We start from the raw sequence: 114,230 nt of genomic DNA, 5'->3' as shown, positions 1-114,230 counted from the left end.
TAGGGCGCGCGGGCGGTTCCAGGGCTTGGCCAGGCGGCTGAGCGCCCGGTGCACCGCCGGGGCCATCTTGGCGTCGGCTCCGTGACTGTAGGAGAGGAAGGTGTCGTAGACGTATCGGGTCGCGGTACTTCTCGAGGGCATGTGCTGCCTCACATGTGGGAAGCGCGCCACAGGGTGTGCTCACGCGAGACGGCATCCTCCGCGTTCGCCACGAAGGTGGCCCATTCCGCTTCGGTGACCGGGCGTTGGGCGCGGAAGGCGATCGTCGCCAACTCGTGCCGGGCGACGGCGTACGCGGTGGCGAGGGACTTGTGCTGCTTGGTCTGCACCCAGGCAGTACCACCCGCGGCGACGGCCGCGCAGACGCCGAGGAGGTCCAGGTCGACGACGCCCACCACCTTCGCGACGCCTGCGCAGACACCGAGCAGCTCCAGCATCGTGAGGCTGAGCGCCCAGGTGGTGCTTCTGCGTTCGTTCCAGCGCGACTTGTTGCCGTACCACTCGCGCTGGTTCTCGATGCGCTCCCGCACGTAGATCGCCCGACGTTCGTCCAGCGACAACCGACGCACGCGCGTCATCTCGGCGGTGACCTGCTCCGGACTGCCCCCGTCGGGGACCAGCCAGGCGGCCTGGACATCGTTCTCGATCTCCGTGAACCGGGTCAGCAGCAGCTCGGCGGCGGATTCGGTCGAGGTCTCCTCGCGGCCCATCGGGCTGCCGCCGACCATGTAGCGCCAGGTGAGCGTCTTCGCCGACTCGGCAACCGCCCGCCCCTCGTACCAGATGCGGTCCGGACGTTCCTTGAGCAGGTACACCTCGGTGACCACAGCCGTACAGAACGCCACCACCGCCGCGGCGGCGACCACGTCCGTACCGTTGACCTGCCAGCTGAACACGCCCAGTACGGCAGCGGCGATCAGCGCGCCCAGCTGGCACTTGGTCGCCAGCAGATAACGCCGCTGGGCTGTAAGAGAGTTGACGTCGGCCGCTCTGAAGAGCGCCGGAAAGTCCCCGTGTGCAGACATTGCCCCCCTGTCCGATGGTCCCACCCGCTCGACCGCGAGCCACATGATCGCAGACGGCGATCCGGGTGTACGTCGAACTTCCCTGAAAGCAGGGTGACTTCGGTCATGCCCGGGGCAGGGTGCATGCGCTCCGAGGGGCGGCGATCTGCGAGCACCAGCCGGCTGGTTGAAGACGCCGTTTGCGCGATGAGAGTGTTAGGCGTTGTCTGATGTGCGCCTGAGCCGTCGACGCGGGGAACAAGCGGAGGGCCGCAGCCGCCCCCCGATGAGCCGTCAGCTGAACTCCCTCCGTGTTGTTTCGGCGAAGGCCAGCCCTTGCAGGGCGAGTCGCTGTGTTTCGTATCGACCTTCGGTCGTGGCCTCCACGTCGAACCCGTACGCCACCTGCGGTGGGTATCCGATGAGTTCGAGAGCCCGGCTGGGCAGCGCCTGCTGGGAGGCCTCTTCCGACTCCCACAACAGAACGGCTCCCCACCGGTTGGTCTCCGGGTCGGAGAGCCACATCTTGAAGCGAAGCCCGGGCACCTCGGAGAACGCGGCGACGGATTCCTCACGCAGATACTCACGCATGGACTCGATGGTCTGCCCGGAGGCGGACAGGTCCCACCAAACGATGTCGGCACGCATGGCGTTCCTTCCTTTCGAGGGGGGAGTCTGACTGTCGGCCGGCTACCGGCACGCGGTTCAGGCGCGACCGCAGTCATTTCGTTCACGCCTGCGGCCCGGGCCAAGAAGGGCACGCCCCTCACGCCCTGTCCGGTAGTGCATCACACGCGATCCAGGCGCTGTGGAGGGTGAGACGGCCAGGGCTCGAGAGCCGGTAGCTCCTGCGCTGCCACCGGTGATACAACGGGCGTCCGACCGGCCAGCCCGGCCGCCAGGTCGCGCACGGCTCCGGTGACCACCGTGCCCGGCGGCCCGTCGCCAACGGACCACTGGCGGCCCCCGTCCTCAGTACGGACGCGTGTGCCTGCCGGGAGGCGGCCGAGGAGGAAGTCGATGGCGTGTGCGGCCAGGCCCTCAGGCCAATCGTTCGGCCGCACGTCGAGTTCCAGGTCGACCATGTGGATCCATGCCTCGCGCCAGCGTGCGAAGACGGTGGCGGTGAGGTCCGCGTTGCGGAAGGTGACGGGCCGGCTCCAGTCCACGTCGTCGGCCCGTGCCCAGGCTGCCTCGAGCCCGGCCGTGTGCGCGGCGAGTTGCACACGGTGCTCGGCGGCGCTGCGGCCCGCAGTGGCCTCGGTGATCGCGTTGCGCTCGTCCACCCCGCCGTCGTAGCCCGCTACGAGCTCGCCGCGCAGGGCATGCTCCGCGAGACGGGCGAACATCCTCGCGTTGTCGGTGAGATGAGCGAGGACATGGCCGCGCGACCAGCCGGGGAGGGCGGATGCCTCGGCGATCTGCTGGTCGTTCAGTCCGGCCACGAGTCTTTCCAACGCCTGGTGGGCTTCGATCACTGCTGCGACAGGAGGTTGCATGACTCGGGCCGGGGTCTGGTTGAGAACTGTCGGTGCCTGGGCAGCAAGCTCGCCGAGGGGGGCACCACTCAGCCGGCATACCGTCCACTCGTTCAGGAGCTCCACGCCGAGCGACTTGTAGAAGTCGATCGTCGGCTCGTTCCATGCCAGGACCCACCACTCGAAGCGCTCGTAGCCGTGGTGTCGACAGGTCGCGGCCAGGGAGGCGAGCAGGGCCTTGCCGTGTCCTCCTCCTCTGGCGTGCGGTCGTACGTAGAGGTCCTCCAGGTGCATGCCGCGCGTGCCGGTCCAGGTCGAGAAATGGGGGAACCACACGGCGTAGCCCACGGCCTGCCCCGTCTCGTCGTCCTCGGCGATCAGCGCGAACGCAGCGGGATGCTCTCCGAACAGCGCCTCGCGGAGCTGCTCCTCGGTCGCTCGGGCTTGGTCAACAGCCCGTTCGTACGCGGCAAGTTCGCGGATCATTTCGCGGATCTCGGCGACGTCGTTGACTGTGGCGGTTCGGATCACGACGGAGATCATCGGCCATCGCCCCCCAGCCGTGTCCATCCAATTCCGTGCCTGCTCAACGGCGCGAACCCGCCTGTGGAGGCGCTCTTGGTCGGACTGGGCAGGCGTCTGGCCACCGAGTCTTGGAAACCGTTGAGAGGGCGGCGAGGTAACCGGTCCAACTTTCCTGAGCCGGATCCGCCCACTGGGTGGCGGAGTCTCCGTGGACTCTGAATCCGGTCATGCCGTTGACGCTCCAAGCCACGGCGAAATACAGCCGGTGGACCGAGCGTCCGCGTTCGACGTCGAAGGCGGTCGGTCTCGCGCTCGCGGGCAGGGCCGATGCCCGGTTGGCCAGGGTCTTCGGGATGCCGGTCAGCCGCAGCACTGTGCTGCGACTGACCGACGCATTGCCCGAACCGGAGCCACCGGGTGGCCCGCGGCCCGCGCCGGCACCCGGCTCAGACGCCGGAGGAGACCTCAACCTTCTCGTTGGACCCCGTGTCCTTACCCTCGGCCGCCGCTTGCCCGCGGTTGCGCCGGACCGAGGAGAAGAAGGACCAGGCAATCAGGGCGACGCCTACGAGGCCCGTGATGACCTCGTGGATCTCGTATCGGATGGTGACGAGCAGGATCACGGCGAGGGCACCGATCGCGTAGTGCGCGCCGTGCTCCAGGTAGACGTAATCGTCGAGGGTTCCCTGGCGGACCAGGTAGACGGTGAGCGATCGGACGTACATCGCGCCGATGCCGAGGCCGAGTGCCATCAGCACGATGTCGTTGGTGATCGCGAAGGCGCCGATGACGCCGTCGAAGGAGAAGGACGCGTCCAGGACCTCCAGGTAGAGGAACATGAAGAACGCGGCCTTGCCGGCCATCACGACCGCCGGGACCTTCTTGCCGCTCCTCTTGGCCTCTTCCTCGGCCTCGTGCTCGCGCTCCTCCTCTTCCTCGAGCTTGTTCTCGAAGTAGCCGGAGAGACCGCCGACGATCAGGTAGGTGATCAAGCCTGCGATGCCGGCGATCAGGACGGTCTCCGTCTTGTCCACATGGATGCCGCCGTGCTGGTGGGCGCTGGTCGCGAAGGTCATCGCGGAGACGAGCAGCACGATGAGCGCGACGCAGACGGAGAGCATGTCGACCTTGCCGAGCTTGGCGAGCGGACGCTCCAGCCAACCGAGCCACTTGATGTCCCGGTCCTCGAAGATGAAGTCGAGGAAGATCATCAGCAGGAACATGCCACCGAAGGCGGCGATCGACGGGTGGGCGTCGGTCACCAACTGCTGGTACTTGTCCTTGTCGTCGAGCGCGAGTTGTACCGCTTCGATCGGGCCGATCTTGGCGCTGATGGCGACGATCACGACCGGGAAGACCAGGCGCATGCCGAAGACCGCGATCAGGACGCCGATGGTGAGGAAGATCTTCTGCCAGAAGGCACTCATCTTCCTCAGGATCCCGGCGTTGACCACGGCGTTGTCGAAGGACACCGAGATCTCGAGGATGGACAGGATCGCCACGATCCCGAATCCGGTCCACCCTCCGTAGAACACCGCCGCGACCAGGCCGAGCGCGGTGACCGCGAACGACCAGCCGAAAGTTTTCAGAAGCACTGGCTACCCCATCGTTGTGTACGGGGCTCCCCCGTGCCGTACCTGGCTTTACGAAACATTGACCCCGAACCTCGGAGTCTAGAACGATGCCTCGCAGCCCTGACAGCTATTTCGGGCCAACGGCGAACTTCCACTCGCCGTCGTGCCGGTAGACCTCGCCGCAGATCATCGCCGTCTCCGTGGAAGCGCCTTCGCTGCGGTCATGCGGGCGAGCTCCTGACCGTCGCCCTGGTTCACCACGCCGGCGAACGCGTTGCTGAACTGGCCGAAAGTCTGCTGTCGTTTCGTGGTCGTGTCGGGGCGCGCTTGGCCGGGGGATCGGTGGCATGGCTTGGGAAGGTCTCGTTCTCGGTGAGACTGCCTGGGCCCGTCTCATGTGGCGCCTAGGGTTGGGAGTGTTTTCCTTGGAGGGGGCACCGCTCAGGCCGTGTTTGAGCACGGAACCCGCCCCGTAACGGGGACGGTGGCCCAATGCGCGAAATCCGGTCGCCCCACTGCACCCGGACGGATACTGCAGGTCGCAGCCGGACCGGACGACCCCTGCGGGAACCTGATCCAGATTGCACGCGATGCACTGACGGCAGGGTGATACGGGCCTCAGGCGGGTGCCGTGCCGTTTCGGTGCGCGGTGAGCAGGAGGTACTCCCAGTCCATCGCCCCGTCCCGGAGCGCGCTGCCCGCCAGTTCGTCGAGGGCCTGATCCAGTGCGGCGGTCTTCTTCTGGTCGTCGGCGATGTTGCGGTAGACCGCGATCGTCGGTCCGTAGACGGACTTGAAGAACTCGCGAAATTCCGCGGGCTCGGCAAAGGCATCCACGCGGATGGTCTGTCGGTGGGCCTCGACCCCGCCGACTCGGCCGCCCAGCAGCGTACGGACGTGCTCCTCCCGGCCCCAAAGCGGCGGCGGTTGCGCCCCCGGCGGCGGAGGTGGCGCGTACTGCTTCATGACGCTGAACATCCGCCCGATGAATCCCTCCGGGGTCCAGTTCACCAGTCCGATCGTGCCGCCCGGTCGGCAGACCCGGAGTAGTTCGTCGGCGGTGTCCTGGTGGTGAGGGGCGAACATGACCCCGACACAGGACATGACCGTGTCGAACGAGCCGTCGGCGAAGGGCAGCGCCTCAGCGTCGGCCTCCTGCCAGCGCAGCTCGGCACCTCGCTCCGCGGCCTCCTGCCGCCCTACGTCCAGCAGCTCGGGCGTGAGGTCCGAGGCGATCACATCGCCGCCCGCGAGCGCAGCCGGAATGGCGGAGTTCCCCGACCCGGCAGCGATGTCGAGCACCCGGTCGCCGCGTTTCACCCCAACGGCTTCCACGAGGACGGGTCCGAGGGCAGAGATGAGCCGTGAGGCGACGACCGGGTAGTCGCCGAGCGCCCACATCATCCGGTGCTTCGCCTTCAGCGCACGGTCGGCCTCACGCGTGTCCGCCGAATCGGCCATGCATCCGCCTCCGTCTTCTGATGCTGCGTCACCGTCTTTCTAGCAGAGGAATCCGGCCGGCTGTGGTCACCGACATCGACGACATGCGGCTCGACATCTGAGAACGGTGTCGTACGTGAGCCGATGTTGCCTACGGAGCCGTGGATGATGCGGAGCCGATACGTGTCCTGGTACTGCTCCAGCTCGCCTACAAGTTCGACGCCGTGAGTGCGCAATCCGGCGATCGGCTTGTCATCGGCCGCGAGAGCGTCCACGGGCCCCTCGCTCGGCTGGAAGAGGAGCGGCCGCTTCCTTCTCTCCCGGCCCTCAGCGCTCCAGAGTTCCCGCGGTGAGCTGAGCTGACCGTGCTGGAGGTAGCGGAGCGGCCTTGGGCAACATCAGTACAGCCGTTGGCGCTGAGATTGGTCTCGGCGTCTGGTTGTGGATCTCCGCGTTCGGGTGAGGCTGGGCCTGGAGGCGCTTGCGAAGGTCGAGCTCCTCGGGGGGAGCGGGGACCCGGGCCGGCGGAGTCGGACGGGTTCGGGCCGCAGCGGTCGTCCGCCGCGGTGGCCTCGGCTTCGAGTCCGGCCGGACACTGCCGCGAAACCGCCCCCTCGGGCAGGCGGGAGCAGGGACACCGCCGTCCGACCGTACGATTCCCACCCTCTCTTACCGGACATGCCCGAGCATGAATGATCCAATGACCCAAAATCAGGATATGGCGCGATTTCCTGAATCCACGCACGACGAAGCGAGGAAGCATGGCCGACGACACCGATGACGCAAGACCACCCCAAGGCCTGAAGGCCAATGCGATCAGCTTCCTCGACGCACTGGTCATCGGACTCAATGCCACCTCCCCGGCATACTCGCTGGCGGCGGTCATCGGTCCGGTCGTGGCGCTCGTGGCGATCTACGCCCCCGGGGTGATGCTCGCCTCGTTCGTGCCCATGCTGCTGATCGCCTCCGCGTTCTACTACCTCAACAGGGTCGACCAGGACTGCGGCACGACGTTCTCGTGGGTCACCCGGGCGATGGGCCCCTGGGCCGGCTGGCTCGGCGGCTGGGCCATCGCGATGACCGGGGTGCTCGTCGTCGGCTCGCTGGCCGATGTCGCCGTGAGCTTCGCGCTGCTCGCCTTCGGCCTCGACAGCTGGGTCGACAACGAGGTCGTACGCCAGGTCCTCACGGTGTTGCTGATCCTTGTGATGACCGGCATGTGCGTCATCGGCACCGAGCTGTCGGCCCGGGTGCAGAACGTGCTGATCCTCCTTCAGGTCGTCTTCCTGCTCATCTTCGTGGTGGTGGCGCTCTACAAGGCCTATGCCGGAACGAGCGCATTCGACTCCATCGACCCAAAGTTCGACTGGATGAACCCCTTCGGGGCCGGAGGCGCATCATTGACGAGCGGTCTTCTGCTGGGGGTGTTCATCTACTGGGGATGGGAGTCCGCGGTCAACCTCAACGAGGAGACCGAGAACTCCGCGAGCGCGCCCGGTAAGGCAGCGGTCTGGTCGACGATCGTGCTGTTGGTGACCTATCTGTCGGTCGCTTTCGCCGTCGTGGCCTACGCCGGCACGACCTACCTGGCCGACAACGCCGACGAGGAGGAGTTCATCTTCGCTCTGCTCGCCGGCCAGGTGATGGGCGGCTGGGACTGGATTGTGTTGCTGGCGGTGTCCACCTCCGCCCTCGCCTCCACCCAGACCACGATCATCCCCGCCTCGCGCACCGCGCTGTCCATGGCCCGGCGCCACGCGCTCCCCGCCCACTTCGCCCGCATCCATCCCCGGTTCCGTACCCCGGATGTGAGCACCTGGTGGGTCGCGGGCATCTCCATCGCCTGGTACCTGGTGGTCCGCCAGATCAGTGAGAACGCGCTTTTCGACTCCCTCACCGCGCTGTCCCTGCTCATCGCTTTCTATTACGCGCTCACGGGGCTGGCCTGCGCGGTCTACTACCGCCGCCATCTCACGGAGAGCATCCACAATTTCTTCCTCATCGGCGCCGGCCCGCTGATCGGCGCCGGGCTGCTTGCGTGGCTGCTCGTGGAGTCCATCGGCGACATGGCCGACCCCGCGAACTCCTACAGCGGAGTCTCCTGGTTCGGTCTCGGCCCACCGCTGGTCATCGGCATCGCGATCTCCATCGTCGGCGTGGTGATCATGGTCGTGTGGCGACTGATGTCCCCGGCCTTCTGGGCGGAGCGCCCGAGTGTCGCCGACCCCGACCTCGTCCACGGCAAGGAGTCCTGAGATGTCCGTGATCCTCGGTTACGACCAGTCGCCGGGCGCGGCACGCGCGCTTCGCGTGGCGATCGAGGTGGCTGCCGCGTTCAACGAACGCCTCGTGCTGGTCTTCGGCGCCGCCGCCCCGGGCGGCACGGGAGAGGAGTACCGGGCGCACCACGAGGCGATCCGCCAGGCCGGCCGCACGAGCCTCGACCAGGCGGCCGCGGCCGTCGACGAGGCGGGCGTGCCGAGCACCGTCGAGATCATCGACGAGAAGCCGGCCCAGGCGCTGCTCGACGCCGCGTCCCGCCACGACGGGCGGGTGATCGTGGTCGGCAGCTGGGGCGAGAGCCCCATGCGCGGCGCGCTCCTCGGCTCCACCCCGCACAAGCTCCTCCATCTGTCGACCGTCCCGGTGCTCTGCGTCCCGACAGCGGAGGAGGGCCCTTGAGGTATACCCCTCCGTCGGGCCCCAGGTCGCGCTGCAGTGACCGGCAGTCATAGGTGCCGTACGGGGGAGTGCTCCGGACTACCGTCTTGCGGCCACGATGCCCCACGGAGGCTGACCGCACCGGTGACGGCCACCATGCCTCGCCTTGGTGTGGCGTTGCCTCGGTGTACGTCAGCGCTCCTCGCGCATCCTCCACGGAGATCCGTACTCGGTGAGCAGGTCGAGGAACGGCCGGGGCGGTAGTGCCTCAGGCCCGAGGACGCCGCTGGCACTCCACGTGCCTCGGGCGATCAGGTCGAGGGCGATCACCGGGTTGATGGCGGTCTGCCAGACCACGGCCTGAGAGTTGTACTCGCGCATCGACCATTCGTTGTCGACGACGTGGTACAGGTACACCTCGCGCGCGGCCCCGTCCTTCGTTCCCTTGACCCAGGTGCCCGCGCAGGTCTTGCCTTTCATACGGTTGCCCAACGTGGCCGGGTCGGGCAGGCATGCGGCAACCACGTCACGCGGAGAGACCTCGACCAGCCTGTTCACGCCGGGGACGGTCACCCTTTCCGTGGAGTCAAGCCCCAGCTCGTGGAGTGTCTTGAGCTTGGCGATGAAGTCCTCGCCGAGTCCGTACTTGAACGTCACCCGGTGTGCGTCCACCCAGCGGGGTACGAGCAACACCTCTTCGTGCTCGACGTTCACGCACTCCACTGGACCAATGCCTTCGGGGAAGTTGAAGGTCTCCGGCTCGCTGAATGGCGCGGTGGTGTACCACCCGCGGTCCTTCTCGTAGATCACCGGCGGGTTGAGGCACTCCTCGATGGTTGTCCAGATACTGAAGGAGGGTGCAAAGCCGTAGCCCTCGACGGTGAGGTTCGCGCCGTCGCGCACACCGATCTCCTCGATCTCGTCGAAGAGTTCATCGGCCGCATACCGCGCGAAGACGTCCGACAGCCCCGGCTCCACGCCCATGCCGACCAGGGCGAGATGGCCGGAGCGTGCCCAGGCTTCGGCTTGGGCGAACTGCTCGTCGCCGAGCTTTACTCCGCACTGCTCGTAGGGTGCGGTGGTGTGCGGCGTGGACAGTGACATCGCCATGTCCAGGTAGTGCGTGCCAGCCGTGAGCGCGGCGTTGAACAGGGGCATCACGAATCGCGGGTCGGTCGCGTTCAGGAGAACGTCGCAGCGCTCGTCGACGAGGACTTGGCGTACCGCGTCCTCGTGCGAGGCGTCCAAGCGGCGCGAGCTGAACCGCCCTGGACGCTGCTTGTGCGCGGCGACTGCCGCCTCGGCACGCGTCAGGTCGTAGTCGGCAACGACCATGTGGCTCAGGAAGTCGCGGCGGGCCGCGATATGGGTGACGGCGGTTCCGACGCCGCCCGCACCAACGAGAAGTACGCGCATGTCACACACCATTCGTCGAGAGAGCCCTCGTAGGCGAGTGCTCTGGCGGCGCTCCGAGCAACGCGAGGTCGTGCATCTTTGTCAACGCCGATTGCACAAGTTTCGAGGAGGCACGGTGCCTGATTGCGTGAAGCGCCGGTAGGCGGTGGGTCAGGCAGGCCCGAACAGCGACGGCAACTGCCGCCACATGCAGCCCGTCGCCGCCACGAACAAGATCGCCGCCAGTACGCCACGATCACCCGCCCGCGCCCGGCCACCACCCTGCGGACACATCACCGCTATTGACGGAAATGCGGCTGTCGAAATCCGCAAAGCCCGTCAAGGGTGCCCGGCCTCCGTGGCTCCGCTGGCCGCCTGGTGCCGGCCGCTGCCTTGATTCCACTGGGCCCGCCCGCGGCGTGCCGTGGTTCACGATCCAGCCTGTGTAGGACGGCAGGCGGAGCACCGACGCATGCTCTGCCGGCTTCTGGCGCAGGAACTGGTGGCGCGCCGGTGCTGGTCCACCTCCGCCCCTGCTCACTGACCAGGACGTGGTGCGCCGCAGCCCATACTGCGGCTTGATCAAGGTGCGGCCTGGTTCTCCGTGGTTGCAGGGGGCGGGCTCGATGCACTTCTGCCCGTCTTGTCTGTGGTTCGCTGCTGTGACTCTGGACGATGCGTGCCCTGGCCGTCCTTGCGGTTCGCCTCTGCGGCTTGCATGTCGAGCTTCTTGTGTCTGGCCATCTCAGCTCCTTGTGGAGGGGAGGGGGTCTCCGGCCCTCGACCGCCTCGCTCCTACTGTTCGACGAATGCGGCCCGGTGCCACGGCTCAGCCTCCAGGCAAACAGCACGGCGTCTGATGCGCGTCTCGGTGAGGTCTGAACGGAGCAAGGGGCACCCTCTTGATCCCGCCATTGCAGGACGAGTGCATCCCGCAGGCGTGCGAGAACGTCGGACTGAGCGGGGAGGGCCGGGTGAAGACGGAAATGTTCATGTCTTCCACCGCGGAGTGTCGTCGGCTACCGACTCCTCAAGCCTGCGCCCGCCGAGCGCCTCGACGCGCTGATGAGCCTGCGGAGCAGGCAGGACCGGCCGGGGGAAGCGCGTCTGGCGCCTGACCGTCGATAGGCCGAGAAGGGAACAGGGCGCCGCGGAGTTGGGTCCCGGCCGGCGGTGGCGCGCTCCGGTTGGCGTGAGCTCGACTACTCCTGACGGGTGAGAGGCACGTGGGGGCGGGCTGGGGACACCGGTGATGGGCACATCACAGCTGTTGATCGTTCGCGTCCCATTCCAGCGTGAGGAGAGGTCATGGCAGGGAGCTACGTCGCCCAACTGCTGAACGCGGCTACCGGCCGGTGGGCGACTCACCTGGCCGTGTCGCAGGGCACCCAGCGGTTGACCTACCAGGACCTTGCTCAGGTCACCTCGCAGATGGTGTCCGCCCTGCGCGGCAGCGTGGAGCGGGAGGGGCCGGTTGCCATCTTGGCCGGGAACCGTCCTCTCACCCTGGCCGTGCACCTCGCCGGCCATGTGCTCGGCCGGCCGGTTGCACACCTGGCCAGGGACAGCGCGCGTCCGGGGCTGGAAGCGTTTCTGCGTGAACTTCGACCGACCGCGCTGGTCTTCGATCCCGCGGACGCCACCACTGCCAAGGACCTGGCCGCGGCAGTGCCCTGCGGGCGCCTGCTTTCTCTGGGACCCGATCCGGAGGCAACGGATCTGCTCGCCGAGACCACGGCACGCCGGCCCGGCGAGGCATTCGTGCCACAGAGCGCGCCCCGGCACGAGATCCGCACGCTGCTGTGCACCGGCGGGAGCACCGGGACGCCCAAGGGGGTGGTCCACACCCACCGGATGTACGAGGCGCTCCTCGAGGCGATGTCTGACGCGGACGGCGCAGGCGTGCGGCGCCTTTTGCATGGCGAGATGTCTCACCTGTCGTGGTACATCGGGATCCCCACTCTCATGGCGGGCGGCACCCTGTTCCTGCACGAGGGCTTTGACGCAGGCCGCCTCCTGAAAGCCATCAGCACCGATCGTCTCACTCACATCACCCTCACCCCTGCACAATTGGTCCGCGTTCTGGAGCACCCCGACCTCGCCGCGACGGATCTCTCCAGCCTGCGGTGCGTCCTCTACGGAACCGCTCCGACCCCACCACAGCGCCTCCGCGAAGCACTGCGGCGTTTCGGGCCCGTGCTCCAGGGCGTCTACGGGCTCACCGAGGCCGGCCTCATCACCAGCCTGCCGCCTGCCGACCATGTGGATGGGACGCCCGACGTCCTGTCCTCAGTGGGCCGGCCGGCGCCCGGCGCGAGCGTCGAGGTGCGCGACGCGCAAGGCCGCCTCCTCCCTCACGAGGAGACCGGCCACGTGTGGGTCACCGGACCGGGAATGATGAGCGGCTACCTCTCGCACGACGACACCGTGCCCCAAGTGGTCGAAGACGGCTGGCTGCACACCGGAGACCTGGGATGGCTGGATGAGCGGGGACGACTGTTCCTGGCGGATCGAGCGAAGGACATCATCCACCACACCCGCGGTACCCACATCTACCCCCGAGTCATCGAGGAAGCCCTCCTCCAGCACCCCCTCGTGCGGGAAGCCGCCGTGTTCGGCGTCCCGGACGCAGACACCGGCTGCGACCGTGTCCACGCCGTGCTCACCACCTACGAACCTTGCGACGCGCAAGCCAGCCTTCGCACCCACCTCTACGACGTGCTGCGGCAGGATCACCTCGTCCCCGACATCATCGAGGCCATCGACGAGCTGCCGCTCACCCGTGTGGGCAAAGTCGACAAGCAAGCCCTGCGGCGGCGCTACCTCCGTCAGCCTCAGAATCCGTAGGCAAGGAGGAGGCAGCCGGCGCAGGCGCGTGAGCTCCTTCGGAAAGGGGCAGCCACCCGAAGCGCGAGTGCTTCCTCCTCGGTGATGTCGAAGCCCCATGAAGCAGAGGTAGACGCGCCCCTTCCTCAGGGCATGCTGGACTCTCACCCGGACATGCAGGAAGCCCTTCACTGCTGCGGAGTGGCCTTTGCGCGAGCTGTACCACCGCCGACGAGATCGAGGCGTCAGTCAGCTTCCGGCCGGATGTATCGCCGCTTCTGGCAGGTGCAATGGAGATCCGCAGCATCCGGGACATCCTCTATGTCGGCACTCCGAAAGAGTCCGGTATTGCGTCGAGGGGCAGCAGGGCCAGCCTGCGGACGCCGAGACAGGCAGCGCAGACACCGCCGTGGTGACGGTTGTCGGTTGCTGCGGCCAGAGTGTGGCCCGGGCGTACGATCTTGTCGTGAGCTGTGCCCAGCTCCCGCAGAATCCGAAGCGATTGATCGGCAACCGGCACCGCCGGCGCACCCTTGGCCTGCCAGCGAGTGATCAGCAGTGGGAGCGCAGCCCCCAAGTCATACGTGAGCCGCAATGACCTGCACGATCGGCGTTGTTTCGCACGTGGTCCTACTTGAGCTCAGTCCTGCTCCACACACCGCGCGGCCCGTGGTGGGTTCACTTGGGTGTGTGGTCGGGGAAGGATCTGTCGCCGAACAGGACTCTGCTTGCCGCGGCCTGGCCGAAGGGTGTGCGTAGCAGGGTGAACGCCGCTGCTGCTGTGGCGGGCGTCCGTATGTGGGCCAGTCCTCGGCGCAGTGCGAGTCGTCCCCGGAAGTTGGTGCGGAGTGCGGCTCCGTCGTAGTGGGTCATCGCTTTTTCTGGTTTTGCGGTATGCAGCGCGTCGTTGAGGACTTCGGCTGCAAGTTCCGACTGCCGTAGGCAGGGGTCCAGGCCGCCGGCGGTGAGTGGGGAGACCGCGCCTGCCGCGTCCCCCACGAGAAGTCCGTCGGCGCAGCTGATGCGGCGCAGAAGGCCGCCGACGGGAATGGGGCCTGCGCGCCGTTCCACCCTTTCGGGCCGTTCGAGGCCGGTCAGACCAGGCGCTGAGGCGCTGAACCGCTCCGCCGCCCGGCGAAGGCCGTCTGGATAACGGTCGGCATAGCCGGCGACGCCGACATGTGCGTGTTTCCCGTCATTGACCACCCAGGCCAGGTAGCCGGGCGCGAGTGAGGGGTCGAGTACGCAGTGGAAGGTCGGTGGCTCGTCGCTTCCGGGTATTTCGAAGACCTCTTCGGCGCCGACGATCAGGTGGCGGTTACGGTCGAGAGCGAGGTCGCGGGCGACAGTTGAGCGGGCTCCGTCGGCGCCGACGACGAAGCGGGCCCGGACCACGGTCGACCTGTCGCGACCGGCCAGGTGGAAGGTGTTGCCCTGTCGGCCGGCATAGCGCGTGCCCAGTGCTATGCGTACGCCGGCGGCTGCCGCGGCGTCGGCCGACGCTTCGTAGAGAGGTGCCATGTCGCCCACCCGGTACTCGTCGCGGGGGCTGGTGAGGCTGACCGGTCGGCGCAGGTTGGGCGGGTAGAGGACCACGCGCCGGATCGGTGGTCCGAGGCAGTCGGGAGGCAGTGGGAAGTCGTCGAGTGTCTTGCGAACGAAGATTCCTGTGGTGCGGATCGCGCCGACAAGATTGGTTCGGCGCTCGACCAGGAGCACGTCGTGGCCTTGTCGGGCGAGGAGCATGGCGGTGTTCAAACCCGCCAATCCGGCCCCGACCACGAGCACGTCGGTACTGTCCGTGGCTCCGAGAGGGCGGGAGAGGTTGGCATTCGTCATCGTTTGCTCTGTTCCATGTGGAGTCCGTCATCGGTGCGCGGCAGGCGCGGCCGGCTGCGGGCAGCGCGGCGACCGCTCGGGCCTCGATGGAGGAGTGCGGACGTCGCCGGCGTCGTCGTACCCGGTTTTAGGGTGCCGGGTGCCGGGTGCCGGGTGCCGGGTGCCGGGTGCCGGGTGCCGGGCGCCGAGGGCCGGCTGCTGCGGCTGTGGTCACTACGGCGCGGAACCAGCCGGGGCTGATGCTCCGGATTCGTGCGCGGCTCTGTCCCTGTCCCTGTCCCTGTCCCCGGGGGTCTCAGGCTCCCAGCGCAGCAGGTCTCCGGGCTGGCAGTCGAGCACCTCGCAGAGCGCGGCGAGTGTGGTGAAGCGCACGGCCTTGGCGCGGCCGTTCTTGAGGACCGCCAGATTGGCGGGTGTGATTCCCACCCGGTCCGCCAGTTCGCCCACGGACATCTTCCGCTTGGCAAGCATCACGTCGATATCAACGATGATCGACATCAGATCACCTCGGCCAGCTCGGCCCCCAGACGCGACGCCTCGACGTCGCGCGCGAGGGCCTGCGCGAGGAGCACCCGCAGCACGAGCACGATGAGCGCGACCCCGAAGACCGCCAGGGCAACCCCGCCCAACAGGACCACAACGCCCGGGGCAACTGCCTCGCCCGGAGCCAGGGCCACTCCGAGAGTGAACACCAGGAGCGCGGCCGTCACGAACGCGCCGATCACGAGGTGGACGTAGCGGAATGCGGCGTGGGAGAACACCGTTCCCCGTCGCACCATCGTGACCAGCCGCCACACACAGACCAGCACTACCTGGACCGTCACGACGCCCAGGGCCATGATCACGAGCAGCGGAGTGCGGCGGTCCGCGAGGGCGCCCTCCTCAATGACTCCCGCCGGCATCGCCACCATCACTGCCTGGGCCAACACCGATCCGGCGAACAGCATCACCATCACGGCGCGCAGCGCAAGCACTGTCAGCTTTCCCATCGTCACTCCCCTTGGTCGAATAGCAATAGAAATCTATTGATTATCGATAGGTATGGCAAGTCCGGGCCGCCGGTGGGAGGGCTGCGCGCTTACGAGAAGCCCCTCGTACGGCAGAGGTGCGTAGAGGGCAGGCCGGCCATGTCGTCCAGCTGTTCGGGGAGGCTGCCGGTGCCCAAGCGGTGGGCACCGGTGCCATGCACACCGGGGTAAGGCAATCGGTTCAGCGCGATCACCGACCTCGCCGGCCGGGAGGAACCCGCCACGTCAATCGCGCACACGCTCTGCAGCGGCGCGTGTCCGCCAGGTCGCTGTCAGTGAGGCGGGGACCCTGTGGAGAGGCACGTCCACGTCTTCGGGGTTGAAGATCCGCCGCCGGCGCCTCGACGCCGGGGTTCTGGACAGCTCCGTCGGTTGTGCTTACTCGCCGAGGGCCCGCTTCGCCAAGTAGACCGTGTTGGCGGCTTCGCGCCCCTGCAAGGGGTTGTCGAAGGTGACGACCTCGGCCCTCACCTCGGTGAATACCTGCCGAAGCGTCGCAGTGAATTGCTCCTCCGGTGCTTCGTTAGACCAGAGCGCGAACACTCCGCCGGGAAGAAGCTGTTCACTCAACCGCCGCAGACCTTCGAGTTCGTAAAGATCGGCATGCGAGGGGTGCAAGAGGTGACTCGGCGAGTGGTCGATGTCGACGATGATCGCATCGAACCGTCGACCGGGGTCGGATGGGTAAAGCCCGCCGGGGGAGCGGAGCAGCGCGAAGAAGTCGCCATGCATCAACGTGCATCGGGGATCCGATGCCACCTCAGCGGGAATCAGCTCCTTCTGGTGCCACTCGATCACCTCGCTGAGGGCATCGATGACCACCAGGGAGCGCAGTCTCGCGTCCGCCAGCACCGCCTCGGCGGTGCAACCGAGGCCGAGCCCACCGACGAGCACATTGAGCGTGGGGCCGGTCAGCTCCGCGAGGGCCAGCCGCCCCAACTCCTCCTCGGCGAAGGTGAACAGGCTCGACATCAGGAACTCGTCGTTGAGCTTGATCTCGTAGACGTTCTTTTCGATACCCGGGTACCACCGTCGGCGCAGCGCAAGCTCACCCAACGGCGTCTGACGCCAGTCGAGTTCCTGGAATCGTTTACTCATTGAATCTCCCGCGTTGTGCCGCACCGAGCCTGGTGACCCGAATTCCGGCGGGTGGTGTCACGCCATCGCCCCTCGGCATCGGACACGGTGTGCTCATTCCGCCACTGAGCATTTCACTCTGTGCGGCGGAGGAGACCCCGTCTCTCGGGGGCGTTCCTCTTCCTGGAACGTAACGTCTGCGCGGCTTGGAGGTTCTCCCGGAGCATCGTCATCAGGTTCACCGGCCTTGCCGGCCGTGGGAGCGTGACACATGAATTCGAGTGCGGCGGGACTGGTGAGCCTGTGAGGTACCTCTGTGGGCGAGGCCACGGAGCAGGCGCAACGGGCGAGGGCAGGAAGAGTCCGCAGGGTCACGACGCGACCGGCCCCCCGGCCGATCAGCGGGCATCCGCTCAGCGCTTCAGCCGAAGCCGCCCCGCCGGTGCACGCCTGCGACTGGCCGATGCTTTTGCGCAGTTGAAAGTCGACGACGAATCGCGCACCTGATACGAGCGGGACACGTTCCGTCAGTTAATCGGCCTCCGTCTGCCAATCGACGTAGACCAAGACGGCTGCGCCACCCGCAAGGAAGTCCTTCAGACGGAGCCTGTGACCAAGCCCCGCCCAGGCAAGAGCGACAAGCTGACCAGCGGCACCTGGCGTTGGACCCGCCGGACCAGTTGCCTAGAGCATGTTGAGTGCTTGCATCGCATCGCGTTCGATCCGCGAGAGCTCGTGGAGGATGGAGCCGGCCTGCACAAGCTTCTTCGCGTCGCCGGATTCGCCTGCTGTCGCGACGAGTGCGGCCACCTGTGTCCAGAGGGCGGCGGCCTCGGTATAGAGGCTGTGGCCGGTGCGCAGGTGGCTGCTGTCGATCAGCTGGGCACACTCGGCGAGGAAGTCCCGGTAGAGATTGCGGAACAGGGCTCCGCCGGTGCCGGCCCTCTCCATGAGGGCGGCGGCCTGTGGCAGGTCCTCCCGCGGATCGTTGCTGCGCTGCAGCCACTTCGGCACTTGCTTGGCGGTCTTCTCGATGCCCCGGTGGCCCAGGTTCGCGATGGGCGGGTTCAGGAACGCGTTGGCGCAGGTCTTGATCGCGGGGATGATCCGGTCCCGCGGTGACGTCAGGCTGCTGGGCGCCGTGATGGTGAAGGAGCGGTGCTTGGCGGTCATGGGACCGCGTTCGGCCCTGGCCCTGGCCAGGCCGGTGAGACTGGTCGAGACGGCTCCGCCCTGTGGGGCGGTGTCCACCAAGTAGGCGTCCTGTTCGTCGTAGCCGTACATGGCCACGACGTGTCCGCCGAAGTGCACCCTGCTGCTGAAGTAGTCCAGGTGGTAGCTGTCGAGCTGAAGGCCGACCGGCCGACCGGCGTCGATGGGCGCCGCCACGTTCTGCCATGCCTTGCGCGGGGAGGTGGTTTCCCCGACCAGTAGCTCAAGCCCGAGTGCGGCGGCCAGATTCCTGGTGAGCTCGAACGGCTTGACCCGGCCTCCCAGGAAGGGGAAGCCCATGCTTTTGCTGTCCCAGTAGATGAAGGACAGCCCTTGTCCGAGCCCGAACAGCATGGGCTCGGACAAGTCGATCCCCTCATGCCGCAACAGCACGCCCAGTGCCGTCGTCTCACAGTGCTGCATACCGCGGACATCGATGTCCCTCACCATGGTCATGCCGCTCATTCTTCCTTCCTCTCGGACGACAACGCTGCAGATTGGGCGTGGCAGGCCACCGTCGCCCCGGCATGATCTTCCGGACAGGACTAGCCGATGCCTGGGACTCCGGGGCCTCGCAGGGGAACGCGGAGCGCTGCGAGAGGTACGCCAACGATGTGGACGTCGAGCGCAGTCTCGTTGCCGTCTGCTCGGGGGGCCGGCTCTGATCACGGCCCGACGGGGCAGCAGGGGAGAGCAGCCGGGTCCCCTTGGCGACAACTACCGACGGCGAGCAGTGCTCGGACAAATGATCAACGAAGGGCGTGGGCCTGGTTGGCAGACCGGAGGCCGACCGCCCAGCGGCTCGCCCCGACCTCATTCGTTCGCGATCTCAAGAAGCCTGAAGGACACAACGAGGCGCTGGGCACCGCCCCGCAAAGCGCTCATCGTTCGTCTCTGAGCTTCCTCGGACTCAGGGAAGCGTGGGGTCGCCCGGCTGCCGTCGATCCTCCTGGATCAGACAAAATTCGGGGGAGATCTCGGTGACGATGCGAAAGAGTTTGCTCCGACCGATGAGTCCTGCCAGCCGCGCAGGTCTTATCGGGGTCACTACCCATATCCATGCCGGCGGCCCTCGGCTGCGAGGCGACTGCGACCAGGAAGCCCAGCGAGGTGCTGCAATGTCAGCTGCGATCCCAGAACGACCGGCCGTGAAGGCGGGCCGCACACCGACGGTGGTGCGGCTGCTGGTACTGGCCACTTTCGTGGTGATCCTCAACGAGACCATCATGATCAACGCCATCCCGAGATTGATGCACTCGTTGCGCATCAGCGAGCAATCAGCGCAGTGGGTGTCCACCGTGTTCATGCTCACCATGGCCGTAGTGATTCCGATCACCGGTTGGTTCCTGCAGCGGGTCACCACGCGCCAGGCCTATGCGATAGCCATGGGCGTGTTCCTCGCGGGTACTGTCCTGTCAGCCGTGGCGCCCTCCTTCGAGGTGCTGCTGCTGGGCCGGGTCGTGCAGGCCGCAGGCACGGCCGTGATGATGCCCTTGCTGATGACGACGTTGATGATCGTGGTGCCTGATCACGACCGCGGCCGGGTGATGGGCAACGTCACCCTGGCGATATCCGTGGCCCCCGCGCTCGGACCTGCTGTGTCGGGGCTGATTCTGCAGGTCGGCTCCTGGCGACTGCTGTTCGTGGTCGTCGTGCCGATCGCGGCTTTGGTGACCTTCTTCGGGCTGCGCAAACTGGACAACATCAGCGACCCGCAGGTGAGCTCCATCGACTGGCTCAGCGTCGGCGTGGCGGCACTCGGGTTCGGCGGCTTGGTCTACGGCCTGAGCCTCTTCGGTGACAGTGATGGAAAGGTCGGGCTGGCGACAGGCATCGTGATCGCCGGGGGCGCGGCAATCGCGGTCTTCGTGATCCGTCAGCTCAAGCTGCAGCGCACCGGTGTGCCTCTGATGGACCTGCGCACCCTTGGGCACCGCACCTTCGGCCTGTCGCTGGCCCTCCTGTCCATCGGGTTCTTGGCGATGCTCGGGGCGATGATCCTGCTGCCGCTGTATCTGCAGAACCTGCGCGGGCTCAGCCCGCTGGAGACCGGCCTGCTGGTGATGCCGGGCGGTCTGGGCATGGGCCTGCTGGGACCGTCCATCGGAAAGATCTTTGATCGATTCGGTGGACGGTTGCTCGTGGTGCCCGGCTCGATCGGAATGGTGCTCGCCCTCGGGGGGTTCACCCAGGTCTCCACGACGATGCCGTACTGGCAGGTGCTGGGCCTGCACGCGCTGCTGATGGTGAGCTTGGCGGCGACGTTCACCCCGGTCTTCACGCTCGGCATGGGCGGGCTTCCCCCGCATCTGTACTCCCACGGCAGCTCGATGCTCGGGACGTTGCAGCAAGTCGCTGCAGCGTTCGGGACCGCGCTCGTGGTGACGGTGATGTCCGCGCGCACCACCCAGCTGGTCGCCGATGGCGTCGCTGCCATACCCGCACAGGTGAGCGGAATGAAGCTGGCCTTCGGCGTCACTGCCGCCCTCGCCCTGGTGACGATCGTCGTCGCGGCGAAGCTGCCCCCACGGATCGCGGGCGCCGACGCTCAAGATCACGACAGCGCCGACGGGGACACGACCGTCAGCGAACACCCCGACCAAGGGGAGCCCGCCACCGTCAGCCAGAACTGACCGGCACGCGTGGTCAGTCCGCGTCGCCGACCTTTTGGGCCTGAGCTGGGGTATTTCGGGCGGCGGATCTGCTGCGGCCCAGGGGCTCGCAGGCTGCGCCGGATGGCTGGAAGGCCGGGACTGCCGGTCATCCGGGCGGCCGATGGCGGGGCCCCGTGCCCAGCCGATGGTCGCCTGGGTGGCTTTGCCAGCCGGCGTCTTGATCAAGGCAGCGCGGTCAGTCGGGTCGCGCGACGAAACGGGTGAGTTCCTCGGCGGCGCCGCGCGGCAGGTCGGCGACGGACGCCTCCGGCAGAGTCGCGATCACGGCGCGCAGCCGCGCGGCGAGGTCCGGGAACACGGCCCAGGCCGAGGCCGGCGCTGCAACTGCTGCGAGCAGCAGGTCCCCCTCGTAGAAGTGGGCGTCCAGCAGCGGATCCTGAAGCAGCACGCGCACCGCGAGTGGAAGGACGTGGGGCAGGGCCACCCGCTGCGTGATGAGCACGCGCAGGTCCGCCGGGCGGAGCTCCCTCAGCGCCAGACACCGCAACTCATGCACCTTGTGCACCAAGTGAGTCGCGTCGACGGCCGGAGCCGCCCAGCGGGGCGGGTCCAGCTCATCGAGGGTGCGGTCAAGGTGCAGCAGTCGATTCATGAGTTCATTCTCGTGCCCGGGGTCGGCAGCGCCCGCTGCGGTCGGCCGCGCCCAACCTGCCAAGGGGGCACAGCAGACGAGCGAAGGCTGAGGTCCGCGGCGGTGAGCGGGGTGATGAGTTCGTGGAAGGCGTTGTGGAGATGCGGACGGTTCGGGGGCGGCGAGTACATGGGCGTTCAAGCCGCTCCCGGGCCGGCAACTGCCCGACTTCGGGCGGTGCCCTGCAGTCGCTTTGACTGCCCCTGCGGAGACGCTGTCTGTCTGTCGGACGGCGAGCGGGAATGAGCTCTACACCGCGAGGGCGGCAGGTTCCCCGAGACGGGCGGCCGCGGTGCGCCACGCGGCCGTCACGGCGGTGCGGGCCCGGGAGGTACACCCGCCATGGTTGCCGGCGAGCTCCAGCGGAGCTCCGACGTGAACGTGCAGGGTGGGTCGGCGCAGCGGTGCGGTGGCCAGGCCGGAGAGTTGCTTGGCGATGCTTCCCGAGGTGACTCGGCGTGAGCCGGCCTGTCCTACGGGGACGACGGGAGAGTTGGTGCGCTCGACCAGCCGGGACATGCCGCTGCGGAAGGTGCCGGGCGCCGCTTCGGCCGCGTCCTTGCGGCGGGGCAGGCCGCCTTCTGCGTAGATGAGGACCAGCTGTCCCTGCTCCAGGTGTCGTGCCGCGGTATCCAGCGCGGCGGCGGCACGCCGGTCGCCCCGGTGCACGGGGATATGCCCTTCGCGGGTGAGGACGCGGCCGAGCAGCGGAGTGCGCCACAGGCCGGCGGCCGCCATGATCAGCGGCTCGGCGCCGAGACGGTACAGGGCGGCCAACACGACCGCGGGGTCCGCCAAGGAGGTGTGGTTGGCGACGATCAGAGTCCCCGGCGCGAACTCCGCGCCAGGATCGGTGGTCACCGACAGGCGGCCGAAGGTCGGTACGAGCGTGTCGGCGATACGGCTGAGCATGAGGGTCTCCCGGCTGGACGATGGCGCTCTTCATCGTCGTCGGCAGACGTCGCCGTGGCATGAGTCGCCGTACTCAGCTTTCCGTCTCCGCGTGGTCGCACGGGTGCGGTCTCCCGGCGGGGCCGAGGCCGGCGCGGGGCCTCTCCGTGAAACCGAACATCCGCCTCGGGGAGCATCGGAACAGCGGTTATCGGTGAGAACGATCATGTTCGGCGGGCCGGGACAGGGTCTTCCTTGGCTTGTCGATTCAGGGTGTATTCGGCTGCACTGGCCGGCTCCAGTTCGGTGTCCAGATGCCGTTGTCGGGTCGGCCGGGATAGGCAGAGGTGAGATGGCGGCGCAGGGTGGCGAGGGAGGGGTGTGGGTTGTCGGTGCGCCAGATCAGTGAGTGGGGGTAGAGCGGAGTTGGGTCTTTGATGGGAATGCGGCGCAGGTCGTGGCCGACGGGCCAGACGAGTGGGGTCTGTTCGCTGACGAAGGTGGCCAGGGTCGTGGAGTTGGCGATGGTGTCGAGCAGGGGCTCGATTCCGAAGTCTGGCCCGACTGAGTCGATGAGGATGCCGAAGGTGGCCGCGAACTCGTCGTAGTAGGCGGCCCACTCGGTGCCGGGCAGGTTTCCGGGCATCCAGATCCGGCGGCCGGCGAGCTGGGCGGGAGTGAGAGCGGGGGCGTTCGCGAACTCGTGTCCCGGTCCGGTGAACAAGTGCAGCGGTCCGTCGAAGACGAGAGCGGCTTCCGTTCCGCGGGGGAGTTGCCGGCCCGGCATGGTCACGGCACGGAACGTCGCGTCGATGGTTCCGTCCCGGACGGCGGCCACGGCCGTGTCGGAGTCGAACAACGTCACGACGTCCAGCTCGGTCTCGGGGTGGGCCAGGTGGAAGCCGCGCAGCAGCCCCGCCAGGGAGAGTTGACGGCCGATCACGTCGACGCGCAACGCCCGGCTGCCTGGCCGCACCGAGGCGATGGCTCGCTCGGCGGCCTGGAGGAGCCCGCGGGCGTGGGGCAGGAAGGCCTGCCCGTCGATGGTGGGCCGTGCTCCGCGCGCGTCCCGGGTGAAGAGCTGGACGCCGAGCTCCTTTTCCAGTGCGGCAACGCGTTTGGACACCGCCTGCGGGGTGATCGCGAGGTCGGTGGCGGCCTCCTGAAACTGTCCCGCGTCCACGACGGCGACGAAGGTGCGCACGGCAGTGACGTCCATGCCGCTCATCCTAGGTGGACAACCAACCGTTGATTATTCCCGTCTTGATCGTTGTTTGATTCCAGCGTGACCTGGTGGCTTTCATGAGTGCAGTCAACCTGTGGTTGATCAACCGTCGTATCCGACGCTGTCACTCCACAGGCTCCGGCCCAAGCGCCCCTCGTGAGGAACCCCATGCCTGATCAAGACCGTCTCTACGTCCGCACTCCCGAGTTCGCGCGGGTTGCCGAGCGCATTGAGCACGTGACCACGCTGACGTCGCGGCTCAACGTACTGTCCTTCAGCGACAAGGCCACGCGTGCGGCCCTGTTGTCCGAGATCGTCGGCAAGCCGCTCCCCGGCTCAGTCACCGTCTATCCGCCCTTCTACACCGACCACGGGCTCCGCATCGACTTCGGCGAGCACGTCTTTGTCAATCAGGGCTGCACCTTCCTGGATCAAGGCGGCATCCGTCTCGGCGACGGTGTTCTGATCGGTCCGAAGACCAATCTCATTTCCTCGGATCATCCGCTCCCGGCGTCCGAGCGGAGCGAGTTCATCACGCGAGCGCCCATCACCATCGAGGTCGGCGCCTGGCTCGGTGCGGCGGTCACGGTTCTCCCCGGAGTCACGATCGGACGTGGTGCGGTGGTCGGTGCCGGGGCCGTCGTCACGAAGGACGTGCCTCCTGACACCCTGGTAACCGGAACGGCCGCGTTCGAACGCAAACGATGGAACGACTGAGCCAGGAGGCCGACAGCAGTCCTGACTCGTTCGGCCTTGGGGGACATCCGTACAGCCGTTGGCGCTGAGAACGATCAGGCCTCGGTTGGGGCGCGGGTGCTTACGCGGCGCTCAGATCATGTGAGCCCAGGGCCAGGTCACGGGCGTCCGGCCCCCCGGACCTTCAGCCATGGAGGTTGCGCAGGGACTTGCGATCGTCGTCGTGGAGTTCGCGGGCATGCTTGCGGGCTCTGGTCGAGGTGGCATTCGAGGACACCTTCCAGACCCTCCGTTGCCACCTGCTGACAGGCACTCACCGGCGGACGCCCAACTGGATGCACCGGTGCGAAGGCACCACAGGCTGCATTAATGCTTGCTCCCTGATCCCCCAGTCGGTCAGCAGGGCCGGAGAGTGGGCACTGGCGCCGAGATGAGTTGTCGTCGAAGCAACGACCACACTTCTGGGAGCCACCCAAGATCTGTCATTGCCGTAGTGACCGAAGGTGCGAACGGCGGATTGGCGCGCGTTCCGCCGACAGGGATGCGAGCGGCGGTTGACCGGTGTCCGGTCAACCGCCGAAGTCCGTCCGGGCCTGACGGCTCTGCTGTGGGCCGGCCCGGGCGATCAACCGGCCGAGAGCGGCGCCCAGAAGTCGAGACTCCACACATCGCCGTGACGCCGGGCGCTTGTCCTTGGGGACGACCGCTTGATTCGAGGAAACCCGGCTGCTCGGCGGCGACCTTCAATCTCAGTTCGCGGACCGTGCCGGGGTGGGAGTGTCGTCGGCCTTGACGTCGAAGTTGATCTGGGATCCATCAACGGAGGACACGGTGACCGACACTCCCAAGGTGCTGCCGTCGTCCGCGGTGAGCTTGCACCGGGTGGTGGCGCCTACCTTGCCGACGAGGTCCTCGGGGCACGTGATGTGTGGCGTCGGCTGGCCCGTTGTGGCGGCGAGCTTTTTGGCGACTGTGGTGGCCAGCTTGTCCGCGGACAGTTTGGGCGTGGGCTCCGCCCCCTGGGTCGACGCAGAGACCGAGCAGCCGACAAGCAGCACGCCAGCAGCCAGGGCTGAGGTGATCGAAGCTGCTGCGGACAAACGGTTTATGGGCATGGTGGACTCCGGTCCAGATGATCAAGGAAGGAAGGACGCCGGAAGCATACGGGCCCCCTGGTCCGTGGATGACAGGGCCCTCTGGCATGAGCACGGCGGGTAGTCCGGAGGGGGACGCGCTGGCAGTGAGCGCTTCGCCTTCGACAGCTCGGGGTAGGCCGCCGCATCGTGCCGGCAGGCGCCCAGCGAGACCGTTGGTGTCCTGTGCTGAGCGAAGGCAGCGATAGCGGGCTGACTGACCCGCCGTCTGCATCGGCTGCACAGCGGCGCAGTGCGGGGCGGGGCTGGGGCCGGTGGGTCGGATCGAGAGGTTGGCGTGGGTGCCGAGGCGGGTGGGCGTAGCTGACGGTCTCGGACGCGTCCAACGTGACCAAGCCCTATGAGGGGGCGGGGTTTTCAAGCGAACGGGTCGCCCGTCACCCCACCGAGGCGGCCAGCGCCGGATCGCTGTTGTCTGTGACGCACGCGTACAGCGTGTACGCCGAGTCCGTCTCCTCTCCCTTCCTGGAGGTCGCAGCTTCGGTGGCCTTGTTGCCTGATCGGGCTCTGACCTGTGGTGTTCGGGCGGTGGTTTCGGGTGTCGGTGGTCTGTCGGTGCTGTCCGCTCGGTGTCTGTGGTTCGTCGGCGGGGCCTTGGAGCCTGGTTGGTGAACCTGCCGGGTGCCCGTCCGGCAGGTAGGCAACAGGCAAGGAATCAGCGTGACTACCGACGTGACGATCATCGGTGCCGGACTCGGCGGCCTCACGCTCGCCCGCGTCCTGCACGTTCACGGTATCCCGCAACGGTCTACGAGGCGGAAGCCTCGCCAACGGCGCGCACGCAGGGCGGGATGCTCGACATCCATGACTACAACGGCCTGCTGGCTGTGCAGGCGGCCGGTCTGATGGACGAGTTCCGCGACATCGTCCTGGAGGGCCGTCAGGCGGTGCGGTGGCTGGACCAGGAGGGGAACGTCCTGCTCGAGGAACCTGACGACGGCACGGGGGGCGTCCTGAGGTACAGCGCGGTGAGCTGCGGCAGATGCTGCTCGACTCGCTCGCGGAGGGCACTGTCCGGTGGGGGCACAAGGTCAGCGATGTCCGTGGCCTCGGTGGGGGTCGTCATGAGGTGACCTTCGCCGACGGCAGTACCGGCGTCACGAGCCTGCTGGTCGGCGCGGACGGTGCGTGGTCGCGGGTCCGGCCGGTGCTTTCCGACGCCGCCCCTGCGTACGCCGGTGCTTCGTTCGTCGAGACTTGGCTGCCCGACGCCGACATCCGGCATCCTGTTTGCTGCGAAGACGGTCGGTGGAGGGTCGATGTTCGCGGCCTTTACGGGCAAGAGGCAGATCGGGGCTCAGCGGGAGAAGGGCGGAACCTCCACGTCTACGCGATGATCTCTGAGCCGCGGGATCGGTTCGACGGTATCGACTTCACCGATCGCGACGCGGCAACCAAGCGGATTGCCCGGGAGTTCAACGGATGGGCGCCGGACCTCACCGCGCTGATCAGTGACGGCGACACCACGCCGGTCCTGCGCCCGCTCTACTCCCTGCCGGTCGGGCACCGATGGGACCGGGTGCCGGGAGTGACCCTGGTCGGCGACGCCGCCCACCTCAACCCCCCGAACAGCGAAGGCGCCAACCTGGCCATGCTCGACGGCGCCGAACTCGGAGAGGCACTCGCCACGCACCCCGACCACGTCGAGACCGCCCTCGCTGAATTGAGCAGGCGATGTTCCTTCGCAGCGCCAAGCAGCTCGCGGCTGCCGAGGACCCCGACCACCCCACGCTCAATGACGTAGTCACATTGTTCGCCCAGGACGAGCAGACCTCATGAGTCACCGACCGAGGGCACCATGTTGGGCCGCCACTTACCGCAGCACAGAGCCGGCCATCACCCCGCAAGAAGGAGCAGAATGCCGCCGGCTGCCCGCCGTAACCGCTCGTAGCCAACTCAAGGAAATGGAGCGCCGGACAACATGACCCGCGCCGAACTGGCCGAAGAGCTCCACCGCCGCGCCGACGCCGACCAGCGAGCCCGCAATCAATGTATCGAGACGGGCGAAGCCGGGGGCCTCGCGCAGATCGACGCCGACAACACAGCCTGGATCAAGACGGTCATCGCCGAGCATGGCTGGCCCGGTACCGCCCTCGTCGGTGAACGGGCCGCCGACGAGGCCTGGCTCCTGGTCCAGCACGCCGATCGCGACCCTGCGTTTCAGAGCCACGCTCTGGAGCACTTGAAAACCGCCGTCGAAGCAGGTGACGCCCCAGCCCGGCATCTTGCATACCTCACCGACCGCGCCGTTGTCGGCGCCGGCAAGCTCCAGATGTACGGCACGCAGTACGCCGACGACGGCAACGGCCTGCGGCCCCAGCCCGTCCTCGAGCTCGACGGCCTGGACGAACGTCGCGCCGTCATGGGCCTGGACAGCGCGGCCGCGTACGACCAGCGCATGCGAAAGACGTACACAACCTGAAACAGCCGTTCAATGGTCTTGCGCTGCTTGTCGGTCCGAGGGGCGAAGCCGGGGGCCGGCCGCCGTCACGGCCGTGCCGCAGGCGGTGGCCGGCTTTTTCGGAGGGCTACCCCTTGGCCGGGTCGGCGCCCGGCCGCTTGACGATCCGGTCGCCGACCGCGATCGACTTCCAGAGCTGGCGGCTGATCCGGACCTTCACGGGTTCGCTGTCGGCAAGGCGTACTTCGACGAAGTGGTACATGTTCGCACCGTCGAGCATGCCTCGGGACTTGTCGATGACGACACCTTCCCAGGAGTCATCTCGTCCAACTTTGTGGGATTTGATCATGATGTTGAGTCTACGAGGATCAGCAGCCGGCTATGCAGAGCCTTGAGTCACATCCTGGCGATGACATATGTCATGAGATGGCCAGTCGGGCACGCCGCCCCGGTGGTTCAGCTGCAGGGGTCGCTCTGCCGCCGGTCATGAGCGTGCGGCGCAAGTCGGCGGAGCTGCGGACGGACACCCCTGTGCGCCACAGCTGCGCCGCGGGTGTCGGCACTGATCGGCGCATCTTCGACTTCTGCTGGACCAGGAACACCGTCAGGAGGAGCCGCCCGGCGGCCATCGTCGTGAACGTCCATGTGGGCCAGTCGTGTTCGCCTCCCACCGTCAGCGGGAGCATGATCATCAGTAGGCCGAGTGCCGACAGGACCATGCCCAGCGGGTCCAGGCGCCGGGCGGCGCGGTCGCGGGAAATGGGTCACCAAAACGGATTGGGAAATGCCGTGGCAACGGCCTTCGCCGTCTTCGCTCTCTTCCCCTGACTGGTGACGATGGCGCCCGGACCGGACACCCCGGTGCTACCGAACTGCATACGTGGTGGCCGGCTGCCAGGCGTACCACCGCATTCGGCGTTGCGGGCGGCTCGCTCGCCCGGGCGGTTGCAGCGACGGTCGGAGTGGGCGCACACGACCCCGCGCCTAACCCCGCGCGCAACATAGGCTGGCTTCGGACTGGCTGTCACTGCCGACGGCTACGGTGACCCGCATGAACGAGAGCAGTTACTGGACTTCCGCTGCGGACCGGATAGTGCGTGGTTCGATGGGCCTGTGCCACCTGACCGTCTTCGAGGCGCCCTTCAACATCGATGCGCGCAGCTATCCGCCTCAAGACCCGGCGCAGGCCCGCGCATTCGCCGAGTCGCTGGAGAGCATTGAGGCGGTGCTGGAGGACCTCGGGCCGTGTTCCGTGCAGAAACCACTGCCCTCGGCTGCGCGTGCCGATCTGGACGTGGTGCATGTCGCGGCGTGGCGCTCCCGCTCCCGCTTACGCGCGCACTTGGCGCGGTGGATGTGAAGCTCCGTGGAGGCGATCGCAGCTGCCCCGAAGTTGTCGATTGCTCGAGCGTCGTCCCGCACCTTCACCCACGCCGCGCAGTCCAGGCAATCGGGTTCCGGCGCAGGCTGTTCGCCGTACGGATCCGTCAACTGGCCCGGGGGCGTCTGAATCCCTCTCGGTTCCGTCATGCCTTGAATATCGGCTGCCACGGGGGACGTTGGTACTCCCATAGGCGGGACGGAACGGCCGCTTCGGCCCTATCGTCCTAAGTGGCCCAAACGTCCCGGGGAGGACTCTTGAACACTGCGCTTCGAGACGCTATGGCGAGTGCCGGTGTCGAACCACGGCAGTTAGCCCGTATCGTCGGGGTTGAGCACAAGACGTCGAACGATGGCTTAGCCACCCTGCCCGGGCCCCGCGTGAGGCTACGCAGGTGGAGGCGGGCCGCGCGCTAGGAGTGGACCCCGTGACTCTGTGGCCCAAGTCCCTTGCTGCTTCCCGCGTCAAGACCGGGCATGACCGGGAGATTCTGGCGGCGTACCCGTTCCGCAGCGCCGCCCCTACTTCGTTGTGGGCGTCCCTTATCGACGGAGCATCCCAGAACTTGGCCTTCGCGGGCTATACGAACTACTTCTTGTGGCAGCAGCATCCGCGGCTAGGCGCGCGACTGAAGGCGAAGGCTGAGGCAGGCGCTCGCATCCGGTTCCTCGTGGGCGACCCGGAGTCGGAGGTCACGCGCAAGCGGGAGGAGGTGGAGGGCGTCCCCCTCACCGTCGGAACGCGGATCCGGATCACGCTGGACGCCTTGGAGAAGATCGGCGAACCCCGGGGCATCGAAGCACGGTTCAGTGATCAACACATCTCGTTGTCCGTCTTCATGTTCGACGATCAGATGCTGGTCACGCCGCATATCGCTTCGCTCCTAGGCGACGAGTCCCCCATGCTTCACCTTCGCCGGCTGGAGGATGACGGCCTGTACGACCGGTTCGCCAGCCACGTAGCGGTGCTGTGGGAAGGCGGCCAGCCGGTCGAACCGTAGCCGGAACGCAAAAAGCGCCCGCCGGATGTCTCCGACGGGGCTCTCTTGTTCGCGGCTACCGGCCGTGGCCCTCGACCCAGTATTGCTCCCTTGCCGTCAGCAACCCGGAAAGAGTGTCGTCGTCGGCGCGGGCCAGATCTCCGAGAGCCTCGTTCTCCCCGGCGCGGGATGCGAGCCACATACGAAAACCAGTCACCTCGGCGGTTCTTTCAGCGGCGGCGCCGCCTCCTGGAGCGAGTTCCTCGGCTGAGAGCAGCGGGATCCCGGATCGCAGCTGCAGCATGCCGGGAAGATCGAGACGGCGGCTGCGCTGGGCCACAGGCTTCTCCGCGATCGCGAGGGTCCCTGTCACCGTGCACCTTCCGCCCTGCAAGGACACCAGACGGCCCCGGCGGATCAGTGCGAGGAGTCCCTCGAGGTCGAAGTCGATCGTGATCGCCAGATCCAGGGTGCCAACCTTGGCCCCGTCGAGAATCAGGTCGAGGCAGGGACGGTGGGTAGAGGTGACGTGGTGGCTGGCCAGAGCGACGAGTTCCTCGCTCTCCGGGGCATCGCGCGTGCGGCGAGCGGCATCCCTGAGGGAGGAGTGCTTGCGCCAGCCGGCGCCCGCCAGGTCGATCAGGTCCATGGCGAGGAACCCGTCGACGACGGTGGCGACTTCACGCTCGACGGCCTGACCTGCGGAACCTGCCATGCCCCGCGTGCCGCGGGACAGCGTCTCCGCGACGCCGCGCTCATGGAGACAGCTCGCGAGGGTCTCGGCGGTGTTCTCGCCTTCCTCGCCGAACAGGAGGGCACGTACGGTCGTGGGCTCGGCGGGTAGCGTCGTACTCATCGCTCGTCCTCCTCCCGGATGTTCTGCTCGCCGGGGTCGGGATGTGGATCCAGCCGTACCGTGTGGTCCGGTCCGTCGGGACCCTGGCGCCTGCTCACACTTTCGCGGCCGGGACCGCTGCGCAGTACGGCGTGCACATGCCGGCGCACCCAGCGCGGGCCTCGATGGCGTACGCCGACGACGGCAGCGGTCGTGACCATTGCAGTGCCCAGCAGCACAAGCACAATCGGCAGGGCACCGGATCCCTCCTCACCTGCGGGTGCTGGGCTCTCGTTGTCCGGCCCAGGCGTATCTGAGCCGGGCGTACCGGCGCCGGGAGTACCCGGGCCGCGTGTACCGGGGCCGGGCGCACCCGGACCGGCCGTTTCGGGACCGCTGGTGCCAGGACCGGGTGTACCCGGGCCACCGGTCTCTGGTGGTGAGAGTGGCGAGCCCGGCGGTGTGGTGGTGGGCGGGTACGTGTCGGGCTTTGGAGATGGGTTGCAGCCCTCGCACGAGGGGCAGTTGCGGCAGTATTCCTCGCCTGGCTCGGGCGGCGAGGTGGCGTTGGGCTGACCAACAGCACGTGAGCCCGCGACCTCCTCCGTCTGCCCGGACGCGCTGAAGCTGCGGCCGAAGCCCGGCTGGGGGAGAACAGCGAAGACCACGGAGACCAGAGCGCCTATGAGCACCACGGTCACCCATCGATCGACGTGCCGCCGCTTCTGCGGCCCGTCCCTGTCCCCGTGCCGAAGAGCCACCTACGCGAGGCCGTGACGCCGCTGGGCGATCCGGGTACCACAAGCCGGGTGGCGGAAGAATCCCGTCATCACACGTCTCCCTTCATACCCTCGCGAATGCCACGTCGTGGCGTTACGCAGTGCCAGTTTCCCTCCCCATGGCCGAGGCCGCACCCCCACTGCCCGTCGTCACCCGTCTGGTGGCCGGTGGCTTGCTCCGACGGTTGATCTGCGCGGCAGCCGGCCGCGGCACGGTTCAGCTGGCGGTACAGGTTGTGTGCCCTGGCTTCGGGCCGAGGTAGCGCTGTGCCTGGGCGACCAGGAGACGATTCCAGTCGCGTAACGTCTTGATCCGCATGAGGACGAACGGGGAGATTCCGCACCACGTCGTCGGTGCGCATGGGTCGACCTTTCCCACCGGCTCTGCACGGCGGCGCCAGAGCCCTGGGGCTACCCAGCTCACTTCCCCCTTGTTGTCCTGTGGTGCTACCTCATCAGCAGCCCGGGAACACCGCCGTCGGGGTTTCGAAGGCCTCCGCTCGGACCCAGGCAGGTCGACGATCACTGGCTCATCTTGTACTCGTAAGCCACCTCGTGTGCCAGGCCGTTCTGTGTCCAGACCTCGGGACGAGTGAGCACGGAGTGCCCGAACCACACCGGCAACTTCAAGTCGAGCACACGGTAGGAGGGGAAGTCGCCTGTCGCAGAGATACGTCCGGTGCGTGACCAGACGTGGTCGAGTAGCACGACCAGGTCGAAGCGGGCACGCAGCGAGACAATACTGCGCACGTTCTGGGCGATGACCTCCCATTCCATTTTGGTGCGTTCGTGCGGCGGTGTGGCGATCAAGACGAGTAGGCCGATGTAGAGCTTGTGTCTGGCTGCTGCGCGGAGGGCGACGTTCCCACCGTGACTGTGGGCGAACAGCTTGGAAAACCCGGTTGCGCATCCATGGGAAGCCGCCCATTTGGCCAGTTCGCGTGCGCCATGAATGCGGTCCTCGCCACTGAACCTTGCGGGCCAGCGGAAGTAGCTGTCGCGGGAGTAGAGGTCATTGCCGATGGGGTCGAAAGTTCCGTCGGATGGCTCCTTTCCGCCGGGCTCTTCTTGAAGGTATTTGAAGAGCGGTTCCCCTGGGCGCCACCATGAGGGGCGCACGAACCGCGTCCATGTGCCGGGGACGATGACGGACGTGTGAGCGGGGCCCGAGCTCGTTTCCTCTTCAGGCCCCTGTGTGTCGGCGGTGGCTGCCCCTCTGAGCTCGGTGAGAGTCGGGTGGCCAGGAGCGACATTGACCAGCGCATCCACCGCGATTTGTTGGACCGTGTCGTTCGTGGAGGAGGAGCCTTCGGCGAGGGCCTCGACTGTCGGCCAGGAGAGCGCTGTGCGGAGGCTGGCGAGCGAAGCGGCTGCGGTAACGCGCACGATCTGATGATGGCTGAACTGGCAGACGTACAGCAGAGTGGCCGCCCACCCGGGGTCACTTTCGCCATGGCTGATCACGTGATAAAGACGCGGTGCCAGGTGCCGCTCCAGGCCGTCGAACTCCCGCCACCATCGTTGGGGCGGTGTGGCATTTCTCCTGACGTAGCTCTCGATCGGTTGCGACCATCCAGGGATTTCAGGCCAGAGAATCGTCTCCAATTCCCCCTGGATTTGACTGACGTGAATACCCACATAATTGGATGGGAGTGGGGTGGTTAGCGCCTGAACCTTGGGTACGTTCAGGTCGCGGGCGACGTCGTCGTCCAGCAAATCCACGCGACCGGCCAGTTGCAAGCCCAAGCCCACAACCTGGGCGGCCCGTGACCAGGCAGCGGTTTCGTCGTCTTCCTCAAAGGCTTGGTGCCCGGGTTTGGGAGTCTCGATCACCGGATCCAACATGGCCAATCCCCTGTTCAGGTGGGGGCAACGAGAAAGTTTTAGATCACATCAAGCCTCTCGCTGAGCCCGGCCGACTCGCGCAAACGGCATCCCATCTCACCCCATCGGCAGTGCTCGCCTTGGCGCCACGCCGAATCTGTTCTGGGCCGGGGGCACGGGGGGACACTGGGGACGCGCACCAGTGCCTGCCCGAGCCGTTCCGCGGTGACCGGCCCGCGTTCAGGTATTTCGGCCTCCGGCCAGACATGCAAGGCCGTGGCTTTGCCACCGCCCGATGCCCTGCAACACGTGGCCCTTGGCCTCGTCCTTGCCGAAGGTGTCGGCCTCCGGTCAGGTTCATGCCGCTCGGCCCGCTGTGCGGCCAGCGCACGCAACGGCTGACCTGGCTCTCGGCCGAGGGAGAAACCTGGACCTTCCGCGTTCCACGCACTGATCGATCGGTGCCCGGTCTCGGGCACCGCAGAGCTATGACGACGCACCCCCCTTGATACAGAGAAGGCTGCTCGACGGACGAGACGACAACGCGCAGCCCGGAAACGGCCCAAAGAAGGCCCCCGCTGCCGCGGCCCCCTGGCTCTCAGGGTGTCGAGGTGGGCGGGGCTGAATTGCGTGGCGGCATCGGAGGCGATGGCCTCGAAGAGGTGAGCCGCCTGGGCCATCCGTCCGGGGCGGCCGGACCGCCCCAGCGCCCTGACCTGTTCCGCGAAGCGGGAGCGGGCGAGCAGGCCGGGCCGGGTGTGCGCCGTGCCGCACGCCGGGTTACGGAACAAGGTGAGATCAGTCGTGGTGCCGAAGGCGCGTTGCAGGGGGGCTCGGGGAGACGGGTGGCAGGCAAGAGTGACGGCGAGAAGCCGGTAGACGGCGGTGAGGTCCAGGTGTTCCGGACCGTCCGGCACGCCTTCGGACACCAGTCGTAGCAAGGCGGCAGTGAAGCCGGTGTGCGCGTGGCTCTCCGGGGTGAGTGCCTTCTTCGTGCGGCCCGCGGCGGTCAGCAGGTGGATGTCGGATGCTCCGGCTGCATCCAGCGCCCGGCCGGCGAAGCAGCAGTCGAGGATGCCGAGCTTGTGCGGAGCTCCTCGTCCTCGTTCAGCCACTGGGCAATCGAACGGGCCAGGCCGTCAGCGTCCGCTGGGTCGCCTACGCCAGACGGGGCCGGGCCGAGCACCTCGCCGCCCACGCTGAGGGTGAGGCCAACAAGCGGGAGAGGAAGGGGAATGGGTGCGGCGCCACCCGAGGGACTGCTCCGACTGCGCATGTCACATCTAGGGGCGCTGCCTCGTCCAAGACGGCGGACAACCATCTGTCTTTCCCGCGAAGAAGAAGGAGACTTTCGTGTTCGCCACCTACCTCGTGGTCACCCTGCTCACCTCGGCCGTCAACGGTCTGGCTGCCATCGCCAACCTCATCGGCCACGAGTACCCGAAGAGTCAGGCGGACAAGTTGCGCGTGCCCCGCTCCTGGATGCGCCCGCTGGGCACGCTGTTGGCGGCGGGCGCGCTGGGGCTGCTGGCCGGATTCGCCGTGCCGGTCCTCGGCACGCTCGCTGCCGCCGGTCTCGTGCTGTATTTCCTCGGTGCGTTCGGCGCCCATCTGCGGGTCGGTGACTACCAGTTGGGCCCCTGGGCCGTGTTCTTCTGTCTGCCGGTGGCCGCCCTGACCGTGAACCTGGCCTACCACGGCTCCTGGTGACCCGGTGGTGAATCGGGCGCGTCCCTCAGGAGGAGCTACACCTGAGGGAAACAAGTGCCGGTCGGAATACCCCCCGTCAGTAGGTCTGGGAATGCGGTCAGGAGGCCGCTCGGACCCAGACCGGACGAGGACGGCAACGTCGTCGCGCTGGCTGAGTGGCTGCACAGCGAGTGCCAGGTAGAGATCGACTCCTCATGGCTGTCAGTGCTGCTGTCGCGGGACCGCTTCCTGCCGACCGGCTTCACCTGGGCCCGAACCGCATTACGCGCCGTGGTCAAGCGTGAGGACGCCAAGAGCCGGCAGGTCAACTCCTGGGCGCCTGCAGTGCTGGCGCCGACCGCAACCCACGTACTCAGAACCGCTCAGCCCAACAACCGGTTCCTGACCGCGGCAAGGACTTCCGTGCGGCTGCACGGGCCGTTGTCGGCTGCGATGAGGTGGTCGCCGATGCGCAGTGAGAAGGTGATCAGGCAGCGGGCCTCGACATCGCCGTCGTCGGGACAGAAGGCTCGGTAGAGCTCGCGCAGGTAGTCCATGCGCCGGTTGTCGGCCCTGCGGAGGAAAGGCACGACGCCTTCGTCGCGTCGGGCCCAGTCGCGGATCGCGAGCTCGACCCCGGCGCTGGCCACGGGTGTCTCGCTCGTCTCCACGAAGTCGAAGAGACGCCCGAGCCGCTCGCGGGCGTCGCCCCCGTCGCGCTCGATCCGCTGGATGACATCCTCGGCGACCCCGCGCTCCCAGGTTTCGAGCATCTCCTCCAGCAAGGCGGCGCGGTTGCGGAAGTAGCCGTAGAAACCGCCCTTGCTGACGCCGAGTGCCTGGGCGAGGACCTCGACCCGGACAGCCTCGGGGCCGCCGGCGGCAAGCGCGCGCAGCCCTTCTTCGATCCACTTGTCCCGCGGCGTACGGATCGCGCCCATGCCGTGTCTCCCTTCACATGTCCCCGCCAAGTATACGCAGCCGTATAGATGGGTCTATGCTCGATCTATACGTCACCGTATAGACAGGGGTCTGCCTTGAGTGATCTGCGCCTTCCCTCAACCGACCACGCCTCCCGCCCCTGGCGGATCCACGAGATCGCCGGCGACTTCCGGCTCGAGGATCTGTGGGCGCTGCCGACGCCGGGCGGCCCGGACGACCTGCACCACCTGGTTCAACAGATGGCGGACGGCAAGGACGGTCCGGACGGCGGCAACCCCGTGGGCCGCTTCCTTTTCGCGGTGCGCTGGAAGCTCGGCGCACTGCTCGGCTGGGACAAGGCGGACGCGGGCGTCGGCGGCCGGGTGGCGACGCTGCGGGACCGGCTGCCGGACGACCTGCGCGAGGGGCCGCGCGGGCCCGACCTCAGCGGGGCGCCCTTCACATCGGTCTTCCAGACACACGATGAGTGGGCCGCCGAGTACGCCAACAAGACCATGCACGGGGTGATGCACATCGGCTGGGTCTCCGACGGCAATGGCGGCTACCGCGGCCAGATGGCCGTCCTGGTGAAGCCCAACGGCCGCCTCGGCTCCCTGTACATGCTCGGCATCAAACCTTTCCGGTACCTGGGGGTGTACCCGGCCCTTATGCGATCGATCGGCCGGGAGTGGCAAGAGAACACGGCGCGCCGAACGGCACGCTGACGCCTCCCATCCCCGTAACCCAGATTCCGCCCAGGTCCCCGCTACACCACCGGCGGGGCCTTGGGCGCAGCAGGAAGGATCGTGGTGGAGCTTGGTCTATCCGCCAGCCCGCGGCCCATTCTCGAAGTCTCCTTGAATGATGCCGCACACAACCGCTGTGTCACGTGTAGTTGACGATCAATCAGCTGCGAGTGGGATTCTCCGCGCAGCCGATGCGCGAAGGGAGGCCGGGATCGCTATAGGCGCAGAGGAGGCACAAGTCACCCGGCCGGGAACGGCGAGGGTGTGGAGACCGATCCGAAGCGCGGGGGCCCGCAAGGTGGAGCCGATGGGGCCGTAGGTGCGGGAGTCGGCCTCCATCGGCGATCACCAGCTCCTTCGCGTCCCGGCCGCGCCGCGGTCTGGGCGCGGCCAGGACGCGCGGGGTGGCGGTGAGGTTGAAGCGGAAGTCGACGGGATGCGGGCCTTCCCGGCCCCAACAGCCCCAAGCGATCCGTTCACATTCCCGTCACGGTGACCGTTCGTCGAACGCATCGGTGCACTCCGCAGAGACCCAGAGGCGACTTCACGTCACCACAGGGATTGTATGAGCACGGACAACCGGATAGGACTGTCCGCGTGACTGATCAACGCAGCTCCGCCCGTACCGTCATCGCGCTCTCCCTGGCCGTGATCGCCTGTTGTGCGCTCACTCTCACCATCATGCTGCTGGCGGGGAGTCCCGCCGTGCAGCCGCAGCGGGTCCTGGATCAGGACGCGCTGGCGCGGGCCGTGCTCAACGACGTCAAATCCGCGGACGACTTCGCCAAGCCCCCGACCATCGACGATGTCAGCTGCCCCGCTTCCGTCCCCGTCGAGGCGGGCCGGGAGTTCGAGTGCAACGTCGTCGGCGTCGGCGACGGCAACAGCAGCGGCCATGCCTGGGTCAAGGTGAAGATCAAGGACGATCAGGGCGACCTGTCACTGGGCTGAGGAACGGCAGAGGGAGCGGGACCGCAGCCGTGGCATCGGGGCCGTCCCGGCCCCTGCTGGCCACAGTAATGGATCGCTTATAGCCCCGGGCCGTGGGCAAGACCGTCGAACGCCCCGAACTCCCAAGGCCATCGGCAAGCGGAAGACCTTGGTGAAGCCGGTCGACCTCAAGGCGGAGCAACGTGCCCTCGATAACGGGGAGTTCCCCGGTGTAGTCGATCCATGCTGAGCGCGTCGTCAGGGGAGGATGAATACGGTCCCAGGCCATCGAGCGAGCGGTGCCATAGCGGTCGGTGACCGGCGTCGTCGCAGCATCGGGATCGCCCCAGGTGTCGGGTTGGCGAAGCGGCACTCCCTGCCGTGCTTGAGCGGGCGCCCGCCCTGTGGCAGTGAGAACCACTGGACCGGGTCCGGCTTGCGCATCCCGCGGTCCGTGCACATCCGCCCCAAATCTCGACGCGCATCGATGCCAGGGGCCGCCCCCGGCTGCGGCGCCTCGCGGTGCGTCTGCCGGGTGGCCGATCGGCGGCCCACCCCGCGCATGTGGGTACGAGGCAGGCTTCGACTCGGTAAGCCGGACCATACGGGATTGTCGGCCCGCTCCGGGTTACGGCGTGAGGGGCCGCTGTGGGGAGCGGAGTACGAGAAGTGTGATCTCGCTGGGGGCGAAAACGCGGAACGGCGGGCCCCAGAAACCGGTGCCGCGGCTGGTGTAGAGGAGGGTGCGGGTGCCGTGGCGGCTGAGGCCGGCGAGGGCGGGCTGGTCGATGCGAACGAGGTGGTGGAAGGGCCAGATCTGGCCGCCGTGGGTGTGGCCGGAGAGTTGGAGGTCGATGCCGTCAGCTGCGGCTTGGTCGACGAACTTGGGCTGGTGAGCCAAGAGGAGGACCGGCAGGTCTGGGTCGGCGCCGTCCAGGGCTCCGGCGAGGTGGGCGCGGTGGCCGGGCAAGCCCGAGGACTCGGCGGTGACGTCGTCCACGCCGGCGACCACCAAGGTGTCGCCGCCGCGTTCGAGCAGCAGATGACGGTTGCGCAGCGGCTCCCAACCGAGCTCGTCCATCAGGTCGACCCAGCCCTGGGCCTCGCTGTAGTACTCGTGGTTTCCGGTTACGTACACCCGGGCCCGGGTGGCTTGCACGGTGGCGAGCGGAGCGGCCTGGGCGCGGCGGCGTTCGGCCGTGCCGTCGGCGATGTCGCCGGTGTGGCAGACCAGATCGGCCTCCAGGGTGTTGACCGTCGCGCAGACTCGCGCCGACCAGCGGGCACGGTCGAGCGGGCCGTAGTGGGTGTCGGTGATGAGGGCGACGCGGGTGCCGTCCAATCCCACTCCCAGGCGCGGGAGTTGTACGTCGAGTTGGCGCACCCGTGGCACCCGGCGGGCCTCGGCGTACCCCCAGGCGAGCAGCACGGCGACTACGCCGAGGACCGCCCAGGTGACGATCCGGGCCCGGTTCTGTCCGTCGCCAGCGCCGGCCACGGTCAGGACGAGGCGCAGTAGGACGCCGAGCAGGACGGACCAGGTGAACAGCACCCAGCCGGCCCCGAGGAGGGTGTCCCCGACGATCGCCGCCCAGTCCTGCTGCCGACGGCCGTGGCCGCGCATCATCGCGAGCGGCATGGTGATCAGACCGAGGACGAACAGGGCGGTGCCGCCCAGCGTCACGGGGAGCGGCCAGTGCTGGCCTGCGTGCAGCAGCACCCAGCAAGGCACGGTCCACAGCAGGACGGGGGCGATCATAGGGATGTAGCGCATCAGGCGGCGCAGTCGGCTCTGCTGGGTCGCATGCGCTGACTCGTCCGCGGATCGGGCTTCGCTGGTGTCGGTCACGCTTCCCCTCCTCAAGTAGCCGGACTGTCGACGCGCGCAATGTATCCCGTTGCCCCAGAGGAGCGCCTTGCCGGTCATTGATCGAGACAGTTGAGTCTCCGCCGCCTCCTGGACATCGGCACGGGGGCCGGCCTCGTAGCCGAGGCGCAACAGGGACGGCCGCGCCGATCTGTAGGTGGGCGCGGGCGGCGAGAACAGCGACCACGGCGCCGTGTGGGTCCTGCGCGGCTTCGCTGGAGGCGTCACGGGCGCCGGCGCGGGTGAGCTTCGGTGCCTCGTCCGTCGGCATCGGGAACTTTTTGGGGGACGACTCCATGTTCAGGGACGCCATGTCGGGCTCCTGAGCATGTAGACAGACAGCCGGAAGGGGCGGCGCGGAAGGATTCCGGCGCCGCCCCTTCCGTTGTGCGAGCGTCACATGCTCCAGAAACGGGATCGGCTGTCCTCGATTGACGCTGACGGTACGCGCCGTACGTCTCGCACGTTTCGCACGTACTGCATCGAAGGATGTAGTGGGATGTCGTCGCTGCGGACGAAGAATCCGGCCCCGAGCGCCCCGACCATGGTGGGAAAGCGAGCACCACGGGGGGAGTTGGGGTGGCCGAGGTATTGGGGACGCAGTCGGTCGTGGCGGCGGAGGGGGCCACCGGGAGCGCAGGCGGCGGGGCGCGGGCGCGCCTGCCGTTGCTGGATGTGTTGCGTGGGGTGGCGATTCTCGGGACGTTGATGAGCAACGTCTGGATCTTCGCCGGGCCGGGCGCCGAGTGGGGCGTCCTCAGCGGGAACGCCGGAACCTCGGCGGTGGCTGACTTGTCATCCCTGGCCGGGGTGGCGGAGACGATCTTCCGGTCCCTGGCGAACGGCAAGTTTCTGTCGATGCTGACGATCCTCTTCGGGGTCGGGCTGGCCATCCAGTTCGGGTCGGCCGCCAAGCGCGGGCAGCCGTGGCCGGGCCGATACAAGTGGCGGGCGCTGTTCCTCTTCGCCGAGGGGACCGTGCACTTCGTACTCGTCTTTGCCTGGGACGTGCTGATGGGGTACGCGGTGGTCGCGTTGCTGGTGGCCTGGCTGCTCACGCGTTCCGCGCGGGCCCAGCGCGTCACGTGGATCGTCATGGGCGGACTCCACCTGGTGGCGATGACGCTGCTCGCGGCTGCCATGCTGCTCACATCGGGCGGCGACACGGACGGCGCCCCCGACACCGATGCTGTGACGCTGTACGCCGAGGGCGGTTACGCGGAGCAGGTCGCCTTCCGGCTGTCGCATGCCATGGTGCTGCGCATGGAACCGGTGCTCTCCTTCGGGCTGTTGGTGTTCCTGTTCCTGCTCGGCGTACGGCTCTTCAGGGCCGGGGCCTTTCAGGGCGATGCAGCGGGGCGGCGCATTCGACGTCGTCTGGCCGGGTGGGGACTGGGGATCGGCCTACCCCTCACCACCTTTGCCGTGCTGGGCGGTTCGGACTTCTTCCTCCTGGAGCGGTACGGGGCGGCGCCGGTGCTGGCGATCGGCTACCTCGGCCTCATCGGCATGGTGATGGACCGGGTCCGCCACCCGGGCCCGCTCACCTCCGCCTTGACCTCTGTGGGCCGTACGGCCCTGTCCTGCTACGTACTGCAGAACGTGCTTGCCATGCTGTGCTGCTACGGCATCGGTCTGGGCCTGGCGTCCCGTTGGGCGGACAGCGGCCCGTGGTGGGTGATGGGTCTGTGGGCGGCGATCTGCCTGGTGCTGGTGATCGGGGCACGCCTGTGGCTGCGGCGGTTTGAGCACGGGCCGCTGGAATCGGTGCAGAAGCGACTGCTACGGCGCTGACTCCAGCGGCCGGTATCGAGCGGGAGCCGCAGCACCGTCCGTCTCGACGTGAGCAAGCGGCTGGACCTGCTGCTCCCGACCGTGTCCGGATCGCGACGCTCGACCAAGACCGCCCGGTGTGAAGGCACCTTCGCGAACCGGGCCAGGGCACATCATCGAGCATGTCGGGTGTCAGGTCGCCCCAGATACGGAGTACCCGGGGCCGGTGGCGGTAGCGGCCGAATTCGGGGCGGAGTTGGTCGACCTACAGCTCGACCACGATCTCGGAGAGCACGGACAGGTAGAGGATCGGGTCGGCGCCAGGCAGGTCGCCGACAGTTCCGGGCAGTCGATCAGCGTGTTACCGGCCGGGTGCAGCAGCAGCACCCCCGCCCGTCGCATTCCAGCACCCACAGGGAGGCTGACGCCAACGGGGCGGATCCGGCCCGCGCGAGGTCGCCCCAGATTGACGGCCTGCATGGCGGGGTTCATTCCTGAAGTCGACGGGGGAGTGGGTGCCGACGCGCGATGTCCGTCCGTCCGGCACCCTCGCCGTCCTCTCCCCACCTGCATGAGCACACCGGAGGGCGCGTTAAGGTGTTTGGCATACCGGACACGGGGTGCCCCACCAGGGGGCTGAGATCACACCCGTCGAACCTGAACCAGTTCGTACTGGCGGAGGGATGTCTTCATGTCGTGGACGCATGTTTCCAGTGGGCTGACCGCCGACGGCAGGCCGACCGCCTTCGACGGGCGGATGCCCGCGGCGCCTGGCGATATGACCGTCGAGGCGCACGGCATCGAGCCGATTCCGGAGAGTAACCGCTACGGCGCGGCCGGACGTCTCTTCACCGTGTGGTTCGCCCCCAATCTGACCATGACCGGCGTCTTCACCGGCACGGTCGGCGTCGCGCTCGGCCTGGACTTCGCCACCGCGCTCGCTGCCGTCGTGCTCGGTACGCTGCTCGGTGCGGTGCCCACCGCCTACCTGGGGACCTGGGGGAGCCGGACCGGAGCAGGTCAACTGCCCCTGGCTGGGCTGGCGTTCGGCCGGGCCGTCGCGCTGCCCGGGGTCCTGCAGTGGCTGTCCTCCATCGCGTGGGACGCGCTGATCGGGCTGTTCGGCGGGGACGCGCTTGCCCGGCTGTGCGGCTGGCCCTTCTGGCTCGGGGTCCTGGTCATGCTGGTCGCCCAAGGTGTCCTCGGAGTCTTCGGCTACGAAGCGATCCACCGCCTGCAGATCGTCATGACTTTCGTGCTCGGCGCGGCGTTCGCGCTGATCGCCTGGCGGCTGCTGGACGGCGTGCACCCCGCAGCCCACGGCTCCGTACACGGTGCGGACCGCGTCGGTGCCTTCGCCCTGACCAGCACCATCGCGGTGAGTCTGGCCCTGTCCTGGGCCCCGTACGCCAGTGACTTCAGCCGGTACCTGCCGGCCTCGACCTCGCGTACGCGCATGTTCTGGTACACGCTGCTCGGCCTTGTGGCGTCCTTCGTGGCCGTCCAGACGCTCGGACTGTGGGGCGCCTCCGTGCTGACCGACCAGACGGCCGGCGGGGTGAACGAGCTTCTCGGCGGTGGGGCGCTGGGCGGCTTCGGACTGCTCGCCGTGGCGCTGGCCGCGCTGTGCAGTAACGCGATGAACGACTACAGCGGTTCGCTGGCCCTGCAGACCGTCGGGGTGCGCATCCCGCGCCCCGCGGCCGCCGCCCTCGCGGCAGCGCTCGCCTTCCCCCTCGTGCTGTGGATGCACGCGGCGGACACCACCGCGCGCTTCCAGAACGTGCTGCTGTTCGTCGGCTACTGGATTCCTGGCTTCGTCGCGATCGTCATCGTCGACTGGCGCGCGCGGGCCCGGGCACGGGGCGGAGCGGCGCTCGACATCGCCGCTGAGTCCGAGCGCCGACAGCCGGCCTTTCCCGCCCTGCTCGCTTTCGCCGCCGCCTTCGCCTCCGCCATACCGTTCATGAATACCAGTCTGTACGTGGGCCCGATGGCGGACGCGCTGCACGGCGCCGACCTGTCGTACTACGTGGCGTTCCTCGTGGCACTCACTGTTTACGCGCCCTTGCGGCTTCGTCCCCGCCACTGACCCCAACCCGAGCCACGGCACGGCACCACCCGTACGTCCCGCACTTCGAGTGACACCACGCCCCCGGCACCCACCGGGCCCCGGATCTCGTCGACTTTGCCGTGCAGGGAGCTCGGACGCGTACAGACCGTTCCCCGCCGGTGCGGTTCCTGAGCAACGCGGTGGCCACCGGGTTCACCGCCAATGTCCTGCTCGCGCTGGGTGCGCCACTGACCGTGGTCGACAAACCGGACGAGAAGGTCCCGTTCACCGGCTAGCCTCGGGCGTGCTGGTGAATCTCGGCACCCCGCGCGCCGAGCAGCGTTCCGCCGTGGTCGAGGCGGCACGGGCGGCGATTGCCGAGAGCACGCCATGGGTGCTCGACCTGGTGCCCGTCGGTGCGCTGCCCGTGCGTAACGCCCTGGCGGGAGAGCTGTGGGGGCTGCGTCCGACGGCCGTCCGGGGCAACGTATCCGAGATCATCGCCCCCGTGAGCGGGGGAGGGGACTACGACGCCGACTCCCCGCGCCACTGGCTGCCTCGCAGGCAGATCTTGTTCAATCATCCAGATTGTGATGCTGCCTCATACGCCGATTCGAGGCTTGTCGGCTGGCACGGTGGCGGCACCCCGCCCCGGCGCCCGCGGCACCGCACTCCTGGGGGGGCATGTGGACACCGAGACCCGCCCGGCCGTCTTCTATCACCTCAGCGAGGCCAAGCCCGGCGCCCTGATCTGTCGTGCCTACGGCAGTCACCACCCCGACCGCGCCGAACTCCGCCTGGTCACCTGTGGCGGCACCTTCGACACCCGCACCCCCACCTACTCGGCGAACGTGATGGTCTCCGCCTATTTTGAGCGGCTGGGAGTGAACTTGGCTTCTCGTGGAGGTACTTGGGCGGGGCTGGGGGGCGAACTGAGTTGGCGGTCAGCCGCCCTGGTAGATCGTGGTGCACAGCAGCGTGGCGCCGTCGTCTACCAGCCAGGCCCAGTAGCGCGTCTGGTCGCCTGCCGCTCGGCGGCAGTTGTTCGCGTTGGCGCCCGCCGGGGCGCGGTAGACGCCTGTGATGTGCATGATCTGGTTGTACGGGGAGGGCACCGGCTCGCGTCGGCAGGCCACGGACGTCATCATGCCGAGGGAGATCGAGTCGCCGGACTGCCGACCGAGCATGCAGTAGGTGGCGTGGTAGATGCGGGTGAGGCAGATCTTCGTGGTTTTGCCGGTGGTGGCGGACCGGTAGCTCCAGTACGACTTCCCGTAGCCGGTGGGGCAGGCCGTGTCGGTGGCGGTCACCCGGGCCAGCGCCTGCTCGCCGGCGCAGGACACGGGGCCCGGTGGAACATCGACGCTCCAGTCGATGCTGGTGGTGCCCCCGCGGCCCGTGTCGTAGACCGTCAGGCAGTCGCCGGCCGAGATGGCATTGAACGCCTCTTCGGTGGGATCCGGAGTGGGTGTCGACGTCTCGGGGGCGGGCTTGTCAGTGCTCCCCTGACTCGTGTCAGGGTCATCGCGGGTGTCGGCGGTAGGCGAAGACGTGGACGGGGTTGGGCTGAAACTGGATGGCGGCGAGTCGGCCAAAAGGTCCTTCAGCTCCGCCGCGTTGCTCGCGCCCAGCCAGGTCAGGATGGACAGCACGGATGCGATTCCGCCGAGCAGTGCCCACAACTTGGCAGTGGAATGATCATCGGATGCGCCTGCCACAATGCCCTCCCCCGCCGAGGCCCAGACGATAATAGCTTTTTGACGCTGTTGAGGGTCGAACTCCTGTTATCCCGCCCCTGTTGGCCACCCCCCCGCACAGATCCAGCCCCCACGGATCGTCGCCCGGCCAGATCACCGTTCATCCGAATCGGTCATGTGCGGAGGATCGGCTGTCGAGCAGTGCTGCCTCGACCAGCCGGTCAACGACCATGTCCTGGCCACGCCGGGCGCCGAACTCTGGGTCGTCAACGAGGTGACCACCGCCATCATGGAAGTCTCGGGGCCTGAGGAACTTCCGTGTCAGATCGTGCGCCAGGGCCTGGCTGGGCTGTTTGGCGCTTTGGGTGATTTTGGCCGTCCCTGGGCCTGGCCCTCAACGCACTCGTGCTGTTCAACATCCGCTACATGGACGCCGCCGTCACCCAGCTGCGCAGCGACGGGTTCGAGGTCCGCGCGCAGGACGTCGCCCGCCTGTCCCCGTTCGTGCGCCACCACATCAACTTCTGGGCCGCTACCTGTTCAACATCCCCGCCAGCGGCCCGGAGGCCGGAGCCTGCGCCCCTTCCGCAACCCCGACGACGCCGAGGACGGCGAGGACGAGGAAGTCTGAGGGCCCAGGCCCAGGCCCCGGCCGACGTCGTTGCCGGCCCACACGGGAGGGCTCAGTCGGCCCGGCTGTTCGCCTGCTTGGGCAGGCAGAACATCAGGGCCCACATCAGGGCGAGGAGGCCACCGACCCACCACAGCACGCTGATGAACGCGTCGCGGTTGAGCCCGGCGTTGGGGGAGCCACCGGTGGTGGCGAAGAACACCAGGGCGGTCAGCGAGGTGCCGAGGGCGATGCCCAGGTGGATGGCGGTGTTGAACAGGCCCGAGGCGGACCCGGCGTCCTCGTGGGGGACCCTGGCCAGCGACATGTCGGCGAGCGGGCCGCTGACCATGCCGAGACCGAACCCGATCAGTACCACCGGAGCGGTCATCGCCACGAGGGTCAGGCCCGCCTGAAGCCGGTCTGCCTGGAGTGCGTAGGCAGCCATCGAGGCGAGCGTGATGAGGGCTCCGGCCTGCGGCAACCGGCGGGCGAGGCGCCCGCCGCTCTTCGCCGTGACCGTCGCACCGGCCAGCTCTCCGAGGGAGAGCAGCACGAAGGCCAGGGCCGCATGGAAGGGACTCATGCCCAGTCCGCGCTGGAGGTAGAGGGTCCAGGTCATGAAGAACAGCCCGCACAGAAGACCGTGCATCACCTGCGCGGCCATGCCGCCGGAGAACTGCGTGCCCCGGAAGAGGGACAGGGGCACGAGCGGGGCGTTGCCCTGCTTGCGCTGCTGGTGGCGCAGGAAGAGACCGAGGACGAGGAGTCCCGTTGCGAGCAGGGCGAAGCACCACAGCGGCCAGTGATGGAGGTGACCCTCGGTGAGCGGGAAGACGATCAGGACGATGGCCAGCGCGGACAGCAACATGCCGGTCAGGTCGAGTCGGTTGGCCTTCTGGACGGTCGACTCGGGGATGAATCGACGTCCCAGGAGGGTCACGGCGAGGCCAACGGGCACGTTGACCAGGAAGATCGGCCGCCAGGACAGCCCGAACAGGTCCGCCTCGGTCAGCAGACCGCCCATCACCGGGCCCAGGACATTGGCGAGCGACATGACGGCCCCGTACAGACCGAACACTTTGCTGCGATTCTGCCCCTCGAAGGTGACATGGAGGGTGGCCAGGATCTGCGGGATCATCAGGGCCACTCCCACGCCCTGGAGCCCGCGGGCGCCGATCAGCACGCCCGGCCCGGCAGCAAGGCCGCACAGCAGCGAGGCCGTGGTGAACACGACGGTGCCGATGAGGAGGGTCCTGCGCCGGCCGTAGAGGTCGCCCAGGCGTCCGCCGGTGATCAGCCCGACGGCGACGGGCAGTGAATAGCCGGTGGTCAGCCACTGCACCCCGTCCGGTCCGGCGCCGGTCGACTCCTGGATCGCGGGCAGGGCGGTCAGGACGACCGACTGGTCAATCATGTCCATCAGCTCGGCACCCAGCAGTACCAAGAGGGCGATCCAGGCCCCCAAAGCCATCTTCGACAGTCCAGGTGCTGGGTGGGTTGGGGGCTGGGTGGTGTGCTGCGGCTCGTTGTCGAGCGCGGAGGAAGACACGACGGGAACTCCTGATCCAAAGGAATCGGGGAGCCCTGCCGACAGCCGCACCGGGGCCGGAAAACACCAAACCCGGGGCAGACGGCAGAGCTGCACCCGGGAAAGAAAACTGCGGGGAGGGGTGACGCAACTCAGGCCAGCGCGACGTCCGCCCCGGACACGTGCGACAAAACAGCACGCGGGGAACACGGACGACTACATGGCCTGGTTAATAAGACGTCACCTCAAGATCGACACAGATGGAACAGGAAATCCGGTCGCTGACACCGACACCTCGGCACAGGAACTCGTTCACGATACGACACCACCAGGCCCCGCCGCACACCGGATGACGACATCCCGCGCCTCGCTGAGTCCGCATCCGGCGGCCGGACGACCCGCTCACCTCCTTGCCGCAGGTACTCCCAGATCACAGGAAGGCTGCGATACGGAGACCGCTTTCATGCGGCACAGCGGCTCGATCCATCCAGTCGAGTGGCCACCGCACAACAGGGGTTGCGCATGCTGAACTAGTCAGTTGTGTGGCAGGTGGCGGGCGGCTTTTCCGACACCCCACAAAGACAGGATTGCTGACAGGTGGCCGAGCAGGCACGTCAGGCGCAGACCCACGGTCAGTGAGACGTCCTGACGGTGATCGTGATGGCAGCAGACCACGCCCGTAGGTGACCACTGCTCTCGTCCGCCGGTGATCACGAGGCTGGCACACGCCAGTGAGCCCTGCAAGCGTTTCCGCAGCAATTTGAGTTTCATGCAGCTGATTTCGTTGAACACTGGCGCTTTGGCAGCGATATCGGTAGCGTACGGCCGCATCGGGCCCCGGCTCGTCTGTCAGGCATGCGCCCGCATGAACGGCGGGGCGCGGGCCTGAGCAGCCGACAGACGGCTCGCCCCGCGCCTGCGCGGGGCGAGCAAAGAGGCGCCGGATGCCGACCCACCCCGCGGCCCACGGCGGGCCCGGCCCGACATGCATGGGTACCGCGCATGCATGGTTCGCGGCTGCGAACGCACTACAAACCCTCAGCCCTGCCCGTCACGTTGTGAACCCATCAACGCACTTGTGAAAGAGCTGACGTGAACCACAGCCAACTCTCCACCACGCTCCCGGAGGCAGACCGCACTCGCCACCGTCGTCTGCGAGAACAAGGAAGTCAGGACCGTGCCGAGCTCAACGCGATCCTGGACGCAGGCTTCATGTGCCACTTCGGGGTGGTCGTCAACGGGCACCCCATGGTCGTCCCCACCGTCTACGGAAGCGACGGACAAAACCTCTACTTCCACGGCTCTGTGGCCAGCCGCAGCCTGGTCGCCTCGCCCGACGCGACGGTCTGCGTCACCGTGACGCACGTGGACGGCATCGTCCTCGCACGGTCAGTGTTCGAACATGGCGTCAACTACCGCAGCGCGATGGTCTACGGCGTCCCGCGCCTCGTCACCGACCCCGAGGAGAAGCTGGAGGGGCTGCGCTGCTTGACCGAGAACGCCACACCCGGCCAGTGGGACTACGCGCGGCAGCCGAACGGCAAGGAGATGGCGGCCACCGCCCTGCTCGCCATCTCGCTCGAAGAGGCATCGGTCAAGATTCGCACCGGCGGCCCGGATGACGGTGACGGGCCCGACGCCGCCCTCGAAATCTGGGCGGGGGTCCTGCCCCTCGTCTCCACCTGGGGCGAACCGGAAGCCGACCCCCTCCTCCCCGACTGCATCGCATCCCCCGAACACATCAGCTCCCGCAGCGGCACCCGACTCGGGTGAGCCGAGGCCCCCCGAGAGGGCCCGCCCGGCGCCTGAACCGTCGGTAGAGCACCTCTCCGACAGCAGTGACGTCCCACGGAAGGGATGAAACCCCGTGTGCCCTCCGGTCTGTGGCTCCTGGTTCTCGGCGCCTTCATCATCGGCACCGACGCCTTCGTCGTCGAAATACGCTCAGAGCGCGAAGAGATGGCCGCGTGGCCGCCGCCCGATACCACATATGGTCTACGGAAGTAATCCCTCCGTTTCTCCGGTGTGGCCGGTTATGATCGACACCCCACATCGCGCCAAAGCCGAACCGGGCTTCCCCCCGTCCTGAACCCAGGACTGCGTCCGGTCTCGGCTGTTGGACCGTCCCCAGTGTCTCCCCGCTCCCCGAGGACTGATGTCTCCCATAGAACCCGAAGGCGCACGAGGTCAGTCGACGACTCGTCGGCGGCGTACCCTGCGTCTGCGTACGCTGCTCATTTGGCTGGCAATCGTCCCTATTCTGGCGATGAGTGCCCAAGTGGTCATGACCGCACAGCGGCTGGAGCACCAGTCGGAGAACCTGCGCGCTGATGTGGCAGTTGGCAAGCGGATCGACGTACCCCTGACCAAGCTGATGGTCAAGGTGCAGGCTGAGCGGACAATGACCGCCACACGGTGGGCGGGCGGCTCCGTGGCCGAGAACGAGCTACGCGAGCGGCGCGCGGCCACGGACCGGGCCGCGGACGAATTCCGCCGGTCGGCGGACCGAGCTCTGGCGGCGACCGGGCGCGAGGGCGAACTCTATGTCGCGGAGCTGAAGCACAGCCTCGCGGACCTGGCCGCGTTCCGCGAGCGGGCGGACTCCCGCAGAGGAGGCGTGGAACGGACGGTCGGCTACTACTCCGACCTCGTCGACCGCATCATCCGGGTGTACCAGAACGAGTTCAGCCATGCGGAAGACGCCGAGCTCATCCAGGAGAGCGGCGTGGTCGTCACGATGTTCACGGTGTCCGAGATGGTGGCGCGCGAGACCACCATCCTCGCCATGGCCGGGCCGTCCAGGCGACTGAGCTCCTCCGGGTTCGCCGAATTCGTCAACTCCGTCGGATCCCAGAGGTACCAGTACGACGAGTGGGTCGCGCCGTACCTGACGGCCGAGGACAGAGCGGACTACGACCAGGTATTCGCCTCGGACAGCTGGAAGACGAAGGTCCGCATCGAGGACGCGGTCATCTCCGACCACCAGAACACCGCATCCGGCATCAAGCTACCCATGGTGGCCGACGCCTGGCGGGCCGCGTATGACAAGTTCGCGGGGCGCCTCGCCGCGCTCGACGCGAAACAGGCGCGAACAGTACTCGTGCACGCCGACGCCAAGGCCACGCAGCTGGAGACCGAGGTCATCTGGCTGATCATCGGAAACGGCGCAGCCGTCCTTGCCGTCGCGGCCGTCATCGTGCTCACCACGCGCTCCGTGCTCCGCCGCCTGCGCGGTCTGCACCAACGCACGGTGGCCATTGCCGAGGACACGCTGCCGGACGTGGTGGCCCGGCTCCAGCGGGGGCAGCCCGTCGACGACGATGCGCTGCCGGCGGTGAGCGGAGACCAGGATGAGGTCGGACGTATCAGCGACGCGTTCGCCCGAGTCGTCTCCGTATCCGTCGACGGACATGCGCAGCTCGCGGCCGAGCGTCAGGGCTTCGGTATGTTCGCCGCGGGCATCGCCTCGCGCACCGGAAACCTGGTCAGCCGGCAGCTGACCCTCACCGACGAACTGCAGGACGCCTTCGGTCACAACGAGGAGCTTCTCGCCGGGTTGATGCGATCCGACCAGTTGACGGTGGGTATGCGGCGGCAGGTCGAGAACCTGCTCATCCTGGCAGGTGGGGAGATCCCCGATCCGCACACCGAGCCCATGCGCGTCGCCGACCTGCTGCGCGAAGCCGCCGCGGAAGTCGAGGACTTCCGGCGGATCGAGCGCCAGGCCCTGGACGAGATCAGCGTGGCACCTCGGGTGATCAGCGAGATCAGCCACCTCCTGGCAGAACTCCTCGACAATGCCACCCGGTTCTCCCCGCCGCAGTCGAAGGTGGTCGTCCGTGCCGAACTGGTGACAGACGGGCTGTTGGTCGACATCGAGGACCGCGGGCCGCGGGTGACCGCCGCAACCTACGAGGAGATGAACGGGCGTCTGCACTCGGCCCCGCCGTACTCCGTCCTGGCGGAGAACGCACACCGGCTCGGACTCTTCGTGGTCGGCCACATCGCCGAACAGCTCGGGGCCACAGTGACGCTGCGCCGCTCGGTATACGGGGGGACGTCGGCCGTGGTGATCCTTCCCCAGGAACTCCTTGTGCCGACCGAACCGGTCCGGGCAGGAAAAGAAGCGCCGCGTGCGGCATCGACGCCCGCCCCGGCACCGGGCACGCTCAACGAACGCAAGCCCGAACTGGTTTTGGACGCGAAGACCGCGCCGGCCGGCCGTAGGACGCCGGAGCGCTCACCCGAGCGGCCGGTGGAGGGTAAGCCGCCGCCCCCCTCCGTGACACGGGACGGTGACGCGAAGCCGGCCCTCCCCGAGCGGGTCCCGCAGGCTCACATCGCCGAGCGGCTCCGAGCGCCACACGCACCGGAGACTGCCGTCGATCAGGACGCGGCGACACCCGAAGAGGTGGCCGACGCCTGGGCAGACTACGAACACGGAACTCAGACAGTGGAAGAAGAACTCCGACAGGATCAGCCATGACGACGCCAACGAACGACATGATCTACAGCGTCCTGGACAACAACCTGAGCAGGATCGCCGGCATCAAGGGAGCCGTACTCCTGTCCAACGACGGGATCAAACTCAGCTCGTACGAGCTGGAACGGGACCAGGCCGAGCGTATAGCCGCCGCGTCCTCCGGTATCGCTTCCACGATGAAGGCGATATCCAGGGAGGTCGACGGCGGCCGGGTGATCCGCCAGCTGGTCGAGATGGACGACAGCTATCTCTGCATCGTCGGGTGCGGGGAGGGCAGCACGCTCATCGTGGTGACCTCCCGCAAGGCGCGGCTGGGGGAGCTGGGCGGCGAAGCCGTGCGCACCGCACAGGCGCTCGGTGAGTGGCTGAGCACGCCTGAGCGCGGCCAGGCGCAGCGCTCGTAATGGCGGACGAGCCCGGGCCGCGAGAGGGAGGCCGCCGCCGGACGCGGCTTTACGCGCTGACCGATGGACGTACGGCGGCTGCACACGCCGCCCTCACCATGGACACCACGGTCATGGCCGTGGCCGTCGCGGACGGCCACGGCGGTCTGCCCAGCGAGTGGCAGGCCATCCTCGCGATGTGCTCGCCTCCGGGTGGCCTGGCGGTCGCCGAGATCGCGGCGCGCATGCACATCCGCCTCACTCCCATGACGCTACTTCTCGGCGAACTCGCGGATCGGGGGCTGATCGAGCACCGGTCGCCCCTTGAAGGGGCCGAGACCACCAATGTCCACCTGCTCATGAGAATCAGGGACAACCTTGCCCGGATATGACACCCCTGCCCAGGAAGCGGCCCCCGTCAAGATCCTCATCGCTGGGGGATTCGGCGTCGGCAAGACGACCCTGGTCGAGACGGTCTCCGAGATCGAGCCGTTGCGCACCGAGGAGCGGCTGACGAGCGCGGGCGTCGGCGTCGATGACCTCGACGGCATCGAGTCCAAGACGGTTACCACCGTCGCGATGGACTTCGGCCGCATCACCCTCACCGACGCACAGGTCGTGCTCTACCTGTTCGGCACACCTGGCCAGGAGCGCTTCTGGTTCATGTGGGACGACCTGCTGAACGGGGCACTCGGGGCGATCGTCCTTGTCGACACACGACGCCTCGACCGTAGCTTCCCGGCCATCGACTTCTTCGAGAACCGAGGGCTTCCTTTCGTGGTCGCCGCGAACTGCTTCCACGGCGAACAGCCCTACACCGCCGAGGAGATCAGGGCGGCACTGCATCTGCGTGACCCGAACACACCCATCCGTATGCTCGATGCCCGCTCCCACGACGAAGCTCGCGGTGCCCTGCTCGCGCTTCTCGACATGCTCATCATCAAAGCCGGGGTCGCGGCGACCGGCTGACACCGGCGACGCCCCGAGACGCCGCTCAGTCGCCCTGGGCTGTAAAGGGGCCGTCGCCGCATCCCGCGGGCGGGGCCGTTCAGGGTCTCCAGCTGCGTGGGCGGCCGCTGTGCGTAGCGCGCCGCCGATGTGCGCCCGTCCCTCGTCGCCGAGTCCGACGCAGCCCTCGGGGATGATGCGGAACTCGTTGGGTGGCCGCCACCGAGTAACGCCCGCTAGGACCGCGTCGCCTTCCCGCACTCGTCCCCGGAGGATTCGCCCAGCCCGACTGGCGCGCTGCGGTCGTATGGGTCGATCTCAGTGCCGGCTTCGTCTGCCCGCCGGTCCGTGCCGAAGGGCGGGGTGAAGTAGCCGGTGGGGGCGCCACAGCCGCCGTTGGTCATGTCGTACTTGTACGAGACGATCGAGAACGTGTCCGGCGCGGTGATCACCTTGTCAGGGTCGTCCCAGCTCAGGACCAGCTCGCGCCGGACGATCGTGCGCACGACTTCTTCGTCGCCCGCTTCCGCACGGGTGACCGGGTAGACGAAGGTGACGTCGGCGGTCACCTCGAGCGCGCCGCGCTCGCCCTCCCGGTAGGTCAGCCGGCCCCGGGTCTTCACGAGGTCGCCGACCAGTTGGGTGCGGGAGGGCTGGAAGCGGCTGAAGAGGAGGAGGGGGTCGTTCTTCTCGCTCGGGGTTCGGAAAGCGGTTTGCAGAAGGTCCTGGACGTCCTTCTGGTGCGGGTTGATCAGTGCAATCGCCTTCTTTGGGCGCTCGCCCCGCAGCACCCTGCCGTCCAGGCCGGACGCGACGAGGAAGTCCCGGCTGCGGGCGAGGGCCCGCTCGACCTCGGCCGCGCCCATCCAGCCGACCGCCCTGGCCTTCGGCACGGTGATCCCTGCCGCTCCGCTCGCCCAGCTCGCCGCGGGCGAACCGCGGAACGGCTCGTCCAGGGTGGGGCGTTGGGCCGCATCCGCCGGGGGCGCCTGGGCCGGACGGGCGGTCTCGGCCGCCAGCGGCGGGGAGTCGGCACCGGCGAACAGGTCCACCGTCCGCTCCGGCGCGAGCGCCACCACCAGCAGCACCAGCGAGGCCAGCAGCCCAACCACGTACCAGCCCGTGCGCCGCTTGGGCCGTGTGGGCGTGTAGCTGCGCCAGCCCTCCAGGCCGTGCCCGGGCTCCGCGCGCAGCCGCTTTGCCACGTCGCGGGCCCGCGCCGACGGCTCCTTGGGCGCGTCGGCGGCACCCGCCACCGACTCGCGTAGAAACCGCTCCCACTCCTCGTCGGGCCTGGACGAACCGTCCGGCTCCGTACCCGCGCCCATCCCCAACCCCCTGGCAATCAGTAGACCGCGGCCCACTCCCCTGGCACGCGTCCGCATCATCACACAGAGCGCTGACAGCGAGGCTGGCTGGGTGGGCGGTGTGGGCCCGGCACGTGACTACGACGACATTGCCGCGTAGGCCCCTGATCGGGGCACAGTGCAGGGGAAGCGAAACACTTCCCCGACCCGAGCTGGTGTCGATCTTCACCGAGCTCGCCCGGCGATGGAAGAGCGCCGGACGGTACGTCCCTGGCCAGAGACGGGGGAGTGGATGATCGTCGCCCGCCGGTACCCTGCCTCCCCGTTGATCGGGCGGTGCGGGTGCGGCCCCTACTTCGCCCGCACCGCACCTCAAGGAGCACGCAGGTGCCCGTCGGCGCTGCGCTACCGGCTGCCGGATGGGCGCACCGTGATGGGGCCCGCCCACCGGCAGTCCGAGAATCGGTGGATGCCTCCGGCTGAACATGTGCCTGAAAGAGCGCAGTTCACGCCCCTGGTTCCGATGAGATGACTCATTGCCTGGTGGCGTGAGGCTGCTCAATGTGATCTGCCGAAAAGGCTCCAGCGTGCGGGCCTACTTCGCCGGGTTCGTCAGCTCCGTGCCGAAGCGGCCCTTCGTCGCCGGGGAACCCAGGTCACGCGGGTCGATGAGTGCGGAGTCCTTGGCGCTGAGCCCGTCGGTGCCCGCGTAGAGCAGAGCCGCCGCGCCGGCGCCCTCGGTGCGGTTCGGGATGCCCACGGCCAGGTCCGTCTTGCCGTCACCGTTGTAGTCGGCCGGCGAGACGGACATCCCGAACTTGTCGTTGCCCGCCATGGAGCCAGGGACGCCCTCGGTGTCGAGCGAGAAGGTCTGCGCCCCCTCGTCGGTCAGCCAGTTCTCGGTGCCCTTGAGCACGTTGACGGCACCGGCGTCGTTATAGCCCCCGGGCGCCTCGGCGCCGGTGTTGCTGACCACCAGGTCGTCGTGGCCGTCGCCGTCGAAGTCGGCGAGCCGGATGGCCTCGCCCTCCTGCGCCTTGCCCTTCCAGTCCACCGGCTTGTCGGAGTCGAGTCCGTCGGCGGTGCCGGGGTAGGTGCGCAGCTTCTGCTCGTGCGGACCGTCCGAGAAGCCGGTGTCCGTGACGACGTCCTCCTTCCCGTCGCCGTTGATGTCGCCGACCACGGGGCGGTACTGCGCGAACGGCAGTGGGATGTCCTTGCCCAGCGGCGTGCTCTTCAGACCCCCGGATGAGCCGGGCAGTATGCCGAGCGTGCCTTCGTCGGAGGGCGAGTCCTGGGAGGCGACGGTGACGAGATCGGTGTAGCCGTCCCCGTTGATATCGCCGGAGGCCAGGTGCTCGACGCTGACGCCGCCGCCGGGCGGGGTGACGCTGGTCATCTTCGGGGTCGCGGTCTCCCGAAGGTTCTTCGCGCCCTTGACGAGCTGTACCTTCACGCCGTCTGAGATGGCGAGGTCGCTGAGGCCGTCCCTGTTGTGGTCGCCCACGGCTATCTGGTCGCCGAAGTGTGCGTTGGCGGCGACTGTTGGCGCGTGGAAGGCGATGGCGTCGCCGGACAGGCCGCTCTCGGAGCCGAAGACGATCGTGACGGAACCGGCCTGCGCAGTGCTGCCGATGGCCTCGTTGTTCGCGGCGACGACCAGGTCGGCGTAACCGTCCCCGTCCACGTCGCCACGCACCACGGTCGAGCCGAAGCCGTCCTTGGCCTCCGGGGTGCCGGGGACGCCCGCGCTGGCCTGCGTCAGCATGCTGTGCCGCTTGGTGTCGACACCGCCCTTGGCGCCGTAAGTCACGCCCACGTAGCCCGCCTTGGACTTCCCGGAGACGGCGCCCTCGGGCGCTCCCACGCCGAGGTCGGCGTGGCCGTCGCCGTCGAGGTCGCCCTGGACGATCTTGCTCCGCTCGGCGGCATTCGTCGAGGGCTGGTCCTGGCCCCGCCCGTTGCCGTCCGTCACTGCTGCCATGGCCCCGCCGGCCACGGCCGCGACCACGGCGGCGCCCACAGCGCCTGCCACCATGCTTCTGGTTCGGTTGCGCACAAATCCTCCAACGGATAACAGCGGTCGCCCCCGGCTCCGCCCCCTGAGCTGTGGCCCGGTGGGACGAAGGGGTTGCAGAGATAGACAGAAACAAAAGCGGAACGGTTGCAGAATGAACAGAAAAAAACTCGGTCCAACACATTCACGCAGTCACGGCAACTCCGCTGCGGGGCATCGCACTTGGCGCCTACCGTCCGCCCCTCGACTCGCTCCTTCATGCCGCACGGCGAGTGGTCGACCAGCGTTCCGGTGATGCTCAGCCGCCTTTCCCGGCCACCGGTCTTCGCTAGATGCGGTACGAGTCATGCCCACTCATCGTTCGTCAGACCGCCCCGCCCCCGCCCCTGCCTCACGAACCCGACAGAGCCGGGCCAAGACGGTCACACCCAACACGCTTTCCAGATGTTCGTCCGCTTGTTCACCGCGCTGCGGGAGTGTTCTGACCTGCGGCGGATCGGGGCGAGGATCCGAGCAGCCGGCACTTCGGTGGAGTCAGGGGGTCGGGATACCGGCCGGGCGGGCAGGGCGGTCGAAGCGGGCCGGGACGCCGGGTGAGTACAGGACGCTCACCGGCGGTCCGGTGGGTTTCGGGAGGCCGGCCGCAGCCACCAGATCCTCGTCGCACTCGACCAGGTCGGTGCGGTGAAGGGGCCAGCGGGGGTGGGCGTTGGGCAGGTACATCGGCCGGCCGAAGAACGCGCTGTGCATTCCCCAACGTGCCGTCAGAAAGTGCTCCAACTCGGTGGGCTCCTCGATCCGTTCACCCACGCGCACGGTGATGCGGCTGTGGGCGCCGCGCGGGCCGGGCCAGCGCCGGGAGCTCGTGTAGGTGACGGTGTCGCCCTCGGCGAGGATGGCCATGCGGGACCACAGGTAGGGCATCCGGAAGCCGAGCCGCGCCACGGCCACCGGTATCAGGCGGGAGGCGTCGAGTGAGCGGAAGACCACGCCACGCCGCCCCTGCGCGTCCACCGAGTAGAGGCGAACGTTGGTCTCGGGGAAGGTCCCCAGATAAGGGACGCTCGGGAGGCGGAACCAGCCGACGCGGTGCATCCGGAACGCGACCAGGCCGACGTAGGTGAGGCCATCCAGGGTGTCGGGGACGGTCCCGGGCGGAAGCAGGTCGGCCACGGTGGCCGGTTCCGCGGCCCAGTGGAGGAAGGTGAGGTCGAGCCAGGACTGGGTGAGCAGCGGGCGCGCTATTGCCCCCGGCGCGTCAGCCGTGATCGGGTCCGGAGATACCGGGGACTGCGGCTGCGGTGTCGGCGGCATCGCGCCAGTATCACAAGGGCGGCATCGCGCCGGTATCACAGAGATCACAGCACGCCGAGGGACGATGCGGCGCAGGGGCGGCCGGACCGCCTCTGGCCTGCCCCTTGACCGTACCCGCTCCTGTGCCTTTCGTCTGGGGCGCAGGCAAGGAGTCCTCCGCCGAACGCCAGATCGCCACCGTCGACCACGTCGACGCGCTCGCCAACGCCCTCGGACCTCGCTGGCGTCTGATGGTCTTCCTCGGCGGGTAGGTCCCATGCGAACGAAGGAACAGGCCGGGTGCGCCGTAAGGCCGTGGACCTGGACGCGATGACCAATTCGCGCCCGCACGGCTGCCCCTACGAGCTCTCGGCGCCCAGCGCTACCGGGCCAAGATCGTCAGACTCCCGTGGCCCTCTTCCGGCGCGGGCCCCCAGGCTGAGCCGCACGACGCGCAGCGCCCTGTGGACGTCACGGGCCGACAAGCGGCAATCAGTGAACCGCTCTTGGCTGGGGCCGGATGCCCCGGGCCCTGATGACCGTGCTGGCTAGAGCCATCTGCAAGTCGAGCCGTTCCGGCGCCTGTTCGGGCCGATCGAACCGGAGGCGGCAGCTCCGTTCTCCGTGCCCGCAGGTGCAGGTGCGCATTTTCTCTCTGAGCGCGATGCCGCAAGGCGGGTGCATGAGTGCTTGATGAGCAGCTTCGCCGCCTGTACTCAGGCGGGACCGTCCGGCAGGCCCGCCGGGCTGTTGACGGTCTGAAGCCCGGTGTGCTGCTGATTCTCACCGCCACTACGCCCGTGAGATCCTCTTCGGCCTCCTGCCCACCCATGTCTCAGACGACGGGTTGCCGGCACAGGCCACGTCGCCGTCGCCGCGCTCTCCGCTGAGCGTGGGCCCCGGGGCGGGCCCAGGGTCCACGGCCCGCGTCCCCATGGAGTCGCAGCCATCCCGCTATCCGCCCGGACGCTGAGCGCGTTGCGCCGCGGTGGCCCGTAGAAATGGTTGACGGGGCCACGCACCGGGGTGAATACTCACGCCACCGAACTTAAATGAGATTCAAGTTTGTGCGGCCGGGGGCAGGTCCAGTTCCCCGGAGGCACGGGTGAGCGCGGTCCGCACGGCATCCGTACGGTCGAGCCGCCCGATCAGCACATGCACCGCCAGCCCGTCCAACAGGGCGTTGAACGAGGGCAGGAACTCCTCGGCGGTCACCGGGCGGAAGACCCCGCTCGCCGCACCGTCATGGAGGATCGCGGACAGATCCCGCATCCACCCCTTGTCGAGCCCGTCGGCCGTCCGGCTCATCTCGTCGTTCTCCACCGCGCGCAACCACGCCTCCAGCCAGAGCTTCCAGGAGACGTCGTGCCTGCCCGAGGGCAGGTAGAGCCTGACGTACCGCTTCAACCGTTCACGAGGATCGGCGACGCCCGCCAGCTCCTGTGTCCGGCGCTCGGTCAGCTCCCGCTCACTCCAGCGGAAGGTCTCGGCCAGGATGTGGTCCTTCGAGGGGAAGTAGTACAGGACCCGTGCCGGGCTCATCCCTGCCCGCTCGGCGATCTGCTGTACCTGGATCTCCCCTACGGGCCGCTCCGCGATCAGCGCGAGCGCGGCCTCGACCACCGCACGGCGCGCCTGCCTGCCGCGCTCCTGCGTTCTGCCGCCGCCGCTGCCCGGTCGCTCAGCCATGCACCAATTCCCCTTCACCCGTTCCCCCGTCCACCTGTTCGTTCATCGCATCTGGAGGAGAGTCCTGTGGAAAGTCCCGTGGAGGGTAACCCGCGACGTCGTACCGTGCTGGCGGCTGCCGGTGCAGTCGCGGCGGTGGCCGCCGTCGACAGCTGCTCCGAGCCCTCCGCCCAGGGCCACCAGTCGGCCGACCTCGTACTGACCGGCGGTTACGTCCACACCGTCGATGCCGAGGACAGCACGCATCAGGCGCTGGCCGTCAAGGACGGCAGGATCGTCTACGTCGGCACCACCAAGGGGGCCTCCCGCCACATCGGGAAGGGAACGAAGGTGATCAAGCTCGGCGGCCGTATGGTCATGCCGGGCCTCCACGACGGGCATGTGCACCCGATGTCGGGCGGCCAGGGGCTGCTCGGCTGCGACCTGAAGTACGCCCCGCTCACCGTCAAGGAGTTTCAGGAGAAGATCCAGGCGTATCTGGACAAGACGAAGGCGCAGGAGCCGGACGGCTGGGTGCAGGTGGAGCACTGGTACCTCCAGGCCATGCGACCGGAGGGCACCGCGCTGACCAAGGCCGACCTCGACGCCCTGGACACCAAGCGGCCGATCGTCGTGAAGTCCAGTGACGGCCACACCACTCTGGTCAACAGCCGCGCCCTGGAACGCACCGGCATCACCTCCAAGACCGACGACCCGGGCGGTGGCCGCATAGCGCGTGACGACAAGGGCGAGCCGACCGGCGTACTGGAGGACGACGCGGGCGACCTCATCGCGCGGAAGATCCCCGAGCCCTCCGCCGGAGAGAACCTGAAGATCGCTCGGACCGCCCTGGCCGCCCTGGCCGAGCAGGGCGTGACCACGTTCATGGACGCCATCGCCTCGGAAGGGGGGCTCCGGGCCTTCAGCACCCTCGCGGACCAGGGAAAGCTCACCGCCCGCGCACACTTCGCCGCGCCGGTCAATGTGGACGACAAGGACCCGCTGAAGGAGCCGACCCGGCTGCGCCGCGCCTTCGACTCCGGAAACCGGATCACCGCTCGGCCTCGTATCGCCGTCCGGAACACGAAGCTCTTCCTGGACGGTGTGCTCCAGCACCCCGCCCAGACGGCCTCGCTGATCGACCCCTACCTCGTGCACCAGCACGACCACTGGATCGCGGGAAAGAAGAAGGGCGAGCAGTACTGGGAGCAGGAGAAGCTCAACGACACAGTTCTGAAACTCGTCGACGCGGGCTTCGACCCCCATATGCACGCCATCGGTGACCAGGCGGTACGCGCCGCCCTCACCGCTTACGCGGCGGCACGCGAGGCCGGGCACAAGAGCAACCGCCTCACCGTGGCGCACGCCGAACTCGTCAACCCCAAGGACATACCGCGGTTCGGCAGGCTCGACGTCGTCGCGGCCATGGGCTTCCACTGGGCCAAGCCCGCCCCTGACTCCGTCGACTCGGTCAAGCCCTACCTCGGGGCGAAGCGCTGGGCCCACTACGAGCCAGAGGGCGAGATCAACGAGAGCGGCGGACGCATCTCCCTCGGGAGCGACTGGCCGGTCGATCCGCTCGACGAGTGGACAGCGATCAAGACCGTGATCACCCGCACCGCCGCAACCGACAGCCCGTTCGCCAAGCACGGCACTATGACACCGCACCAGCGGCTCAGCCGTGCCACGGCCCTGCGCGCCGCCACTATCAACGGCGCCTACCAGTTGCGGCAGGAGAAGCACACCGGGTCCCTGGAGAGGGGCAAGTTCGCGGACCTGATCGTGCTGGACCGCAATGTCATGAAGGTCCCAGCGGAGGAGATCGCCGAGACGAAGGTCCTGTTGACGATGGTCGGCGGCGAGATCGTGCACGGCAGCGCCGAACTCGACTGACACCGGAAGAGTGCTGACTGCCCGGAGGACCCTTGCGTTCCGCCGAGCAGGGACGGCTGCCCGCGGGGCGGCCAGGCATGGTCGGCGTCGGCAGCCCCGGCGCTCCGACCTGACCTACCGGCCCAAGGTCGAAGCACGTGTTTCCAGGCTCCAGTTGTGTTCCCGCACCGTTCCCACAGAGGCGAGCCGCAGATTGAGCGGCCCGAACTCGAGCGGCTGCCGACATGGCGTCGAAGCTACGAGCGCCGAGAATGTTTCCTCGCTGAGTGGCCGGCGGACGCGGGGCCGGTTTGGCCCGCATCTGGCCCGCATATTGGTATGTGGTGCCAGCGGCGGAGATTCTCGCGGTACTCCCTGGCAATGTCGCAGCCGCCGTCCAGCCATCCGTGTCAGCCCGACTTCGGCGGCTTCTGCGCGTCGAAAGCGAAGAGAGTGTTCTTGGCCGCGGCCACAATCACCGCACGCCCTGCAAGAGTCACCCGCGGGCTTGCGCCCTGCTGGCCCGTCAAACCGTCAACCTGCGGATCTGTTGTCCACAGGGGTTTGCCATCGTCCGGCGACAGCGCAACCACCCGGCCGGTGGCCGAGCTGAAATACAGTGCGTCTGCTCCCGCAACAGGGCCCGCCGCGCCCTCCACGCCAGTCTGCCGCGACCACTTCTTCCGGCCGGTCGCAGGGTCGAGTGCGGTGACGAGACCGGCCTGCCCGCTCACGTAGACGGTGCTGTCCGCAATGCCGGGCGTCCCCGCGTACGTCTTGGCCAATCGGGAGTACGTGACCTTCCGCGAGGCCGGGTCGACCCGCGTCACCCCGTTGTAGCCGGCCGGATCCGTTCCCTCCATGTGTACTTGCAGGAGTACGAGCCTGCCGTTGGCGGCGCCCATCGGCACAGCGGGGCCGTTGACCTTGATGGGCCTGCCCAGTGTCCCCGAGGCGCGGTCGACCGGGTACAGGGCGGGGTGGCGCACTGCCAAGGCATCCACCTCCGCATCCGTCGCGCACATCGCGACGAGCTGTGGGCCCACCGGGACGGGAGCGCACTGCGTACCCGCCGGGAATGGCGACGTCCATGTGACCTCACCGCTGTGCGCGTTGCGGGCCTCGAAGCGGGAGTTGGAAGCGTCGACCGTCACGACGTCGGAACCGACCACGACGGCGTCCTGAGTGCGACCCGTGACGGCCGTCGACTGGGCGCCGGACGGCACGGACCACAGCTCCCGTCCGTTGTCGGCGTCGATGGCCACCACCTCGCTGGGAGGGCCCTGCGGGGCGTCCTGGGCGGCGAAGCGGTAACCGAGCACCGTGTCGTCGGTGGCGCCCACCAGGTGCATGCCGTTGGCGGGGACGCCGGGGCTCTTCGCCGTCCACACCCGCGAGCCGTCCTTGGCCCTGATACGGGTCGCGATGACACTGCCGCCACCGCAGAACAGCGCGTCGCCGTGCGCGACGCAACGCAGTTCGTCGGGGATGTCCGGGCGGCCGCCGTGCACGGCCTTGTTCCACGGCTTGAAGCCGTCCGGAAGTGCGGCACCCTGCACCGCGGGGCTGCTGCCCTTGTCGCCGCCGCTGTTCCCTCCAAAGCTGCCCGTCGTCAGTGCGGCGACTCCTCCACCGATCGCTGCCACCGTGACCGCGACCGTGGCCGCGATCACGGGACGCCGTCGGCGACGCAGCCTGCGGCCGATGGGGGTGTCGGCGCTCCCCGTACCGGGAGCGGCCGGGGTGGTGGTCGGGGTCGCCGGCTCCGGGGTGGCCGGCTCCGGGGTGGCCGGCGTCGCGAAGTGATGCGCGGTGACCATGTCGCGGGTGCGGCCCGCGCCGACTCCACTCGCGTCGATCTGGTCGAGGTCGGCCGGCAGGTCCCGTAGCAGTACGAGGAGTTCGTCCGCCGAAGGCCGCCCGTTCGGCTCCTTGGCCAGGCACGCCTCGACGACCGTGCGCAAGGCCACCGGCACATCCTCCAGCGACGGCTCCTCGTGCACCACCTGGTACGCAGCTATGTACGGGCTCTCCGCGTCGAAGGGCCCGCAGCCGGTCGCCGAGTAGGCCAGCAACGTCCCCAGCGAGAAGACATCGGACCGCGGCCCCACATCGCGCGGCGCCTGCAACTGCTCCGGCGACATGAAGGGCGGCGTGCCGATGACCCGCCCTGTAACCGTCAGCGTCTGCTGGTCCACGGCGCGCGAAATACCGAAGTCGATGACGCGTGGGCCCTCGGGCGAGAGCACGACGTTCGAGGGCTTCAGGTCACGGTGGACGACCCCCACCCGGTGGATGTCCCGCAGTGCCTCCGCCAGCCCGATGGCGAGCCTCCTCAGCTCCGCTCCGCTCAGGGGGCCCTTCGTGGCGATGCGCCGGGCGAGCGTATGCCCTTGGATATAGGTCGTCGCCATCCACGGCTGTTCGGCCTCAGGGGCAGCGTCGACCACGGCGGCGGTGAACGCGCCACTCACCTGCCTCGCCGCCGCCACCTCCTGCCGGAAGCGGATGCGGAACTCGTCGTCCGCCGCGAACTGCGGGTGGATCAGTTTGATCGCGACAGGACGCCCCGAACTCGTACGGGCCAGAAAGACCGTGCCCATGCCACCCGAGCCGAGTCGCGCCTCAAGCGGATAACCGCCGATCTCGGCTGGATCACCTGCGCGCAGCGACACTCTTCCCGACCTCCCGTCCCTCGTGCACTCTGCCACCACAGAACTGCGTACCTCTCCTGCACATAAATTAGCCGCAGGGCAGTACAGCAGAGCACAGGTGGGTGAGGAACAGGGCCTCGGGGCTGCTCCTGTGCCGCACGCGACGAGGCCTCGCCAAGAGGAGGGCGGGTTCCAGAGCTTGTGGCAACACCGTGGTCGGTTGGCCATCACGCGCTTGGAGAGCCCATCCCGGAAGCGGGAATGCTCCCACGCGCTTCGCCGCCACCCGGACGAGGTCTTAACTCCCCGGCCCCGCGGGGATGGTCCCGCTCCTCCCGGCCGACCCGGCGGCCGCCGCAGGGCAACGCTTGCCGTGACCGAACTGCGCAATACCCCTGCCTGCCGCTGGCGATGGTGAGGACAGGCTTCTCCAGGGAGACAGCCACGTCGGTGTGGAGGGCTCCCATGATGTGGGGCGGCGTGCAACTCGTCGTCGTGGCCGTCGTGTGCCAGGAGCACGGCTCGTGGGCTCAGGAAGCCGGGGCGACTGTTTGCGCGTCAAGTGAGTGTCTATCAGCCCGATACGGGGCCACTCGTGTTGTCGGCCGTCCCCAGCCGGCATGGGGGCAAGGCCCTGCAACGAAGAGGACTTGGTCTCGCACACCAACGCTAAGCTGCTTGAACGTACGCGTCGCTACCTGCGGGAAGGAATCTGTCCATGGCGCCGGCAAGATGCAGCGGGGAAGGGTGGCGGGTACGCGCATCCCAGGCCAGTGACTGGTGACACAACTGGGCCGCGGCGAGTTGTTGTGGATCCCTCTCTCCTGCGTGGGGGACGGCGATGGGCGGCGGTGAAGCTGTGCCAGTCTTTGCGCCGGAGGGCCCAGTCACGTGAAGGGCCACCGCTTCCCGCCGCTGCCGCAAGGGTGCGCCGGGATTACCTGGCCGCAGTCGCACTCGTAGATGCCGCTATCGGGCACCACCTGGCCCGGCAGGAAAGTCTCTCGTTCATATCTCCTGTCTACGCCGGCCCTGGGGCCTGCGCGACGGGGCCACGACGGCCTCTTGCCGGGGGCCGGGCAGACGCAAGCCCGGCTGGACCGGGGGTTCCAGCCGGGCTTGGGCTCTGGGGAGTCAGCGCGTAGATGAGCGCCTGTCCAGTCAGCGGTGTCCGTGAGCGGAACTCGAGGCGCCGCCGAACAGCCGGGCCACGGCCCGGAACGGCGGGTGACGACGGTAGCGATGGCCCCGGTCCTGCAGACGGTCAGCCGATGCTTGAGACGTGGAAGTGCACATGTCTGTGCGCCCCCACTCGGCACGCTGGCGGCCGTCCCCGGCAGCCAGGCGAGGAGCACCGGGGACTGTTGTCCATCAGAAAAAGGTTTTGTCCCATTCGCCCGTGACGAGCGCCTGGACTGCATTCTCGAAACCCTTGGCGACCCTCTGGATTCCAGCGTCCCCTGCAAGGAAGATTTCGCCGTTGCCGGCCAGAAGGACAGCTTCCTCGGTGGAGAACGCTGTTCCGACGATAAGGACGGGCTGGCCGATGCGCTGTCCGTAGATGCGAGCGCTTCTGGGTGTGGAGTGCGCCGCGTCCATTGTCCTTTCGGTGGAGGTCGTGAACTCCGTCTCTCCGTGGCTGTAGGTCCACGTAACGGTGAGTTCGCCGTAGGTCTCCACAAATTTCTGGAGTTCGGTGGTGAATTCGAACCCCTCTTCTGTGTACCGCTGGCGGGCGTCTTCGATGTCCACTGGGTGGACTTCGAAGTGCGCCTTTTGGGCGAGAAGGCTCCGCAGTTCTCGGAGTGCCGATCGCTGAGTGTCCTCGTTCATCCCGTCAACACCTCTCCTCCGAAATCGGGAACCCATGTCTTGCAGTTGTCGCACATCTTGAAATTCTTTCCCTTGGGGTTGACCGTCACCAGATCGATGTTCTTGGGATCGGCTCCGTCTTTGCTCGCGTTGGTGAACATCCGGCGTTCAGCACAAACCGCCGGCGGCCGACCGGAGGGATGCTGCGACTCCTCTGGCATTGCGTCGATGACTGCTTTCTCATGACCGGTTTCCGGGCCGCTGTCGCCTTTCCGGGCCGCTGTCGCCGTAGTAAATCGCACCGGTGGTCCGCTTTTCCGCAGTGCGGCCCGGCCGCACGTCGGGATCACTGCCTGACGTCACGACAAGCTCACCACCGGGTCGGCACCCGGAGCGCCGTCGTCGAGGCCGACGAATCCCAGATCAGCGATGGCGCCGAGCCCGGCGGCCCGCAGGTGGGTGGTGAGCGGGCCCTCGTCGGGCTTAGAGGTCCTAACAAAGGCGTTGGACGTGGCGGTGGGTGATCAGGCAGGTGGCGAGGTTGAGAAAGGCTTCGTGGATGTCGTCGCGTCGTTCCCAGCGAATGCGCAGGCGTCGGAAGCCGTGCAGCCAGGCGATCGTGCGCTCGACGACGTACCGGAAGATGCCCAGCCCGGTGCCGTGTGGCTGGCCGCGTTCGGCGATCACCGGGGCGGATCCCGCGCTGCCGCAGCAGGCGCCGGTACTTGTCGTGGTCGTAGCCGCGGTCGGCGAACAACAAGTCCGGCTTCTGGCGGGGGCGGCCGACCACGCCCGCCACCGGCGGAACCTTGTCGATCAGGGGCAGCAGCTGGGTGACGTCGTTGCGGTTGCCGCCGGTCAGCGACACCGCGAGCGGGATGCCCTGCCCGTCGGTGAGGACATGGTGCTTACTGCCCGGCCGCGCGCGATCGACCGGGCTGGGCCCGCTTTTGGGCCCCTGCGCGCCGCCCTCACATGCGAGGCATCGATCGCCGCCCGCGACCAGTCCAGCTGGCCCGCCGAACGCAGCTGGGTCAGCAGGACCAGGTGCAGTTCCTCCCACACGCCGGCCTCGTTCCAAGCGGCCAGGCGCCGCCAGCAGGTCATCCCTGAGCCAAAGCCCAACTCCTGGGGCAGGTACTCCCATTGGATGCCGGTATGCAGCACGAACAGGATCCCGCACATTGCTTGGCGGTCCGGAACCCGAGGTCTTCCCTCGACCTTCCTCAGGCCCGGCACCGGCAACAATGGCTCAATCAGCGACCACAGCTCGTCGGACACGATCCACGGCCGCGCATCCCGCTTCCCCATGACCAGAACAACGAGGGACCAGCCCGACAGTCACATGATCAATCACTTCTGTTAGGACCTCTTAGCCCGGCCGGGCCGGAGCGCAGCGGGCACAATTCGGGTTCGAGATTCACGGCCACCTCGACCGAAAGTGCCTTCCCAATTCGGTCGCTGATGATCGATGTTCGTGCCGCCGGCTGCCCTACCGAAGAGGGCGGCGCTTGCCACGGGGGCTCTTTGTCAGTAGGCGGTGCGGTCGCTCTTGGCCAGCCACGTGTCAAACGGGTGAGTGCGGTTGGGCAGGTTGAAGTGCTCGACTGCCAGTGGCCACACCGAGCGGGGCTGGTTCTCGAACAGGTCGTAGAAGTTGCGGTCGTCGAAGCCGGCGACTGCGGCGTCGTCCCGATCGGCGGAATAGACGAGCCGGTCCACGCGTGCATACAGGGCAGCGGCTAGGCACATCGGGCACGGTTCACAGGACGTCACCAGCACGCAGCCCGCCAGGGAGAAGGTATTCAGCTTCTTGCAGGCGGCGCGCATCGCGCTGACCTCGGCGTGCGCGACGGGATCCAAGGCGGTAGTGACCTCGTTGCGCCCGGTGGCGATGACCTCTCCGTCCTTGGCGATCAGGGCGCCGAAGGGGCCGCCGCCGCTGGTCACGCTCGTAGTGGCCAAAATGATCGCCTCTTGCAGCCAGACGCGCTCCGGGCCCGGGATGTCTGTTTCCTGGGTTTGCGGGGTCATGACGCTCCTTCGGAAAGATGAGATGGGCGGTGGGGTCTCGCTGCGTGTGGACGGGCGACTGTTCAGAGGGCTGTGGTCCGCCGTCATAGTGCTGTTCCGGCACAACCGGTGGTGGGGGAGGTCCAGGCCGGTGTCGTTCCGGAAGACGTGGATGACAACCCTGGTGGCGGAAGTGGAAATCGACTCGCCGCCACCGCGTTGTCCCGCACATGCGCGTTCACACAGGCGCGGAGCACACCGGACGATCCAGTGGCAGAGCCAGTACCCCTAGGCTTCGAAGTTATACGCACTGCTGCAAGCTGCCGGTGCCCCCACGGCCCGCTGACCCGAAGACGCTCCGTCTGTCGGTTGAGCCTCGGCGATCTCCTGGAGATCTGGGTGAAAGAGGAGGTTCGGCAGCTCGTGTAGGTGAGGTCTCCGTCAGCTACCGATGAGCCCTGTCGTGGATGTCCGGCTGGCGCGGGAGCCCCACCACGTCGGCGGAGTGAAGGCGACATCCAGCGTCGCCCACCACCGTGCGACTCCCCGGTACACCGCCCCACACACGAGCCCCTCTCGCCACGGCTCCACGATCCTCCCAATGCCACCGCTGCACGGCTACCGCCGAGGGGCTGCCTGCAGAGCTCGTTGACGTTGTGCTTCTCGCTCGGCTCCCCGGCCGGTGCGGAAGCCGGCCCAGACCCGCTGCTCCCGGCCCCCGCGTCCACACACCTCCACGCAACACCCCCCGGCACGCCAAGGTCTAGGCCGCGACCAGAGCGGACACCACGAGCGTGCCGGCAGGCCCGTGAGGACAGGACGTCGAGGCGCGACCCGGTCGGTGTGGGCCTGTACGACCCGCGCCCCGGCGAGCGGCGCCGCTGGGACCGGTCCGGCGACACGCGCTGGCGGCGTCCGATATCGGCGCACTGACCGTCGGCGAGCACGTCTGCTACCCGTACGGCGCCGCCACCAGCCGCAACCGCGAGGTCCAGCCAAACAACGCGACTCAGTGGCGCATGAAGTCCGATGCACACGAGCTCGGCGCGCGGGTCTACGACCGGCGCGGCATCACCGACACACCGGACGAGGGAAACCACCTGCTCGGACTGCTCCGGTTCAAGGCCGGCACCGGCGGTCGGGCCCTCGGCCCTTCCCGTACCGGTTCCGCTGTCATTCGGGAGGGCAGCCTCTGCCTTTCGGTAGAGGCGGGTCGTCCGCAAGGTGCAGGGGACTGTCGTAACAAGCCGTCGATAATCGAGGTCATGTCGTCCAGTGCTCCACCTGCCATCGAGAACCGCCTGTCCCGGAGCCCCTTCGCCGGGCCCGGAGAGGATGGGCGGCGGTTGTGGCGGGCGGCGGGCGAGGCGGTCCTGGCCGGGGTGGTGGTGCTGCTCACGTACCAGGCGGAGTCGTGGATTGCGGCCAGGCTGGTGGGTGGGGTGTCGGTTCTGGGGGTCTTCGGCGTCGCGTTGGTGCTGGTGCGGCGCCGTTTCCCGGCGGCCAGTGCGCTCGGGCTGGCGGCGCTGATGGGGGTGGTGCCCGCTGTGGCGTTGCTGACGGCGGTTGCCGCGTACACCGCGGCCCGGCAGCTGGGGACGCCGCGGCGGCGTGTTGGTCTGCTGCTCGGGGCGGCCGTCTCGACAATGGTGGTCTGTGTGGTGTCCGCGCCCCCTCTGGACCTGGGCAGCTGGTTGTTCGGCCTGGCGCTGAGTGCGGTGCTCGCCGTCACCACGGTCGTTGTGCCCGGTCTGGTCGGCGTTGCCGCGGGGCAGCAGGACCGGCTGGTGCGGGCGTTGCGGGAGCGCACCGCCGCCGCTGAGGAGGCGCGGCGGCTGGTGGACAGCGAGTCCCGAGTGCGAGAACGGTCGCGTATCGCGGCGGAGATGCACGATCTGGTCGGACACCGGCTGAGCTTGGTCTCCCTGCACGCGGGCGGGCTGGAGATGGTGCTGCGGAAGGATGCGCCGGAGCTGCGGGACGAGGCCATCGTGGTGGGCCGTGCCGCCCGCGATGCCATGCACGAGCTGCGCCAGGTGCTGGGGGTTCTGGGCCCGGTGGGGCGGGATACCGGCACGGATGCGCTGACGGACGCGACGGGTACGAGCGCGGATATCGAGGCGCTGGTCGAGGAGTCACGCGGCGTCGGGATCCCCGTCGAGTTCTGCTGGGAGGGACCGGATCTCGGAGGGCGGCCGGCCCTGGTGCGGCGGGCGGTCCACCGCGTGGTGCGCGAGGCGCTGACCAACATTCACCGGTACGCGGCCGGGGCCCACGTGACCGTCGCCGTTCGCCACGCCGACGAGCGGGTGGAGGTGCGGGTGCGCAACGGCGTGCCGCCGGTGCCGCCCGCCGCGGCGACTGGGCTCGGCACCGGGCGCGGCCTGACCGGGCTGCGGGAGCGGGTGGCGCTGCTCGGCGGCGACTTGGAAGCGGAACGGACGCCCGGCGGTGGCTTCGCCGTGGCGGCCGACATCCCTGCCGACCCCGGGCCCGGCGCGGAGGCGACGGCAGCGGAGCCGTACGAGAAGGGGCCGGGTGGCCCTGTCGCAGAGCCCGGCGGTGGGCTATCCGCCCTCCAGAGGCGTGTTGCCGGTGCCCTCAGCGGGCTGCTAGGCCTGGCGGGGGTGGGCCTGATGATGTTGTTCGGGCTCATGCTGGTGCACGATGCGCAGATCGGCGCCCACTACCGCAGCGAAGAAGAGCCCCGGGTGGGGATGTCACGGGAGCGGGTGGAGCGGGCCGTGTCCTTCGACTCCGACATGGTGCGCGCGGCCGCCGCCGGGCGTGAGCCGCCGCGGCCGGCTTCCGCCACGGAGTGCCTGTATCCGTACGTGGGCGAGGAGACCAAGGGCGGGCGGCTGCAGATCGTCCGCTACTGCTTCCGGTCCGACACATTGATCGCGATCGACCATTTCACGGTCCCTGTGGTGACTGAAACGGTGACCGGACCGTCCCGTGGGAAGAGGACGCATGACTGACCAGAGCGATACCCGGGGTGACCGGGCGGGCGCGCCGATCCGGGTGCTGCTCGCCGACGACGAGGAGATGATCCGGCACGGCCTCCGGCTGATCCTCCGGCACGCCGACGGCATCGAGGTGGTGGCCGAGGCCGTCAACGGCGCCGAAGCCGTCCGGCTCGCCGCCGAACACCAGCCCGACGTGGTGCTCCTCGACATCCGCATGCCCGTACTCGACGGTCTCGCGGCCGTCGGACCGCTGGTCGCCCTCGCCCCCGAACCGCAGGTGGTCATGCTCACCACCTTCGGCGACGAGGAGAACGTCACCCGAGCCCTGCGGGCCGGTGCCGCCGGGTTCCTGCTCAAGGACGAGCGGGCGGAGGAGCTGATCAGCGCGGTACGGGCGGCGGCAGCGGGGGACGCGGTCCTCTCGCCTCGCGTCACCGGAGCCGTCATCCGGCGGATGCTGAGCGGTGCCGGGGCCGCCGCCCCGGACGGCAGGGTGGCGGGGCTGACCGACCGGGAGCGGGACGTGCTGGTGATGCTGGGGGAGGGGCTGTCGAACCTGGAGATCGGCAAGCGGCTCGGCATCGGTGTGGGAACGGTCAAGACCCATGTCGGGTCGATTCTGGGGAAGACGGGGTGCGGCAGCCGGGTGCAGGCGGCGGTGCTGGCGCACCATGCCGGGCTCATGGGCTGAGCACCCCGGTCGGGGCGCCGTCGGCTGTCTTTGGACGACCTGTCGGCTCTCCCTTCGGACAGAGGGGGCGTGGTCCGAGAGGACGACGCGGCAGTGGCGGATCTGTCGGTCGGCAGGCGGCGCATTCCCGACCTGAGGGCGACGGATTCGGGGGTGCCGCGCGGCCACGATGGTCGGGAGTCCGCACCCCGTTCCAGGAGCACTTATGCCGCAGCCTGCCACCGCTACCGCCCGCCTCCGCGCCTCGTCCGGCGTCGCCGCCTGCGCGACGAGGATGACCAAGGTCTACGGCGAGGGTGAGACCCGTGTCGTTGCTCTTGACTCGGTGACCGTGGAGTTCGGGCGAGGCCGGTTCACCGCGATCATGGGGCCGTCCGGCTCCGGTAAGTCGACGCTGATGCACTGCATGGCGGGGCTCGACGCCATCTCCAGCGGGTCTGCCCGGATCGGCGCCACCGAGCTGTCCGGGCTGAAGGACCGGCAGCTGACCAGGCTGCGCCGGGAGAAGATCGGTTTCATCTTCCAGGCGTTCAACCTGCTGCCCACGCTGGATGCCTTGGAGAACATCACGCTGCCGCTGGACATTGCCGCCCGTAAGCCCAACCAGGAGTGGCTGGAGCTGATAGTGGGGGCGGTCGGCCTGGCCGGGCGGCTGCGGCACCGCCCGTCGCAGCTTTCCGGTGGTCAGCAGCAGCGGGTCGCCGTGGCCCGCGCGCTGGCCGCGCGACCGGAGATCATCTTCGCGGACGAGCCGACCGGCAACCTCGACTCCCGTTCCGGCGCGGAGGTGCTGGGCTTTCTGCGGGATTCGGTACGGGAGTTGGGGCAGACCGTGGTGATGGTCACCCACGACCCGGTGGCCGCTTCTTACGCGGACCGGGTGGTCTTCCTCGCCGACGGGCGCGTCACTGACGATCTGCCCGCTCCCACCTCCGCGGCCGTGCTGGACCGGATGCGGCTCTTCGACGCCAAGGGGCGGGCGAGCTGAAGCGGTCCGCAGCCGCTCACAGCCCGCATCCCGCATCCCGCATCCGCACGCCGCCACCTCGCACCCAGGACGGAACCGACCACATGCTGCGTACAGCCCTGCGCAACGTCCTTGCGCACAAAGCCCGATTGATCATGACCGCGCTCGCGGTCCTGCTCGGTGTCGCCTTCGTCTCCGGCACCCTCGTCTTCGCCGACACCACCGCGAACGCCTTCCGCAACGCCTCGGCCCAGAGCCTCAAGGGCGTGGCCGTCTCCGTGCGGGCGGACGCGACCACCACCGCCCCTGATATGGCGGGCATCGAGGACGGCCGGCGGGCCGCCGTCCTCGATGCCGCGCTGGCGCGGAAGATCCGCCAACTGCCCGGCGTCGCCTCGGTCCGCCCCACCGTCCACGGCCAGGCCATCCTGGCCGGTAAGGACGGACGCCCGGTCAACGCCGACACCAACGGGCAGAACCTGGCCACCAACTACCTGCCCGGCCAGGACGGCAAGGACAGCCACTTCCCCGTGAAGGAAGGCCGCGGCCCCACCGCGGAGAGTGAGCTGGCCCTCGACGCCAAGTCTGCCGCGCAGGCCGGCTACCGGATCGGCGACACCGTCCGCTTCGCCACCGACGGGCCCGCCCTGACCAAGAAGCTGGTCGGTATCGTCTCCACCGATGTCCCCCAGGCGACCGCCGGCGGCACCCTCACGCTTTTTGACACCAGGACCGCGCAGAAACTGTTCCACCATCCTGGCCAGTTCGACGAGATCGCGGTCGCGGCCGGCCCGGGGACCGACGAGTACGCGCTGACGGACCAGGTGCAGGCGCTGCTCCCCGAGAAGGAGGGTGTCAGAGCCACCAGCGGTGCTGCCCTGGCCGCCGAGCAGTCCGCCCAGATCGCCAAGAACACCGGGTTCCTCACCAAGACGCTGCTGATCTTCGCCGGCATCGCGCTGTTCGTCGGCGTGTTTCTCATCGCCAATACCTTCACCATGCTGATTGCCCAGCGCAGCCACGAGATCGCGCTGATGCGGGCCGTGGGCGCCTCGCGCCGCCAGGTCATCGGCTCCGTCCTCATCGAGGCCTCCCTGCTCGGCCTCGTGGCCTCCGTCGGCGGATTCGCGCTCGGCCTCGGCATCGCGACCGCCATGCGCCCGCTGCTCAACACGACGGGCGCCGGGCTGCCCGACGGGCCGCTGGTCATCTCGCTCGCGGCCCCGCTGGCCTCGCTCGCGGTCGGCGTCCTGGTCACCGTCCTGGCGGCCTGGCTGCCGTCCCGCAGGGCTGCGAAGATCGCCCCCGTGGCGGCGCTCTGCAGCGTCGACCAGGCCCCGCCCGCCCGCGCCCTGAGGGTCCGCAATGTACTCGGCACCCTGCTCAGCGGGGCCGGGGTGCTGGTGATGCTCTACGTCTCCACGCTCAGGAGCAGCAAGGAGTCGAACCTGATGGTCGCGATGCTCGGCTCCGCGCTGACTCTCGGCGGCGTGATCGTGCTGGCCCCGCTGCTCTCCCGGCCGTTGATCGCCCTGGCAGGCAAGGTCACCACCCCCTTCTTCGGCGTGGGCGGCAAGCTGGCCGAACAGAACGCGCTGCGCAACCCGCGCCGCACCGCCGCCACCTCCTCGGCCCTGATGATCGGACTCGCCCTGATCACCGGTCTGACCGTCGGCGGGCACTCCGCTCAGAGCGCCATGGCCAAGGAGGCCACCCAGGGTCTGACCGCCGATTACAAGGTCAACTACAGCACCGCCCGCGGGCTCGACGCGGACGCCGCCGACAAGATTGCCCAGGTGCCCGGGGTCGCCGCGGCCGCCTCCGTCACCACAACGCAGCTCGGCACCCAGGGCGAGTACGCCGTCATCACCGGCACCGACCCGGAGGCGCTCGGAAAGGCCGCACAGCTCGACTTCCACGCCGGCTCGCTGCACGACATCGGCCCCGGGAGGATCGCGATCTCCGACGAGTTCGCCGCGCGGGCCGGGCTCCAGGTCGGAGCCACCCTCGACGCCGAGATGGGTGGCGGCATGGACAGCAGCAAGTCCCAGAAGCGGAAGCTGACGGTCGTCGGCATCTACGCCAAAACCCGCGCCGCGGACGAGGTGTTGGGCGCGCTCGCCGACGTGCTCCCGTACTCCGTGACGAAGAACCTCGACAACGTGCTGGTCAAGGCCGAGCCAGGCAGGACTGCGGGCCTTGAGCGGAAGATCCGTGCCGCGCTCGGTAACAGCCCGCTGCTGAAGGTGCGAAGCCAGCAGCAGCTCATCCAGGACAACAACGAGTCGGTCAACACGGTCCTCAGCATGATGTACGGGCTGCTCGGCATGGCCGTCGCCATCGCGATCCTCGGCGTCGTCAACACCCTGGCCATGTCGGTCTTCGAACGCACCCGGGAAATCGGGATGCTGCGGGCCATCGGCCTTGACCGCTCCGGGATCAGGCAGATGATCCGGCTGGAATCAGTGGTCATCTCACTCTTCGGCGCGGTCCTCGGCATCGTTACGGGCATCTTCCTGGCCTGGGCCGGAGGCGGCCTGACCACCTCCTCGATGCAGGAGTACGAGACAGTCCTGCCGTGGGGAAGGCTGGGCATCTTCCTGGCGCTGGCCCTGATGATCGGCGTGCTGGCCGCCATCTGGCCGGCCCGCCGGGCAGCCCGCCTGAACATGCTGCAGTCCATTCAGCCGAGTTGAGCCACGCGGCGCCACCCGCCACCCGGGCCGCGACGAGGTGCCGCTCGCGAAGCCTGGACGCCGCGATCTGCCCCTGTACGGCCCCCGAAGAGCCCTCTGAATAGCGGCGCGACCGATCAGCGGCCGACGCCCGAGCAGTTCCCAGCAAGTTCCCAACAAGTCAAGGAGATCCGCATGTCCACACTGTGTACCACCCCTGCTCGTAGAGGCTCACGAAAGGGCAGTCTGGTGGCGGGTGCACTGGCCACCACCTTCCTCACCGGCATATCGCTCATCGGCTTCCCCACCCCGGCCCACGCTGCCGACGGCAACACCTACTTCAAGACCGAACAGGAAGTCACCGACTTCCTCAGCCAGAGCGCGCCCCTGAACCAGAAGGAATCCGTCAAGGGCTACCCGGTTCAGGGACAGGACCCACAGGAGGTCAAGCTCGACGACGTCGAGGCGGTCTACCCGCACGACCAGGCGCTCCAGGACATCCCGTCCAAGCTGGGCAGCGGATTCAACCTCCCATCGGAGATCACCACCGACGAACCCGACATCCGCAGGAGCAGCAGCAACGACAAGGAGCCGTGGCTGGACAACTGGGACGCCAAGTCGATGTGCGGCCAGCCCAGCCATACCCCCGGCGGCGAGCCTCAGCCCTGCGGCTTCGTCGGCGTGCTCGACACGAAGTACCCGACCATGCAGACCTCAGCGGCAGTGATGGGCAAGGCGCAGTTCTCCTACAAGACCCAGGCCACGGTCGGCCAGGACACCAGCCAGACCAGTGGCTGGTCCGTCGGAGGAAAGGTCACCTCACAACTGCAGACCCCCGGCGGGCCGGGCGGCGGCACGGCCGGCACGGAGCTCAGCTTTGAATACAGCCAGTCGACCACCACCACCAACAAGTGGACGACCATGACCGAGCAGAACAACACCTACGACGTCCCGGACGGCGTCTCCGGGTGGGTCGAGGGACGCGCCAACGGCGGAAAGTACATCGGATACATCGTCTACAAGCTCGACTTCACATCCGGCAACGGCGACCGAAAGCAGAAGATGGTCCTCATTCCGGCACGTGTCCTGATCCAGGCACCCGGCAACTCGGTTCCGATGACGTTCGTCAAGCGCCAGGGATAGCAGCACACATCCCTGAACCACCTGGGGTGGGGTGGTCCCGCGTCCCTGCGGCGGATGCACATGGGGCGGGGCCACCACCCTGCGGCGACGTCCGATCACACCCCGCCCGCCGCCGGCCGTCACTCGGACTTCCGGTAGAGGCAACCGCCCCCGGCGGTGAGACACCGATACGTCGCAGGAGGACGGCGGTGTCTCACCGTGCCGGGATCGTCAGTAATCGCTGTTCGTGGCCGCACGCACCTCGGCGAGAGTGGCACCAGCCGCAGCTCTGGCCCGCTCGTTGCCTTTCACGCAGCGCCCGGCGGAGGTAGGCGCGGTCCTGTGCATATTCGGTTCGGCGGGTACTTGTTGACCGCCTCGGTCACCGTCTTCTTCAGCGCGGCGGATCCCGCAAAGCCGATGTCTGCGGCCACTTCCTGGGGGTGCGGTCCAGGCAGAGGGGCGCCAGCAGGAGGAGGGAGGAGACATCTGGGCGAGTGGCCGGGTCGTAGGTGATGTGGCGCTCGGAGTCGGTTTTGGCCCCTTGACCAGGCGGGCGGTCTCGTCGGCGTCGGCAGCCAGGGTGATGGCGTTGCGGCGGCTCTTGCTCATCTGGTGCCGTCCGTGCCGAGCAGGAGGGTGCGCTCGACAGCAGGGAGAGGATGTCCGCGACTTGGCGGACGGGGTAGGTGAGCATCAGGCCGCTGACGGCGGACTGGCGCGAGTGGGCGATTTCGTCTTTGACCGTGGGGTCGCGGTTCAGCACGGACGGAGACGAGGCTGAGGAGGGCAGTAACAGCTGGTTGAGCGCGGGGCGGCGCTGTGCGTGAACATCGTGCTGCGCTCCGGGTCCACGCCGATGGCGAGGTAGTCCAATACCAGTTCCTCGACGTGCTCGGTCAGGTTGTCCGCTACATCGCGGTCGGTCAGGACCTGGTAATCCGCGATGATCACGACCATCTCCACTCCGAGGTCCTGAAGACGTACTGGGGCGAAAGAGGTCATCGCCACGACACTCCTCTCACTTCCAACCAGGTTCGAAGCGCAAGCGACGAATGGTGTGTGCGTGCTTCGCGGCGCGCCAGCCCACCGCCGGTGACGGACACATCCGGCTGACCACCCAGCAACACCGCACGTCTACGCCGCAGCGCCTCTTCGACTCCAAGCCGCCGGCGCCAGCCAGCAGCAGGGCATCGCCCGGAGGGCTTGCAGGAGATCTACTTCAAGGACCGCGGTCGCCGCGCCGACGACCTCCAGGTCGAATTCACAGACATCGACTACATGGAGCTCGACTTCTGAGAGTTGAGGGCGAGTGGAGAGTATGCCTTCCTCGTGACTGAGAGCACTTCACTTGGCGAGTGAGCGCTTGGGTGGGCGGGCTGAGCGTCAGAGTGCGGCGCCGGTGGCCCACCGCCCGTCCGGCACGGACCTGCCGCGCTACGCGCCCACATGGTCGTGGCGTGGGCTCGGTCGGAGGGCGCCTGGGTGGGTTACGCGGTGGTGTGGGCGGGCGAGGCCATCCGGGCGAGCGCGACGCGCAGCGCGGCGTTGAACTGGTCGGGGAGCTCCTGGTGTGGCATATGGCCGGCGCCTGCGATCACGCTGACCGTGGCGCCGGGCGTAAGAGCGGCGCAGGTCCGGGCCACTTCCAGGGGGATCGCGGTGTCCAGCTCACCGTGGAGGTAGTGGATCGGCACCTGCAACCCAGGCAGCGTCGGGCGCGGGTCGTGGTCCTCGGCGCGGGCCTGGTGCTCATCGATGTAGACGCCGGAGTCCAGGATCTGGCGGACCGTCCAGTCGATGAGCGCGGGCGCGGTGCCCGGCGCGTACCACCCTGGCACCCAGCCGGCGACCGTACCAGCCCGGTCCCGGCGCAGACCGGCCACGAGCTCCGCCTGAGCTTGAATCTTCGTCGACGGCCAGTACCCCGGCGCGCCCACGAGAACCACTCCTGCGACCAATTCGGGTCGCTGCAGGCTCAGTTCAGTGGCGAAGGTGCCGCCGATCGATGAGCCGATGACCACCGGCCGGTCCAGCCGCAGAGCGTCGATCGCTGTTACCAGGTCGCTAACCACCCCGGCAGTGGTGTTGCCCCGAACGGGGCGAGCCGATCGCCCGCAGCCCCGCCAGTCGACGGTGACGACCCGGTGGTCCCGGGTGAAATCGGGCAGCTGAGCGCCCCAGGTCCGGCCGCTGGTGCCCCAGCCGTGCAGGAACAGCAGCACCGGGCCGATCCCCTCGTCCTCGTAGTGGAGCGTGGTGTCATTGATGTCCAGGCTGGGCATGGCGGTCTCCCTCTGCCTCGTGGGCCCTTGCGGGCCGCGCGGTTCGTGATGTCCCCAGCCAACCGCGATCACCTCCGCCGGCCAATGAGCGATCCGCGTCTACACTGATCGCGAACGGTGATCAATGCTGGTCGTGGTGGACAGGGGGCCGGGGTCATGGAACTGCGTCAGCTGCGCTACTTCCTCACCGTGGCGGAGGAACTGCACTTCGGCCGTGCCGCCGAGCGGTTGCACATCGTGCAGTCCGCGGTCAGCCAGCAGCTCCGCCGACTCGAACGCGAACTGGGTACGGAGCTGTTCGCCCGCTCCACCCGCACTGTCCGCCTCACCGAGGCCGGCGACCGACTCCTCCCGTACGCCAGAGAGATGCTCGGCCTCCAGACGCGCGCCCGGGAGGCCATCGACGAACTGCGCGCCGAACACGCCGTCACGGTGCGCCTCGGCACCAGCTCCGGGCTGGGTGACTGGCTGGACGCCATACTCACAGAGTTCACCCGGCGCGCCGGATACGCTCCGTTGGAACTTGTCACCGGCAGCACCGAGCAACGCCTGGAGCAGGTGCGGGCCGGTGACCTGGACGCCGCCCTGCTGCGTGGTGAACGGACCGAACCGGGGCTGGAGTTCCTGCCACTGTGGCAGGACGTACTGATGGCGGCGCTGCCCGCGGGTCACGAGTTGGCCGGGCGGGAGACTGTCGAACTGGCCGAGCTCGCGGATCTGCCGCTGCGGCTCTCCCCGCGCTCCCGCAACCCCGCACTCCACGACGTGGTGATGCGTTCCTGCCGGGCGGCCGGCTATGTGCCCGCCCTGGGGCCGGAGTTCACCAATGACCAGGACACCCTCGCCTCCATCGGCCACGGCAAACCGTCCTGGACGGTCTTCTACGCCTCGCATGCCGGCCAGCTCCCTGTTCCCGGCGTGGTGTTCCGTCCCCTGAGCGAACCGGCGCCCGTCATGTGGACCTACCTGGCGGTACGGAGTGGGCCGCCCCGGGCCGAGCTGCGCGCCCTGATTGAAGCCTGCTACGAGGCGGCCGAGAGGGGCCGGGCGTAGCACCTGGCCCGGGATGTTCAGCGTCGACCATGACTCGAACCTGGAACCAATGATCCGCCCGCCGTCGGACGCCGAACGGCGCCCGACGGCGTTGAGGAGGGCTGGCCGCCCCGCGCGAGTTCGGGCAGAGCGGCCTCGTCGCCGACGACGAGGGAATGCCGCTCGGCGGCAAGGGGCCGGCACTTAGGTGAGGCGGGTGTAGTAGTCGGCGTTGACTCCGGCCAGGACGGCGACCTCCTCGCGGCGCAGTCCGGCGACTCTGCGGGGCCCGTAACTCGCCATGTCGACTGCCTCCGGCCGCAGGTCGGCGCGGCGTGTGCGCAGGAAGTCTCCCAGGTGGTTGTCGTCCATGTGTTCAGGCTGGGCGAGGGCTCGGTGTGCTGCCTGGGTGTGCCATGCCCAGGCAGCACACGTCCTGGTTGAGAGCCGGTGGCCTGCCCAGACTCGGTGGAGCGGGAAGGACCGCACCGTTTGAGGAGAGGAGTCCGCCATGGCCGGGACCGTTGAGGGCGACCAGGTCGGCGTGGTCGGGGTGTGGGTGACCGCGGATGGTCACATACGGCAGGAGCTGCTGCCGGACGGTCGGTACGACGAAGCCCGCGGCGAGCGGGCCGGCGCCTACACCGGCCGGTACACGGTGACCGGCCGCCACTTGGACTACGTCGACGACACCGGCTTTACCGCCACGGGCGACATCCGGGACGGAGTGCTCTATCACGAGCACCTCGTGCTCTACCGGGAGCAGAAGCACTCGTAGGGAAGGCCGGGCCCGTGACCGCCCTGGTACCGGGGTGCGACTCCGCCGTCGGCACACCAGGGCCGACACAACAGTCATCCAACATCAACGAGAATCAAGGACCACCTTCATGACAGGACAACGACTTGACGGCAAGGTCGCGCTGATCGCGGGCGCGACTGGCGGCCTCGGCACAGCGACGGCCGAGCTCTTCGCCAGCGAAGGCGCCCGGCTGGTGATCACCGATGTCGCCGAAGGCCCTCTGCGGGAGCTGTCCCACCGGATCGAGGCACGCGGTGCGGAGGTCGTCGCTGCCCGCCTCGATGTCTCCTCGGCGCGGGAGTGGGACGAAGTGATCACCGTCGTGCGCGACCGGTTCGGAACGCTGGACGTGCTCGTGAACCTCGCCGGCATCCTGGACTGGCCAGGTATCGAGGACACACGGGAAGAGGCGTGGGACCGTGTCATTGACGTGAACCAGAAGGGCACATGGCTCGGCATGAAGGCGGCGATGCCGCTCCTGCGTGCGAGCGGCAACGCGTCGGTGATCAATACGTCGTCGGTTCTCGGCCTGGTGGGAAGCGGTGCGGCTGCGGCCTACCAGGCGTCCAAGGGGGCCGTGCGCCTGTTGAGCAAGACCGCCGCGGTCGAGTACGCCAGGCAGGGAGTACGGATCAACTCGGTGCATCCTGGGGTGATCGCAACGCCGATGATCCAGGACCTCCTGGACGATCAGGGCGTCCAGCAGCCGGACATCCAACGCACCCCCATGCGCCGAGCCGGCCGCGCCGACGAAGTCGCCCCCGCGATCCTTTTCCTGGCCTGCGACGATTCCTCGTTCGTCACCGGCGCGGAGCTGGTGGTCGACGGCGGGCTCACCGCGCACTGAACGACCCAGCCGCGCGACGACCACGACGGCCTGCCTCGAACGCCGCACCCCGTGAGCGCGTCAACGGCCTGGCCCACCTGACCCGTTCACGCACTGCCCAGCTTCAGACAGCCCGCACCGGCGCCGGCCCTCACATCCACTTTCTCCAGGGACCACACCATGACACCTGCAACCGCGTCCGCCGAAGCATCCGAATCCACCGAGTTCGCCGGGAAGACCGCCCTCGTCACCGGGGCCGCGCGGGGCGTGGGCAAGGAGACCGTAGCGCTTCTCCACGCCCGCGGCGCCCGCGTCGTCGCCGTCGACCTACGACCTGACATCACGACTCTGTCGGAAGAGTTTCCCGGCCTACTCGCGATGCGCGGCGACATCACGCGAGAAGAGACCGCCGCCCGCGCGGTGCAATCGGCCTTGGGTACCTTTGGAGGACTGGACATCCTGGTGAACAACGCCGGACGCACCTTGAACAAGCCCATTACCGAAACCACCGCCGAGGACTGGGACGCTGTGATGGCGGTCAACGCCCGCGGCTCGTTCTTCTGCGCCCGCGAAGCCTTCCGGGTCATGAAGAGCCGCGGTGGCGGTGCCATCGTCAGTACCGGGTCCTATGCCAGCACCGTAGCCCTGCCCGAAGGCGTTGCCTACAGTGCGTCGAAGGGCGCTCTGGCACAACTGACCAAGGTGTTCGCCGTCGAGGGCGGGCCACTGGGCATCCGCGCCAATCTCGTTGCCGCAGGCGTCATCGAGACCGATTTCCTCGACACGATCCGCCCCGACAGCCGCTCATACCTGGCGTCCTTCGCCGAGGCGCAGCCCTTGGGTCGAGTCGCGCAGCCCGAAGAGATCGCCGAGGCCCTGTGCTTCCTGGCTTCACCACGCTCCAGCTTCATCACAGGAGCCGTGGTCGCCGCTGATGGCGGCTTCACCGCGGTATAGCGCCGCACCAGGCAATGTGTCTCTGGTGGCCACGGCTCGTAGTGTCTGAGCTAGTGGCTCGTCTTGCATCGTTGGCCGGGTATTCGACGGGTTGCCCGGCAGTCAGCGGGCCAGGGCGGACAGGTGGGCCGCCGCTTGTGCACGCGATTCATGTCGCCTGAAGTCGTGCGGTTCCGGGGGCTGTGCGTGGGCCGATGTCGCCGTGTGGTGCGCGTGAGCGTCAGCGTCCCTGTGTGTCCCAGTTCGCGAGCACGGCGTCGGCCGCGGCGTGCAGGTGCCGTGCTGATGTGCCGTCACAGACCTGTGTCGAAATACCGAGCAAGAAGCCGTGGATCATTGACGTGAGGCCGTCCACGTCGGTGTCTTCGGCGAGTTCTCCTGAGGCGATGCCGCGTACGATGCACGCCCTGATGCGTGCTCGGTCCGCTGCGCGGCGCGCCGCTACGACCTTTCGCGCTCCGGCCTCGCCCGCTCCCGGTGCCCGGACCGTCCCCGAGAGGGCGACGAGGCATCCGCGAGGGTGGGATGTGTCGGTCTGCATGTTGATCGACCCGTGGAGGAGGCGGGCGATGGCCTCGCGGGGACTTTCCGCCTCGTCGGCCACAACATCGGTGACGCTGCCCGGTCCGGCGATGTAGTGCTCAACGGCCTTCTCGAACAGTCCCTCCTTCGAGCCGAATGCGCCGTAGAGGCTCGCGGAGGACAGCCCTGTGGTCTCGCGGAGCTGGGCCAGCGATGTCGCTTCGTAGCCCTGTTCCCAGAACAGCAGCATCGCGGCCTCCAAGACGGCCTCCATATCGAAGGTGCGGGGACGGCCGACGGGGGACACGGCGAACCTCCTCTATTGCGGACTGACTGGTCCAGTTTGACACCTGTCAGCACGTCGATCAATATCGGATCAGTCAATCCATAACTAGTGGAGGAGTCCGACCCGATGACCACAACGTGCCCCACGCCGGTCCGCGAGCGAGCGCACGAGTCGTTCCCCGTTCCGGCACTGGTGGTGATGGCGTGTACCGGATTCATCGTGATCATGACCGAGACACTGCCGGCGGGGCTGCTCCCGCAGCTCGCCGCCGGACTCGACGTCTCCGGAGGCGGCGCCGGCCAGCTCGTGAGCGCCTACGCGATCGGAACGGTCCTCTCGGCGATACCCGCGATCGCGCTGACGCGCGGGGCACGGCGGAAGCCGCTCCTCCTTGCGGGCCTGCTCGGCTTCCTTGTCGCGAACGCCGTCACCGCGGTATCGCCGTCGTTCCCCGTCGCTCTTGTCGCCCGGTTCGTCGGGGGAGCCTTCTCCGGTCTGCTGTGGGGCATGCTCGCCGGATACGCCCGGCGCATCGCCGCACCTGAGCACGCCGGGCGCGCCCTTGCCATCGCCATGACCGGAACCCCGATCGCACTCTGCGTCGGAACACCACTTGGCGCCTGGCTGGGCTCGACGGTCGGGTGGCGCTGGTCCTTCGCCGCGATGTCACTGCTCAGCGTCATCGTCATGGTCTTCGCAAAGTTCCTCGTGCCCGACGCCCCGGGGCAGTCGGCGCAGACACGCGCTCCGCTCAGCCGAGTGCTGGGCATTCCCGGCGTGGCGACCATCCTCGCCGTCGTATTCGTCTGGATGCTCGCGCACAACCTGCTCTACACCTACATCACTTCCTACCTGCAGCAGATGCGTCTTGCGCTCCGGCCCGACGTCACACTTCTCGTCTTCGGCGTCGCTGCGCTCGGAGGCATCTGGATCACCGGCGTGTTCGTCGACCGCACACTTCGCAGGCTCACCCTGGCGAGTGTGATCCTGTTCATCGTCGCCGGGGCGTTTCTTGCCGCCGCGCAGCAGTCCACTGCGCTCGTGCTGCTCGCGATCGTCCTGTGGGGCCTCGCCTTCGGCGGCTCGGCGACGCAGCTGCAAACAGCCATGGGGGAGGCCGCGGGCGAGAACGCCGATGCGGCGAACGCGATGCTGACGACATCCTTCAACATGGCGATCTTTGCCGGTGGTGCTGTGGGGGCTGTGGTCGTCGATGGCGTGGGCGCACCGGTTCTTCCAGCCGTGATGATCGCTCTCACACTCATGGCGCTCGTCATGGTCGGCTTCGGCCGGCGCGCAGCATTCCCCGCAGGGCGTTGATCGAGAACTGACCGGACCACGCCTCGTAGCTTGTCACGCAGCCATGGACGGGTATGAGGTCCACTGGCGGATTGACGAGTCGGGGGCGAAGTTGGTCTTGGGCTCGGCGTGGGCGTTGTGCCAGCGGATGTAGGCGGCGATGGCGGCGTTCTGCTCCTCGTGGGTGCGGTGGTCGGTGCCGTTGAGGGCGAAGTAGCGCAGGGCTGCGAACTCCGGTCCGACGAGTACGCTTTGTCGGCCAGGACCACGGCCGGTGTCGTTCGAGGTCTGCCGACCTGTCCCGGTACCCGGATCCGTGCCATGAGCGGCTCGGACGCAGGTGCGTCACCGGCCTGGCCCACGGTGAGGGTGGCGAGCGGCCGGCAGTGGCTGTCAGCGGCGAGGTGGATTTTCGTGGTGAGGCCGCCGTGGGGCCGTCCGAGGGCATGATCGTGCGGTTCGCGGTTCGCGGTTCGCGGTTCGCGGCTCGGCTCGCCGGCCGGGGCCCCTTTTGACGGGCCCGGCCGCGTGCTGATGCGCGCGGACGATGGTGGAGTCGACCGGGACGAACCAGTTCAGGTCGCCCTCGGTATCCGCTTGGACCAGCGGAGTGGTGAACACTCTCTCCCAGGTGCCGTTGGCGGCCCAGGACCGCAGCCGGTCGTGAACGCCTTGCCACGATCCGAACCGTTCGGGCAGGTCCATCCACGGTGTTCCTGTGCGGTACTTGAACGCGATCGCGTCGATCACCTGCCGGTGATCACGCCACCGGCCACCCCGGGGAGGTGTCCGGTCCGGCAACAACGGCTCGATGCGTGCCCACTGGGCGTCAGTCAACGACACACATCCGCAGACGATCAGATGATCCGCAGGCAACTTCCCGGCGTGCCTCGCTTGGATCGTTGTGCCGTCGCGGCTACGACCTCTCAACTGAGGGAAGCAAGTTGTGCCATGCGTGTCCGCAGGTGTCTTTGCAGTAGATCTGCCTGCGGCGGGTGTCCGCGACGGAGAACACCGAAACAAGGACACGGAACGCTTTGACGTGCTCGTCGGCGGGGAGGGCCGCAAACCCGTAGCGGGGTGGGTCCATGCAAATCATCACCGAAGGGTTAGCCGTGGGCTTCACTCCGGACCGGGCAACTCCCGCGCGCCCGTCCGCCGTCGTGATGTGCGCTTGCATCACGTAGCCGGCGACTTCTTGCAATACCGCCTGCCCTCCTGCTGGGGAAAGGGCCGAGAACCAGGTTGTCCCATCGTCCAACGTGCGGAGTCCTTGCGCGACCTCGTTGACGACCCGCTCGGCTTCACGCCGTACGGCTCGCCCGTCCTCACTGCTGGTCCCCAACATCTCTCGATCATTCCACTTCGCCTCGGGTCGAGAGCGAGCCAGCTGCATGCAGCACGATTCCTCCCCTGACCAACGCCAATGAGCCACAGGAAACGGCCTAGCGCTGGAGTTGGCGCCGGCGGCGCAGCAAGATTGCGACTTCTCGAAAAAAATCGGCCTTCAGAATGGCGCCGTGAGCGGCCAAACCCGAAGTCGCCGGTATGGCTCGACATCGGAGCTACTCCCAGGCCGCAGAGGGCAGCACAGCCGTTTTTGACCTCACGTCGCCAGGAAATCGGCCGCCCAGGACGTGCGCCTGGCCCCGTGTGGCAAACGAAGAGGGCCCAGCCGCCCGACCCACCGTCACGGCCTTACCGCTGCTCCGCTGCGCCGAGCGCGTCGAGCTGACGGTCGTGCGCACGGCTCAGCAGCAGCACCGACATAGTCGCCCCGATCAGTGCACAGAACATGTCCCACTGCGTGTCCCACACATCGGACTGAGTAGCCAGGAAGTCATTGGTCGCATGTCCGCCGATCAACGCAGCCGCCCACTCGAACATCTCGAAGGCCGCGCTGAAGGCCAGGCAAGCACATACGGTCAGCGGCGCCAGCCAGCGACTGCCGCGCAGCGGCGAGGTCCGGCTGAGCAACTCGCGTACCAGGACGGCGGGTACGAACCCCTGCACGAGGTGCCCGAACCTGTCGTAGGGATTGCGGTCGAGCCCGAGCCATTCCCTCACCCAGTCGCCCAACGGGACCTGCGCATAGGTGTAGTGGCCGCCCACGGCGAGCACCAGCGCGTGCGCGGCGAGCAGACCGTACAGAAGATTCGTGAGCGGGAACCGCCGACGGCTAAGGAGGACCAGCGGCAGACCGACCAGCACCCACACGGTCTCCAGCAGCCACGTCGTTGGGTCGCGCGGGCTCCAGGCAGAGAGCGCCATGGCAGCGACGACGACCACGACGAGGGCAATCGGCAGCGACCGCCGCGGTGCACGCTTCTCGGACACAGAGCGGTCAGAGGGCGAAGTGAGGATGGGCTCGGGCATGGGGGAGGGCTCCTTGGTCCAGATGGAGCCATGTTGCTGGAGCTCGGCGCCGGGGAGCAATGAGTACCCCTACTCATGTCGATCCCGCTTGTAAATTCATGCCGCGCCACTGAACGATCACTTGGCCAACAAGGAGCAACGTCACATCCGCGACCGCGTCCGCTCCTACGTCACCAACCACGTCCTCGATGCGGCCACATCGGCCGACCGGACCTCAGCTGCCATGGCGCAGCCCACTTCGAAGAGGCAGCCTTCAGTGGTGACGCTGCGTTCGATGGGGTGAGGTTCGGCGGCAGTGCCTGGTTCACGAGAGCGGATATTGAAGGAAACGCCGAGTTCAACGGCGTGGAGTTCAGCGGCGAGGCTCGGTTTGAGGGGGCGCACGTGGGCGGCGGCGCCTCGTTCGAGCGGGCCACCTTCGACGCTGGTGCCTGGTTCCTCCGGACCGACATAGCCGCCACCGCCGTGTTCGGCGGAGCGAAGTTCAATGGGGAGGCATCGTTCATCGGCGCGAGGCTCGGCATGGCGACGATGCCACATCTCATTCTCCGCGTCGCCGCGTCACGGAGCGGGGCTCGGCTGGGAGCGCCGCGCGGTGGCTGGCGCGCCTGGCCGTGCTTGCGGCCATCGGTGCGGTGGTCGTGCTTCTCCTCGCGCTCGGAGAGGGCGGGCTGGTGGTCATCGGGGCCGGTTTCCTCGGCCTGGTGATCTGCGGCATCGGCATCTGGTGGTTCGTGGCGCACCGCGGCTCGGTGCGGTTGCTCGGTGCGCTTCTCGCGGTCGCGGCACCCGTCGCCGTCGTCGTGCTCCTGGCATACGACGGGCTGTGGGTGACGGCTCTGGCCCTGTCCCTGTGCTGGGGTGTGGCGTTGGCCTGCGCCCGGGCTGCGCTGCGCAGAGCGCGCCCGGAGAGGCCGATGCGGGCGATCGCCGTGTCCCCGCCGAAACGGCCGGTCCTGATCATGAACCCGAAATCCGGCGGCGGGAAGGTCGGCCGCTTCGGGCTGGTCGAAAGGGCAGAAGAGCTGGGCGCACGGGTGATCCTGCTCGACCCGTCCGCCCCGGCCGACGTCGCCGCGCTGGCCCGACGGGCCGTCGCCGAGGGGGCGGACCTGCTCGGCGTCGCGGGGCGGCGACGGCACTCAGGCCCTGGTCGCGGCGGTCGCCGCCGCGCACGACCTGCCGTTCCTCGTGGTCTCCGCCGGCACTCGTAACCGCTTCGCCTTGGACTTGGGCCTCGACCGCTCCGACCCCTCCCGTTGCCTCGACGCCCTGACCGATGGCGAGGAGCTCAGGGTCGACCTCGGTGACGTCGCCGGCCGTGCCTTCGTCAACACCGTGTCGTTCGGGGTGTACGCCGATGTCGTGCAACGTCCCGAGTACCGCGACGACAAGGCGGGCACGGCCCTGACCTCATGCCGGACCTGCTGCTCGGCGAACACCTGCGCCGGCTCGACGCACGCATCGACGGCACGGAGCTCTCGTCCCAGCAGGCGCTGCTGGTCAGCAACAACCCGTACGCCTGACGAGCTCGGTGGCGGAGGCCGCCGGCCCCGGCTCGACGGCGGCGAACTGGGGGTGCTGAGCATCCGGGTGGAGGATGCGGCGCAGGCCACCAACCTCGCCGTTCGGGGCTCGCAATCCGCAGGGCCGACCGTCCCGACCGCGCAGCGCGTCAACGTGACCGTCGACATGGACGAGATGCCGGTGGCGGTCGACGGCGAGGCGTTGCGGATGCCCACCCTGGTCGTGTGCACACTGCGGCCAGGTGCGCTGCGGGTCCTGCTACCGCGCGACCGCCCAGGCGTCGTCGCACCCGCACCGCCCGTCAACTGGCGACGCATCATCGACCTCGCGTTCGGCCGCACCGGGCGGACCACCGCTGAGCGGACCCGCAGCTGAACGGCCCCAGGAGCTCGCCCGTGCATCAGCCACCCCCCTCGACGCCGTCGGAACCAGTGGCTCTCCGAACGCCGCCGATCCACGGTGAGCGCCTTCATCGCCGCGGGCGCGTCAGCTCTCCTCCTCGGTTTCGACGGCGACTGGTGCAGATCTCGGGCGCGGATCTGTCCGTTCTGCTGCTGCTCGCCTATCTCTTGCCCTATCTCCTGATCACGGGCGTCACCTTCTCGACCGCATCCCCGGAGCGGGTGCGCACCTGGGCGCGTCGTTCGACGCGGGGCACGGTGCTCCAGCGCTACGTCAACGGCACGGCGCCCGGACCGGGTGTTTCCCTCTTCATCGCCGCTGCCGCGCTCGGGCCCGCCACCCGTGGGAGGCCCGGATACACGCACGAAGTGCGCAGTCATCCCTCATCCAGCCCCTCCCCGGTCGCGACCGGGACGTTTCGATCCGGGTCTATTCACCGAGGAGGAAGGGCCTCAGCCCTGGGACGAATACTTCGGCGTCTCCACGCCGCAGCTCTCGCTCCAGGCGATGTTCAACCAGCCGCCGCCACTCGGAAGGGCGGAACACGGAAGCCTGGCGGTGCGCTGGCATGTTTCGCCGGCGGCGCCGTGGTCGACAACTTGTTCGAGTTCTCCGACAAAGAGATCGTCGCTCGGTTCGCTACGGACCTGCTTTCGGTCTACCCCCAGCTCGAAGGGAAGCTAGGGGAAGAGATCGTGCGACGGCTCTATCGTGTGGTGCCTTCTGTGCTCCCGGAAGGCGCGAATCGCTGCCGACGCTGCGCAACCCCCTCGGGCCGATCCACCTGGCCGGCGATTACCAGCTCGACATGCCTTCGCTGGCTGACGCAGCGATCTCGGGCGAGAACGCGGCGAAGGCAGTTCTTGCGAGTTTGAGGCGCTGACCTCGATCCCGGCTGCCGGGGTTCTGCTGACGGGCGGACCCTCCAACCCGCCTCGCTCGACATGGAGACGCACACCTTCCAGACGTGGTGAGCGAGAGTTCGCGGGGCTCAGCGCCTGACGAAATCTAAGAATTCGTCCCAGGCGACCTGCGGGAAGGCCAGGACTGCATCCCCCGGGCGATTGGAGTCCCGGACCTTGACCTCGGCCGGGTCGTTATCGGCGACTTCGACGCAGTTGTCAGACTTGGTGTAGGTGCTGGTGTGCCAGTTCGGCGTTTCAGTCACGATTTCCTCTTCGCTGGCGGTCGAAGTGATCGATGGAAGTCAGGATGAGGTCCCTGGCAGCCTGGCCGTAGACGGCGGACTGGCGATGAAGGGCAAATGCCTTGCGGTACAGCTCGATTTCTCTCGGCTGCGTCACGGACATCTCTGCGGAGAGGACCTCCACCATGACGAGTTTGTCGTCAAACATCGAGAAGCCGTGCCCGAGCCAAAGGGCGAGGCGGGCGGATCGCGGCACGATGCCAAGGCTGAGCCGTGGGAGCGCCAACACGGACAGGAGCCGGTCCAGTTGTGCCCTCATGACCTCGGATCCGCCGTGGTTTGAGTAGAGGGCCTGCTCGCCGAGGAGCACGTTGAAGATCCGGTTGCCCTCGTAGAGGTACTTCTGTCGTTCGAGGCGCTTGGCCACTGCCGCCTCCGTGTCAGGTGGGCTTTCGTGGAAGCCCGATACCTCGTCGAAGATGGCCTCGGCGTAGTCGGCGGTTTGGATGGTGCCCCAGATGACATTGGGCTCCCAGATCCTGAACACCTTGGTCTTCTGGTAGAGCGGCAGCGATCTTCTCTGTCGGTTCGCGGCCCCGTCCTGGAGCTGTCGGCGCCACTCCATCCACATCTCGTCGATGTGGCGAACTGTGGCAACCAGGTCGGGGAGGTCGGCTTCGTGCCCTGTCGAGCGGCACCAGAGGCGGATGTCCTCCTCGCTCGCATTCTGCTTGCCGTTCTCGATACGCGAGACCTTGGATTCCTGCCAGCCTGCGGCTGCGGCGAAGGCGCGGCCGCTGCTGTACCCCGCGTCCTTGCGGAATCCACGCAGCCGGGCCCCCAACGCCTCGCGTGTCTCTTGTGTTTGGTCGCTCATGAAACGGTCAGGGCGTGTACTCGGAGTGCTGGATGGCCAAAGCCCAGAGCAGGTCTCGCACGCGCACGCATTCGGCGACCGTCTCGGGATCATCGATCATTTCGGACCCGAGGACCCTCCCAGTGTCGTCGAAGTGCCCCACGGCCAGGAGTTTGTCATCGAAGAGCCACCAGTCATTGCCCTCCACCGGGAAGGCCAGTTCGGGCAGCTTGTGGCGCGGTAGCCATCGGATGTCCTCGCCGACCTCCACGTTGACGTGGGCAGTGGCGTACTCCCAGTGGATGTAGGAGCTATGGGGCTCGGTGACGACCCGCACCCGGCGCACTGTCTTCCCGGAGTTGGTGACGCGCTTCATGAGCTGTGTCCACGGCGCCATGAAGGCGTTGTCGACTGTTCCGCGGAGCCAGCTCTCGTACGGGCCGTCTTCTGCCGGTACTGAGTAGTCGTCCCTCAGTTCCAGGTGGAAGGCGTCGTGCCCGAAGCTTTCAAAGAGCTGGTTGCGCTCCGCGCTGGAGATCAGCTCCACGTGGTTCCTCCAGTAGGGCGGTGATCGCGGCCTTGGAGACCTCGACCACGCTCTCGTAGTCCGGAATCGACATCTGCGCCAATGCCTCGCGGTCGGTTACCGCCCGGCCCTGGACAACGTACGTACCGCCGGGTGTGAGGACCATGAGGGGGTCCTCAAGGCGCTTGAACTCGCCAGGCGGGAGGCCGTCCTTCTCCAGGTGCTCGAACAGTTCGATGGGTACCTCCACGGCCGTCTCGCCCTCGGAAAGGGTGAGCTGCAGCAGCAGATCGTTTGCGAAGATCTTCCACCCCTGGACGAGGTAGGTGTCTCGGTCGGTGGCGTAGAGGGTCGGGCAGTCGCCCGCTTGGGAGTTCTTACCAAGGAACCGTAGCTTCATGGCCGTTCTCCTGTCGTCCGCCTTGCACAAAATTGCGCGACAAGCCGATGGTCGAGGAGCCATTCGAGCCCGTCAAAGGACCTGCTGCAAACTCGCGCAATTTGTTTGGGAGTTGGTCGTCAAGAGCTCTACCTTCGTGTCGACCGAGAAGCCAAGGCAGCCGCAAACCATGCGGTACCGAGGGGAGATGCGTGGTGCCCACCGTGACTGACGAAGCCGAAATCCGGAGCATTGACGACCGGCCGATCGATGAGGAGCTGATCGGGGACAGCGTCGACACCGCCCTCGGCATGGCGCTGAGCACCTCGACGCGTGCGGACATCGATTGGTGGACCGCTGCCCTGATCGGGCACCTCAATCTGCTCCTCGGCGAGGAGCTGGGCGCGGACAACGACCCGAAGGTCAAGTCGCTGTTCTCCGAGGCGTACAAGCTCCTGGATCTGAATCACCGGCCCACGGACGAGACGCCGGCCTTCAGCGCGTTCAGCTACTTGCGTCAGACGGGCCTGCTGACGAGCCGCTTCCTGACCGTCTACTCACAGAGGAGTCGGACGGATGCCGGGTGATTTCGCGCCGGCAGCAAGTGGCTTACGTCCTGGCGCTCCTGGCCATCGTGTCGCCTCTGGCTGTTGGCGTAGCAGCGAAGGAGGCCCCCGACGTCCCCTCGGTTGGCGTCAGTGGGTCTTCCAGGGCCTCCTTAATCCTCGCGGCTTCGCCTGTTGGCATCGCGCTCTGGCTCGTGAACCGATGATCTTCCGCCCCCGAGGTGACCTCTGCCGGCTCCCGGGTGCGGGCCTATGCCCTCGCGGGGCGGAATCCAGCTCCCATCCCGGCCGGCCAGTACCCCGAAAAAGGACAGTCCGGTCCGGGCTGGGTGGTAGTGCACGACGGCGCGGAGATCAACTCTCCGCACAGCACATGCGCAAGAAGGAAGACCCGTGCAGAACCTCTACAGCTGCAAGCCCACTGCGTCGCTGACCCAGAAGCGACATGGAGTACTTCACCGAGGGGTGCGCGTCGCTGCCGCGGCACGTTCGACCACTTTTCGATGACGCATCACGTCGAGTGCGTGGCGATCCTTGAACCGCTCGCGAAGGGTTCCTGACCTGCGCTTTCGCGTGTGCGCATTATGCGTGGTGTGGGCGTTACGGGTGATGTCGTTTCGTGCCCCCAGGCGGACGGCGGATGCGGATTTTGATCCCGCAGGCGCAGGCGCGAGAGTGCCCCGGTTCGTCACCCTGGATGCTGACGCACGAGGAAGGCTTGTTCTGCCAGTGCACCGCCGCACACCGCACGACCCTTCGCTTCTGCCGACACGACTTGCACCGCCCGTGCGGGGGCGGCAAGAAAGGACATGGCGATGAACCATCTGGCTACTCGGCCCATCGCCTCGTACCCGACGTACGCCGAGGCGGAACGCGCTGTCGACTACCTCTCCGACCAGGGGTTTCCCGTGAGGAGGGTGGCGATCATCGGCCACGACGTACGCCTGGTGGAGCAAGTCGTCGGCCGACTGAACTATGGCAGGGCCGCGCTCCACGGCGCGGCTGCCGGTGCGGTTCCTGGCGCCCTCATCGGCTGGATTTTCGGCCTGCTGGACTGGCTCAATCCAGTCGTTGCCGGGGTGCTGCTCGCCCTCTACGGACTCATCTTCGGAGCCATCGTCGGAGCCGTGCTCGGGCTCATCACGTACGCCCTCCAGGGTGGCCGCCGGGATTTCGCCTCTGTGAGCACGATGCAGCCGAGCCTGTACGAGGTTGTGGCGGAGGAGGAAGTCGCCGATGAGGCCGCCCGGCTGATCGCCAGACCGGACGGGGGACGCAGTACGTCCGAATCCGAAAACGACCGACACTAGAGAGGTCAAGGAGGTTATGGGTGATGACCGCAGCCGTCCGACGACACCAGGCCCCCGGACCGCTGGAACGCCCGCTCGGCTGGACCCCATCCCTTGGCGGAATTGGACGAGCTGCTCAACAAGACGAGTGGTCCTCGAGTCCACCCTCGAAGTAGCGCCCAGGGCAGGCGTCACCGCGTGGACGCCGTTCGCGGGCGTGGCGGAAAGAGGAAGGACATCGACGTCGAGGTTAGCGGCCAGGACCTGGTCGTCACCGGGGAGATCAAGGAAACGTGAGCGCAAGGGCGCCCCGCGTCGGAGCGCCCGTCGCTTCTCACGGTCACCGTGCGGGTCGCGAAGCCTCGTCGCGTGGAGATCACCGCGCACAGCGGCGGCTGGCACGGGCGGCCGGGCTCTCGCCCGTGGTAGCACCGGGCCCCCGCAGGGGCCGGTGGCCACCGCGGTCGGAGGAAGGACCAGGAGATGGTTGAGACAGGATTTTCCTCGTTCAACACGATGGTGGACAAGGCCAATCGGCTCCTCAGGGACATTGAGGAGGTCTATGGGTGGCCCAAAGAGCGCCGGAAACAGTCGTATGCGGCCCTGCGAGCAGTCCTGCACCCGCTGCGGGACCGCCTGTCGGTTGATGAGACCGCGCAGTTCGCAGCACAGCTCCCGACGCTGGTGCGCGGCGTCTACTACGATGGGTGGAAGCCCTCGGAGACGCCCGTGAAGATGGATAGCGCGGAATTCCTCGGACGCGTCCGACGCGACTTTCCGTACGCGATCGAGGGCGGCACCGAGCAGCTGGTGCGCACGGTTCTGCAGGTGCTCAAGAACCACGTAAGCGAAGGCGAGTGGGAGGACATCAGAGCCGGTGTGCCCAGGTCGCTGGCTGCCGTCCTGCCGTAGGAATCAGAGCAGGCCGTAGGAAACTCAGAGCAGGAGATCGAAGACTGCCCGGACTTGGCCCCAGTGCATGGCTCTGCCGGTTCTTGAGGTCCGGATGCAGGATCTTGAACGTCTGGGCGAGCGGCCAGGCTTAGCCCGGCGATGATCTCCGGGTACGCCGACTTCGTCTCCTCGTCGGGCTCGCGGTCCAGGGCCGGGTGGCGAGCTGATTGATGGGCGCGGTACCCACCGCCCCATCCCGGGCAACCAGGCCATTTGCTGCACTACGTATCAGATGCTCCCTCCTGTGGGGGCAGATCTGCGGGTGATCCGTGAGAGGGAGCCACAGTTCATGGGCGGCGTAATCCACGATCTTGGCGACGCGGCCGGGCCGGTCCGTGAGACGGCGGCTGTCTCCACCGGCACCCTCCCCAGTGCGGAAGCGGTGGATGACGCGCTGTCTGCGGCCTACGCGCTGTTTCGGGGCGACACCTCGGGGCGCGTCGCGAACTACATCCCCGCGCTGGCCGAGGCTGATCCGCGCCTGTTCGGGCTCAGTGTCGTCGACGTGCAAGGAAGTGTTCGCCAGGCTGGTGACGCCGGCCATCCGTTCTCCATCCAGTCCATTTCGAAGGCATTTGTGTTCGCCCTGGTGGGCCAGGCCCTCGGGCACGACACGGTCCGGCGGCGGGTGGGGGTCAACAACACCGGCCTGCCGTTCAACTCCATCCTGGCCATCGAACTCAATCGGGGCAGCCCGATGAATCCGATGGTCAATGCCGGCGCACTCGCCACCACGAGCCTGGCCCCGGGGGCGGAGGCCGCCCAGCGGTGGGATTTCATCCAGCACGGACTCTCGCGGTTCGCCGGCCGTGAACTCGACCTGGACATGCGGGTGTACGAGTCGGAGGCTGCCTCCAATCAGCGCAACGAGTCGATCGCCCGGCTGCTCGACAGTTACGAGCGCCTCGGCTGGGATCCGATCGAGACCACGGACGTCTACACCAAGCAGTGCTCCCTCTCGGTGACCACCTGCGACCTGGCTATCATGGGGGCCACCCTCGCCGACGGCGGGGTCAATCCCCTCACCGGCGACCAGGTCGTCGACGCCGGAACATGCCGCGACACTCTGGCCGCGCTGGCCACCTCCGGGCTCTATGAGCGCAGCGGCGACTGGCTCTACGAGATCGGCATGCCGGGCAAGAGCGGGGTGTCCGGTGGCATCCTGACCGTGGCTCCTGGCAAGGGCGGGCTGGCCGTGTTCTCCCCTGGTCTGGACCCGGCCGGCAACAGCGTCCGCGGACAACGAGCGACCCACTACCTCTCTGGCGCGCTGGGCCTCAACCTCTTCGCATCCGCCCCGTACTTGAGATCCGAAGACTGAGAGGGCGTTTGGCGTGGGCGAATTTCTCCTTGCGCCCTCGCAGGTTCCTCGCCATGTTGGCGAGGTCTCGTCCGTTATGCGCTCGGCGGGGTTGTCGACACTCCGTCCCACTATCCAGTGAGCGTTTTCCAACCTGATGCGGGCAACGGCAGTCTGGCAAGGTGACGAGGCCAACGCAGCTGCATTTGCAGATCACCGCCGATCCTTCCGGCCGTTCACCGCCCTGCCCGGAGTCGCCCGCCCGATGTCACCCACCGGGGCGGAAATCTGGTCGCACCCCCCGCACCTGGTGGGGAGCCAGCGTGTCACGCGGCGTTGACGTTACCTCGGAGGGATCCTGTGGGCACTTACGTGCGTAGGAACAGCCGACGAAAAGGGCCCAGTCATGCGGATGTCACCCCAGGGCCTTACGGTCGTAGCTCTCCTGGCGGATCCGGATGGGCCGACGGAGATCGCGCGGCACATGGCCCAGTTGCTTCCCACTCGGCTTGCCGACAAGTCAGGCCAGGGACGGCGGTTCGACGTCGAGGTGGTCAGCGAGCCCTTCACCTCAGGGACCGAGGACCCGCCCACCTTGATGCGCCGGATCATGGACCGCGGAAGTGCGGAGAATTGGGATATCGTCGTGGCCCTCACGGACCTTCCACTGCACTCACACGGGCGCAAGCTCGTTGTGGATCTGAGTCATGAACACGGCTTGGCGCTGCTGTCCCTTCCTCCGCTGGGGGGCTTGCGGCTGCAGACGAGGGCTCGGCGGGCTGTGGAAGAAGTCGTGCTTGGTTTGATGGGCTCACCGGCCACTGGGGCCGATGAACTGCCGCAAAGTCAGCCGCTATTGGGGCCGTTCGTGGGTCGTCTCACGCCCATCCACCCGAGCCCGGTCGATGAGGAGGGGACCGCTGATCTTCGGTACGTCGTTAGCGGGCCGCGCGGTTACTTGAGGGTCCTCGTCGGTATGGTCCGCGCCAACCGGCCATGGCGGTTGGTGCCGGGCCTGTCGAAAGCCCTGGCGGCGGCACTCGCCACGGGGGCCGTCGCCACCGTGAACTCCACCACCTGGATCCTGGCCGACGCCCTGAGCACGGTGCGTCTCGTGATCGCCATGGTCGGGTCTGTCGGGCTCATGATCGGCTGGCTGATCGTAGACGGGGAACTGTGGCATCGATCAACTGAGGTCTCGCGGGAGGCGAGGCAGACAGCGAGGCTCTACAACGCCTCGACGGTCATGACCGTGGGTATCGGGGTGCTCGTCTGCTACGGGGGCTTGATTGTCATCAACTTGGTGTGGGCGCTGTTCATCGTCAATGACCGAGTGCTGGCTTCCATGACAGGAACCCCGAGGCACGCCACGGAGTACTTGACGCTGTCCTGGTTCGTCGCTTCGGTCGCCACCGCGGGCGGCGCTCTGGGATCAGGCTTGGAGAGCGACGAGGCGATCCGGGCAGCCGCCTACTCCAAGCGTGAACAGGGACGGCGCCACATGCTTCAAGACGTCAACGGTGACTAGCCTTCGGAATGAACCGAGACCGGCGCGAATCGCTCAGGGGCGCGTGCCAGCATCGTTGCTCACCGCCGGCGGGCATGCCCGGAGTTCGGGCTACACACGCACCCGTTAGAGCACACCGTTGATCACCCTCTCGGCTTAGGGACGCTCTACGTCTCGCCCTCCAGCTCTTCCCGCGCTTTCTTCTCCTCTCGCAGCTTCTGCCACCGCTGGCGCTGACGCTTGCCATACGCTGCGTTGCGGACGGTGCCATTGTCTTCGAGTCCGGATCCGAATGCGCCCCCAACCATGCCCATAGAGCTGACAAACCAGGCGAGCACGGCGTAGTCGTGGACTGTTGCGTCTTGCCTGATAACCATGCCGAAGACCGGCGGGGTCAGGGTGAGCTTGGAGACGCCGAAGAGGGCGAAGAACAGAACCACGTAGAGGGAGAGCACACCGAAGGTGATCGTCACGCAGGTGACTGTGTTGTAGAGGCGGGAGAAGGAGCGGGAGAGCGAACCGTGCGGGCGTTCCCAGAGTTCGTGATCGATAATGATCCATCCCGTGAGGGCGAGGAGGGACGCAACAGAAGCCCCGCTCAGGCGCCCCACATCCATGCCCGAGGAGATGGTCCAGGTCGAGCTGTTGATCAGGCCGAAGGCGGCGGTGGCGAAGACACCGGCCAGCGCGCGGGAGAGGGTGGTGAAGAGGCGCCAGGGCCTGTTGGCCCGCACCATACCGGTGACGAGGCTCAGATGGCCGCGTAGGCCGGGCACGATGAAGCGTTCCAGGCCATCCTCGCCGGTCCTCGAAGTGTCGAGCCAGCCAGCTTCCTCCGGGGACGGAGCGCGATCGGTATGTTCCCGGGTGAGCATGCCGACGACATCCGTGACGACGCGCCGGGCGCGCTGTCGCATCCGCCAGGAGCCGAGCGCGGGCAGGGACACCAGCGCGAAGCGGCCCGCCGGGCTCAACTCGACGCTGACCGGGTGCAGGCCGTCCCGTCGAGGCAGATCGGTGAGGAAGACTCCGGCCTCCCAGTCGCCCTCAGGGAGGAATGGGCGTACGACGTCGGTTACGGAGGAGACGTTCAGTTGCTCGTCCGCGACCAGGGGTGCCGTGCGCGCCGTCACCCGCCAGTCGACGTCGGCGCGGACCCGCCGCCTCAGTTGCGGGGGCAGCTTGGCAGCCAGTTCCTGGGCGATCTCCGACGCCACTCCGGGGTCGGCGACCAGCACGATCCGCACCGCGTGTGCCGCGGCGGCAGGCAGGGAATCTGTCACAGTCTCAATCCGGTCGGGGGCAGGCGCGACGGCTTTTTAGCCCAAGGTCTCGTTGTAACGCCCCCCTATGCGGCGGTCGAGCGCGACAGGCGCCTTGGCACCCGGCGTCCCCCGATCAGGCCTTGTGGAACCGGCGCGGCCCCAGGATGGTCGGCGGCGCAGAAGACATGGATGGAGGGGTGGGGGGCCTCGCCCGACACCTCCGAGGTGATCGAGCACATCGGCTCAGCCAACCGCCACGCCGACTTGAGGGCATCGACCTGCTCGCGCAGTCCCCGATAGCGGGCAGTCTGCGCGACCTGATCCGCGCCGTCCAGAAGGTCGACAACCAGCCCCTGTGGGTTGCGGCGGGCGCCTGTACCAAAGGGAGCGGAGCTCTGGGAAAGCTGCTATTGGAACGTGCGCTGAGCGAGCCCGAGATCCTTGGCACGTTGATGCACGACGTTATGTGGGACCCGTGGGTCTGCGGCGGAGGCTTCGCGCCGACCCTCGGGATGGGCGCGACGACGACGCGTGATTGCAGCGCTGGAGCCCAGGGCGTACGGACGCCCTTGAGGGGTTCGTGATCGCCAGGCGGAGGCCCCTGAACCCAATCGCATGGCTACTGCCGGTCTCCGGGTGTGGTCCTCAAACGCGCTGGCACACGCGTATGCGTTCTGCGCGATTCCGTAGAGTTTTGCCAGGGGGCATCCTCAAGGCATGGGTGTCGAACTGGGCGCTCGCCTTCGATCTCTTCCCTGTCTACTTCCTGTTGCTGTTGCCCCGACGGCCGGTTGCGTTTCGCTGTGGCGGATCTGGCGTGGATCGTGGGCGGCTGCGCGGGCTGGGTGCTCCTGTTCTCGGCCTTGTCTCGGGGCGGTCAACCGTCAGTACTTCCCGGTCGTGACCGCCCCCCTTGGCAGCCCGCAGGTTCCGTTTGCAGACACGGCGAACGAAGGGACGCTGGCGTTCTGGAGAAACGCGCGTACCTCTACCTTGGCGCCGTCACGCTCGCTACCCTCGCGATCTGGCTCCGAACATGACCCGAGAAACTGATAGGCCGTTTCGATACTCGAAGATCGGCCTACCTGGTCGGAGTCCATTAGCGGGCACTGGTCCGCACGGTGATCCAAACGAGAGTCCCTAGCAGCCCCAATCGCCCGCGGACGCAAGGCAGGACGTAGTGCTGTGTCTCGCCCTTGCACTGGCTCCTCCAGGGTGGCAGGGCGTTGCCGGGTAGGTCGGCCGGTGGCGCGCCCGCCGCGCGCGGCGTCGCCAGGAGGCGGCGGCGCGGCCGGCGCGACCCGGCAGGGGGTTCCGGCTAGGCTCATACCTGTGAGGTGGCTGCGGGCCTTCGGCGAGGTCGTGCGATCCGGGTTCACGATCGAGGAGACGCGGCTGGAGCCCCTGCTCGCGCTGCGCACGGCCGCGGGGCTGGCGATCGTGATCGGGCTGGCGCTGTGGCTGGTCTCCCCTGCGTACGCCGCGTCCGCAGCCCTTGGTGCCTACTCCGCGGGTGGGGCCACCTTCCAGCGCACCTGGCGTCCACGCAAGGTAATCGCGCTCGGCGCGGGCGCGGGTCTGGCGCTCAGCACCTCGTGGGTTAACTGGCGGCGGGGCGACTGGTGACGTTCCTTCCGCTGCTGGCCGTCTGGGCATTTGTCGCGGGGATGGCGTGGGCCGTCGGTTCGACCGCAGGGATCGTCGCTGCGACGACGGTCGGCAGCATGCTGGTGACCATCACCCTGCCCACGAGTGTCGGTCGAGCCCTGGAGGACGCCGGGGTCATCGCACTCGGAGGCGTGGCGCAGGCTGTGCTGATCTTGCTGTTCCCGATCCGCCGCTGGGGTGCGCATCGTGATGCGCTCGCCGATGCCCAGGCCGCCGTAGCGGACTACACGCGCCGGCTGCGGCACGATCCGACCGCCCCGTTCGACCCGGAGCCGTTGATGACAGCCCGGGACGCGGCCGCCGTGACGCCATCACAGGCTCGCACCCGTCCCCCCGTCCTCCACGGCCCCCGGGGGACTCGCCGAGCGCATTCGGCCGGTAGTCGCCGCGCTCGCCTACCCGGACGTCGGCGCCCCGGCTGAGGGCCCCGGGCGGTACCGCGCGTGGGAGTTGCTCGACGCGGCAGCGGACGTCCTGGATGCGGCCGCCCGTTCGATCCGCCGCGGCACTCCCGCCGAGGTGCCGCCCGGGAGCGCGGAGGTCCTGCGCGTCGACGCGGAGCACGAGGTGCTGGAGGGCCCCGCGCGGCAGGCCGCTGAGCGGCTCGTGGAACTGGTCGGCGAGGCGTTGGAGATCGCCGGGAGCGGCGGCGCGCGTGGGGAGACGCTCACGCCGCCCGGCTCCGAGGACGCCCCGTTCCTGGTGCGCCCGACAATGTTCCGGCTGGTCCCTGTCGTCGTCCGGGCGGCCGCCGTGAGCTCCGTCGGGACTCGCCCGTTTTCCGGCACGCCGTCCGACTCGCGGCGGTGGCCACGCTCGGCTATCTCATCGCCACCCGGCTGCCCCTGGGCCACGGCTACTGGGCGCCCGTCGCCTCGGTGATGGTGATGCGGCCGGACTTTCACCGGACGTATGCGCGGGCGGTGGCCCGGCTCGCCGGGACCCTGGCGGGGGTGGTGCTGGCCACCGGGATGGTGCGGGCCCTGGGCCCGGACGCCCAGGTGTTCGGCGCGCTGGCGGTGGTCTCGGTGGGCTTGTCGTACACGCTGATCCGTACGGGCTACGCCTACTCCCAGTGCTTCACTGCCGCGTACGTGGTCTTCCTGCTCGGCATGGGCGGCCAGGCATGGGAGCAGACGGTCCCGGAGCGGGTGGTGCTCACCCTGCTCGGCGGGGCCTTGGCAATGTTGGCGTACGTGGTGTTCCCCGCATGGGAGACGCCCCGGCTGCCGGGCAGGCTCGCGGACTGGCTCGCCGCCAACGGCCGCTACGCTGCCGCGGTGCTGCGCAGCTACGCCGAACCGACCCAGGAGCATCGCGCCGACATGAATGCTCATGGAGAGCCACGTGCCGCGGGCCGACAGCCGTTTCGTCCCCGAGGCGGAGCGGTTCGCTGAGGCCCTGGGGGAGGACACCGCGCAGGCGGCAGCCGACGTGCGCCAGCACAGGAATCCGGATTGGGGGCGCGTGGAGGGGGCACTCCACGCGTGGGAGGATGCCGCCGCCGGGGACCGGAGTCCGGTGGTGCGGCGCGGGGCGGAACTGCAGAAACGGGCCTTGGAGGACCTCGCGACGGCCGTGAGCCGCACGCCCCTGGAGCGGGACGTCGGCTCTGCTCGCGAGGAGCAGCGGGTGCGGGCGGCCGTGGAGGCGGAAGGGGACGGATCAGGTCCCGCGCGCCGAGATGGGTGACGGCGCGGGCGAGGGGGAGCGACCCGCTTCCTGGAGTGGGAAGTAGTCTCCCGGCCGGGTCGAGCGCCGCCACACGTATGCCGCTGCCGCCATCACGAGGATCAGCCCGGCCAGGATGAGCAGTTCGATTCCCTCGACGTTCCACCGGAAGGATTTTTCCGCCTCGGCCGTCACGATGAGCACCTTGCGGATGCCGGCAATGAGGCCGACTACGAGGAACGGCTCCGCGTCGAGAGTCTGGTTCCTGATGGTGAGGCGGACGGTGTGAAGCAGCTCGGCCACGATGAATAGCACAAGGCCGTTGTCCAGGGCGGAGAGAACGACCGTATCCTCGCGGTATGGCCCCTGGACCGACCTGATCACGTCGTCAACGACCCCGACGGTCAGGAGCCCCGCGAGCAGCACGAGGAGTGCCGCGACGACGAGGTGGATGCCGTCCTCGATGAGTTGCAGGAGGCCCTGTACCCGGCCGCCCTCGACCTTCGGAAGAATGGGGCGCACAGTCAGCATGCTAGGGGTGTGGTGGCTGGAAGGCGCGGCGTGCTGCCGAACGGGTGACGCATCGCCAGGTGGACCCCTGCCAGGCGGACAGCGTGACCCCGCCCCCTGTTGACGGCCGAGCAGGCCGACGTGTCCGACGTGGCCGAAGACCCCGTACATCGCCCCGGACTCTGCGGCCCTACTGCTGCGCCGGATTGGGCCTCGCGGAGAATTCGCCGTCGTCTGCTCGCGCCTGGACCTTGCGCCAGAATTCCAGCGCGGCGTACTCCATTCCCAGGCCCAGTTCGAGGGTGATCATGCGTCCGGCGACCTCTTCGATCTGTCCGTAGCGGCGCTGCATCTCCTCGTACTCCGCGATGCGGCGTTCGTGCTGCTCGACCTGCTCCCGCGCGAGCCGTGCCACGTCCTCCGGCCCCGCCAGCTCGTTGAAGAACAGCTTGATCTCCGCGACGTCGCGAAGTTCGAAGTGCTCCTTGACGGGTTCGGCCAGCCAGTCCCGCAACGCCGCCTGGCCGGTTTCGGTGATCGTGTAGATCTTGCGCCGTCGTCCCGTGTCCTCCTCGTGGAGTTCGAGGAGTCCGGCCTCTTCGAGCCGCTTGGGCTCCGAGTACAGCTGAGCGTGCGGGAAGTTCCAGAAGTAGCCCACGGACCGGCCGATTGCGCGCTTGAGGTCGTAGGGCGTGGACGGGCCGCGCATCGCGACCATCCCGAGCACCACATACGACGTCGTGGAAAGCCGAAGCGTTGACATGGTCCGAAGCGTACCGTAGCTTCCCGATAGTATTATTCAGACGGTCAAGATCATACGGTCTAATGCGTATGGTTAGGGATCGCTTGCTGCAGCACCAATGCAAATGAAGGGATGGCCATGGATCTGGGCACGGTTCTGCGGTGGACGGCCGAGCGCTACCCCCGGCGCCGCGCGGTGGGCGGCACGACCCCGATGACCTACATCGAATGGGACGCTCGTACCAACCGCCTGGCGCGAGCGCTCGCGGAGATGGGCGTCAGGCCGGGGGACCGGGTCGCATTCCTGCTGGCCGGCGGCGAGCCGATGGCCAGCATGCACCTGGCCGCTCAGAAGCTCGGAGCTGTCTCCGTGCCGCTGTCCTTCCGGTTCGGTCCGGCGGAGCTCGCGTACTGCCTGCAAGACGCGGCCCTGACGCTTCTGGTCACCGACAACTCCACCGCGGAGACGGCGGACGCGGCGCTGGCGAACATCTCGCCGATCCCCAGGGCCCACGTCGGTGTGGCGGCCGACGCGCTGCTCGGGGTGGCGCCGCTCGATCAGATCGCCGACCGGCAGCCCGACGGACCGTTGGATGTCCAGGTCTCCGACGGCGACGTGAGCGTCATGCTCTACACATCGGGCACGACGGGGAAACCCAAGGGTGTCCCGCGGACGCACTCCGCCGAGCACCATGCCGCCATCGCCCATCTGCTGCAGAGCAGGCAGTCACCGTTCGAGGCCACGCTCGGCGTGATGCCGATGTTCCACACCATGGGTCTGCGCGGCCTGCTGGCCAGCATCGTGAGTGCGGGCACTTGGGTGCCCCAGGTGCGGTTCGACGCCGAGGAATCACTGGAGCTGATCGTCCGGGAGAGAGTGTCGGCGCTCTACCTCGTGCCGACCATCTACTGGGCCCTTCTTCGCACCGGACGGCTGTCGGAGGCGGAACACGTGCGCAAGCTCGCCTACGCGGGAGCATCGATGACGCCGACGCTGGCCGAGCAGCTGACCGGCGCCCTGGAGCCGGACGTATTCATCAACCATTTCGGCAGCACCGAGATCTACACCTTCACGATCGGGTCGAAGGTGACCGCCAAGCCAGGTTGCGCCGGCCGCGCCGGCGTTTTCTCCCGGGTCCGTCTGGTCGAGCCGGACCCGGCCGCAAGCCCTGACGCCGTGGTGGGGCCCGGTGAGCAGGGGCAGATCGCGGTCTCGATGCGCAGCCCGGAGGCATTCGCGGGTTACTGGCACCGCCCGGACGCGGACGCCAAATCGATCCGCGACGGCTGGTACTTCCCCGGCGATCTCGCGACCGCCGACGAGGACGGGGACCTGTGGGTCGCGGGACGCGTTGACGACATGATCAACTCCGGTGGCGAGAACGTCTACCCGGACGAGATCGAGGACGCGCTGATCCGCTGTGCCGCGGTGAGCGAGGTGGTCGTCGTCGGGCTCTCGGACGATCGGTGGGGCCAGGCTGCCACCGCGTTCTTCGTCCCCGCCATCGGCATGACCCCCGATCACGCGGTGGCGGTCCTCCAGTCCTTCGTACGCGAGCAGTCCGGGCTGCCGTCGCTGAAGCGCCCCAAGCGGCTCATCGCCGTCGAAAAGCTCCCGAGATCGGGCGTGGGCAAGATCCTGCGCCGCGAACTGAGCTCCGGCAACCTCCCCGCGCTGGCCGACAGCAACGCAGAAACAGGCAGGTGAGTCCCATGTCCGTGATCTCTGAACGACCGGCCCGCCAGACTGCCCGGATCGAAGACCCTGCGCTGCTCACCGGGCGTGGCAGGTTCCTCGACGACATCGACCCGCTGCCCGGCACACTCACCGCGGCGGTGGTGCGCAGCCCGCACCCGCACGCGCGGATCCGCAGCGTCAATCTCGAACGCGCGCGGCGTCACCCGGGTGTAGCCGCGGTGATCGGCCCTGACGAGGTCACCGCGACGCTGCGGCCGTTCCCGCTCTCGCTCAAGACCCCGATGCCGTACTACCCGACGGCCATCGACAAGGTGCGTTTTGTCGGTGAGCCGGTCGCTGTGGTCGTGGCCGCGGACCGTTACCTCGCTGAGGATGTCGCCGAACTCGTCGAGATCGACTACGAGCCGCTGCCCCCGGTGGTCGACATGGAGGAGGCGCTCCTGAGCGACGCCCCGCAGTTGCACGAGGGCGCCGACGGAAACGTAGCCACGGACCGGACCTTCGAGTTCGGTGACGTGGACGCGCTCTTCGCCGAGGCTGACCACGTGGTCAAGGGCAAGTACCGGTTCCCGCGCTATTCCTCGACCCCGATGGAGTGCTACTCGGTCGTCGCGGACTGGCAGGACGAAGTGGACGGTCCGGCCGTTCAGGCGTGGGCGAACTTCCACGGCCCGTTCTCCATGGTGCCGGTGTTGGCCGGCGCGCTCGGCGTGCCCTCTTCGCGTGTCCGCCTGATGATCCCGGCGGACAACGGCGGTAGTTTCGGCATTAAAGCTGGCATCTACCCGTACGTCGCGCTGATGGCGTTGGCCAGTAAACATGCCGGCCGTCCGGTGCGTTGGACCGAAGACCGCATCGAACACATGCTGGCCAGCTCCGCCGGGTCGGACCGGGTGATGTGGTTCGAGGCGGCGGTATCCGCCGAGGGCACCGTGCAGGCGCTGCGCGCGGACCTGGTGGACAACGTCGGCGCGTACCTGCGCCCGCCGGAACCCAGCACGCTGTACCGGTGTTTCGGCAACATCAGCGGTGCCTACAAGATCGATGCCGTCCGGATCCGCTCCCGCGCGGTTGTCACGAACAAGACGCCCACCGGGCTAAACCGCGGATTCGGCGGCCAGCAGCTGTACTTCGGCCTGGAACGGCTGATGGACAAGATCGCCGGGGTCTGCGGTCTGGACCCGGCGGAGCTGCGGCAGCGCAATTTCGTCCAGCGCGAGGACTTTCCGTACGCCACTCCGACCGGCGGCATCTACGACTCCGGTGATTACCAGCAGGCGATGGACATGCTGCTGAAGAACGCCGATTACCAGGCACTGCGGGAACGGCAGCGGCAGGCACGTGAGCGCGGTGAGTACTTCGGCATCGGCATGGCCACGATCGTCGACCCGTCGGCCACCAATATCGGCTACGTCGGCCTCGCAACCCCGGCCGAGCAGCGAGCCTCGGGACGCGGAAAGTCCGGCTCCACCGAGCACGTACGCATCAGCGTCGACCCGGGCGGCATCGTATCGGTGTTGCTGGGCACCACCCCGCAGGGGCAAGGCCACGCCACCGTCGCGCAGGCCGTTGTCGCCGAACAGCTCGGAGTGCCGCTGGAGCAGGTGCGGCCGGTTGTCGAGATGGACACCGCCACCACGCCGTGGACGGTGAGCTCGGGCAGCTACTCCTCGCGATTCGCGCCGCTGCTCACGAGCGCGCTGGTCGAGGCCGGCGAGAAGCTGGCATCGACGATCAAGATCGCCGGAGCGACCCTGCTCGGTGCCGCGCCGGAGGACGTCGAACTCGCCGAAGGCCAGGTCCGGCTCCGCGCGAAGCCTGACAGGGCGGTCGCGTTCCGGCACGCGGCCGGACTGGTCCACTGGGATCCCGGCGCGCTGCCGGAGGGCACCGCCGCGCGGCTCTACGAAGAAGCCGCCTTCACGCCCCCGGAGGCGAAAGCCGCCAGCAGAACCGATCAGATCAACTCGAGCCTGTGCTACGGCTTCGTCGCCGAACTGGCCGCGGTGAGCATCGACGCAGAGACCAGGCAGTTGACGCTCGAACAGGTCGTCACCGTGCACGACGCAGGCACGATCCTCAACCCCACACTGCTCGAAGGGCAGGTGCACGGTGCACTCGCGCACGCGATCGGCGGCGCGATGTTCGAGGAAATGCGCTACTCCGACGCCGGGCAACCCACCTCTGCCACATTCATGGACTACCTGTGCCCGACCACGGCGGAGACACGGTACGAGCTCAACAGCGACCACCTGGAGACCCCCTCACCGCTGACCAGGCTGGGAGCGAAGGGCTGCGGTGAAGGCAGCTGCATGAGCCTGCCGGTCGCGATCGCCAACGCAGTCGCGGACGCGCTCGCCCCGGCGGGCGTGGACATCACGACCCTTCCCCTGCACGGAAACGTACTCAACGAGCTGCTCAACGGCAGTCAGAACGAAAGGAACCACTGACCATGGCACTGACCGGAGGCGAGATCAGGCTCGACCGCGGCCACGACGGACGCGTCGCCTACCTGACCCTCAATCACGGCAAGTTCAACATCATCACCATGGAGACCCGCCAGGTGATGGCCGACCGGTTCGCGGAGATCGATGCCGACGACACGATCCAGGTCGTCGTCATCCAGGCCGAGGGCGAACACTTCTCCTCGGGCGGCGACATCGAGGGCTTTATGGAGGTCCAGCCCATCGACTTCACCGACCTGGGCCAGAATGTCACTGCCCCGTCGCGCAGCCCGAAGCCGGTCATCACCGCCGTCGACGGCTACTGCTTCGGCGTCGGTCTCGAACTCGCCCTGTCCACGGACATCCGGGTTGCGACGGCGCGCAGCGAATTCGCCCTGCCGGAGATGCGCCTGGGCATGATCCCCGGGTCCGGGGGCACGCAACGCCTCGCTCGGCTGATCGGCCTCTCCCGTGCCAAGTACCACGTCATGACCGCGACGCGGATCAACGCCCAGCAGGCCGGCGACTGGGGCCTGGTCGCGAATGTGGTCGAGGACCGTGCGGCGCTCGACGCCGAGGTCGAGCGGATCGTCGGCGTACTGCTCGGCTTCTCGCCGCTGGCCGCGCGCACCGCCAAGGAGGTACTCGACAAGGGCGTCGACGCGCCGCTGTACTCCGGCATCGAACTGGAGCGCAAGGCGTACTCGATGCTGCGTTCCAGCCAGGACTTCGCCGAAGGCGTCGCCGCGTTCGGCGAGAAGCGCGCACCGAAGTTTCAGGGTCGGTGAGCTGAACCATGAAAGCCGCACCCTTCGCCTACGTCCGGCCGTCGAGTCTCTCCGACGCGATCGCCGAACTAGCGAACACGGACGGCGGCGGCAAGGTCATAGCGGGTGGGCAGTCGCTGGCACCCGTGCTGGCCATGCGACTCGCCCGCCCCGACACCCTCATCGACATCAACTCCGTCGAAGGGCTCGACGCGATGGCCGTCTCCGGAGACCACGTGGAGATCGGTGCCACAGTGCGCCAGCGCCGAGTGGAGCGGGACGCGCTGAGCGGAGCCGTTCCCCTGCTGCGTATGGCATTGCCCTGGATCGGTCACCGGGAACTGCGCAGCCGGGGCACCGTCTGCGGGAGCCTCGCGCACGCCGACCCGGCTGCCGAACTTCCCGCCGTGGCCTGCTGCCTCGACGCGGAGTTCACCCTCTCCGGACCGAACGGGGACCGGCGGGTCCGTGCCCGGGAGTTCTTCGCCGGGGCGATGACCACCGCGCTGAGGCCGGACGAGATCCTCACCTCCGTACGGCTGCCGGTCGCCGGTGCGGGGGAGGGCTTCGGCTTCGCCGAGATCGCGCGCAGACACGGCGATTTCGCCCTCGCGGGCATCGTCGCCAAGGTACGCCTGAGGGCGAGCCGCCCGGAGGCCACGCTGACCGCGTTCGGGGTGTCCGACCGGCCGGTGACCCGTGACGTCTCCGAGCAACTGTCGACAGCACTCGCGGCAAGGGGCGACGCGCCGGGCGACGCGGTCAGGGAGCAGCTCACGGCTGTCACCGAAGAGATGGTCGACACCGACGGGGACGCCCACGCATCGAAGAACTACCGCCGCCGGCTGCTCCTCACCCTGGCCGGCAGGGAACTCTCCAAGGCATACGAGCGCGCCCTCAAGGGCGCGGGCGAGGTGGGCACGTGAGCACCAACGAAGCAGCAACACGCAAGGATGCGAAGGCGCCCGCCAAGCCGCGGCCGGTGAACGCAGGCGTGGACGACCTGGTCGAGGTGCGGATGACCGTCAACGGGACGCCCACCGTACTGAGCCTCCCGGCCAGGACCACCTTCGCTGATGCGCTGCGCGACCACCTCGGCCTCACCGGTACCCATCTCGGCTGCGAGCACGGGGTGTGCGGGATGTGCACCGTGCTGGTCGACGGCGAGGCGGCACGCGCCTGTCTGCTGTTCGCCGTCCAGCTCGACGGCGCGGACGTGGTCACCGTCGAAGGGCTGGGCCGTCCCGACAGCCTGCACCCGTTGCAGGAGGCGTTCGGGCGCAACCACGCGCTGCAGTGCGGCTTCTGCACGCCGGGCTTCCTGATGAGTTCTTACGACCTGCTGTCGAACAAGCCGGAGGTCACCGACGAGGAGTTGCCGGAGGAGCTCTCGGGTGTCATCTGCCGGTGCACCGGATACAAGAACATCCTGACCGCGGTGTCGGAGGCCCACCGCGCCCACCCCGCGGGCATCCCCGCGCCGGGCAACTGCGCGCGCCGGGCGCTTGTCGGACGCGCTTCCGGACAGTCCGGCCAAGCCTCGGACGGTCGTGAGGATTCCGGGGATGCGGGGACGGATGCCTTGCGTACCAAGGAGATCCTGCTGCCCGACGGGAACCCCACGATCGCGGTGGAGATCACCACCGAGATCGATGTGCCGGTGGACAAGGTCTGGCGCGTGTTCGACGACGTGCACCTGCTTGCCCGGTGCCTGCCGGGTGCCGAGCTCACCGAGGAGTTCGGCGCCGACCATTACGCGGGCCGTGCTCGGGTGTCAGTGGGACCGGTCAAGCTCGCGTTCAACGGCATCGCGCACATCATCGAGCACGACCGCGATGCCGGGCGGTTGCACGTCCTCGCCCAGGGCCAGGACAGCGGGGGAGCACAGACGCAGGCGGACATCGTGCTGCGCACGGAGCCCACGCAAACGGGTACGGCGATGCAGGCCGAGGCCAAGGTGTATCTCACCGGCCGCATCGCCCAGTTCGGCCGCGCCCTCGCCGGTGACGTCAGCCGCCGCATGTTCGAGCAGTTCGCCGACGCCGTCGCCGAAGCGGCGACTTCGGGACAGGCGCCGTCGGGACCGGTCAAGGCGCCGAGCGCTATGAGCCTGCTGCTCGCGCCACTGCTCGACCGGATCAGGCATGCGCTGCACCGTCGCGGTGATCGCCGCCCGGCCGGCCGTAAGAAGGAGCGCTCGGACCGGCCCTAGCTGCCCCTGGCGGCGCCGTGGCTGTGTTGTCCCGGAACGTTGGTGGCGTGCGACAAGCCCGCCGAGCGTGGCCTCCCGGGCCTTCAGCGAATCTGCGGGCCCGCTCCGCAAGACACTCCAGCCCGTAAGGAGAACACTTTGACGTCCGACACCGCACAGCGGTCGAAGTCGCCTCGTGCCGCAGTATTCGCCTCTGTTGCAGGATGGTCCTTCGATCTGTTCGATCTGTTCCTTCTGTTGTACGTCGCGGGCCCGATCAGCAAGAACATCTTCCCGACCTCGAGTCCCACACTGGGTATCGCGGCGGTGTTCGGCTCGTTTGCCGTCACGGTGATCATGCGTCCGGCCGGCGCCGCTCTCTTCGGTGAACTCGCCGATCGCAAGGGCCGCAAGGGAACCATGGTGTACGTGATGGGCGGTGTGGGTGTCACGACCGCGGCCATGGGACTCGTGCCGACCTACGCCGCGGTCGGCGTCCTCGCCCCGGTGCTCTTCCTCATCCTCCGTGTCGTGCAAGGCCTGTTCGTAGGAGGCGTCACCGCGACCACGCACACGCTCGGCACCGAGAGTATCGGCTCCCGCTGGCGCGGCCTGATGAGCGGGCTGATCGGGGCCGGCGGCGCGGGTCTCGGCGCGGCATTGGCGAGTGTCGCGTACATCGTCGTCCTGGCCGCCTTCCCCGGCTCGGCCTTCGATGTGTGGGGGTGGCGGGTGTTGTTCTTCTGTGGGCTCGCCAGTGCCGTGCTGAGCCTGTTCGTGTTGCGCAAGGTCGAGGAGTCACCGGCATGGGAAGGAGGGGAAGCTCGCGAGGCGCCGAAGCATGTGCCGTTCCGCGAGCTGGTCCGTGGCCGGGGCAAGAAGGTCCTCGGTCTGAACATCGCGATCGCCGCCGGGGGCGGTGCGCAGTACTACCTCACCTTGGGGTACATGCCCACCCTGCTCAGTGAGGTCGTGCCGGTCCCGGTGGGCCGGCGCGGGGTCATCCTGCTGGCCAGCAGCCTGGTGGTGATCGCCGCGGCGATGGGGGCCGGTGAGCTGAGTGAGCGGCTCGGCCGCCGCAGGACCATGCTGGGTTTCGGACTGTGCAACCTCGTCGCGCTGCCTGTCCTCACCTGGGGCATCGATCGCGCCGGAGGTGGGCGCGTTGCTGTGGTGGCCGTGCTCTGCATGCTTCTGGTGATGCTGGCCAACGCGGCATACGCACCACTGATGATCTTCCTCAACGAGCGGTACCCGACGGAACTGCGAGCACGGGGAACGGCGGTGAGCTGGAACCTGGGCTTCATGCTCGGCGGTCTTACGCCGACTTTCGTCAGCCTGCTCAGCCCAGATCTCGCGGACGTCCCGTCGCGACTGGCGATCTTTCTCTTCGGCGCCACCTCGGTGTTCATCACCGCGGTCCTCGCCGTTCCGGAGACCCGGGGCTCGTTGTCCCCTGGGCGGGGACGGGAGCCGGCCAGGCACTACAGCACCAGATCTTGACAGGGGCAGCGCCGATCGCCCGGGCCGAGCGCGGTGGCGGGCAGGCGCGAGTCGTGCGGCCGACGTGACCGGCTGCGCGACACCCGGCCCTGCCGTGGCGCCTGGAGCCGACCGCGCACGGCACTGACCACCCCGTCGTTCCCTGCAAGCGGACCGGCTGATGTCCGCGATCGGAAGGATGAACCGCTATGCGTGAAGTGATGCCGCAGCTGAGCCGCTGGCTTGTCGAGGGCACTCCGTTCGCTCTGGCCACCGTCGTCGGGGTGCGGGGCAGCGCGCCACGCGAACCGGGCGCGGTAATGGCTGTCGGCGCCACCGGGGAGGCGGTGGGCAGCGTGTCGGGAGGCTGCGTCGAGGGCGCGGTGTACGAGGCCGCGACCGCAGTGCTGGAGACCGTCCTGCCCCAACTGGAGACCTACGGCATCAGCGACGAGGAGGCGTTCTCGGCCGGCCTGACCTGTGGCGGGACCATCGAGGTCCTCATCCAGCGGTTCGACCCCGCTTCACTGATCGGCCAGGTGTTCGCCTCGCTCGAGCGGGAAGAGCCGGTCGCCGTGGCGACGGTGATCGGCGGCCGGGCGCCGCTCGGTGCCCAGTGCTACGTCTGGGAGGACCGGGTTCGCGGTTCGCTGGGTGACGGCGGGCTCGATGCCGCGGTGACCGCCGATGCTCGTGGCCTGCTGGCCCAGGGGATGACCGGCACGGCCGAGCGCTACGGGCCTCACGGACAGCGTCGCATGGACGACGTCGAAGTGTTCGTGCAGTCGTTCGCTCCGCCGCCGCGGATGCTGGTCTTCGGCGCGATCGACTTCGCCTCGGCGGTGGCCGGCATCGGCACGTTCCTCGGGTACCGCGTGACCGTGTGCGACGCGCGCCCGGTGTTCGCCACGGCCAAGCGGTTCCCAAAGGCGCACGAGGTGGTGTGTGCATGGCCGCACGAATACTTGGCGGGCACCGAGGTCGACGAGCGCACGGTCATCTGCGTGCTCACCCATGACCCGAAATTCGACGTGCCGCTCCTGGTGGCTGCGCTGCGTACCCCGGCGGCGTACATCGGCGTGATGGGTAGCCGACGCACGCACGACGACCGCGTCGCGCAGTTGAGAGAGGAGGGAGTGACCGATGGCGAGCTGGCACGCTTGGCCGCCCCGATCGGGCTCGACCTGGGCGCCCGTACGCCGGAGGAGACGGCGGTGTCCATCGCTGCGGAGATCATCCAGCGTCGCTGGGCCGGCACCGGCCTCCCACTGGGGCGGCTGACAGGGGACATCCACCGGCACACGGTCACGCCCCCGCGGCAGCATGCCCGCAGGTGAGGCCGTGACGGTGGCTGACCTCAGGGGCCGGATGCGCGGACTGTCTCGCCCGGCGGCTCCCCGACGGCAGCGCCCGGGTGCAGGGGGAGACGCACATGAACCGTCGGATTGTTGGTGCCAGGCCACGGACGGAGGGGCCGCTGGAGCACCACGGCCCTCCGCGTGCGCCTGCGACCTGGGTGGTGGTCTCGTCACTGGCCGCGGTGCTGTCGATGACGACCAGGCCGGGCTCGCGGAGGTGCTCTTCATGCGTCATTCAGGGCCTGACAGATGCCTCCTGGGAGGAGAGGGGGCATCGTCGCCGAGGAAGTTGCTCCCTTGCGAGCCTGCCGAGGTCAGTGCATCTCATCGAGCGTGCCGGTGCGAGGCCGCCTCAGTACTGTGCAACAGCGCACCGGAAAGCGCGGATTCTGCGCGGCACCTGCTGGTATTCACGGCGTCTGCGCACGCGTCATCGAGCGGCGCGCGCGGCCAGTACCCGACGGGTCCGGTCCGTGCACCGGCCTGGCGGTAGCAGAGGCTGGACGTGATTCGGCCCGGTATGGGCATGCACCGCTGCTGCTCATAAGCCAGGCTGGGAGGAGGCTGAAGAGGGCCGGATGAAGGCTCGGCCGGACCACGGGAGGTTGCGGTCATGACAGTGATGTCCGTGGCGAAATTCGAGAGGTTCTTCCGCGCGGCAGCGGGATTGCACGTCGACAAGAACGACCTCAAGCGCTACAGCGATTTCGTGGACGGGAGGCTCTATGACCTTCTGCTGGTCGCCCAGGCGCACGCGAAGGCCAACGGTCGGGACGTCGTTCAGCCCCCCGACCTGCCGATCACCAAGGGGCTGCAAGAGAGCATTCACCGCTTCCGGAAGCTGGACCACGAGATAGAGCTCAAGCCCATCCTCGATCAGCTCGTCACGCACCCCGCCCTTGACCGGGCGCCCGACGAGGAGACCGAGTCGATGTACCCGGAGATTGTCGGCGGGCTCAGTCTGGCGATGGCCCAGACATTCAAAATCCTTGACCCGGAACTCAAGAACCCACAGACCCGACACTGGGATCAACTCCACGCAGTCTTCGATCTCCTGCTCTGAGGGAGTGCAGCGCCGGGCGGCCGGCCCGGCGGATGTCCCGCCGACCGTGGCATGCGCCCGGCTGAGGGGCCCGCAGATGTTCGATTCATCGAGGAGTTGGGCCGCTGACTTTCCAGATTCGTGTGGCGATGTGCAGGTTGAAGCGGTCGTCTACATCGCTCAGTTCCCGTCCGCTGACCTCTCGGATGCGCTGCAGCCGGTAGCGGAGCGTGCTGCGGTGGATCGCTAGCGCGCGAGCCGTCCGGTCGTAGTTGCCGCCGCAGTCGAAGAACTGGGTGAGCGTGAGTACGAGGTCGGCTCCGTGCTCCTTGTCGT

Annotated in this window: 94 protein-coding genes, 14 pseudogenes and 1 riboswitch (2 of these 109 cut by a window edge); of the genes and pseudogenes, 50 read left to right on the top strand and 58 right to left on the bottom strand. The window is 68.0% G+C overall.

Annotated elements, in window-relative coordinates; genetic code table 11:
- The 9 genes and pseudogenes from ACGFZW_RS01110 to ACGFZW_RS01070 form a co-directional block, all read right to left on the bottom strand.
- A protein-coding gene (locus tag ACGFZW_RS01110; RefSeq protein WP_393890862.1) for a TIR domain-containing protein crosses the window boundary here: on the bottom strand, positions 1-141 show its start. The gene continues 2,757 nt to the left of window position 1, outside the view; 141 of the gene's 2,898 nt are visible here — the first part of the coding sequence; it begins with the start codon at positions 139-141; its stop codon lies off the left edge, out of view.
- An 8-nt stretch (positions 142-149) separates the two neighbouring features.
- Entirely contained in the window at positions 150-1,025 is an 876-nt protein-coding gene (locus ACGFZW_RS01105) for a DUF4231 domain-containing protein (protein ID WP_393890861.1), read from the bottom strand.
- 273 nt (positions 1,026-1,298) lie between these two features.
- Positions 1,299-1,652, bottom strand: a complete 354-nt coding sequence (locus tag ACGFZW_RS01100; protein WP_393890860.1) for a hypothetical protein — start codon at positions 1,650-1,652, stop codon at positions 1,299-1,301.
- Positions 1,653-1,792: 140 nt separating this feature from the next.
- A pseudogene (locus ACGFZW_RS01095) lies at positions 1,793-2,464 on the bottom strand (maleylpyruvate isomerase family mycothiol-dependent enzyme); the annotation flags it as partial.
- A gap of 66 nt (positions 2,465-2,530) precedes the next feature.
- Positions 2,531-3,013 (bottom strand): annotated as a pseudogene (locus ACGFZW_RS01090) (GNAT family N-acetyltransferase); the annotation flags it as partial.
- Between the two features lie 440 nt (positions 3,014-3,453).
- Positions 3,454-4,602 carry a DUF475 domain-containing protein gene (locus ACGFZW_RS01085; protein ID WP_393890859.1) on the bottom strand — a complete coding sequence of 383 codons (1,149 nt, stop codon included), beginning with the start codon at positions 4,600-4,602 and terminating at the stop codon, positions 3,454-3,456.
- Between the two features lie 106 nt (positions 4,603-4,708).
- Positions 4,709-4,884: pseudogene (locus tag ACGFZW_RS01080) on the bottom strand (TerD family protein); the annotation flags it as partial.
- 315 nt (positions 4,885-5,199) lie between these two features.
- Positions 5,200-6,042, bottom strand: a complete 843-nt coding sequence (locus ACGFZW_RS01075; RefSeq protein ID WP_393890858.1) for a class I SAM-dependent methyltransferase — start codon at positions 6,040-6,042, stop codon at positions 5,200-5,202.
- Entirely contained in the window at positions 6,000-6,296 is a 297-nt protein-coding gene (locus ACGFZW_RS01070; RefSeq protein ID WP_393890857.1) for a hypothetical protein, read from the bottom strand. Before ACGFZW_RS01070 ends, ACGFZW_RS01075 begins: the two co-directional genes overlap by 43 nt.
- A gap of 486 nt (positions 6,297-6,782) precedes the next feature.
- Between ACGFZW_RS01070 and ACGFZW_RS01065 the strand changes: the two genes are divergently transcribed.
- Together ACGFZW_RS01065 and ACGFZW_RS01060 are read left to right on the top strand one after the other, a co-directional pair.
- Positions 6,783-8,276: an APC family permease gene (locus tag ACGFZW_RS01065; protein WP_393890856.1), complete on the top strand. Its 1,494-nt coding sequence runs from the start codon at positions 6,783-6,785 to the stop codon at positions 8,274-8,276.
- Position 8,277: 1 nt separating this feature from the next.
- The gene (locus ACGFZW_RS01060) at positions 8,278-8,703 is read left to right on the top strand and encodes a universal stress protein (protein WP_393890855.1); all 426 of its coding nucleotides are present in this window, start codon (positions 8,278-8,280) and stop codon (positions 8,701-8,703) included.
- A 171-nt stretch (positions 8,704-8,874) separates the two neighbouring features.
- Here ACGFZW_RS01060 and ACGFZW_RS01055 read toward each other — a convergent pair whose 3' ends face one another.
- A complete protein-coding gene (locus ACGFZW_RS01055; protein WP_393890854.1) occupies positions 8,875-10,098 on the bottom strand; it encodes a saccharopine dehydrogenase family protein in 1,224 nt (407 codons plus the stop codon).
- A gap of 150 nt (positions 10,099-10,248) precedes the next feature.
- Positions 10,249-10,371, bottom strand: a complete 123-nt coding sequence (locus ACGFZW_RS01050; RefSeq protein ID WP_393890853.1) for a transposase — start codon at positions 10,369-10,371, stop codon at positions 10,249-10,251.
- A gap of 1,014 nt (positions 10,372-11,385) precedes the next feature.
- Between ACGFZW_RS01050 and ACGFZW_RS01045 the strand changes: the two genes are divergently transcribed.
- The gene (locus ACGFZW_RS01045; RefSeq protein WP_393890852.1) at positions 11,386-12,924 is read left to right on the top strand and encodes a class I adenylate-forming enzyme family protein; all 1,539 of its coding nucleotides are present in this window, start codon (positions 11,386-11,388) and stop codon (positions 12,922-12,924) included.
- Positions 12,925-13,581: 657 nt separating this feature from the next.
- Here the strand turns inward: ACGFZW_RS01045 and ACGFZW_RS01040 are convergent.
- The 5 genes from ACGFZW_RS01040 to ACGFZW_RS01020 form a co-directional block, all read right to left on the bottom strand.
- Positions 13,582-14,742: an FAD-dependent oxidoreductase gene (locus ACGFZW_RS01040; protein ID WP_393890851.1), complete on the bottom strand. Its 1,161-nt coding sequence runs from the start codon at positions 14,740-14,742 to the stop codon at positions 13,582-13,584.
- 213 nt (positions 14,743-14,955) lie between these two features.
- A complete protein-coding gene (locus ACGFZW_RS01035; RefSeq protein WP_393890850.1) occupies positions 14,956-15,240 on the bottom strand; it encodes a helix-turn-helix domain-containing protein in 285 nt (94 codons plus the stop codon).
- The gene (locus ACGFZW_RS01030; RefSeq protein WP_393890849.1) at positions 15,240-15,731 is read right to left on the bottom strand and encodes a DUF2975 domain-containing protein; all 492 of its coding nucleotides are present in this window, start codon (positions 15,729-15,731) and stop codon (positions 15,240-15,242) included. The genes ACGFZW_RS01035 and ACGFZW_RS01030 overlap by 1 nt, the downstream gene beginning before the upstream one ends.
- 417 nt (positions 15,732-16,148) lie before the next feature.
- Positions 16,149-16,868, bottom strand: coding sequence for a spermidine synthase (locus ACGFZW_RS01025; protein WP_393890848.1), 720 nt, complete (start codon positions 16,866-16,868; stop codon positions 16,149-16,151).
- A 663-nt stretch (positions 16,869-17,531) separates the two neighbouring features.
- A complete protein-coding gene (locus ACGFZW_RS01020) occupies positions 17,532-18,515 on the bottom strand; it encodes a BtrH N-terminal domain-containing protein (RefSeq protein ID WP_393891269.1) in 984 nt (327 codons plus the stop codon).
- A gap of 692 nt (positions 18,516-19,207) precedes the next feature.
- On the opposite strand from ACGFZW_RS01020, the gene ACGFZW_RS01015 reads away from it, so the two are divergent.
- On the top strand, positions 19,208-20,692 hold the full coding sequence (locus tag ACGFZW_RS01015) for an MDR family MFS transporter (protein WP_393890847.1): 1,485 nt from the start codon (positions 19,208-19,210) through the stop codon (positions 20,690-20,692).
- 217 nt (positions 20,693-20,909) lie between these two features.
- Here ACGFZW_RS01015 and ACGFZW_RS01010 read toward each other — a convergent pair whose 3' ends face one another.
- The 3 genes from ACGFZW_RS01010 to ACGFZW_RS01000 all read right to left on the bottom strand — a co-directional run bounded on the left by ACGFZW_RS01010 (position 20,910) and on the right by ACGFZW_RS01000 (position 23,475).
- A complete protein-coding gene (locus tag ACGFZW_RS01010; RefSeq protein ID WP_393890846.1) occupies positions 20,910-21,326 on the bottom strand; it encodes a contact-dependent growth inhibition system immunity protein in 417 nt (138 codons plus the stop codon).
- A gap of 288 nt (positions 21,327-21,614) precedes the next feature.
- A complete protein-coding gene (locus ACGFZW_RS01005) occupies positions 21,615-22,277 on the bottom strand; it encodes a lysophospholipid acyltransferase family protein (RefSeq protein ID WP_393890845.1) in 663 nt (220 codons plus the stop codon).
- A gap of 247 nt (positions 22,278-22,524) precedes the next feature.
- Complete coding sequence (locus ACGFZW_RS01000) at positions 22,525-23,475, bottom strand: LysR family transcriptional regulator (RefSeq protein WP_393890844.1); 951 nt, start codon at positions 23,473-23,475, stop codon at positions 22,525-22,527.
- 174 nt (positions 23,476-23,649) lie between these two features.
- Here ACGFZW_RS01000 and ACGFZW_RS00995 point away from each other — a divergent pair, with 174 nt between their 5' ends.
- Positions 23,650-24,198 (top strand): DapH/DapD/GlmU-related protein, encoded by a 549-nt coding sequence (locus ACGFZW_RS00995; protein WP_393890843.1) that lies wholly within the window; start codon positions 23,650-23,652, stop codon positions 24,196-24,198.
- Positions 24,199-24,926: 728 nt separating this feature from the next.
- Here ACGFZW_RS00995 and ACGFZW_RS00990 read toward each other — a convergent pair.
- Complete coding sequence (locus tag ACGFZW_RS00990; RefSeq protein WP_393890842.1) at positions 24,927-25,292, bottom strand: DUF4333 domain-containing protein; 366 nt, start codon at positions 25,290-25,292, stop codon at positions 24,927-24,929.
- 699 nt (positions 25,293-25,991) lie between these two features.
- Between ACGFZW_RS00990 and ACGFZW_RS00985 the strand changes: the two are divergent.
- Together ACGFZW_RS00985 and ACGFZW_RS00980 are read left to right on the top strand one after the other, a co-directional pair.
- A pseudogene (locus ACGFZW_RS00985) lies at positions 25,992-27,110 on the top strand (FAD-dependent oxidoreductase).
- 142 nt (positions 27,111-27,252) lie between these two features.
- Complete coding sequence (locus tag ACGFZW_RS00980) at positions 27,253-27,753, top strand: DUF6624 domain-containing protein (protein ID WP_393890841.1); 501 nt, start codon at positions 27,253-27,255, stop codon at positions 27,751-27,753.
- A gap of 106 nt (positions 27,754-27,859) precedes the next feature.
- Here ACGFZW_RS00980 and ACGFZW_RS00975 read toward each other — a convergent pair whose 3' ends face one another.
- Together ACGFZW_RS00975 and ACGFZW_RS00970 are read right to left on the bottom strand one after the other, a co-directional pair.
- Positions 27,860-28,081 carry a hypothetical protein gene (locus tag ACGFZW_RS00975; protein ID WP_393890840.1) on the bottom strand — a complete coding sequence of 74 codons (222 nt, stop codon included), beginning with the start codon at positions 28,079-28,081 and terminating at the stop codon, positions 27,860-27,862.
- A gap of 70 nt (positions 28,082-28,151) precedes the next feature.
- The gene (locus ACGFZW_RS00970; protein WP_393890839.1) at positions 28,152-28,451 is read right to left on the bottom strand and encodes a hypothetical protein; all 300 of its coding nucleotides are present in this window, start codon (positions 28,449-28,451) and stop codon (positions 28,152-28,154) included.
- A 332-nt stretch (positions 28,452-28,783) separates the two neighbouring features.
- Here ACGFZW_RS00970 and ACGFZW_RS00965 point away from each other — a divergent pair, with 332 nt between their 5' ends.
- Entirely contained in the window at positions 28,784-29,092 is a 309-nt protein-coding gene (locus ACGFZW_RS00965) for a DUF6333 family protein (protein ID WP_393890838.1), read from the top strand.
- Positions 29,093-29,540: 448 nt separating this feature from the next.
- A complete protein-coding gene (locus ACGFZW_RS00960; RefSeq protein WP_393890837.1) occupies positions 29,541-30,113 on the top strand; it encodes a hypothetical protein in 573 nt (190 codons plus the stop codon).
- 55 nt (positions 30,114-30,168) lie between these two features.
- Here the strand turns inward: ACGFZW_RS00960 and ACGFZW_RS00955 are convergent, their stop codons facing one another.
- From ACGFZW_RS00955 to ACGFZW_RS00945, 3 genes are all read right to left on the bottom strand, one after another.
- On the bottom strand, positions 30,169-30,948 hold the full coding sequence (locus tag ACGFZW_RS00955; RefSeq protein WP_393890836.1) for a hypothetical protein: 780 nt from the start codon (positions 30,946-30,948) through the stop codon (positions 30,169-30,171).
- Entirely contained in the window at positions 30,945-31,148 is a 204-nt protein-coding gene (locus ACGFZW_RS00950; protein ID WP_393890835.1) for a hypothetical protein, read from the bottom strand. The genes ACGFZW_RS00955 and ACGFZW_RS00950 overlap by 4 nt, the downstream gene beginning before the upstream one ends.
- Positions 31,149-32,228: 1,080 nt before the next feature.
- Positions 32,229-33,551 carry a hypothetical protein gene (locus ACGFZW_RS00945; RefSeq protein WP_393890834.1) on the bottom strand — a complete coding sequence of 441 codons (1,323 nt, stop codon included), beginning with the start codon at positions 33,549-33,551 and terminating at the stop codon, positions 32,229-32,231.
- Between the two features lie 1,332 nt (positions 33,552-34,883).
- Here ACGFZW_RS00945 and ACGFZW_RS00940 point away from each other — a divergent pair.
- Complete coding sequence (locus ACGFZW_RS00940) at positions 34,884-35,240, top strand: DoxX family protein (RefSeq protein WP_393890833.1); 357 nt, start codon at positions 34,884-34,886, stop codon at positions 35,238-35,240.
- A gap of 362 nt (positions 35,241-35,602) precedes the next feature.
- Here ACGFZW_RS00940 and ACGFZW_RS00935 read toward each other — a convergent pair whose 3' ends face one another.
- A complete protein-coding gene (locus tag ACGFZW_RS00935; RefSeq protein ID WP_393890832.1) occupies positions 35,603-36,160 on the bottom strand; it encodes a TetR/AcrR family transcriptional regulator in 558 nt (185 codons plus the stop codon).
- Between the two features lie 105 nt (positions 36,161-36,265).
- On the opposite strand from ACGFZW_RS00935, the gene ACGFZW_RS00930 reads away from it, so the two are divergent.
- Entirely contained in the window at positions 36,266-36,865 is a 600-nt protein-coding gene (locus tag ACGFZW_RS00930; RefSeq protein ID WP_393891268.1) for a DUF2867 domain-containing protein, read from the top strand.
- A gap of 618 nt (positions 36,866-37,483) precedes the next feature.
- Positions 37,484-37,837, top strand: a complete 354-nt coding sequence (locus ACGFZW_RS00925) for a DUF4333 domain-containing protein (RefSeq protein ID WP_393890831.1) — start codon at positions 37,484-37,486, stop codon at positions 37,835-37,837.
- Between the two features lie 118 nt (positions 37,838-37,955).
- Here ACGFZW_RS00925 and ACGFZW_RS00920 read toward each other — a convergent pair.
- Together ACGFZW_RS00920 and ACGFZW_RS00915 are read right to left on the bottom strand one after the other, a co-directional pair.
- Positions 37,956-38,287: pseudogene (locus ACGFZW_RS00920) on the bottom strand (transposase); the annotation flags it as partial.
- A 157-nt stretch (positions 38,288-38,444) separates the two neighbouring features.
- A complete protein-coding gene (locus tag ACGFZW_RS00915; protein WP_393890830.1) occupies positions 38,445-39,665 on the bottom strand; it encodes a metallophosphoesterase in 1,221 nt (406 codons plus the stop codon).
- A 597-nt stretch (positions 39,666-40,262) separates the two neighbouring features.
- Between ACGFZW_RS00915 and ACGFZW_RS00910 the strand changes: the two genes are divergently transcribed.
- The 4 genes and pseudogenes from ACGFZW_RS00910 to ACGFZW_RS00895 form a co-directional block, all read left to right on the top strand.
- On the top strand, positions 40,263-41,477 hold the full coding sequence (locus ACGFZW_RS00910) for a DUF418 domain-containing protein (protein WP_393890829.1): 1,215 nt from the start codon (positions 40,263-40,265) through the stop codon (positions 41,475-41,477).
- Positions 41,478-42,062: 585 nt separating this feature from the next.
- Positions 42,063-42,157, top strand: a riboswitch (TPP riboswitch).
- Positions 42,148-43,548, top strand: a complete 1,401-nt coding sequence (locus ACGFZW_RS00905) for a purine-cytosine permease family protein (RefSeq protein ID WP_393890828.1) — start codon at positions 42,148-42,150, stop codon at positions 43,546-43,548. It overlaps the preceding riboswitch by 10 nt.
- A gap of 265 nt (positions 43,549-43,813) precedes the next feature.
- Positions 43,814-43,954, top strand: a pseudogene (locus tag ACGFZW_RS00900) (hydroxyethylthiazole kinase); the annotation flags it as partial.
- A 174-nt stretch (positions 43,955-44,128) separates the two neighbouring features.
- Positions 44,129-44,378, top strand: a pseudogene (locus ACGFZW_RS00895) (class F sortase); the annotation flags it as partial.
- Positions 44,379-44,453: 75 nt separating this feature from the next.
- Here ACGFZW_RS00895 and ACGFZW_RS00890 read toward each other — a convergent pair.
- The gene (locus ACGFZW_RS00890) at positions 44,454-45,227 is read right to left on the bottom strand and encodes a hypothetical protein (RefSeq protein ID WP_393891299.1); all 774 of its coding nucleotides are present in this window, start codon (positions 45,225-45,227) and stop codon (positions 44,454-44,456) included.
- Between the two features lie 357 nt (positions 45,228-45,584).
- On the opposite strand from ACGFZW_RS00890, the pseudogene ACGFZW_RS00885 reads away from it, so the two are divergent.
- Positions 45,585-45,837 (top strand): annotated as a pseudogene (locus ACGFZW_RS00885) (Tn3 family transposase); the annotation flags it as partial.
- A 52-nt stretch (positions 45,838-45,889) separates the two neighbouring features.
- Here ACGFZW_RS00885 and ACGFZW_RS00880 read toward each other — a convergent pair.
- Positions 45,890-47,368 carry an MFS transporter gene (locus ACGFZW_RS00880; RefSeq protein WP_393890827.1) on the bottom strand — a complete coding sequence of 493 codons (1,479 nt, stop codon included), beginning with the start codon at positions 47,366-47,368 and terminating at the stop codon, positions 45,890-45,892.
- A 513-nt stretch (positions 47,369-47,881) separates the two neighbouring features.
- Positions 47,882-48,139 carry a hypothetical protein gene (locus ACGFZW_RS00875; RefSeq protein ID WP_393890826.1) on the bottom strand — a complete coding sequence of 86 codons (258 nt, stop codon included), beginning with the start codon at positions 48,137-48,139 and terminating at the stop codon, positions 47,882-47,884.
- 300 nt (positions 48,140-48,439) lie between these two features.
- Between ACGFZW_RS00875 and ACGFZW_RS00870 the strand changes: the two genes are divergently transcribed.
- From ACGFZW_RS00870 to ACGFZW_RS00850, 5 genes are all read left to right on the top strand, one after another.
- Positions 48,440-49,120: a pyridoxamine 5'-phosphate oxidase family protein gene (locus ACGFZW_RS00870; protein WP_393890825.1), complete on the top strand. Its 681-nt coding sequence runs from the start codon at positions 48,440-48,442 to the stop codon at positions 49,118-49,120.
- Between the two features lie 493 nt (positions 49,121-49,613).
- Positions 49,614-51,833 carry a nitrate- and nitrite sensing domain-containing protein gene (locus ACGFZW_RS00865; RefSeq protein ID WP_393890824.1) on the top strand — a complete coding sequence of 740 codons (2,220 nt, stop codon included), beginning with the start codon at positions 49,614-49,616 and terminating at the stop codon, positions 51,831-51,833.
- Positions 51,830-52,234 (top strand): roadblock/LC7 domain-containing protein, encoded by a 405-nt coding sequence (locus ACGFZW_RS00860; RefSeq protein WP_030083887.1) that lies wholly within the window; start codon positions 51,830-51,832, stop codon positions 52,232-52,234. Before ACGFZW_RS00865 ends, ACGFZW_RS00860 begins: the two co-directional genes overlap by 4 nt.
- Positions 52,234-52,605, top strand: a complete 372-nt coding sequence (locus tag ACGFZW_RS00855; protein WP_393890823.1) for a DUF742 domain-containing protein — start codon at positions 52,234-52,236, stop codon at positions 52,603-52,605. Before ACGFZW_RS00860 ends, ACGFZW_RS00855 begins: the two co-directional genes overlap by 1 nt.
- Complete coding sequence (locus tag ACGFZW_RS00850) at positions 52,592-53,182, top strand: ATP/GTP-binding protein (RefSeq protein ID WP_393890822.1); 591 nt, start codon at positions 52,592-52,594, stop codon at positions 53,180-53,182. Before ACGFZW_RS00855 ends, ACGFZW_RS00850 begins: the two co-directional genes overlap by 14 nt.
- A gap of 215 nt (positions 53,183-53,397) precedes the next feature.
- Here the strand turns inward: ACGFZW_RS00850 and ACGFZW_RS00845 are convergent, their stop codons facing one another.
- The 3 genes from ACGFZW_RS00845 to ACGFZW_RS00835 form a co-directional block, all read right to left on the bottom strand.
- The gene (locus tag ACGFZW_RS00845; protein WP_393890821.1) at positions 53,398-54,489 is read right to left on the bottom strand and encodes a hypothetical protein; all 1,092 of its coding nucleotides are present in this window, start codon (positions 54,487-54,489) and stop codon (positions 53,398-53,400) included.
- Positions 54,490-55,063: 574 nt separating this feature from the next.
- Positions 55,064-56,527 carry an FG-GAP-like repeat-containing protein gene (locus ACGFZW_RS00840; protein ID WP_393890820.1) on the bottom strand — a complete coding sequence of 488 codons (1,464 nt, stop codon included), beginning with the start codon at positions 56,525-56,527 and terminating at the stop codon, positions 55,064-55,066.
- A 492-nt stretch (positions 56,528-57,019) separates the two neighbouring features.
- Positions 57,020-57,799, bottom strand: a complete 780-nt coding sequence (locus ACGFZW_RS00835) for a YqjF family protein (protein WP_393890819.1) — start codon at positions 57,797-57,799, stop codon at positions 57,020-57,022.
- Positions 57,800-57,921: 122 nt separating this feature from the next.
- On the opposite strand from ACGFZW_RS00835, the gene ACGFZW_RS00830 reads away from it, so the two are divergent.
- Positions 57,922-58,050, top strand: a complete 129-nt coding sequence (locus ACGFZW_RS00830) for a hypothetical protein (protein ID WP_393890818.1) — start codon at positions 57,922-57,924, stop codon at positions 58,048-58,050.
- 787 nt (positions 58,051-58,837) lie between these two features.
- On the opposite strand, the gene ACGFZW_RS00825 is transcribed toward ACGFZW_RS00830, so the two are convergent.
- Complete coding sequence (locus ACGFZW_RS00825; RefSeq protein WP_393890817.1) at positions 58,838-59,467, bottom strand: TetR/AcrR family transcriptional regulator; 630 nt, start codon at positions 59,465-59,467, stop codon at positions 58,838-58,840.
- 66 nt (positions 59,468-59,533) lie between these two features.
- Here ACGFZW_RS00825 and ACGFZW_RS00820 point away from each other — a divergent pair, with 66 nt between their 5' ends.
- Positions 59,534-61,339, top strand: coding sequence for an amidohydrolase (locus tag ACGFZW_RS00820; protein ID WP_393890816.1), 1,806 nt, complete (start codon positions 59,534-59,536; stop codon positions 61,337-61,339).
- 389 nt (positions 61,340-61,728) lie between these two features.
- On the opposite strand, the gene ACGFZW_RS00815 is transcribed toward ACGFZW_RS00820, so the two are convergent.
- The 7 genes and pseudogenes from ACGFZW_RS00815 to ACGFZW_RS00785 form a co-directional block, all read right to left on the bottom strand.
- Positions 61,729-63,993, bottom strand: a complete 2,265-nt coding sequence (locus tag ACGFZW_RS00815) for a PQQ-binding-like beta-propeller repeat protein (protein ID WP_393890815.1) — start codon at positions 63,991-63,993, stop codon at positions 61,729-61,731.
- A 648-nt stretch (positions 63,994-64,641) separates the two neighbouring features.
- Positions 64,642-64,863: an RNaseH domain-containing protein gene (locus ACGFZW_RS00810; protein ID WP_393890814.1), complete on the bottom strand. Its 222-nt coding sequence runs from the start codon at positions 64,861-64,863 to the stop codon at positions 64,642-64,644.
- Between the two features lie 270 nt (positions 64,864-65,133).
- Positions 65,134-65,222: pseudogene (locus tag ACGFZW_RS00805) on the bottom strand (LPFR motif small protein); the annotation flags it as partial.
- Positions 65,223-65,343: 121 nt separating this feature from the next.
- The gene (locus tag ACGFZW_RS00800) at positions 65,344-65,805 is read right to left on the bottom strand and encodes an SUKH-3 domain-containing protein (RefSeq protein ID WP_393890813.1); all 462 of its coding nucleotides are present in this window, start codon (positions 65,803-65,805) and stop codon (positions 65,344-65,346) included.
- Entirely contained in the window at positions 65,802-66,086 is a 285-nt protein-coding gene (locus tag ACGFZW_RS00795) for a hypothetical protein (protein WP_393890812.1), read from the bottom strand. Before ACGFZW_RS00795 ends, ACGFZW_RS00800 begins: the two co-directional genes overlap by 4 nt.
- 190 nt (positions 66,087-66,276) lie before the next feature.
- A pseudogene (locus ACGFZW_RS00790) lies at positions 66,277-67,095 on the bottom strand (IS5 family transposase).
- Between the two features lie 219 nt (positions 67,096-67,314).
- Complete coding sequence (locus tag ACGFZW_RS00785) at positions 67,315-67,818, bottom strand: nucleoside deaminase (protein ID WP_393890811.1); 504 nt, start codon at positions 67,816-67,818, stop codon at positions 67,315-67,317.
- 1,244 nt (positions 67,819-69,062) lie between these two features.
- On the opposite strand from ACGFZW_RS00785, the gene ACGFZW_RS00780 reads away from it, so the two are divergent.
- The 5 genes from ACGFZW_RS00780 to ACGFZW_RS00760 all read left to right on the top strand — a co-directional run bounded on the left by ACGFZW_RS00780 (position 69,063) and on the right by ACGFZW_RS00760 (position 76,242).
- Positions 69,063-70,778 carry a sensor histidine kinase gene (locus ACGFZW_RS00780; RefSeq protein ID WP_393890810.1) on the top strand — a complete coding sequence of 572 codons (1,716 nt, stop codon included), beginning with the start codon at positions 69,063-69,065 and terminating at the stop codon, positions 70,776-70,778.
- Positions 70,771-71,457: a response regulator gene (locus ACGFZW_RS00775; RefSeq protein ID WP_393890809.1), complete on the top strand. Its 687-nt coding sequence runs from the start codon at positions 70,771-70,773 to the stop codon at positions 71,455-71,457. The genes ACGFZW_RS00780 and ACGFZW_RS00775 overlap by 8 nt, the downstream gene beginning before the upstream one ends.
- 205 nt (positions 71,458-71,662) lie before the next feature.
- The gene (locus tag ACGFZW_RS00770) at positions 71,663-72,445 is read left to right on the top strand and encodes an ABC transporter ATP-binding protein (RefSeq protein WP_393890808.1); all 783 of its coding nucleotides are present in this window, start codon (positions 71,663-71,665) and stop codon (positions 72,443-72,445) included.
- A gap of 83 nt (positions 72,446-72,528) precedes the next feature.
- The gene (locus ACGFZW_RS00765; protein WP_393890807.1) at positions 72,529-75,120 is read left to right on the top strand and encodes an ABC transporter permease; all 2,592 of its coding nucleotides are present in this window, start codon (positions 72,529-72,531) and stop codon (positions 75,118-75,120) included.
- 174 nt (positions 75,121-75,294) lie between these two features.
- Positions 75,295-76,242, top strand: a complete 948-nt coding sequence (locus tag ACGFZW_RS00760; protein WP_393890806.1) for a hypothetical protein — start codon at positions 75,295-75,297, stop codon at positions 76,240-76,242.
- Positions 76,243-76,452: 210 nt separating this feature from the next.
- Here the strand turns inward: ACGFZW_RS00760 and ACGFZW_RS00755 are convergent.
- Both ACGFZW_RS00755 and ACGFZW_RS00750 read right to left on the bottom strand, forming a co-directional pair.
- A pseudogene (locus tag ACGFZW_RS00755) lies at positions 76,453-77,208 on the bottom strand (tryptophan--tRNA ligase); the annotation flags it as partial.
- A gap of 503 nt (positions 77,209-77,711) precedes the next feature.
- Positions 77,712-78,506 carry an alpha/beta fold hydrolase gene (locus ACGFZW_RS00750; protein WP_393890805.1) on the bottom strand — a complete coding sequence of 265 codons (795 nt, stop codon included), beginning with the start codon at positions 78,504-78,506 and terminating at the stop codon, positions 77,712-77,714.
- Positions 78,507-78,662: 156 nt separating this feature from the next.
- On the opposite strand from ACGFZW_RS00750, the gene ACGFZW_RS00745 reads away from it, so the two are divergent.
- Complete coding sequence (locus ACGFZW_RS00745) at positions 78,663-79,559, top strand: LysR family transcriptional regulator (RefSeq protein WP_393890804.1); 897 nt, start codon at positions 78,663-78,665, stop codon at positions 79,557-79,559.
- Positions 79,560-79,748: 189 nt separating this feature from the next.
- Here ACGFZW_RS00745 and ACGFZW_RS00740 read toward each other — a convergent pair.
- Positions 79,749-79,910: pseudogene (locus ACGFZW_RS00740) on the bottom strand (transcriptional regulator); the annotation flags it as partial.
- A 139-nt stretch (positions 79,911-80,049) separates the two neighbouring features.
- Here ACGFZW_RS00740 and ACGFZW_RS00735 point away from each other — a divergent pair.
- The 3 genes from ACGFZW_RS00735 (at position 80,050) to ACGFZW_RS00725 (ending at position 82,120) form a co-directional block, all read left to right on the top strand.
- Positions 80,050-80,316, top strand: coding sequence for an Atu4866 domain-containing protein (locus ACGFZW_RS00735; protein ID WP_393890803.1), 267 nt, complete (start codon positions 80,050-80,052; stop codon positions 80,314-80,316).
- A gap of 109 nt (positions 80,317-80,425) precedes the next feature.
- A complete protein-coding gene (locus ACGFZW_RS00730) occupies positions 80,426-81,184 on the top strand; it encodes an SDR family NAD(P)-dependent oxidoreductase (RefSeq protein WP_393890802.1) in 759 nt (252 codons plus the stop codon).
- A gap of 159 nt (positions 81,185-81,343) precedes the next feature.
- Positions 81,344-82,120 (top strand): SDR family NAD(P)-dependent oxidoreductase, encoded by a 777-nt coding sequence (locus ACGFZW_RS00725; RefSeq protein ID WP_393890801.1) that lies wholly within the window; start codon positions 81,344-81,346, stop codon positions 82,118-82,120.
- Positions 82,121-82,340: 220 nt separating this feature from the next.
- Here the strand turns inward: ACGFZW_RS00725 and ACGFZW_RS00720 are convergent, their stop codons facing one another.
- Positions 82,341-82,949 carry a TetR/AcrR family transcriptional regulator gene (locus ACGFZW_RS00720; RefSeq protein ID WP_393890800.1) on the bottom strand — a complete coding sequence of 203 codons (609 nt, stop codon included), beginning with the start codon at positions 82,947-82,949 and terminating at the stop codon, positions 82,341-82,343.
- 105 nt (positions 82,950-83,054) lie between these two features.
- Between ACGFZW_RS00720 and ACGFZW_RS00715 the strand changes: the two genes are divergently transcribed.
- Complete coding sequence (locus tag ACGFZW_RS00715; RefSeq protein ID WP_393890799.1) at positions 83,055-84,248, top strand: MFS transporter; 1,194 nt, start codon at positions 83,055-83,057, stop codon at positions 84,246-84,248.
- Positions 84,249-84,620: 372 nt separating this feature from the next.
- On the opposite strand, the gene ACGFZW_RS00710 is transcribed toward ACGFZW_RS00715, so the two are convergent.
- From ACGFZW_RS00710 to ACGFZW_RS00700, 3 genes are all read right to left on the bottom strand, one after another.
- Complete coding sequence (locus ACGFZW_RS00710; protein WP_393890798.1) at positions 84,621-85,070, bottom strand: IS5 family transposase; 450 nt, start codon at positions 85,068-85,070, stop codon at positions 84,621-84,623.
- A gap of 73 nt (positions 85,071-85,143) precedes the next feature.
- Complete coding sequence (locus ACGFZW_RS00705) at positions 85,144-85,575, bottom strand: DUF5958 family protein (protein WP_393890797.1); 432 nt, start codon at positions 85,573-85,575, stop codon at positions 85,144-85,146.
- A gap of 350 nt (positions 85,576-85,925) precedes the next feature.
- Positions 85,926-86,603 (bottom strand): DUF2238 domain-containing protein, encoded by a 678-nt coding sequence (locus ACGFZW_RS00700; RefSeq protein ID WP_393890796.1) that lies wholly within the window; start codon positions 86,601-86,603, stop codon positions 85,926-85,928.
- Between the two features lie 75 nt (positions 86,604-86,678).
- Between ACGFZW_RS00700 and ACGFZW_RS00695 the strand changes: the two genes are divergently transcribed.
- Together ACGFZW_RS00695 and ACGFZW_RS00690 are read left to right on the top strand one after the other, a co-directional pair.
- Entirely contained in the window at positions 86,679-87,311 is a 633-nt protein-coding gene (locus tag ACGFZW_RS00695) for a pentapeptide repeat-containing protein (RefSeq protein ID WP_393890795.1), read from the top strand.
- Positions 87,203-88,505 (top strand): annotated as a pseudogene (locus tag ACGFZW_RS00690) (diacylglycerol/lipid kinase family protein). The gene ACGFZW_RS00695 and the pseudogene ACGFZW_RS00690 overlap by 109 nt, the downstream one beginning before the upstream one ends.
- Before the next feature lie 1,018 nt (positions 88,506-89,523).
- Here ACGFZW_RS00690 and ACGFZW_RS00685 read toward each other — a convergent pair.
- The 4 genes from ACGFZW_RS00685 to ACGFZW_RS00670 are packed head-to-tail and all read right to left on the bottom strand — an operon-like array spanning position 89,524 to position 91,461.
- Entirely contained in the window at positions 89,524-89,700 is a 177-nt protein-coding gene (locus ACGFZW_RS00685) for a DUF397 domain-containing protein (protein WP_393890794.1), read from the bottom strand.
- Entirely contained in the window at positions 89,693-90,556 is an 864-nt protein-coding gene (locus tag ACGFZW_RS00680; RefSeq protein WP_393890793.1) for a helix-turn-helix domain-containing protein, read from the bottom strand. The genes ACGFZW_RS00685 and ACGFZW_RS00680 overlap by 8 nt, the downstream gene beginning before the upstream one ends.
- A 7-nt stretch (positions 90,557-90,563) precedes the next feature.
- Positions 90,564-91,082 (bottom strand): DUF6879 family protein, encoded by a 519-nt coding sequence (locus ACGFZW_RS00675; RefSeq protein ID WP_393890792.1) that lies wholly within the window; start codon positions 91,080-91,082, stop codon positions 90,564-90,566.
- Positions 91,042-91,461, bottom strand: coding sequence for a hypothetical protein (locus ACGFZW_RS00670; RefSeq protein ID WP_393890791.1), 420 nt, complete (start codon positions 91,459-91,461; stop codon positions 91,042-91,044). Before ACGFZW_RS00670 ends, ACGFZW_RS00675 begins: the two co-directional genes overlap by 41 nt.
- Positions 91,462-91,664: 203 nt before the next feature.
- Between ACGFZW_RS00670 and ACGFZW_RS00665 the strand changes: the two genes are divergently transcribed.
- The 5 genes from ACGFZW_RS00665 (at position 91,665) to ACGFZW_RS00645 (ending at position 97,077) form a co-directional block, all read left to right on the top strand.
- The gene (locus tag ACGFZW_RS00665) at positions 91,665-92,027 is read left to right on the top strand and encodes a hypothetical protein (RefSeq protein ID WP_393890790.1); all 363 of its coding nucleotides are present in this window, start codon (positions 91,665-91,667) and stop codon (positions 92,025-92,027) included.
- Positions 92,028-92,821: 794 nt separating this feature from the next.
- Positions 92,822-93,316 carry a general stress protein gene (locus ACGFZW_RS00660; protein ID WP_393890789.1) on the top strand — a complete coding sequence of 165 codons (495 nt, stop codon included), beginning with the start codon at positions 92,822-92,824 and terminating at the stop codon, positions 93,314-93,316.
- 462 nt (positions 93,317-93,778) lie between these two features.
- Entirely contained in the window at positions 93,779-94,207 is a 429-nt protein-coding gene (locus ACGFZW_RS00655; RefSeq protein ID WP_393890788.1) for a DUF2267 domain-containing protein, read from the top strand.
- Between the two features lie 286 nt (positions 94,208-94,493).
- The gene (glsA, locus tag ACGFZW_RS00650) at positions 94,494-95,570 is read left to right on the top strand and encodes a glutaminase A (RefSeq protein ID WP_393890787.1); all 1,077 of its coding nucleotides are present in this window, start codon (positions 94,494-94,496) and stop codon (positions 95,568-95,570) included.
- A 385-nt stretch (positions 95,571-95,955) separates the two neighbouring features.
- Positions 95,956-97,077 carry a hypothetical protein gene (locus ACGFZW_RS00645; RefSeq protein WP_393890786.1) on the top strand — a complete coding sequence of 374 codons (1,122 nt, stop codon included), beginning with the start codon at positions 95,956-95,958 and terminating at the stop codon, positions 97,075-97,077.
- Positions 97,078-97,223: 146 nt separating this feature from the next.
- Here ACGFZW_RS00645 and ACGFZW_RS00640 read toward each other — a convergent pair whose 3' ends face one another.
- Entirely contained in the window at positions 97,224-98,339 is a 1,116-nt protein-coding gene (locus tag ACGFZW_RS00640; RefSeq protein ID WP_393890785.1) for a hypothetical protein, read from the bottom strand.
- 1,314 nt (positions 98,340-99,653) lie between these two features.
- Between ACGFZW_RS00640 and ACGFZW_RS00635 the strand changes: the two are divergent.
- A pseudogene (locus ACGFZW_RS00635) lies at positions 99,654-101,681 on the top strand (FUSC family protein).
- On the opposite strand, the gene ACGFZW_RS00630 reads toward ACGFZW_RS00635, so the two are convergent.
- Together ACGFZW_RS00630 and ACGFZW_RS00625 are read right to left on the bottom strand one after the other, a co-directional pair.
- Entirely contained in the window at positions 101,655-102,191 is a 537-nt protein-coding gene (locus tag ACGFZW_RS00630; RefSeq protein WP_393890784.1) for a phosphate-starvation-inducible PsiE family protein, read from the bottom strand. The pseudogene ACGFZW_RS00635 and the gene ACGFZW_RS00630 overlap by 27 nt on opposite strands.
- 169 nt (positions 102,192-102,360) lie before the next feature.
- Positions 102,361-102,933, bottom strand: coding sequence for a PadR family transcriptional regulator (locus ACGFZW_RS00625; RefSeq protein ID WP_393890783.1), 573 nt, complete (start codon positions 102,931-102,933; stop codon positions 102,361-102,363).
- Positions 102,934-103,050: 117 nt separating this feature from the next.
- On the opposite strand from ACGFZW_RS00625, the gene ACGFZW_RS00620 reads away from it, so the two are divergent.
- The 7 genes from ACGFZW_RS00620 (at position 103,051) to ACGFZW_RS00590 (ending at position 112,831) form a co-directional block, all read left to right on the top strand.
- Entirely contained in the window at positions 103,051-104,619 is a 1,569-nt protein-coding gene (locus ACGFZW_RS00620; protein ID WP_393890782.1) for an AMP-binding protein, read from the top strand.
- Positions 104,620-104,624: 5 nt separating this feature from the next.
- A complete protein-coding gene (locus tag ACGFZW_RS00615) occupies positions 104,625-107,060 on the top strand; it encodes a xanthine dehydrogenase family protein molybdopterin-binding subunit (protein ID WP_393890781.1) in 2,436 nt (811 codons plus the stop codon).
- Positions 107,061-107,062: 2 nt separating this feature from the next.
- The gene (locus tag ACGFZW_RS00610; protein WP_393890780.1) at positions 107,063-107,842 is read left to right on the top strand and encodes an enoyl-CoA hydratase/isomerase family protein; all 780 of its coding nucleotides are present in this window, start codon (positions 107,063-107,065) and stop codon (positions 107,840-107,842) included.
- 8 nt (positions 107,843-107,850) lie between these two features.
- On the top strand, positions 107,851-108,747 hold the full coding sequence (locus tag ACGFZW_RS00605) for an FAD binding domain-containing protein (protein ID WP_393890779.1): 897 nt from the start codon (positions 107,851-107,853) through the stop codon (positions 108,745-108,747).
- Positions 108,744-110,033, top strand: a complete 1,290-nt coding sequence (locus ACGFZW_RS00600; RefSeq protein ID WP_393890778.1) for a 2Fe-2S iron-sulfur cluster-binding protein — start codon at positions 108,744-108,746, stop codon at positions 110,031-110,033. The genes ACGFZW_RS00605 and ACGFZW_RS00600 overlap by 4 nt, the downstream gene beginning before the upstream one ends.
- Positions 110,034-110,171: 138 nt before the next feature.
- Positions 110,172-111,515, top strand: coding sequence for an MFS transporter (locus tag ACGFZW_RS00595; RefSeq protein ID WP_393890777.1), 1,344 nt, complete (start codon positions 110,172-110,174; stop codon positions 111,513-111,515).
- A gap of 188 nt (positions 111,516-111,703) precedes the next feature.
- Entirely contained in the window at positions 111,704-112,831 is a 1,128-nt protein-coding gene (locus ACGFZW_RS00590; protein ID WP_393890776.1) for an XdhC family protein, read from the top strand.
- Here ACGFZW_RS00590 and ACGFZW_RS00585 read toward each other — a convergent pair.
- Positions 112,800-113,087 carry a DUF6207 family protein gene (locus ACGFZW_RS00585; protein ID WP_393890775.1) on the bottom strand — a complete coding sequence of 96 codons (288 nt, stop codon included), beginning with the start codon at positions 113,085-113,087 and terminating at the stop codon, positions 112,800-112,802. The two genes, ACGFZW_RS00590 and ACGFZW_RS00585, sit on opposite strands and share 32 nt — an antisense overlap.
- A gap of 378 nt (positions 113,088-113,465) precedes the next feature.
- On the opposite strand from ACGFZW_RS00585, the gene ACGFZW_RS00580 reads away from it, so the two are divergent.
- Complete coding sequence (locus ACGFZW_RS00580; protein WP_393890774.1) at positions 113,466-113,915, top strand: DUF1931 family protein; 450 nt, start codon at positions 113,466-113,468, stop codon at positions 113,913-113,915.
- 85 nt (positions 113,916-114,000) lie between these two features.
- On the opposite strand, the gene ACGFZW_RS00575 is transcribed toward ACGFZW_RS00580, so the two are convergent.
- Positions 114,001-114,230 carry the 3' end of a PucR family transcriptional regulator gene (locus ACGFZW_RS00575; protein WP_393890773.1) on the bottom strand. The gene runs 1,414 nt beyond the window's last position, so 230 of the gene's 1,644 nt are visible here — the last part of the coding sequence; its start codon lies beyond the right edge, outside the window; the stop codon is at positions 114,001-114,003.

It is taken from the genome of Streptomyces sp. NPDC048248 (assembly GCF_043201875.1).
GTDB lineage: Bacteria > Actinomycetota > Actinomycetes > Streptomycetales > Streptomycetaceae > Streptomyces.
This window is presented reverse-complemented; position numbering and strand designations above follow the sequence as displayed.

What these genes read in the sequence shown, in the direction of transcription:
- ACGFZW_RS00750 (WP_393890805.1), bottom strand. Translation starts at nt 78,506, where the DNA reads ATGCCCAGCCTGGACATCAATGACACCACGCTCCACTACGAGGACGAG.
- ACGFZW_RS00625 (WP_393890783.1), bottom strand. Translation starts at nt 102,933, where the DNA reads ATGTCAACGCTTCGGCTTTCCACGACGTCGTATGTGGTGCTCGGGATG.
- ACGFZW_RS00965 (WP_393890838.1), top strand. Translation starts at nt 28,784, where the DNA reads ATGAACGAGAGCAGTTACTGGACTTCCGCTGCGGACCGGATAGTGCGT.
- ACGFZW_RS00860 (WP_030083887.1), top strand. Translation starts at nt 51,830, where the DNA reads ATGACGACGCCAACGAACGACATGATCTACAGCGTCCTGGACAACAAC.
- ACGFZW_RS00715 (WP_393890799.1), top strand. Translation starts at nt 83,055, where the DNA reads ATGACCACAACGTGCCCCACGCCGGTCCGCGAGCGAGCGCACGAGTCG.
- ACGFZW_RS00735 (WP_393890803.1), top strand. Translation starts at nt 80,050, where the DNA reads ATGGCCGGGACCGTTGAGGGCGACCAGGTCGGCGTGGTCGGGGTGTGG.
- ACGFZW_RS00700 (WP_393890796.1), bottom strand. Translation starts at nt 86,603, where the DNA reads ATGCCCGAGCCCATCCTCACTTCGCCCTCTGACCGCTCTGTGTCCGAG.
- ACGFZW_RS00980 (WP_393890841.1), top strand. Translation starts at nt 27,253, where the DNA reads ATGACCCGCGCCGAACTGGCCGAAGAGCTCCACCGCCGCGCCGACGCC.
- ACGFZW_RS00615 (WP_393890781.1), top strand. Translation starts at nt 104,625, where the DNA reads ATGTCCGTGATCTCTGAACGACCGGCCCGCCAGACTGCCCGGATCGAA.
- ACGFZW_RS01045 (WP_393890852.1), top strand. Translation starts at nt 11,386, where the DNA reads ATGGCAGGGAGCTACGTCGCCCAACTGCTGAACGCGGCTACCGGCCGG.
- ACGFZW_RS00660 (WP_393890789.1), top strand. Translation starts at nt 92,822, where the DNA reads ATGAACCATCTGGCTACTCGGCCCATCGCCTCGTACCCGACGTACGCC.
- ACGFZW_RS00655 (WP_393890788.1), top strand. Translation starts at nt 93,779, where the DNA reads ATGGTTGAGACAGGATTTTCCTCGTTCAACACGATGGTGGACAAGGCC.
- ACGFZW_RS00680 (WP_393890793.1), bottom strand. Translation starts at nt 90,556, where the DNA reads ATGAGCGACCAAACACAAGAGACACGCGAGGCGTTGGGGGCCCGGCTG.
- ACGFZW_RS01050 (WP_393890853.1), bottom strand. Translation starts at nt 10,371, where the DNA reads ATGTGTCCGCAGGGTGGTGGCCGGGCGCGGGCGGGTGATCGTGGCGTA.
- ACGFZW_RS00865 (WP_393890824.1), top strand. Translation starts at nt 49,614, where the DNA reads ATGAGTGCCCAAGTGGTCATGACCGCACAGCGGCTGGAGCACCAGTCG.
- ACGFZW_RS00580 (WP_393890774.1), top strand. Translation starts at nt 113,466, where the DNA reads ATGACAGTGATGTCCGTGGCGAAATTCGAGAGGTTCTTCCGCGCGGCA.
- ACGFZW_RS00905 (WP_393890828.1), top strand. Translation starts at nt 42,148, where the DNA reads ATGTCGTGGACGCATGTTTCCAGTGGGCTGACCGCCGACGGCAGGCCG.
- ACGFZW_RS01005 (WP_393890845.1), bottom strand. Translation starts at nt 22,277, where the DNA reads ATGCTCAGCCGTATCGCCGACACGCTCGTACCGACCTTCGGCCGCCTG.
- ACGFZW_RS00585 (WP_393890775.1), bottom strand. Translation starts at nt 113,087, where the DNA reads ATGACGCATGAAGAGCACCTCCGCGAGCCCGGCCTGGTCGTCATCGAC.
- ACGFZW_RS00725 (WP_393890801.1), top strand. Translation starts at nt 81,344, where the DNA reads ATGACACCTGCAACCGCGTCCGCCGAAGCATCCGAATCCACCGAGTTC.
- ACGFZW_RS00935 (WP_393890832.1), bottom strand. Translation starts at nt 36,160, where the DNA reads ATGGGCGCGATCCGTACGCCGCGGGACAAGTGGATCGAAGAAGGGCTG.
- ACGFZW_RS01025 (WP_393890848.1), bottom strand. Translation starts at nt 16,868, where the DNA reads ATGAGTAAACGATTCCAGGAACTCGACTGGCGTCAGACGCCGTTGGGT.
- ACGFZW_RS01020 (WP_393891269.1), bottom strand. Translation starts at nt 18,515, where the DNA reads ATGACCATGGTGAGGGACATCGATGTCCGCGGTATGCAGCACTGTGAG.
- ACGFZW_RS00605 (WP_393890779.1), top strand. Translation starts at nt 107,851, where the DNA reads ATGAAAGCCGCACCCTTCGCCTACGTCCGGCCGTCGAGTCTCTCCGAC.
- ACGFZW_RS01035 (WP_393890850.1), bottom strand. Translation starts at nt 15,240, where the DNA reads ATGTCGATCATCGTTGATATCGACGTGATGCTTGCCAAGCGGAAGATG.
- ACGFZW_RS00950 (WP_393890835.1), bottom strand. Translation starts at nt 31,148, where the DNA reads ATGGTCACGACCGCTGCCGTCGTCGGCGTACGCCATCGAGGCCCGCGC.
- ACGFZW_RS01010 (WP_393890846.1), bottom strand. Translation starts at nt 21,326, where the DNA reads ATGAATCGACTGCTGCACCTTGACCGCACCCTCGATGAGCTGGACCCG.
- ACGFZW_RS00780 (WP_393890810.1), top strand. Translation starts at nt 69,063, where the DNA reads ATGTCGTCCAGTGCTCCACCTGCCATCGAGAACCGCCTGTCCCGGAGC.
- ACGFZW_RS00955 (WP_393890836.1), bottom strand. Translation starts at nt 30,948, where the DNA reads ATGAGTACGACGCTACCCGCCGAGCCCACGACCGTACGTGCCCTCCTG.
- ACGFZW_RS00845 (WP_393890821.1), bottom strand. Translation starts at nt 54,489, where the DNA reads ATGGGCGCGGGTACGGAGCCGGACGGTTCGTCCAGGCCCGACGAGGAG.
- ACGFZW_RS01065 (WP_393890856.1), top strand. Translation starts at nt 6,783, where the DNA reads ATGGCCGACGACACCGATGACGCAAGACCACCCCAAGGCCTGAAGGCC.
- ACGFZW_RS01060 (WP_393890855.1), top strand. Translation starts at nt 8,278, where the DNA reads ATGTCCGTGATCCTCGGTTACGACCAGTCGCCGGGCGCGGCACGCGCG.
- ACGFZW_RS01040 (WP_393890851.1), bottom strand. Translation starts at nt 14,742, where the DNA reads ATGACGAATGCCAACCTCTCCCGCCCTCTCGGAGCCACGGACAGTACC.
- ACGFZW_RS00695 (WP_393890795.1), top strand. Translation starts at nt 86,679, where the DNA reads ATGTCGATCCCGCTTGTAAATTCATGCCGCGCCACTGAACGATCACTT.
- ACGFZW_RS00590 (WP_393890776.1), top strand. Translation starts at nt 111,704, where the DNA reads ATGCGTGAAGTGATGCCGCAGCTGAGCCGCTGGCTTGTCGAGGGCACT.
- ACGFZW_RS01055 (WP_393890854.1), bottom strand. Translation starts at nt 10,098, where the DNA reads ATGCGCGTACTTCTCGTTGGTGCGGGCGGCGTCGGAACCGCCGTCACC.
- ACGFZW_RS00855 (WP_393890823.1), top strand. Translation starts at nt 52,234, where the DNA reads ATGGCGGACGAGCCCGGGCCGCGAGAGGGAGGCCGCCGCCGGACGCGG.
- ACGFZW_RS00645 (WP_393890786.1), top strand. Translation starts at nt 95,956, where the DNA reads ATGCGGATGTCACCCCAGGGCCTTACGGTCGTAGCTCTCCTGGCGGAT.
- ACGFZW_RS00800 (WP_393890813.1), bottom strand. Translation starts at nt 65,805, where the DNA reads ATGAACGAGGACACTCAGCGATCGGCACTCCGAGAACTGCGGAGCCTT.
- ACGFZW_RS00975 (WP_393890840.1), bottom strand. Translation starts at nt 28,081, where the DNA reads ATGATCAAATCCCACAAAGTTGGACGAGATGACTCCTGGGAAGGTGTC.
- ACGFZW_RS01100 (WP_393890860.1), bottom strand. Translation starts at nt 1,652, where the DNA reads ATGCGTGCCGACATCGTTTGGTGGGACCTGTCCGCCTCCGGGCAGACC.
- ACGFZW_RS00825 (WP_393890817.1), bottom strand. Translation starts at nt 59,467, where the DNA reads ATGGCTGAGCGACCGGGCAGCGGCGGCGGCAGAACGCAGGAGCGCGGC.
- ACGFZW_RS00995 (WP_393890843.1), top strand. Translation starts at nt 23,650, where the DNA reads ATGCCTGATCAAGACCGTCTCTACGTCCGCACTCCCGAGTTCGCGCGG.
- ACGFZW_RS00705 (WP_393890797.1), bottom strand. Translation starts at nt 85,575, where the DNA reads ATGTTGGGGACCAGCAGTGAGGACGGGCGAGCCGTACGGCGTGAAGCC.
- ACGFZW_RS00970 (WP_393890839.1), bottom strand. Translation starts at nt 28,451, where the DNA reads ATGGTCCTGTCGGCACTCGGCCTACTGATGATCATGCTCCCGCTGACG.
- ACGFZW_RS01000 (WP_393890844.1), bottom strand. Translation starts at nt 23,475, where the DNA reads ATGGACGTCACTGCCGTGCGCACCTTCGTCGCCGTCGTGGACGCGGGA.
- ACGFZW_RS00945 (WP_393890834.1), bottom strand. Translation starts at nt 33,551, where the DNA reads ATGTTGGATCCGGTGATCGAGACTCCCAAACCCGGGCACCAAGCCTTT.
- ACGFZW_RS00610 (WP_393890780.1), top strand. Translation starts at nt 107,063, where the DNA reads ATGGCACTGACCGGAGGCGAGATCAGGCTCGACCGCGGCCACGACGGA.
- ACGFZW_RS00630 (WP_393890784.1), bottom strand. Translation starts at nt 102,191, where the DNA reads ATGCTGACTGTGCGCCCCATTCTTCCGAAGGTCGAGGGCGGCCGGGTA.
- ACGFZW_RS00770 (WP_393890808.1), top strand. Translation starts at nt 71,663, where the DNA reads ATGCCGCAGCCTGCCACCGCTACCGCCCGCCTCCGCGCCTCGTCCGGC.
- ACGFZW_RS00785 (WP_393890811.1), bottom strand. Translation starts at nt 67,818, where the DNA reads ATGACCCCGCAAACCCAGGAAACAGACATCCCGGGCCCGGAGCGCGTC.
- ACGFZW_RS01030 (WP_393890849.1), bottom strand. Translation starts at nt 15,731, where the DNA reads ATGGGAAAGCTGACAGTGCTTGCGCTGCGCGCCGTGATGGTGATGCTG.
- ACGFZW_RS00620 (WP_393890782.1), top strand. Translation starts at nt 103,051, where the DNA reads ATGGATCTGGGCACGGTTCTGCGGTGGACGGCCGAGCGCTACCCCCGG.
- ACGFZW_RS01105 (WP_393890861.1), bottom strand. Translation starts at nt 1,025, where the DNA reads ATGTCTGCACACGGGGACTTTCCGGCGCTCTTCAGAGCGGCCGACGTC.
- ACGFZW_RS00760 (WP_393890806.1), top strand. Translation starts at nt 75,295, where the DNA reads ATGTCCACACTGTGTACCACCCCTGCTCGTAGAGGCTCACGAAAGGGC.
- ACGFZW_RS00775 (WP_393890809.1), top strand. Translation starts at nt 70,771, where the DNA reads ATGACTGACCAGAGCGATACCCGGGGTGACCGGGCGGGCGCGCCGATC.
- ACGFZW_RS01075 (WP_393890858.1), bottom strand. Translation starts at nt 6,042, where the DNA reads ATGGCCGATTCGGCGGACACGCGTGAGGCCGACCGTGCGCTGAAGGCG.
- ACGFZW_RS00670 (WP_393890791.1), bottom strand. Translation starts at nt 91,461, where the DNA reads ATGAAGCTACGGTTCCTTGGTAAGAACTCCCAAGCGGGCGACTGCCCG.
- ACGFZW_RS00835 (WP_393890819.1), bottom strand. Translation starts at nt 57,799, where the DNA reads ATGCCGCCGACACCGCAGCCGCAGTCCCCGGTATCTCCGGACCCGATC.
- ACGFZW_RS00990 (WP_393890842.1), bottom strand. Translation starts at nt 25,292, where the DNA reads ATGCCCATAAACCGTTTGTCCGCAGCAGCTTCGATCACCTCAGCCCTG.
- ACGFZW_RS00730 (WP_393890802.1), top strand. Translation starts at nt 80,426, where the DNA reads ATGACAGGACAACGACTTGACGGCAAGGTCGCGCTGATCGCGGGCGCG.
- ACGFZW_RS00745 (WP_393890804.1), top strand. Translation starts at nt 78,663, where the DNA reads ATGGAACTGCGTCAGCTGCGCTACTTCCTCACCGTGGCGGAGGAACTG.
- ACGFZW_RS00765 (WP_393890807.1), top strand. Translation starts at nt 72,529, where the DNA reads ATGCTGCGTACAGCCCTGCGCAACGTCCTTGCGCACAAAGCCCGATTG.